Raw genomic sequence first — 114,419 nt, 5'->3', positions numbered from 1 at the left:
TTGCCGGTGACGCCCTCGAAATGGCGTTTGCCGGCGGCGGCGGAGGGGAAGACGAAGGTGGAGGTGAGGAAGATCGGCGGTTTCAGCGAACCTTCCGACAGAGCGGGGTCATAGCCGTGGCCCATCATCAGCGTCGATGGCTTTAGCTTGCGGCCGGCAATCTCCTCGACCGGCGGCTTGGGGCTGATGCGGCGTTCGACGCCGGTGAGATCGGCTTCGGTCTTGTCGCCTGGCATGTTCTATCTCCTTGTTGGAGACGGATGTAGGACGGCGATGAGGGATTGGCGATGCCCGTCAGTGACCCTGACGCGATGGGCGGGTCATGCGCCGGGTCGCGGCGTGATGCTCGGCGCGGGCGAGCAGGAGGTCCAGGTCGGCGCGACCGATGTCGAAGCTGTCGTGCATGTCGGCCAGGGCGGCGTCGATATCGTCGCCGTGCAGGCGGGTGCCCGGTTGTGGCTCGATCGGGGTCGGCGCGATCATCGGCTGGTGGGGATAATTGCGCGCGGTCATCCGGTGGAAGACCGTGGCGAGCGCCACCAGCGCGATCGAGTTGATCCCGACCGGTGCGAAGGCGAAGGCATAGCCGGCGTCGTGGATGCCATGGCTGCCGATCACCGCCGTCAGCGCGGCGGCGCCGCCAGGCGGATGCAGGCAGCGGAGCAGCGACATGACGAGGATCGCGCCGCCCACCGCGATGCCGGCGGCGATCGTCGCCTGCGGAATGGCGTGAAACGCGGCCACGCCGATCAACGTCGAGATGATGTTGCCGCCCACCACCGGCCAGGGCTGGGCAAGCGGGCTGGCGGGGACGGCGAAGACCAGCACGGCGGATGCGCCGAGCGGCGCGACGATGATCGGCAGGTCACCCATCGTCAGCGGCAGTTGCGCGCAGACGACCATGGTCAGCGTGATGCAGATCGCCGCGCCGACACAGGCCAGCAGCCGGTCGGGAAACTGCGCGCCGGCTAGTATCGGCTGGAAGAGGTTGCGGGGCATGAGGCGGTGATCCTTGGCCTGCGCGTCAGCCGAGGGCGATGATCGCGATCTGGCGGCCATAGGACGGCTCGCCCCGGTGCGTGGCGCGGCGATAGCTGAAGAAGCAGGCCTCGTCGGCATAGGTGTCGAGGCCCAGCGCCTCGATCCGGGCGATGCCGGCGGCGGCGAGGCGGTGGGTGACATAGGCTTCAAGATCGAAGCGGTAATGGTCGGCGCGGCCATCGGCGAAGAAGCGCTCGTTGGCGGGATCGGCCTCGGCGAACCGGCGGAGGAAACCGGCGTCGACCTCATAGGAGGCGCGGGCGATGCAGGGGCCGATCGCGGCGGCGATGCGCTCACGCCGGGCGCCGAGCGTCTCCATCGCGGCGATCGTCGCGTCGGTGACGCCGGCGATCGCGCCTTTCCAGCCGGCATGGGCGGCGCCGACGACGCCCGCCTCGCGGTCGGCGAGGAGGACGGGCGCGCAGTCGGCGGTCAGGATGCCGAGCGCGAGGCCGGGCCGGTCGGTGACGAGTGCGTCGGCGTGCGGTCGGTCGGCCAGCGGCGTGGTGACGATGACGACGTCGGCGGAGTGGATTTGGTAGAGCGTGACGAGGTCGGCACCGGGCGCGACGGCGGCGAGGGCGCGGCGACGGTTTTCGGCGACGGCATCGGCGTGGTCCTCGGAACCCAAGCCGACGTTCAGGCCGCCATGGATACCCTGGGACACGCCACCGCGTCGGCCAAGAAAGCCATGGGGTACGCCGTCGAGCGCGGTGGCGCGGATCGGATCGATCGTATCGGTCGTCACAGGGCGAGCCTCATCACGTCGTCCTCATCCTCGTGGTTGCCGACCATGAACGTGTAATTGCCGATGCGCTCGAACCCGTAGCGGGCGTAGAACCGCTTCGCCCGTTCGTTGTCGATGAACACTGACAGATAGAGGTCGGCGGCCCCCTGCGCGCGGGCGGTGGCGATCGTCCAGTCCATCAGCGTGACGGCGACACCGGCGCCCTGCCATGGTGCGAGGACATAGAGCTGGCGCAATTCCGCCGATGGTCCGCGTGGTTCGAACGGCAACGAGGGCGGGCCGAGCTTGGCGAAGCCGGCGGCGATGCCGTCATCCTCCGCCAGACGAATCGTCAGACGCGGATCGGCGAGTTCGGTGGCCCATGCATCCTCGCTCAACCGGTCGAGGAAGGCCGCGAGATCGTCGGGGTGGTAGAGGTGGCCGAACGTCTCGGTGAAGGCGCGGCGGCTGACGGCGGACAGCGTCGCCGCATCGGCCGGCCCGGCATCGCGATACGCGATCATGCGAAGGCCGCTGGCGTCGGCCAGCCGGGGGCGGTGATCGCCAGCGCCTTGAACAGCGCGCCCATGTCGCCGACCAGCCGCACGCGTTCGGCGGCGATGGCCTCGCCGCGATCGGGGGTGGCGCGGGCCAGCGCGGCGGCGCGGTGGTCGATACCGAGTTTCACCAGCCATTCTCCCTGTTCAATCGGTCCCCATGCGACCGCGCCCGCACTCTGCGCGGCGGCGGCGAGGGTGGTGAAATCGACATGCGCGGTGAGGTCCTGTTCGCCGGGCGCCTCGAACGGGTTGGCGTAGGCGTGGGACTTTACCGCCTGTAGCGTGTCGCCGAGTGCGGGGCCTTCGTAACCGTAATCGATGGCGAGCATCGCGCCGCCCTGTCGTGCGATCCGGGCGGCGAGCGCGCGTATCACGCCAACGGCGGCGGGCGCGACTTCGAGGATCGAACCGGCGGGGGCGTCGCGCAGGGGGTCGGGGATGATGGCGTCGGGCACGGGCTTGCCAGCGATCGGCAGGAACAGCGTGTCCTGACAGGCGACCAGCCGCTCGCGCCACTGCGCACCGCGCAGCAACTGGCGGATTGGGAGCGCGTCGAAGAATTCGTTGGCGACGACCAGCAGCGCGGCATCGTCGGGCAGTGATTCGACTGTCTCGTAAAAGGTCGCGCCCGGTACGGCCGCGGCTTGGGCGGCGCGGAGGACGGGGCTGGTCTCGACGAAATGGACCGCTGGTTCGAAGCCCGCCTTCGCCATCGCGCGGCGGGCATCGGCGGCGAGCGTGCCGCGACCGGGGCCCAGTTCGACCCAATGTGTCGTCGGGCGACCGGCGCGGTCCCACAGGTCGGCACACCACAGGCCGACGAGTTCGCCGAACATCTGGCTGATCTCTGGCGCGGTGGTGAAGTCGCCCGCCGCGCCCAGCGGATCGCGGGTCGCATAATAATGGCAGTTGGCGGCGGCCATGTACTGCGACACCGGGATGGGCCCGCCCAGCGCGATGGCGCGGGCGAGGCGTTCGGCCAGCAGCGGTTCGGCCGGATCGGGAAGGTCCGTCAGGCGACACTCTCCGTACCCGCGAACGGCTCTACCCGGCGACGACGGCGCGCGGAGGTGGCGATCAGGAAGACGCCGCCCGCGATCATCGGCACGCACAGCCACTGGCCCATGTGCAGCCCGGTCGCCTCGGCGAAGGCGCGCAACTGGCTGTCGGGTTCGCGGAAGAATTCGACCGTGAAGCGCGCGAGGCCGTAACCGGTCAGGAAAATGCCGACGAGCTTACCCGGATCGTAGCGCGCTTTCGTCCGCCAGAAGGCGAACCAGAGGATAGCGAAGAGCAACAGGCCCTCCAGCCCCGCCTCGTACAGCTGGCTGGGATGGCGCGCGGGATCGACGAGCGGGAACGGGACGGTGCGCGGGAAGACGATCGCCCATGGCACGTCGCTGGGTTTGCCCCACAGTTCGCCGTTCACGAAATTGGCGAGCCGGCCGAAGAACAGGCCGAAGGGCACGCAGCACGCGACGTAGTCGTGGATGCGCAGCCAGTGGAGTTTGTGCTTGCGCGCGAACAGGATGATGCCGAGCGAGGTGCCGAGCACGCCGCCATGGAAAGACATGCCGCCATCCCACAGTTTCAGGATCATCAGCGGATGGAGGAACATCTCCGGCGCATAGAAGATCACATATCCCAGGCGCCCGCCGAGGATGATGCCGAGCGTGGCGTAGAAGACCAGATCGTCGGCATGGCGCTTGGCCATCGGCGCGCCCGGCTGGGCCAGCAGCTTCAGCAGATACCACCAGCCGAGGACGATGCCCGATATATAGGCAAGGCTGTACCAGCGGAGCGTGAAGAAGCCGATCGAGAACACATCCGGGTGCAGACCCAGATCGGCAAACCGGACATGGCCCGCCGTGGTCGCTGCAAGGTATTGGATCAAGGCTTTCCCCCCGTCATTCCCGCCTCCATAGTGGCGCAAAACAACAAGACCAAGTGGAGAGAAGGATGCGGACCGAGCTCGACCGGAGAATGGACGAGACATTGGCGAAGGTGACGGGGCCGGGCGGCCCCCTGCCGCTGGGGTCGATCGCGCGTTGGGGGACGAACCTGCCGACGATCGCCGCCGCGCCGCCCTCGCTGACGCATTATTTTGCGCATTATTGCACGCAGCACGGCGACCTGACCTTTCTGGTCGCGGGTGAGGAGCGGTTGAGCTTCACCGAGACGTTTGCGGCCGCCGCCGGAGTGGCGCGGGCGCTGGTCGGGCGCGGTGTGGCGCGCGGTGACCGCGTCGGGATCGCGGGGCGCAATTCGCCGGCATGGGTCGTCACCTACATGGGCATCGTGATGGCGGGCGGGGTCGCGACGCTGTTGAACGGATGGTGGCAGACGGACGAACTGTCCGCCGCGATCGCCGACGTCGATTGCTCGCTGATCGTCGCCGATGGCCCACGGGCGAAGCGGCTGGCGCGGATCGAGGGGCTGGCGGTGCCGGTGGTCGAGCTGGACGATACCGCGCCGCTCGCCACCGCCATCGCGCCGTTGCTGGCGGGGACGGCGGGCGAGTTGCCCGATCTGGGGCCGGACGATCTGGCCACGATCCTGTTCACCTCAGGGTCGACGGGGCAGTCGAAGGGCGCGCTGTCGGATCATCGCGCGGTGCTGGGCGGGACGCTGAATTTCCTGGCGCAGGCGATCACGATGCTGGGCATCGCGACCGAGGACGGGAAGGCGCCGGTCGGCCAGCCGGTGACGATGCTGACGATCCCGCTGTTCCATGTGACGGCCGAGATCACCGTGCTGTTGCAGAGCTTCGCGATGGGTCGGCGCATCATTCTGATGGCGAAATGGGATGCCGAGGAAGCGATGCGGCTGATCGAGGCGGAGCGGGTGACGTATTTCGTCGGCGTGCCGCTGATGAGTTTCGAGATCCTCAACCATCCCGATCGTGCCAAATACGACCTGTCGTCGGTTACTGATTTTGCGGCGGGTGGCGCGCCGCGGCCGGTGGAGCATGTCCGCCGGATCGAGGCGGAGATGGGCGGATCGGCGCCGTTGATCGGATACGGCCTTACCGAGACGAACGCGGTCGGTAGTGGCAACTGGCGGACCAATTATCTCGCGAAGCCCGATTCGGCGGGTCGCCCCTCGCGCCCGCTGGTCGAGATCGCGATCGTCGACGATGCCGGGGTCCATCAGCCGCAGGGCGGGCGTGGCGAGATCGGCATTCGGTCGATCTGTAATTTCCGCGAATATTGGAACAACCCGGCGGCGACGGCGGCGGCGTACACCGCGGACGGATATTTCCGCACCGGCGACATCGGCTATCTGGACGAGGACGGGTATCTGTTCATCGTCGACCGCAAGAAGGACATCATCATCCGCGGCGGCGAGAACATCAGCTGTCAGGAGGTAGAGGCGGCGCTCTATGCGCATCCGGCGGTGCATGAGGCGGCGGTGTTCGGCGTACCGCACGACAAGTTCGGCGAGGTGCCGGTCGCGGTCGTCTATGTCGATGGCGAGCTGGTGGGGGCGGACGCGCTAGCGCTGTTCCTGGCCGAGCATATCGCAGCGTTCAAGATTCCGGCCCGCATCTGGATGGCCGATGCGCCGCTGCCGCGACTGGGGACGGAGAAGATCGACAAGGTGGGATTGAAGGCGACGTACCGGGCGATGGTACCGGCCTGAGCGGTAGGAGCGTGACTTTCGCCGTCGGCCGCCGGTAGAGCGGGGCATGGCAGGGATCACGAGGCGCGGGGTGTTGATCGGTGGTGGCGTCGGCGTCGGGCTGATCGCGGCGTGGGGGCTGTGGCCGCGCGATTATGCGCCGACGCTGGTGGCGGGGCCGGGCGCGCATGCGTTCGGGGCGTGGCTGACGATCGGCAACGACGGTCGCATCACCGTGGCGGTGCCACAGGCGGAGTACGGGCAGGGCAGCTGGACCGGGCTGGCCCAGATCGTCGCCGACGAACTCGGCGCGGATTGGCGCACGGTCGGCGTGGAGCCGGCGCCGCTCAACCCGCTCTATGGCAATCCGTTGGGGCTGAATGATCTGCTGGAGGGGATGCCCGCGATCCTGCCGGCCGATGTCCGGAGTGGTGTCGGCGCGTGGCCGGCGCCGATGCTGACGGCGGCGTCGAGTTCGATCCGGATGTTCGAGGAGCCGACACGGGCCGCCGCCGCCGCCGCGCGGGCGGTGCTGTGCATGGCGGCGGCGGCGCGGTGGGACGCGGCGTGGACCGACTGCGCGACGGCGGCGGGCTTCGTGACGCATGCGGGCAAGCGGTTGCGCTTTGGTGAGCTGGCGGCGGAAGCGGCGGGGCTGTCACCGCCCGATCCGTTGCCGATCGGCGTCGGCGGGGCGGGCAAGCTGATGGGGCAATCGCTGCCCCGGCTGGATGCGCCGGCCAAGGTCGATGGCTCGCTGAACTATGCGGCCGATGTGCGGTTGCCGGACATGGTGCACGCGGCGATCCGGCAGGGACCGCCGGGTGACACCAGGGTGGTGAGCATCGACCGCGCCGCCTCCACGCGGGTACGCGGGATGATCGCGGTGGTGGAGCGGCCGGGCTGGGTCGCGACGGTGGCGATCACCGGGTGGACGGCGCAGCGGGCGCTCGATGCGTTGGCACCGCGCTTCGCCACCAAGGGGCCGGTGATCGACGACGCGGCGATCGACGCGGCACTGGCGGCGGCGCTGGACGCGAAGGGCCAGCGGATCGCGAGCGTCGGCGATGTCGAGGCGGCGTTTCGCGGCGGGCGGCCGGTGAGTGCGACGTACCGGGCGCAAGCCGCGGTCCATGCAGCGATCGAGACGCCGGCGGCGGTGGCGTCGTTCGACGATGGCCGACTGCAACTATGGTTGCAGACCGAGGCGCCGGCTGTCGCGCGAGCGGCGGTGGCCGCGGCGACGGAATTGAGCGAGCAGGCGGTGACCGTCCATCCGATGGCGCTGGGCGGGTCGTTCGGTTTCGGGCTGGAACACGAGGCGGGCATTCAGGCGGCGCAGATCGCGATCGAGGTGAAGCGGCCGGTGAGCCTTGTATGGTCGAGGGGCGAATCGCTGCTCCACGATCGCTATCGGCCGCCGGCGCTGGCGCGGATGGAGGCGAGGCTGGGGGCGAATGGCGCGATCCTCGGCTGGCGGGCGGCGCTGGCGACGCCGGCCACGGGCCGGGCGCTGGCAGAGCGGTTGTTGCCGGGGCCGGGGGTGGCGACGGCGCTGCGGATCGATCCGGCGGATCGCTATGCGGCGGGGGGCATGACCTTGCCGTACCGGGTGCCGGCGTGTGCGATCGATCATCATGCCATCGAAACGGCGCTGCCGACCGGCCATCTGCGCGGCGGCGCGCATGGATATGGCTGTTTCTTCACAGAATGCTTCCTCGACGAACTGGCGCATGTCGCGCAGTCGGAGCCGGTGTCGTACCGGATCGGCATGCTGGGCGGCGAACCGCGGCTTGCCCGCTGCCTGTCGACCGCCGCGTCGCTGGGCGGGTGGGAGGGTGGCGTGTCGGGAAGCGGGCAAGGGATCGCCGCGCACGCCTTTCGCGGCAGCTACATCGCGGTGATGGCCGAGGCGCGGGGCGGCGCCGACGGGCGGCCGGTGGTGGAGCGGCTGGTCGCGGCGGTGGATTGCGGGCGGGTGGTGAACCCCGACCTGGTGCGGCAGCAGATCGAGGGTGGGCTGATCTTCGGACTGGCGCAGGCGCTGGGGGCGGCGACCGGCTTCACGCGCGGGCTGGCGGATGTGCGCGGGTTCGACACGCTGTGGCTGCCGCGGCTGGCCGACACGCCCGATATCACCGTCGAGCTGATCCGGTCGGACGAGGCGCCGGGCGGGGTCAGCGAGCTGGCGGTGCCGCCTGTCGCGCCGGCGGTGGCCAATGCGGTGCAGGCGGCGACGGGGGTGAGATTGCGGGCGTTACCTTTACTGTAATAACAGTGGGTTAGATATTAAGACGCGCGGAAAGTTAGGCTAAAGTTAGGCCTAAACGCACCCTATTTTATGGCGGTTCGGCGGGGCGGTCGGGCGGCGTCTTTCGATCGGCCGGACGTATAGCGGAGCGTGTGGGTGTAGGACAGCGGCGGCGCGTCAGGCCCGTTACCCGGCGGGCGACGTTGGAAGGGATAGCGCTGGGCGAGGCGGCGACTTATGGCGGGATGCGGCGTTGTGGTATCGACGCCTTCCGTCAGGACAGAATTTCATGACTTTGCCCCCCGGCCATCCCGCCATTCCGGCGCCGAAGATCGGCGTGCTGCTGATGAACCTCGGCACGCCCGATGGCCCCGATGTGAAATCGGTGAAACGGTATCTGGGCGAATTTCTGTCCGATCGGCGTGTCGTGGAACTGCCGGCGATCGCGTGGCAGCCGATCCTGCGCGGGATCATCCTGAACACCCGGCCCAAGAAGTCCGCGCACGCCTATAGCCAGGTGTGGCGCGAGGACGGATCGCCGCTGGCGGCGTTCACCCGGTTGCAGGCGGCGGGGCTGGCCGACGCGTTCGGGCCGGGCGTGCTGGTCGACTGGGCGATGCGATATGGCAGCCCGGCGATCGCCGATCGGTTGCAGGCGATGAAGGATGCCGGGTGCGAACGCATCCTGCTGGCGCCGTTATACCCGCAATATTGCGCGGCGACGACGGCGACCGCCAACGATCGGGCGTTCGCGCATCTGGCGACGATGCGCTGGCAGCCGGCGATCCGCACCCTGCCGCCCTATCATGACGATCCGCTGTATATCGGCGCGCTGAAGACATCGGTCGAACGATCGATCGCGGCGTTGCCGTTCGAGCCGGAGGCGATCATCGCCAGTTTCCACGGCATGCCGAAACGGACGCTGGAACTGGGCGATCCGTATCATTGCCATTGCCAGAAGACCGCGCGGCTGTTGCAGGCGGCACTGGGGCGGCCGGTGACGGTTGCGTTCCAGTCGCGCTTTGGCCCGGCCAAATGGCTGGGGCCGGCGACCGACGAGATGCTTGTCGAAATGGCGAAGGCGGGGACGCGCAGGGTGGCGATCTTCGCGCCGGGATTTTCGGCCGATTGCCTCGAAACGCTGGAGGAACTGGCGATCCGGGGGCGCGAATCGTTTGAGGAGGCGGGGGGTACCGACTTCGCCTATCTGCCGTGCCTGAACGACCAGGACGTCGGCATCGTCATGCTGCAGAAAATCCTGTCACGCGAACTTGAAGGCTGGATACGCCTGCCGTAGCGTCCTCTGAAACCAGGAGAGGAATACTGTATGGCACGTGTGGCAATCGTCACGGGCGGAACGCGCGGAATCGGCGAGGCGATCAGCCTGGCCCTGAAGGAGGCCGGCTTCACCGTCGCGGCGAATTACGCCGGCAACGACGAGCGCGCCGCCGCCTTTACCGAACGCACCGGGATCAAGGCGTATAAGTGGGACGTGTCGGATTATGATGCGTGCCAGACCGGCTGTGCCAAGGTCGCCGAGGAGCTGGGGCCGATCGACGTCGTCGTCAACAACGCCGGCATCACCCGCGACGGTACTATCCTGAAGATGACGTATCAGGCGTGGAAAGAGGTGATCGACACCAATCTGGGCGGTTGCTTCAACATGGCCAAGGCGGTGTTCCCGGGCATGCGCGATCGCAAATGGGGACGGATCGTCAATATCGGGTCGATCAACGGGCAGGCCGGGCAATATGGCCAGGTGAACTATGCCGCCGCGAAGTCGGGCATCCATGGCTTCACCAAGGCGCTGGCGCAGGAAGGTGCGCGGGCCGGCGTGACCGTGAACGCGATCGCCCCTGGTTATATCGACACCGACATGGTCGCCGCCGTGCCGCCAGAAGTGCTGGAGAAGATCGTCGCCAAGATCCCCGTCGGCCGGCTGGGCCAGGCGCACGAGATCGCGCGCGGCGTCGCGTTCCTGTGTTCGGAGGATGGTGGCTTCGTCACCGGATCGACGCTGAGCATCAACGGCGGCCAGCATATGTATTGATTGACCAGCCGGCGGGGCGGCGGGCGATTCGCGCGCCGTCCGGCCGGTGATCCTTGTCCAGTTGGGCGGGATCAGCCGCGAGCGCGGGGCTGGGCACGAGGTGGCGCGGGCAGGATGATCGCGCGGTTGTCCAGCAGCAGCATGACGATGGCGCGGCGCTGATCGATCAGGCCGCGTTCCACCCGATCGAGAATCGCGATCGTCTGGCGACGGTGATCGGCCCATGCCGTGCCGGCGCTGCCGTTGCTCCACCGCGTGACGAAGGCGCGGACGTCGGCGCCGAGTTGCGCACATTCCTCCTTCAGCGCGCGTGCCTGTTTCTGTTGCGACGGCGTGCCGAGGCGGATGACGGGATCGAAAATGTCGCGGTGCTTGAACAACTGGAACTCGACCAGCGTGCGCAGCAGCGCCCAGCGGATGCGGGCGAGGGCGGGCAGGTCCGCCTCACCTTTGGGATCGAGCAGCGGGCGCATCTGGCGGAACAGCGTGACGGATCGCGCATGGTGATCGTCGAACCGCTGCACTATCCATCCCGCCACCATTCGATTACCCCGTCCCGACCCTTGCCAAGACGACAAGGCGGTACGGATCGTTAAGCGAAACTTATCAAACCGGTACGGCGATCGATCTCGCCCGCTGCAACCGGAATGGGGCGGAATGGGTGTGCCCCAACGAACAAGGGGGCCGGTGCCAACAAGGCACCGACCCCCCGCCCTCGTTACGCTACGCGAGGGAACTGGTGGCACACCGGGCGCATGGCCCGGTGGCAATTAGGTTAGCGGCGGCAATAGCCGGGCCGGTCGGACCGTTCGACCGCGCGGCCGGCCAGGCCGCCGGCACCGGCGCCGAGCAGCGTCCCCATCGTCCGGTCGCCACGGGTATCGATGGTACGACCCAGCAGGCCGCCGGCGATCGCGCCGATGATGGCGCCGGTCGATCCGTCCTTGCACTGGCGCGGCCGATAATCGTTGCGACGCTCGCGGTAATCGCGCTGCGAATAACCATTGTCGCGATAGTAGCGACGCTGGGCATCGGCGGCGCTCACCGGCACCAGGGTAGAGGCGCCCATCGCGAGAGCGGCGGCGGCGAGTGATATCTTCTTGAACATTCTCATTCTCCCGGTCCTGGCTCGTCGTCGGGATGATCGCCCCGTCGTCGATGCCCATCGTCGATGAAAGTGTTCTGGACGATTCGCGTTGAGCCGACCCTGAATGCGGATGTTATCGCCCGTTCAGCCTTTCGGTTTGGTTACCATGGCGTAAGGCGAGGGCCATGAAACGCAGTATGGTGTGGCTGGCGGTGGTGGCGATGCCGTTGTTCGTCGGGGCCGGATGGTCGGGCGATGCGCGGTTGAGCCTGCTGGGGAACGACGCGCGGATGACCGCCCGGCGGGTGATGCTCGACCCGGACGACCCGGCGCGGCGGCGGGCGGGATCGCTGACATTCATAGGTGGTGTGGTGCTGACCAGTCCCGATCCGGCGTTCGGGGGGTATTCGGCGATGGCGATCGACGGCGATCGCTTCACGTTACTCAGCGACGACGGAAATATCGTTCGGTTCCGGCTGAAACCGGACTGGCGGGTCGAGGATGTGCGATTCGCTGCGCTGCCCGCCGGGCCGGCCACGGGCTGGACAAAGCGGTCGCGTGATTCGGAATCGATGGTGGTCGATGCGGCGGGCAACCGCGCGTGGGTGGGCTTCGAGGGGTTCAATGAGATCTGGCGGTATGATGCCGGGCTGGCGCGAGCACAGGCAGGCGTTGCGCCGGCCGCGATGGCGAACTGGCGCCGCAATGGCGGTATCGAGACGATGGCGCGGCTGGCGGATGGTCGCTTCGTCGCGATCAGCGAATCGACGCCCTATGGTGAATCATCGCGGGTCGGATTGGTCTGGGCGGCAGATCCGGTCGATGCGCCGGTGCCGGCGTTCCGGTTTCGCTATCGGCCGGCACCGCGATTCGATCCGGCGGACATGACGCAGTTGCCGGATGGCCGGCTGGTTGTGCTGGAGCGACGATTCGATCTGCTGTTCCGTTGGTCGAATCGGCTGGTGCTGATCGATCCACGCGCATTAACGCTCGGTTCGATCATCGAAGGGCGCGAGATCGCACGCCTCGCGGCGCCGCTGATCCATGACAATTTCGAAGGCATCGCCGCCCGCCGTGAGGGGGCAGCCACCGTCATCTGGCTGGTGTCGGACGACAACCGGCTGCCGCTGCAACGATCGTTGCTGCTGAAGTTCCGGTTGGACGACCGACATAACGAACCATCCGCCGGTCGATAACCGGCAGATGGTTCGTCATGACACCCGGTAAGGAGTGTCAGGCCGCGACGGTGGCGGTGGCGGCGCGCTTCTTCAGCACGTCGCGCTTCAGGCGGCGGCAGCGCAGCGACAGCTTGTCGTTGCTGGTCTTGGCCAGCCAATTGTCCAGACCGCCATTATGTTCGACCGAACGAAGCCCGTGCGTCGATACGCGCAGGCGCACGCTGGTCTCGAGAGCGTCGGACAGCAGCGTCACATTCTGCAGATTCGGCAGAAAGGTACGCTTGGTCTTGTTGTTGGCGTGCGAAACGTTGTTTCCCACCTGCCGGCCCTTGCCGGTCAGCTCGCAAATACGCGACATGATCGATTATCCTGGTTCGGGGGAATGCCCGGAAAGGCCGCGCGACTAGCCCTTGCCGGCGGGGACGTCAAGCTTTGGCGTATGCAACGGAGCGGCGATCACGACGTTGTTACGGTAACGAACCATAGGGAGAAGATGATGCGCACGCTGTTGGTATTGCTGGCCGTGGTTGCCCTGATCGTGGCGGCGCTGATGTATTTCGGCTTCATCTCGATCGATCAAGTGAAGCCGGGCGTGGTGCAGGCACCGCAGTTCCAGGCGGATGTGGCGCGGGTGTCGGTGGGCACCGAGAACAAGACGGTGGCGGTGCCGACATTGCAGGTCGAACGGCCAGCTAACGCCCAGTCGCCGAACTGACCCCCAGATACGCTATATAAGAGCCGCTTTACGTCCACCGCCCGGCATTGCAGGGCGGTGAACGTGATTCCGTTACCCGATCCCATGCGCCGGGCGCTCGATGCGGCGGCCGGTGCCGCTGCCGCTGGCGAGGTGCCGGTGGGGGCGGTGCTGATTCGGGAGGGCGTGGTCATCGCGGTGGCGGCGAATGCGCCGCGCGGGCTGTGTGATCCGACAGCGCATGCCGAGATGCGGGTGATTCGGGAGGGCGCGGCGTTGCTCGGCCGGGAGCGGCTGGAGGATTGCGACCTGTGGGTGACGCTGGAGCCATGCGCGATGTGCGCGGGGGCAATCGCGCACGCCCGGATCGCGCGGCTCTATTATGCGGCGGCCGATCCGAAGGGCGGGGCGGTGGAGCATGGGCCACGGTTCTTTGGCCAGCCGACCTGCCACCACCGGCCCGAGGTCTATGCCGGGATCGGGGAGCGCGAGGCGGCGGCGCTGTTGCGCGATTTCTTCGCCGCCCGGCGCTGACCCTTATTACCGCATATCGTTCTGGGTGATCGGCACGATCTTGATTTCCACCCGGCGATTTGCGGCGCGGCCTTCGTCGGTGTCGTTCGAGGCGATCGGTTGCGTCTCGCCATAGCCGCGGGTGCCGATGCGGGCGGTCTGGACGCCGCGGCTGGCGAGGTAGTCGGCGACCGAGGTGGCGCGGCGTTCGGACAGCGTCTGGTTGTACGCGTCGCTGCCGACCGAATCGGTGTGGCCGTACACGTCGATATAGGTCTGGTTGTACTGCGACAGCGTCTGCGCGACCTGATCGAGCGTGCGCTGGAACTGCGGCTGCACATTGGCGCTGTCATAGGCGAAGGTGATGCCCGACGGGATGTTGAGCACCAGATCGTCGCCACGGCGGATCACCTGCACATCGGTGCCGGCGGTGCGTTCGCGCAGCTCGCGTTCCTGCTTGTCCATGTAGGCGCCGATCCCTGCTCCGGCGAGGCCGCCGATGCCGGCGCCGAGCAGCTTTTCGGTACGGTCACGGCGACCGCCGACGACATCGCCGAGCAGATATCCGCCCAGCGCGCCGCCGATGCCGCCGATTGCGGTCTTCGAGATGCGGCGCTCGCCGGTAACGGGATCGGTCGTGCAGCCGGTGGTGACCATCAGGGCAGCCAGACCGGCGGCAAGGAAGGGATTGAATTTCATGGCAGGGCCTCTTCGATTTGATGGCAGATGAACCCGGACGATCGCAATGTTGTTCCGGTTGCGCACTGATCCTGTCCTTGTTTGCCAACGGGTTTGCACCGGCCGGTATTAATCGACGGTTGTCGCGTGGCGCTTTTCCCGGCAAGGAGCGTTCGCACGCCAATGGCACCGCTTCCCCCCTTCCCCTGGCTCGACGTCGTCATCATCCTCGCGCTGGTCGCGTTGAACGGCGTCTTTGCGATGAGCGAGCTCGCCGTCGTCTCGTCGCGCAAGGCGCGGCTGGAGGCGATGGCGCGCAGCGGCCGTTCCGGTTCGCGGGCGGCGATGTTGCTGGCGGCTGATCCCGGCAAGTTCCTGTCCTCGGTCCAGATCGGCATCACGCTGATCGGCATTCTGGCGGGCGCCTATTCGGGCGCGAGCCTCGGCACGCCCACCGGTGCGCGGCTGGAGGCGCTGGGCGTGCCGGCGGAGACGGCGGGGACGCTGGGTTTCGCGCTGGTCATCACGCTGACGACCTATGCCTCGCTCATCATCGGGGAGCTGGTGCCCAAGCAGATCGCGCTGCGATCGCCGGAGACGGTGGCGTCGCTGGTCGCGATCCCGATGCGCTGGCTGGCGGTATTTACCGCACCGCTCGTCTGGCTGCTCGATTCGACCAGCGCGCTGATCTTTCGCCTGTTGCGGCTGGACCGCAGCAACGAGGATCAGGTGACGGCGGAGGAACTGCACCTGATCGTCGCCGAGGCATCGAAATCCGGCGTGATCGAGGAGCATGAACGATCGATCATCTCTGGCGTGGTGCGGCTGGCGGACCGGCCGGTGCGGGAGATCATGACGCCGCGGACCGAGGTCGACTGGCTCGATTGTCGCAGCGACGAGGCGACGATCCACGCCCGGCTGTTGTCGACCCAGCATACCCGCCTGCCGATCGGCGACGGGTCGATCGACAACATGGTCGGCGTGGTGCAGGCGCGCGACGTGGCGGCAGCGCTGTTGCGCGGTGAGCGGCTCGATCTGCATGCACTGATGCGCAAGGCGCCGGTGGTGATCGACCGCATCGACGCACCCGACGCACTGCTGGCGTTGCGGCAGGCGGAGGTGCCGATGGCGCTGATCCACGACGAATATGGGCATTTCGAGGGGATCGTGACGCCGGCCGACCTGTTGTCGGCGATCGGCGGAACGTTTGCCTCCGACGCTGATCCTGACGAATCGCCCCCGGTCGTCGAGCGTGACGACGGATCGCTATTGGTGGCGGGTACGGCGTCGGCAGACGCGCTGGCCGATCGGCTGGGTATCGACCTACCCGAAGACCGCGACTTTGCGACCGTGGCCGGGCTGGCGCTGGCAGTCTTCCGGTATCTGCCGGCGGAGGGCGAGAGCTTTGTCGAGCAGGGCTGGCGGTTCGAGGTCGTCGATCTCGACGGGCGGCGGATCGACAAGCTGCTGGTGAGCGCGGTTTAGCCGGACCGGTGCGGTGCCTGGTTGGGGCGCTTTTGATCGTGGAAAGTCTCTAAAGTCACACGTTCCGCGTGTGCGCGCGCGCGAAGTCTATACGGGCGCCAGAAGTGGCGGTGAGAAAGAGCGGGAGTTCGTGGGTCTTACCTGAGGGCGTTGGCTGTAGGACAGGCGGCTTTTGGCCTTCGGATGGGATGTTCACGCGAAGGCGCGAAGGCGCGAAGCCGCGAAGAGGAGGGAGGCACGCGGAGACGCGGAGAGTTCCGTGTGGGGGGATGTTATATTTCACCGGCTTGTCACGCCGGATCGGCTGGTGATTGTCTGCCGAGGTCGTCCGGTGCGCGTCATCTCTGCGTTCTCCGCGTCTCCGCGTGAAATCACTTTTCTCTTAGCGGCTTCGCGAATTCGCGCGATCTCGCATTTTTTCCGCACTTTTGACGTTCGATCGAACTGATCCGTGTCTTAACGAGCGGAGAAGGTCAGGCGATAGGGTGTGGCGGAGATGCCGGTCGTGTCGCGGAAGTTCATGTACGGCGGGCCGTTGATGCCGATCTGGTACTGATGTCCGGCCACCGCTGTGCAGCGCAGGGTGAAGGTTCGTCGGTCGCGGGACAGCGCCGGTTTCGGCGCGCAGCCGGGGTAGGTGTCGGCCGAGAACTGGACGAAAGAATAGCTGTCGCCGGTCATCGGGCGGTCGAACGTCACCGACAGGTCGAACGGGCCGGCGGCGATCGTGGTGCCGAGGTGGGGCGTGGTGGCCACGACGCGAGGCGGGGTGCCGGGGGCGGGTGGTGCGTCGGCCATTGGTAGCCAGAAGGCGGCGACGGTGACGATCAGAAGCAGCATCAGGGCAAACCCACTGGTCAGGAGCAGCAGGCGTCGACCGCCTGTAGCCCGGAAGGCGGGCCGGAGCGCATCCGACCGCGGATCGGGAGGAGCGGCCAGCCCGATTTCCTGGGGCGCAGATAAATCGGGTGGCGGATCGGGTGCCGCGGTTTCGGGTGACAGGCGATCTGACTCGGCGAGCAGGCGGGCGGCTTCGCGACTGCTCGACACACCCAGTTTCTGTCGGGCGCCGCGCAGTCGGTCGTTAAGCGTGTGCACCGACATGCCGAGCCGTTGCGCGGCGGACTTGGCGTCGAATCCTTGCGCCAGCAGCCGAAGCGCGTCGCGTTCGCGTGCGGACAGTCGGTCGAGGCCGGGATGCATAGGGCGTTAGCGATGCCGACCGTTGGCGCCCGACCGTGTCAGAGGCGACCAAACACCGCTTCGAATCCGGCGCGGTCGCCGGTGGCGAGGAGGCGGGCCTGTTCTAACCAGCGGTCGCGGGTCATGCGGCCGGTGAAGGGGCCGAGCTGGGCATCGAGCGCCTCGGCCTGCTGTTCGGACAGGGCGGCGAGGTCGCCGACCGTGGTGATGCCGTGGCTGGCGAGACGGGTCGCGAGTTTGGGGCCGAGGCCCTTCAACTGGGTGACGGGGGTGTCGGCGGGGTTGGTCGCAGCGACGGGTTCGGGTGTGGGTGCCGGCACGGCGGCGGCCAGCGGTGCCGCCATGGGTGCCGGGGGCGTGTCGGCGGCGACCGAGGCGGGGGTGGCGTCGAGCGGCGCGGCGGCGGCGATCGGCTCGCCCACCAGCGGGGTAGGTTGTGTGGTCGGTTCCGCTACGGGTTCGGCCGGTGGTGGTGGCGGCGCCACGGGCTCGACCGGGATCGCGACCACCGGGGTGGGGGCCGGCGCAGGCGTGGGTGCCGGGGTCGGCGCGGGCGAGGGTGGCGGCGACGGTGCCTCGACGACGGGTGCCGGTTCGGGTGCCGGCTTCGCGTCCTCGGCGCTTGGCGTCATGCCGGCTTCGCGGGCGTTGATCTTCACCTGCCGCTCGGCCTGGGTGCGGATGCGCTTGCGGCGGATGCCGACGATGATGATCGCGATCGCCGCGATCGCCACCAGCAACATGAAGACCATGTGGACGGCGGTGATCGCGCCGATGCCGTCGGGCAGCAGGCTGGCGCCCGATTGGGACGCGGTGGCGCTGGTATCGTTCATAGCGGTGATCCTAGCGTTCAGGGGGGCAAGCGGCGAGATTTATTCGCCGCGCTCGCGGGCGACTTCGCGCCAGCCGATGTCACGGCGGCAGAAACCATCGGGGAAATCGAGGAGCGCGGCGGCGCGGTAGGCGGCGGCCTGTGCCGCCGCAACGCTGGCACCGCGCGCGGTGACGGCCAGCACGCGGCCACCCGAGGCGACCAGCGTGTCGCCGGACAGGCGCGTGCCGGCCTGGAAGACGGTGGCGCCGGTCGCCTCCGCCGCATCGATGCCGGCGATCGCGCCACCGGCGGCGGGGGTGCCGGGATAGCCGCGCGCGGCGACCACGACGGTCAGTGTGGGATCGGCGGCGAAGACGGGGGCGGGCGCCTCGTCCAGCCGGCCTTGCGCGGTGGCGAGCATCAGGGCGGCAAGATCGCCCTCGAACCGCAGCATCAGCACCTGGGTTTCGGGATCGCCGAAGCGGGCATTGTATTCGATCAGTTTCGGCCCCTGCGCGGTCAGCATCAGACCGGCGTAGAGCACGCCGACGAAGGGCGTACCCTCCGCCGCCATCGTCTCGACCGTGGGGCGGACGATCGTGTCGATCGCCTGCTGCTCGAGTGCGGGGGTGAGGACGCGGGCGGGGCTGTACGCGCCCATGCCGCCGGTGTTGGGGCCGGTATCACCCTCGCCGACGCGCTTGTGATCCTGTGCCGAGCCAAACGGCATCAGGTGCGTGCCGTCGGTCAGGACGAAGAGGCTGGCTTCCTCGCCGCTCAGAAATTCCTCGATCACCGCCTCGGCGCCGGGGGTGGCGAAGAGGTCGTCGATCGCGGCCATCGCTTCGTCACGGGTCATCGCCACCGTCACGCCCTTGCCAGCGGCGAGGCCGTCCGCCTTGATGACGACGGGCAGGCCGAAGGTGCCATTGAGCGCGCGGACGGCGGTGTCGCGGTCGGTGACGCGCAGATAGCCGGCGGTGGGGATGCCGGCGCGGGCGCACAGATCCTTGGTGAAGCCCTTCGATCCTTCGAGCTGCGCGGCGGCTTTCGACGGGCCGAAGACGGGCACGCCGGCGGTGCGGAGCGAATCGGCGAGTCCGTCGACCAGCGGTGCTTCAGGGCCGATGACGACGAGGCCGATCGTTTTCTCGGCGCAAAAGGCGACGATAGCGGCGTGATCCATCGCATCGAGCGGCACGAGCGTCGCATGGGCGGCGATGCCGGGGTTGCCGGGTGCCGCGAACAGCGTACCTAGCAGGGGCGACTGTGCGAGCTTCCACGCCAGCGCATGTTCGCGGCCGCCGCCGCCGATCAGCAGGATGTTCATGCCCGACCCTTTTTCCGATGGAGCGCGGCTGGTAGCCGAGCCGGTGCCCGGCGACAACGCGCTCGCGCTGTCCGTTAGCGAGCTGTCGTTCAAGCTGAAGCGGATGGTGGAGGGCGAATTCGGCCATGTCCGCCTGCGCGGCGAGATTTCCGGCTACAAGCGGGCCACGTCGGGCCATGTCTATATGAGCCTGAAGGACGATGCCGCGGTGATCGACGGCGTGATGTGGAAGGGGTCTGCCTCGACGCTGGCGTTCCAGCCGCAGGACGGCGTGGAAGTGATCGCGACGGGCAAGCTGACGACCTATCCCGGCCGGTCGAAATATCAGGTCGTGATCGAACGGATGGAACTGGCCGGCGCGGGGGCGCTGATGGCGCTGTTCGAGAAACTGCGCGCGAAACTGGCGGGCGAGGGGCTGTTCGATCGCGAACGCAAGAAGACGCTGCCGTTCATGCCGCGGGTGATCGGGGTCGTCACCTCGCCGACGGGGGCGGTGATTCGCGATATCCTGCACCGGCTGGAGGATCGTTGCCCGACGCATGTCATCGTGTGGCCGGTGAAGGTGCAGGGCGAGGGCGCGGCCGCTGAAGTGGCGGCGGCGGTGCGGGGGTTCGATGCCCTGCCGGCGGATGGGCCGGTGCCGCGACCCGATCTGGTGATCGTGGCGCGCGGCGGTGGCTCGATCGAGGATCTGTGGGCGTTCAATGAGGAAGTGGTGGTGCGCGCGGTCGCGGATTGTTCGATCCCGATCATCTCGGCGGTGGGGCATGAGACGGATACGAGCCTGTGCGATCATGCCGCCGACCTGCGCGCGCCGACGCCGACCGCGGCGGCGGAGATCGCGGTGCCGGTGCTGGCGGATGTGCGGCTGACGGTGGCATCGCATAGCGCGCGGACCGAGCGGTGCGCGCGGCGATATGTTGAGCGCGGGCGCGAGCGGCTGGACGGGTTGTCGCGGTTGCTGCCGAAGCGGGATGCGTTGCTCGGGCCGCAGCGCCAGCGCGCGGACGAGGCAGGGGCGCGGCTGGATCGCGGGCTGGAGCGGCGGGTGACGAACGCGCGCAGTCAACTGGGGCACGCAGCGGGGGCGCTGCGGCCGGCGGTGCTGGAGCGGCAGGCGGAGCGAGCGCGCGACCGGCTGACAGCGACGTGGCGGCTGGTGCAGTCGCTCAATCCCGATCGCATCCTGGAGCGCGGTTATGCGCGGGTGACGGCGCGGATAGGTGGCGAGACGCTGTCGAGCGCGGCGGCGGTGCGGGCGGCCGGCGCGGTGTCGCTCCGCTTCCGCGACGGCACCGTCGATGCAAAGGTTGAGCGGGCGGCCGGCAAAACCTATGTCGCGGACAAGCCAGAGCAGCCGTCGCTGCTGTAATCCACCTTACGGAAGCTGCCGCCATGCTGATGTCGAACACCGATCGCCCCGCCCGCCTGCATTACATGGCCAATGGTTTCCGCGTGCTGGCGCCGGGCGATCATGTGATGTGCGCGGTATCGGGCGCGCGGGTGCCGCTGGACGAACTGCGGTACTGGAGCGTCGGCGCGCAGGCGGCCTATGCCAGTGCGGAGATCGCCAGCGAGGCGCTGTCGCCGCGATGAGGCGGATCGTGGTGATCGGGGGCGTGATGGTGCTGGGCGGATGTGTAGCGCCGTCCGGGCCGCCGCCGGTCGCTGCGTCGCCGGTCGTGGCGGTGCCGATCGCGCGCCCGCCTGTGCCTGTCGTGCCGGCGGTGTTCCGGATGACGGGCGTGCCGATGCAGGGTGGGTTGGTGCGCGGGCAGGCGCCGGCCGGGGCGGTGTCGGTGATGCTTTATGACAAGCCGGTGCCGGTGGCCGGGGACGGGCGCTTCATCGTCGGCTTCGACCGCGATGCGTCGGTAGCCGCGCGGCTGGTCGCGACGTTGGCCGATGGGCGGACGGTGACGCAGGTGCTGACGGTCGCGCCGCGGGCGTGGCGGATCGAGCGAGTCGACGCACCCTACCGCGCGGGTAAGAGCGACGCCGAATTCGACGCGGCGCGCCCGGCCGAGCTGGCACAGATCGTCGCGGCGCGGGCGCGCGTGACCGATGCGGCGGGATGGCAACAGCCGATGCGCTGGCCGGCGACCGGTCGCCAGTCCGGCTGGTTCGGGGCGCAGCGTGTGTATCAGGGCAAGCCCGGCAGCTATCACGGTGGGGCCGATGTGGCCGTGCCGACGGGCACGCCGGTGGTGGCGCCGGCCGACGGTGTCGTGATCCTGGCGGCGGACCGGCCCTTCACGCTGGAGGGCAATCTGTTGATGATCGACCATGGCATGGGCCTGAACAGCGCGATGCTGCACCTGTCGCGGATCGACGTGCACGTCGGCGACCACGTACGCCAGGGGCAGCCGGTCGGCCTGTCCGGCGCGACGGGCCGCGCGACGGGGCCGCATCTGCACTGGGGACTGCAGTGGCGCGGCGCGAAGCTGGACCCGTTGCTGGTGGTGGGCGCGGGGCCGGCGGGTTAGCGTAGGAGCCATGACAAGAGTTGTGACATGACCGACATCAGGGATTTACGATCGCACGCGCTGAGGGCGTTGCAGGACGGTCGTGTCGAAGACGGCATCGATGCGTATCGATCATTGTCGGTTGCCGAGCCGGGCGATGCGGAGACGTGGTACAATCTCGCTTACCTGCTGCGATGCGCCCGCCGGTTCGGTGAAGCGGTCGATGCCTATGGCCAGGCACTGGCACGGGGCATTTCGCGGCCGGAAGAGGTTCATCTGAACCGCGCGGTCATTCTGTCCGAATTCCTGCAGCGCCCCGACGAGGCGGAGGCAGAATTGCGGACGGCGATCGGGATCAAGCTGGCATTTACGCCGGCGCTGCTCAATCTGGGCAATCTGTTGGAGGATCGCGGAGAGGCAGTGGAGGCGCGGGCGGTTTACGGTGATGTGCTGGCGATCGAACCGCGCAATGGCCGGGCGCTGGCACGGCAGGCCGCGATCGATGTGTTCGAAGGGCGGGGGTCAGTCGCGGTTACGCGATTGCGGGATGTATTAGCCGAGGGGCGACTGTCGCCCGATGCCGTCGCAGAGGTCGGTTTCGCGCTAGGTAACGCGCTGGACAGCCAAGGTGATTATAAGGCGGCGTTCGCGGCGTTCGAACAGGCCAACCTTGCCGCGCGTGCAGTGGCGCATCCTGCTTCGCGGTACGATCGCGCGACGTTCGAAGCGTTGATCGACCGTTTGATCGCCATGCCGCCGGTCCCGAAACCGACCCATCCACCAATGGGGCCTTCGCCGATCTTCATCTGCGGAATGTTCCGGTCGGGCTCAACCTTGGTAGAGCAGATCCTGTCGCGCCACAGCCGCGTCACGGGGGGGGGCGAACTCGATATAGTGCCTGCCCTCGCCGCCGCGATGCAGCCCTATCCGGAGGCCGTGTCGGCGCTGACCCCCGACGGGATCCGTCACTTGCGTGACCGCTATCTGGCCGAAGCACATCTGCTGCACCCCCAGGCCGATATCCTGACGGACAAGCGACCCGACAATTTCCTTCACATCGGGTTGATCAAGCGAATTTTCCCGGAGGCCCGTATCGTTCATACGACACGGGCTCCCCTGGACAATATATTGTCGATCTACTTCCTGCATTTCGACGACAGCGTGGCCTATGGTCACAAGCTTGGGGATATCGCCCACTGGTTCGGGCAATACCGACGACTGATGGCGCATTGGCGGGCGCTTTATGGGGACGACATCTTTGACGTCGCTTATGATGAGGTCGTTCACGCGCCAGAATCCAGTATCGCCGGTCTGCTGGATTTTTGCGGATTACCCTGGGAGGACGCGGTCTTGACCCAAGGTGTCGATCAGCGTCTGGTCAGGACCGCGAGCGTCTGGCAGGTGCGCCAACCGCTGCACCAGCGTTCGTCGGGACGGTGGCGAAATTACGCCGGGCCATTGGCGCCGTTCCACGCCGAGTTGGGTGAGTTTGCCCCGGACGACTGAACGTCAGGGTGCGACGGCGCCCTGACCGGTGATCCGGAACACCTCTTTCAACATCGTACGCTCGGTTGCGCTGAGATACGGGTTCCAGACGTCGAATATCAGCACGATGCGGGGCTGGTCGCTGTCGTTCCATGCCTCGTGTTCGATCGTGTCGTCGAATGCGAAGGCCTCTCCCTCCCGCCAGGCGCGCGTCTCGCCGCCGACGCGGAAGCGGCAGCCGTCTGGCACGATCAGCGGGAGGTGGACGATCGTCCGCGTGTTGGTGACGCCGGTGTGCGCTGGAATATGGGCGCCGGGCCGCAGGATCGAGAAGAATGCCGTTGGTGCCTTGCCCGGGATGTCGCTTTGCGGAACGGCGGCTAAGGCGGCGGCGGTTTCCGGACAGCGGGCACAGACATCGTCGTTTCGCGTGCCATATTCCCATAGGAAACAGGCGCTCCAATCGAGATTATTGTCCAGCGTCGACCAGCGATTGGACGGCGTGCCACTCTCTTGCCGAATGTACGGGCGGATGGCGGGAATGCCCTCCGCCAGCAACGCCTCGGCTTCGGCGCGGATCGCATTCGTGCGGGCCTCCAGATCCGCGAACCACGGGAAGGCACGGCGATCGAAAAATTCGTCGGCGGGCAGGAACGGGAAATGGAGTCCTTCGCACCGATTCGTGAAGATCGTCCGGCGGCCGAGCATGTGATCGACACAGGCGGTGAGGCGGCGGGCATCAGGACCGGCCGTGGCGATTGAGTCTGCCAGGGCATCGTCGATATCGGCGGCAATCGTTGCCGTATGTGCTTGCAGATAAGCCTGCCCCCTGACCAGCGCATCTTCGACAGCGGGTGGACGTTCGGGCATGGCGGCGGCCATTTGGACGACGGCGGACCATCGTTGCAGGGCAGCAACCCCGTCACCGCGCCGTTGATGCAATTCCGCCAGACGAAGCTGGGCGGTCAGGTTCCGCCGGTCGATCGATAGCGCCCGTTCCAGGCTCTGACGTTCGGCTTCGTCATCCCGCCGCAAGCGATGCGCGGTGGCGAGATTGACCCACAGGATCGGCTGATCCGGATCTTGTTCTGCCGCCGCCGCGAAACTGATCCTGGCCCGTTCGCCATCGGCATCGGCCAGTGCGCGCATCCCGTGTGCGTTCAGGATTTGTGGATGGGCGGGCGCGAGGACCAACGCCTCGTCAAGCAGCCGCCGTTCCTCTGCCGCATCGCCGCGCTGTCGCGCCGCCATCGCTGCGGTGGCCAGAGATTGAGCGGCTGGAGGGAGAGCGACCATGACGATCGGCTATCGTGATGCGGAAGGGCGTGCAAGCGGTCGGTATCATAAGAAAGGGGGCGATCCGCGGATCGCCCCCTCGATATTCCCGCTGGGGAAAGCGTGACGCTTAGAAGCGCAGCTTGCCCGACACGCTGTAGGCGCGGCCCAGGACGTCGTAGGTCGACGGATAGGTGTTGCCGCTGTTGTAGGCGGTCTGGCCAGCCGTGGAACCGACGATCGGAGGCTTCTTGTCGCCGATGTTGCGGCCCGAGAAGGTGAGCGTCAGGTTCTCGTTCACTTCGAACTGAGCCGAGAGATCGAAGTAATTGTACGCCTTGATACGGTTGAAGTTGTACTGACCGCCGGCGAGCGGCGTCGGGCCCGTAACGGTGCCGTTGAACAGGCTACGGTTCGTGGTCGTGAACCCACGGTTCGCGAAATCCGACGCCTGACCCTCATATTCGACCGCACCGATGTGGCGCCACAGCAGCGACAGCGTACCCGGCCCGAAGGACAAGCTGGTGCGCTGGTTCCACTGATACTCCGGCTGGATCGAGCCGCAGTTGACGCTGTAATAGCCCACGCAATCGCGGTTGTACGACGTTGACGATGCACGGAAGTAGTTGTGATTGGTCCAAGTGCCCTGGAAACCCAGGTTCAGACCGATCTCACCGAATTCGCGCGCATAATTGGCATTCAAATCGATACCATCAGTCGCCAGACGACCATTATTGGTCAGCGGCTGAGGCAGGCCAGGGACCGTGGCGCTGGAACCGCTCAGACGGCCATTGACCGTGCTGCGGCGGATGCTGGTGCATGCCGCCGACGCTGCCTGTGCGGCCGTGATCGCCGCAGGGTTCGTCCCGAAGCAGGCCCCAAGGATGTCACCCGGCGTAGCCGAGGTGATGGCGTTGTTCACCTTGATGTTGAAGTAATCGACCGCGACGCTGAGGCCGGGAACCAGACCACGCGGCTGGATCACGACGCCGAGCGTGTAGGTGTCGGCCTGTTCCGGACGGATGTCGGGGTTGCCGCCGCCCGTCACGTTCACCTGGCCGCTGGCCGGGTTCAGGATGCTGCCGATCGATCCGGCAGGCGCGCCCTGATTACGGCAGGCAAGGGTCAGGTTGACGTTGTTGACCGGCGCGGTGCCGGCGCAGGGATCAACCGCCTGGTTGTCGAGCGCGGTCACCGATGGCGTGAACAGCTCGCTGATGTTCGGCGCACGAACGGCGCGCTGGTAGTTGCCGCGGAACTTAAGCTCCTGGAACGGCTCCCAGCTCAAACCACCCTTGTACGTGGTGGCATTGAAGCTCGGGTTGTTCGACGCCTGCACCTTGTAGCTCGAATAGCGGATGCCGCCTTCGACCGTCAGCGAGCGGAAGAACGGCTTGTCGGCCACTAACGGCGCGATGATTTCGCCGAATGCTTCGCGGACGTCATAGCCACCGGCGAACGGCAGGATCGCACCGCCCGCGCCGCCCAGTTCGCCCGGCGACAGTGCATAGGCATCCGGAATACGACGGTAGGTGTACTTGCGGTATTCGCCACCGGCGGCGAAGGCGATCGGCTCGTCCGCAAATGGGCTGGTCGTACCGAAATCACCGTTCAACACAGCCTTGGCCTGCGACAGCGCGGTCTGAATCTGAATGGTGCTCTGACCGTTCAAGAAGGCAGCCTGATCGGACGTGATCGAGCCCGCCTGACCCAGCAGGTTCAGCGGTACGCAGTTATTGGTAGTAACGTTGCAGGTCGTCGTATTGCTGGCGTTCAGTGCCTGCTGAACGCGTGACCGCAGGACATAACCTGACTGCGTCTGGTTCAGATCGCTTTCACCGTATGAACCCGAAACGTCGAGCTTGGCATGGTCCGAAAAGCGCAGGCGCAGGCCAGCCTTATAATCGAACATCTGCGTGGTGTAGCGTGAGATACGCGGCCCGATTTCGATCGTGCGGCGATACACGGCGGGTAGAGCCAGCGCCGAGCCAGCCGTACCCGGGTTGATGGTGCCGTTCGAATTTGCGCTTGGTGCGACGAACGCCACCGAACCGGTCTGCTGACCGCAGTTTGCTGGCGAATAGCGTGCGGCATCATTCAGCAGCGCGGTGCGACCAGCAGCCTGGAGCGCTGCATTGGTGCTCGTGTAGCTGTTTGCCAACGCAGACTGAACGCCGAAATTCGCTGCGCAGATCTGATCGCGAAGGCCAGTCGACAGATAGCCATTGTTAGCCGGTATCGTCAGCGATTCGCCGAAGATGCCCGATGGGGCGATGATCGTGTCGATCGTGTTCTTCGAGAACATGCCCCGCGTGTAGACTTCGAGGTTGTCCGACACCTCGTAATTGGCCTGTGCGTAGATGTTGTACCGCTTGAACGGCGTCTGGAAGATATTGTACGGTGCGAAGTTAAAGGGCGCATAGGCGGAGACCAGTGCAGTGTTGCCCGGGTTTACCTGAAGCTGGCCCTGGCCGTTGCCGAAATCGACGCCGGTCGGCACCGAGGTGGGCGACGCGCCTGCGGCGATGCCGTTGGGCGAGCCGATCGTGAAAACCGATACGTCGCGCTTGCCCTGATACAGGGGATCGGCTTCCTGGTAGCCGAGGCTCAGCACCGCGTTGCCGCGACCGTCGTCGAAGTTGGCGCCGACCGTCAGATCGCCGCGGAAATAGTTGGCATCGCCGCGCTCGGTGAGCTGCTGGCTGGCCGACGCTTCCATGCCGGCGAAGTTCTTCTTGGTGATGAAGTTGGCGACACCGGCCACGGCGTCTGCACCGTAGGTGGTCGATGCACCGCCCGTCAGGACGTCGAGGCGCTGTACCAGCGCGACCGGAATGTTGCTGAGGTCGACCGTGCCGCCAGCGGCCGCAGGAACGAGGCGATCGCCGTCCAGCAGCACGAGGTTGCGGTTGGAACCCAGGTTGCGAAGGTTAATCGTGGCAAAACCGCCGTTGCCGTTGTTCACGGCCGAACCGATGCCCGGTACCGCGCCCGGCAGTTCGCGGATGATCTGCTCCACGTTGTTGACGTTACGCAGCGTCAGTTCGTTCTCGGAGACCACGTTGACCGGGCTCGACGAGACGAGGTTCGGGTTGCTGATCAGCGTACCCGTGACGACGATGTCCTGACCCTCTTCCGCCGGCGGGGCCGCGTTAGGATCCTGCGACGTCTGCTGCGTTTCCTTTGTCGCGGGTGCGATCTGGGCAAATGTCGGCGTTGCGACCATGGCCGCGCCGACGAGCAGCGTCGTATTCAACAGGTAGGAGCGAAAGCGCAGCGTCATCAATGAGACCCCTTTTGGCCGTCCATTTTGGATCGACATCTTTTGCCGGATTAGAAAAAACCAATCCGTTCTGCCGCATGTGTAGCCACCGAAAAGTTATTGCCGCAATGGCCATAATCCGGATTGTCACAGTTTCGTCTTCGTTGTGGTTATTCGGCAACAAGCGGACGTCACGACCATGGAAAACATCCTTGCCGACGCCACGGATCTGGACGATGCCCTGCGACCTGCGCGGAGAGATGAATATGTTGGCAGCGATGGCCCTTTTGACATTGGCGGCGCCGAACGGCGCGCAGGCGGTCGAGGCCGACCGGGCGGGGCCGCTCGCGATCGATCGGCTGGCGACCTGTCGCGGCATCACGGCAAACGATGCGAGGCTGGCCTGCTTCGACGAAGCAGCCAAGGCGATCACCGAGGCGCGCACGCGTCAGGATATCGTCGTGCTGGACCGGGCGGAGATACGAAAGGCGAAGCGATCGTTGTTCGGGTTCTCGCTGCCGTCGATCAAGCTGTTCGGTGGCGGCAAGGATGACGAGCAGTTGAAACAACTGGTGGGCACGGTCGGCGCCTATCGCACATTGTCGGGCGGACTGATCCGCTTCGAGCTGGACGATGGTGGCGTGTGGGAAACGGTGGAGCAAGTCATGCTGCCGCTTCGGCAGGGCGATGTGGTGACGATCAAGGCCGGATCGCTGGGCAGCTACATCGCGACGGCGCCGGGGCGGCGCGCGGTTCGGGTTCGACGCGCGCGCTGAGGCGTCGCCGTGGTTGGGGCGTCCACCGATGGCCGTCGACCTGTCCCGTCCGGCCTTTTCCATGGCTAGGGCTGTGGGTGTCGGAAATCCCAGCCGTGCGCGATGACTATCCCCCGCGCCGGCATGTGACGGATTTGTCACAAAAGTTTATGTTTCGTATTGGTGCAACCCAAAAGCCCGGCTGATCCATTGCGATCCCTGAAATTTACCGGTTATGACAACGACAGTTACCCAAATGGCCCGTGCCGCTGGGGGAAAAATCCGTGGTCCCAACGATCGAAAAGATCGGTTTGGACGATGTCGTAATTAAGGGGAATTACTTCGATGGCGACCCGTTTTGTCTCCGCTCGTTCCAATCTGCGTGGCGGCTCGGCTATTCGCGCGCTGGCATTGGCCGTTGCGCTGGTGTCGGCTCCCGCATGGGCGCAGGACATTCAGACTCCTGACAACCCGCCCCCTGTGGCCGACGGCCAAGAGGGTCCGGGCGCTGACATCGTCGTTACCGGTTCGCGCATCGCTCGCCCCGAAGTCGACTCGCCGGTGCCGGTCACGACGATTACCAGCGCACAGTTGCTGCAGCGGGCATCGCCGAACGTCTCGGACATCCTGAACGAGCTGCCGCAGGTCGCGGTCGGATCGACGCGGACCAATTCCAACTTCCTGACGTCGGGCACCGGTATCTCGACAGTCAACCTGCGCGGACTTGGTTCCAACCGGACGCTTGTACTGGTGAATGGGCGCCGGTTCATCGGTGGTTTTGGTGGTGACACTGCTGTCGATCTCAACAACATTCCGGTCGATCTGATCGAGCGGGTCGACAACATCACCGGCGGTTCGTCGGCCGTCTATGGCTCGGACGCCATTGCCGGTGTGGTCAACTTCATCATGCGTGACAGCTTTGAAGGGCTGCAGGTCCGCGCCCAGGGCGGTATTTCGGAGCGCGGCGACAGCGGCCGTTATCTCGTCAGCGTGACGGGCGGTACCAAATGGGGTGCGGACGACCGCGGCAACGCGTTGTTCAACGTGTCCTATGATCGCGACCAGGGCCTGTTCTCGCGGAATCGGGCGATCTCGGCGCAGGATTGCGCCGGAGCGGTCTGCGGTCCCGCATCCTACAGTTCGTTTGCCCCCCAGGGCCAGTTCCAGCTGCTCGATGCCGATGATGCCGCCGTCGGCGCGCTGGGCGGTCGTTCAAACTTCTCGTACAATCCGGACGGGTCGTTGGCGGTGCTGCCGGGCTATCAGTCGGGTGTCTATGGCTTCAACCGCAACGGTGTCCGGCGTATCTCGGTGCCGCTTGAGCGGTATCTGGCCAATGGCATCGTGAACTATCAGTTGAACGACTCGATGCAGGCCTATGGTGAGGTCACCTATGGCCGGACCAGTTCCAATGCATCGCTGGAGGCGTCCGCGCTTGCCCAGACCGACATCTATGAGTCGGGCGGCATCCCCATCACCAACGCCTTCATTCCGACGTCCATCGCGAACGCGATCGCGCTCGCCAATTCGGACGCCAATCCGGCGAACGACGTGACGTCCATCGGCTTTCGTCGTCGGCAGAACGAAGTGTTCAGCCGCAGCAATCGGGCACGGCGCGATACGTGGCGCGCCGTTGCCGGTGTCCGCGGCGATCTGGGATCGAACGTCAATTATGACGTCAGCTATGTCTACGGGCATCTGAACGACTTCAATGCCAGTGAGGATGTGGACACCGCGCGGTATCGCCAGTCGCTTGATTCGATCCGGGTCGGCACGGGCAACGTGGTCGGCACCGACATCGTCTGCCGCGACACGGCGGCCCGCGCCAATGGCTGTATCCCGATCAATCTGTTCGGCCTGAATACGGCGGACCCACGCGCAGCTTCCTATGTGCAGGCTGTGGTGCCGAAGTCCGAGCAGATCACGAACCAGCAGCACGTCGTGACGGCCAGCCTGTCGTCGTCGTCGCTGTTCGATCTGGGCGCCGGCGGCGTCGGTGCCGCGATCGGTGTCGAGTATCGTCGCGAGTCGGTGGTTGACGATCTGGACATCCTGACCAACACCGGCGGCAATTCGGGCAACCAGATTCCCGATCTTCGTGGTTCGCAGAACGTCAAGGAAGTGTTCGGCGAGGTCAACGTGCCGTTGTTGTCGGGCCGTGGCCTCTTCCAGTATCTGGGTGTCACCGGCGCGATCCGTTATTCGGATTACAACACGATCGGCAGCGTCCTTAGCTGGAATGCCGGTGGCGAGTGGGAGCCGGTTCGTGGTCTCCGATTCCGTGGTCGCTACGCCGTGGCGAACCGGGCGCCGAACAACAGCGAGTTGTTCAGCGCACCGAGCGAAACCTTTGCCGGTGTCACCGACCCGTGCGACGGCATCACCCGTACCTCGACGGGGGCGACCGATGCCGCCTGCCGCGCCATTCCGGCAATCGCGTCATTCCTGACCGCGAATCCAAACGGGACGTTCGCCTATGCGTTGGCAGACACGCAGGCGATCAACGGCTTTGTTGGCGGCAACCGCAACCTGAAGGAGGAAACCGCCAAGACCATTACGGCAGGCTTTGTCTTCACGCCCGATTTCATCCGCGGTTTCCAGGTCACCGCCGATTATTTCGACATCCGCATCGATGACGCGATCAACACGCTTGATCGCAGTGATACGGTAGATAAGTGCTTGTCGACCGGCGATGCGGTGTTCTGCAACAACGTCATTCGTTTTGCGCAGACCGGTTATCTTCAGACGGTGAACGCGCAGCTCATCAATATCGCGGGATACAAGGTTCGTGGTATCGACGTTTCGACCCAGTACAGCCATCCGCTGGGACTGACGCCGGACGATCGTTTCACGATTACCGCGAACTACACGTATCAAATCGATTATAAGCTGCAAAGCGATCCTGCGACGCCGGTCGAAGAATCGGCCGGCACGTTTGGTCGCGGTTTTTCGACCCATCGGGTGAACGGCCGCGCGACCTATGAAACGAACGGGACGAGCCTGAGCTGGCAGACGACGTTGCTGAGCGGGGGCCCATTCCTTCGCAATCAGTTCATCAGCAACGATCCCGCCGTGCTCGCGTTGAACGACGTGCCTGATTATTGGCTGCACAACCTGCAGATCAGTCAGCAGGTGGCCAAGAACTTCACGTTCTACTTCAACGTCGACAACGTCTTCGACAAGAAGCCGCAGTATCTGCCCGGTACGCCGTTCGGTACGCCGACGGGCCTTGAAACTTCCGCGGATTTCGATCTGTTCGGTCGGAGCTTCACGGCGGGTGCACGCTTCCGGTTCTAAGCCGGTCGATCATCGGAACAGGAAGGGGCGGCGCAGCGATGCGCCGCCCTTTTTCGTGTCACACCACCGCCAGCGCCAGTTTCCCGTCGCCCTCGTCCACCGTCACCGTGGACCCATCCCGAACGTCGCCGCGCAGGATCAGGTCGGCGAGGGGGTCTTGCAGATGGCGCTGGACGGCGCGGCGGAGGGGCCGCGCGCCGTAGACGGGGTCGTAGCCGACGCGGCCCAGCCACAGCTTGGCGGCGTCGGTCAGGTCGAGGGTGATCTTGCGATCCGCCAGCAGCCTGGCGACGCGGGCGACCTGGATGTCGACGATCGGGGCCATATGGGTGAGCCCAAGGCGGTGGAAGAGGATGATCTCGTCCAGCCGGTTGAGGAATTCCGGGCGAAAATGGCCGCGGACTATCTCCATGACCTGTGGTTCGACGCTGGAGACATCGGCGTCGTCGGGCATGTTGGCGAGATACTGGCTGCCGAGGTTGCTCGTCAGGATGATCAGCGTGTTGCTGAAATCCACGGTGCGGCCCTGACCATCGGTCAGGCGGCCGTCGTCGAGCACCTGCAACAGGATGTTGAAGACGTCGCCATGCGCCTTTTCGACCTCGTCGAAGAGGACGACCTGATAGGGGCGGCGGCGGACGGCTTCGGTCAGGACGCCGCCTTCCTCGTACCCGACATAGCCCGGCGGGGCACCGATCAGGCGGGCGACGGCATGCTTCTCCATGAATTCGCTCATGTCGATGCGGACCATCGCGGCGGGGTCATCGAACAGGAATTCGGCGAGCGCCTTGGTCAGTTCGGTCTTGCCGACGCCGGTCGGCCCCAGGAACAGGAAGCTGCCCAGCGGGCGATTGGGGTCCTGAAGCCCGGTGCGGGCGCGGCGGACGGCGGTGGCGACGGCGTGGACGGCATCGGCCTGACCGATGACGCGCTTGCCGAGCAGTTCCTCCATCTTGAGGAGCTTGTCGCGCTCGCCCTGCAACATGCGATCGACGGGAATGCCCGTCCAGCGGGAGACGACCGCGGCGATATCATCGGCGGTCACTTCCTCGCGCAGCATCGCGCCTTTTGTGGCGCCGGCGGCTTCCTCCAGTTGGCGGGTCAATTGCGGGATGGTGCCGTAGGACAGCTCACCGGCTTTCGCCAGGTCACCTGACCGCTGCGCCTGTTCGAGGGCGAGGCGGGCGGCGTCGAGCTGTTCCTTCAGCTTGGCCTCGGCGCCGATCTTGTCCTTCTCCGCCTGCCAGCGGGTGGTGAGTTCGGCGGATTGCTGCTCCAGATTGGCGAGATCGCGTTCGATCGTGTCGAGGCGATCGATGCTAGCATCGTCGGTTTCGCGGCGCAGGCCCTCGCGCTCGATCTTCAGGCGCAGGATGCGGCGGTCGAGGGTTTCGATCTCTTCGGGCTTGCTCTCCACTTCCATGCGGATGCGGCTGGCGGCCTCGTCCATCAGGTCGATCGCCTTGTCGGGCAGGAAGCGGTCGGTGATGTAGCGGTTCGACAGGGTGGAGGCGGCGACCAGCGCGGCATCGGTGATGCGGACACCGTGGTGGAGTTCGTATTTTTCCTTCAATCCGCGCAGGATGCTGATCGTATCCTCGACGGTGGGTTCGCCGACGAAGACGGGCTGGAACCGACGCTGGAGCGCGGGATCCTTTTCGACGTGCTTGCGGTACTCGTCGAGCGTGGTGGCGCCGACGCAGTGGAGTTCGCCGCGGGCGAGCGCGGGCTTCAAGAGGTTGCCGGCGTCCATCGCGCCTTCGGATTTGCCGGCGCCGATCAGTTGGTGCATCTCGTCGATGAACAGGACGATGTCGCCCTCGGCGGCCTTCACTTCGTCGATGACGCCCTTCAGCCGTTCCTCGAATTCGCCGCGATATTTCGCGCCGGCGATCAGCGCGCCCATGTCGAGCGACATGAGCGTCTTGTCCTTCAGGCCATCGGGCACGTCGCCATTGGCGATGCGCAGCGCCAGCCCCTCGACGATCGCGGTCTTGCCGACGCCGGGTTCGCCGATGAGGACGGGGTTATTCTTGGTACGGCGGGCGAGGACCTGGATGGTGCGGCGGATTTCCTCGTCGCGGCCGATCACGGGGTCGAGCTTGCCGTCGCGCGCCGCCTGGGTCAGGTCGCGGGCGAATTTCTTGAGCGCGTCGTAGCGGTCTTCGGCCCCGGCGGTGTCGGCGGTGCGACCCTGACGCAGGGAATTGATCGCGGTGTTCAGTGCCTCGGGCGTCGCGCCGGCGGTCTTCAGCGCCTTGCCGGCGGCGGTGTTGAGCGACAGGGCGAGCGCGACGAGCAGGCGTTCGACGGTGACGAAGCTGTCGCCGGCCTTGGCCGCGATCTGTTCGGCGGTGTCGAGCACGCGGACGGCGTCGTTGCTGATGCCGGGGCTGTTCTGCGCGCCCGAGCCGGACACGGCGGGAATCTTCGCGAGCGCGAGGTCGGTTTCGCTGACGGCGCGGCGGGCGTCGCCACCGGCGGCCTGGATCAGGCCGGATGCCATGCCCTGCTCGTCTTCGAGCAGTGCCTTCAGAAGATGTTCGGGGGCGATCTGCTGATGGTTCATGCGGATCGCGACGGTCTGCGCGGACTGGAGGAAGCCCTTGGCGCGGTCGGTAAATTTTTCGAGGTTCATGGTTGATCCCTGCTGTCTTGCGGCATCAGATGGTGTTGTATTCGGGCAACACAAGGGTTTGGAGGCGGTGCGACCACCGAGCCGCCTGCGTGACCCTGTTCAGCGTTGTCGGCAAGCGCGTTGCGCGCGGCGGATGGCCGGCTATACCCCCGGCCATCATTCCCGGAGACGCCTATCCATGTCGTTGAAACTCTTCGCTCTTTCGGGCGTGGCGCTTGTTGCGCTCGCCCCGCCCGTCGCCGCGCAGACGAAGCCGGCGTCGGTGGCGACGCTGATCCGGTCGGTCGACATTCCATATCAGCAGTTCGTGTTGAAGAACGGGCTGCGGGTGATCGTGCATACCGATCGCAAGGCGCCGGTGGTGGCGGTGAGCGTGTGGTACGATGTCGGCGCCAAACACGAACCGCAGGGCAAGACCGGCTTCGCGCATCTGTTCGAGCATCTGATGTTTAACGGATCGGAGAATGCGCCGGACGATTTCTTCGAGCCGCTGAAACAGGTCGGCGCGACCGATTTCAACGGGACGACCAATCAGGACCGGACCAATTATTTCGAGACGGTGCCGACCGGCGCGCTGGAACGCGCGCTGTTCCTGGAATCGGACCGGATGGGATATCTGCTGGGTGCCGTGACGCAGGCCAAGCTGGATGAGCAGCGCGGCGTCGTCCAGAACGAGAAGCGGCAGGGCGACAACCAGCCATACGGCCTGACGCGGTACAAGATCACCGAGGGGCTGTTCCCCGCGACGCATCCGTATGGCCACGACACGATCGGATCGATGGCCGATCTGGATGCCGCGTCGCTGCAGACGGTGAAGGACTGGTTCACCGGCCATTACGGCCCGAACAATGCGGTGCTGGTGCTGGCTGGCGACGTCGATGTCGCAACCGCGCGGCGGCTGGCCGAAAAATATTTCGGCGCGATCAAGGCGGGCCCGAAGAGCGTGCGGCCAGTGGCGCCGGTGCCGACACTGACGGCCCCCAAGGCGGAGACGATCCGCGACCGGGTGGCGGCGGTGATGGTCAGCCGCAACTGGGCGGTGCCGGGGCTGAACGATCCCGATTCGTCGGCGCTGGACGTGGTGGCGGGCGTGCTGGGTGGGCTGGACAGCTCGCGGTTCGACAATGCGCTGGTGAAGAAGGAGAAGCTGGCGGTCAGCGTGTCGACCTATAACGGCGCGGGCGCCCAGGTGGGTACGTTCGGCATCCGCGCGATCGTGCGGCCAGGGGTCGATCCGGCGCTGGTGTCGCAGCGGATTGATGCGATCCTGGCCGATTTCCTGAAGAACGGACCAACCGCGGACGAAGTATCGCGCGTCGCCACGACGCGGGCGGCGGGGGTGATCGGCGGGCTGGAATCGGTCGGCGGTTTCGGCGGCAAGGCGGTGGCACTGGCGCAGGGCGCGCTGTTTTCCGACGATCCCGGTTTCTACAAGAAGCGGCTGGAGCGGCTGGCGGCGCAGACCCCGGCGAGCGTGAAAGCGGCGGCGGACAAATGGCTCGGCCGGCCCGCCTATGCGCTGACCGTCGAGCAGGGCAAGCGCGATGCCTATGCCGAGGCGGTGGTACCGCCGGCGGTGGCGGTGGTCGCGGCCCCCGATACGCCGTTCAAGGGCACGCGCGGGGCGATGCCGCCGGTGGGCGCGCTGACCGGCCTGACCTTTCCGACGGTGCAGCGCAGCCGCCTGAGCAACGGTATCGAGCTGGTCTATGCACAGCGCAATGCGGTGCCGATCACGCAATTGGCGCTGTCGTTCGATGCCGGTGTCGCCGCCGATGTGGCGGGGAAGCTGGGCACGCAGGGCCTGACGCTGGCGATGATGGACGAGGGCACGGCCAGGATGGGGTCGATCGCGCTGGCCGAGGCGCGCGAGCGGCTGGCGGCCAGTATCGGTGGCGGGTCGAGCAACGATCGCACCACATTGAACCTTAGCGTGCCGAGCGCCAACCTGCGGCCCGCGATCGACCTGTTCGCGGATGTCGTGCGCCATCCGGCGTTCGACGAGGCGGAGCTGGTGCGGGTGCGCAACCAGCAATTGACGGGGATCGCGCAGGAACTGACGAGCCCCGGCGGTCTGGTCGGGCGGGTGGTGCCGCCGTTGCTGTACGGCGCGGCCTATCCCTATGCCAAGGCGCAAGGGGGCGGTGATCCCAAGGCGGTGGCGGCGCTGACGCGGGCCGACCTGATCGCGTTCCAGCAGGCATGGCTGCGACCGGACAAGGCGAAGATCTTCGTCGTCAGCGACCGGCCGATCGTCGAGGTGCAGGCGGCCCTGGAGGCGGGCTTTGGCGACTGGCGGCCGACGGGCGCGGCGGGCGTCAAGGACTTCGCCGCGCCGATGCAGCCGGCGACGCCGAAGATCGTGCTGGTCGACCGGCCGGACAGCCCGCAATCGCTGATCGTCGGGCTGATCCCGACGCCGCTGAATGGAACGCAGGACCTGTTGCCGGTGGCGACCGCCAACGATGCGCTGGGTGGTGGTTTCCTCAGCCGGATCAATATGGACCTGCGCGAGGCGCGGCATTGGTCGTACGGTGCGAGCGGCGGCTTCCAGACCGCTGAACATGCCGCACCCTATATCATCACCGCGCCGGTGCAGGCGGACAAGACGGGGCCGGCGCTCGCCTCTGCCCGCGCCGATGTCGCCGCGTTCCTGGGGCCGCAGCCGATGACGCAGGCGGAGTTCGCGCGGGCGATCAACGGCGCGATCAATGCGTTGCCGGGCAGTTTCGAAACCGCGGGCGCGGTGCTGGGCGCGATGCAGCGGAACGACCTGTATCGCCGGCCCGACGATTATTACGGGACGATCACGCAGCGGTATCGCGGCCTGACATTGCCGCAATTGAACCAGACGATCCGTGGCGCGATCGACCCGCAGCGCACGGTGTGGGTCGTGGTGGGCGAGGCGGCGACGGTGAAGCCGCAGCTTGACTCGCTGGGCCTGCCCGTCGAGGTGGTGAGCGCGACATCGCTGGGCGTGCCGGTGCAACCCATGGCGCCGGCGCCGGTTAAAGCGGGCAAGTAAGCGACGATATTCAGGAGAAAGACCATGGCCGACATCGATGGCAAATATGATTGCACCGTGAAGTCGCCGCTGGGCGACCAGAAGATGGTGCTGACGGTGCGCAGCGACGGCACGACCTTTACCGGTGATGTGTCGGGCGCGATGGGCGGCATGGACGTGACCGGCGAGGTCGCGGGCGACAAGATCAGCTGGAAGCAGAGCATGACTGTGCCGATGCCGATGACGCTGGATTGCGAAGCGACGATCGAGGGTGACACGCTGGTCGGCAGCGTCGGCGCAGGCGCGTTCGGCAGCTTTCCGATGTCGGGTACGCGGGTCGGGTGATCTTCCACCCTCGTTAAGCCAAGTTGAAGGCCCGCTCCCCTGCCAGACCGGCAAGGGGGCGGGCCTTGTTCGTTCAGGAGACGCCGCGATGACTAGCCGTCGTTCATTCATGGGTGGCGCCGCCGCCACCGTGGCGCTGGCCGCCGCCCCGCGCGTGGCGATGGCGGCGGAGACGCCGCTGGCCGCGCTTTTCGCCGACCTGTTGCAGGCGCAGTTGCGGCGCAGCCCGGAGGGGGCGACCAATCTGGGGCTCGATACCGGCGCCAATGCCGATCTGCGCGCCAAACTGTCCGATCAGTCGATCGCAGCGATGGGGGCGAACCGCGCGGCGACGCTGGCGGAGATCAAGCGGCTGGAGGCGATCGATACGGCCACGCTGTCGGCGGACGAGAAGATCGATCTGGCGTGCGTGCTCTACACCCGCCGGTCGGCGGCGCGGGTGCAGGCGTTTTCGTTCGGTGGCACCGCGTATGGGCCGACGCCATACGTCGTGTCGCAGCAGTCGGGGGCGTATCAGTCGGTGCCCGATTTCCTCGACACCAAGCACAAGATCGATGGCGCGGGCGATGCGGATGCGTATCTGCAACGGCTGACCGCCTTTGCCGGGCAGCTGGATGCGCAGACCGAGCGGATGCGGCGCGATGCCGGGGCGCGGGTGGTGCCGCCCGATTTCATCCTGGACCTGACACTGGAGCAGATGGGCAAGCTGCGCGTGCCGGCGACGGATGCGTTGGTGGTGCAGTCGCTGGCGCGGCGGGCGGCGGCCAAGGGGCTGGCGGCGGATTATGGCGCGAAGGCGGGACGCATCTGGGACACCGCCGTCCTGCCCGCCCTCGACCGGCAGATCGCGCAGGCGAAGGTGATGCGCGCCACCGCTACGCATGATGCGGGCATCTGGAAGATACCGGAAGGAGCGGCGTTCTATCCGGCGGCGCTGCAATCGACCACGACGACCAGCCTGTCGCCGGAGGAGGTGCACCGGTTCGGGCTGGAACAGGCGACGGCGCTGAACGCGCGGCTGGATGCCGAGTTGAAGAAGCTGGGCTACACCAAGGGAAGCGTCGGCGCGCGGATGGCGGCGCTGGGGCGCGAGCCGAAATACCTCTATCCGGATAGCGATGCCGGCCGGGCGCAGGCGATCGCCTATTGCAACGAACGGCTGGCGGCGATCCGCGGGAAGCTGCCGGCGGTGTTCGAGCGGATGCCCCCCTATGCGTTCGAGGTGCGGCGCGTGCCGCCACAGACCGAGGCGGGGGCGGCGGGAGCCTTTGCACAGCCGCCGTCGCTGGACGGGTCGCGACCCGGGCTGGTGTATTTCAACCTGCGCGACATCAACGACTGGCCAACCTTCGCGCTGGCGACGACGACCTATCACGAAGGGTTGCCGGGCCATCAGATGGAGGGCGGGCTGGCGCTGTCGAACACGCGGTTGCCGCTGATCCGCAAGATCGGTGGCTTTTCGGGATATGGCGAGGGGTGGGCGCTGTATGCCGAACAGTTGGCGGACCAGATCGGCATGTATGCCGACGACCCGGTCGGCCGCTGCGGTTATCTGGTCGCGCAACTGTTCCGCGCCAATCGCTGCGTCGTCGATACGGGCCTGCACCATTATCGCTGGAGCCGCGAGAAGGCGGTGCAGTATTTCGTCGATCAGCAGGGCGATCCGGTCAGCGATGCGTCGCGCGAGATCGATCGGTATTGCGTCAATCCCGGTCAGGCGGCGAGTTACAAGCTGGGGCATTCGACCTTCGTCGCGATCCGCGACAAGGCGAAGGCAAGGCAGGGCGCGCGGTTCGACCTGAAGGCGTATCATGCGGCGGTGTTGCGATACGGGCGAGTGCCGCTGGATGTGCTGACGCAAATCGGGGATGATTGGATCGCGAGGGGGTGACGTGGTTTCGTCGTTGCGAGGCAACGCAGGGGTTCTAGCGTGGCCCTGGGTTGCTTCGCTACGCTTGCAATGACGATCAGGCCGGGTTGTAGCGATCCAGGAACGTCTTCATCCGCTTCAGGAATTCCAGCCGGTCCTCGCCGCGGCTGAAGTGGTGGTCGGCGAGGGGTTGTTCGAGATATTCGTAGGGCTTGCCCGCGTCCTTCAACGCGCTGGCCATCATCCGCGATTGTTTCACCGGCACGCGCTTGTCCTCGGCGCCGTGGACGAGGAGGATGGGGATCGAGAAGTTTGCGGCGCCAAAGCGGGGTGAGACGGCGCGAAAGTCGGGGGCCTGTTTCTTCAGCCAGTTCGCGCGGGTCTTGGCCATCAGGAAGCGGCTGTCGTAACGGCGCATCGCTTCCAGATCGGATACGCCGGCATAGGAGATCGTGCATTTGTACGCACCACCGCGCTGGGCGGCGCGCATCGCCGCATAGCCGCCATAGGAGGCGCCGATCATGCACATGCGTTTCGGATCGGCGATGCCGTCCTTCACCAGATAGGCGGCCGCATCGTCGAGATCATCCTGCATCGATAGGCCCCATTGACCCTCGCCGAGCCGGGCGAATTCCTTGCCATAGCCGGACGAGCCGCGATAATTGGGCTGGATGACGGCGTAGCCCGATTCCGCCAGATACTGCACCCACCAGTCCCACCCTTCCGCATCGCGGGCGAATGGGCCGCCATGCGGCATCACGATCAACGGCAGCGATCTGGCCGGGCGGTTGCGCGGCAAGGTCAGCACCGCCTCGATCGGTTTGCCGTCGCGGGCGGTGTAGGTGACCGTCTTCACCGGCGAGAGCGCGCGGTTCTTCAACTGGTCGTTGTTCCAGCCGATGCGGACCATGGTGCCGTAGCCGGTGTCGAAATAATACAGGCCGCCGGCTTGAGACGCGCCGCCGACCTCGACCAGCAATTTGGTGCGATCGGCGCTCCATGACACGACATCGGCGCGGCGGGTGCCGACCGCCTTGTCCATCTCGGCCTGTACCTTGCGTAAAGTCGGGTTGACCCATTCGACGCGCGACCAGCGATCGGTGACGCGGTAGCCGTCGATATCGTTGCCGGCGCCGTTGCGGATGACGCCGTCGACATCGTAGCGGTCGAGCCCGAACAGGCGCTTGCCGACCTTCAGATCGGGCAGCGACAGTTCGTACACCGCATCACGCCCATCGGAATCGTCGATCGCCACCGCGCTGCCGTCGGCGCGGAAGACGAGGGGAGTGACGATGCTGCGGTCGTCGCCGCGCTTTTGCACCGCGATCGAATGGAACGTGCCGGTGGCGCCGGGACGATAGAGGAGCGAGCCGCGCCCCGCGTCGTCGTTGTACTGCCAGCCCATCCGAACCGCACCCGATGGGTCGGCATACCAGTTGAAGACGTTCGACATGCCGGTGACGACGCGCTTTCCGCGGCCGGTCGACAGATCATATTCGAAGACGGACGGATAGATGTCGGCCATCGATTCGATGCCGGTCTGTTTGGCGAGCAGCAGGCGCGGCGTGCCGTCGGTCGCGGTCCAGATCACGTCGTCGGCGCGCAGGCCGGCCTCGGTCCAGCCGAGGCGGTTGGACTTCTTCATGTCAGCCGCCACCGCCAGCGTGCGGGTGATGTAGTATTCCTCGCCGTACAGAATCTGTTGCGCGCCGAGGCCGACCGCCAGCCAGTCGTTGCCGACCCAACGCCACCAGTTCACGTCGGTCTTCTCCGGCACCGGCATCATTACCGGTTTGCCACCGCCGGTGAGCGGGCGGACGACGAGATATTGCTTGCCGCCGACCGCCATCTTGGCGGCGATGCGGGTGCCGTCGGGTGACAGGGCGGGCGATTCGACGGCGGGGAGGGTGGCGAACACCTCGACCGGCACTGGCGCGGCGGCATCAACCTTTGGCGTCGCTGGGTCGGGCACCTGAGCGGGCGATGCGGTCCCCAGCGCCGCGATCATCGCGGCGGCCCATAGCTTCGTCTTCACTCAACCCCCCGTTATACTGGGACGATTCCCCGTCGTCCCATTCCGCATCATCACAAGGCGCGCCACCGGTGACAAGCCAGTGGCGCTTCCCTTTTCCTCAGACGCCGCCGGCCAGTGCGGCGAGCAGCAACAGGGCGACGATGTTGGTGATCTTGATCATCGGGTTCACCGCTGGACCGGCGGTGTCCTTGTACGGATCGCCGACGGTGTCGCCGGTGACGGCGGCCTTGTGCGCCTCGGACCCCTTGCCGCCGTGATTGCCGTCCTCGATGTATTTCTTCGCATTGTCCCATGCGCCGCCGCCGCTGGTCATCGACAGGGCGACGAACAGGCCGGAGACGATGACGCCGAGCAGCATTGCGCCGAGCGCCGCGAAGCCCGACGCCTGACCCGCGACCGCGGTGATGATGAAGTAGAGCGCGATCGGGCTGGCGACGGGCAGCAGGCTGGGGACGATCATCTCCTTGATCGCGGCGCGGGTGACGAGATCGACGGTGCGGCCGTAATCGGGGCGGCTGGTACCCAGCATGATGCCGGGATTGTCGCGGAACTGGCCGCGCACCTCCTCGACCACCGCGCCCGCCGCGCGGCCGACGGCGGTCATGCCGAACGCGCCGAACAGATAGGGGAGCAGCGCGCCGAGCAGCAGGCCGACGATGACGTACGGGTTCGACAGGCTGAAATCGACGGTCAGGTCGGGGAAATACGTCTTCAGATCGGTGGTGTAGGCGCCGAACAGGACGAGCGCGGCAAGGCCGGCGGAGCCGATCGCATAACCCTTCGTCACCGCTTTGGTCGTGTTGCCGACCGCGTCGAGCGCGTCGGTGCGCTCGCGTACCTCGTCGGGCAGGCCAGCCATTTCGGCGATGCCGCCGGCATTGTCGGTGACGGGACCATAGGCGTCAAGCGCGACGACCATGCCCGCCTGCGCCAGCATCGCGGTGGCGGCGAAGGCGATGCCGATGACGCCCGCCAGCTGATAGGCCGCAATGACCGCGACGACGATGACGAGCGTTGGCAGGGCGGTCGCCTCGAGACTGATCGCGAGACCCTGGATGACGTTGGTGCCGTGGCCGGTTTCGGACGCCTTGGCGATGCTGCGCACCGGGCGGTGGTTGGTACCGGTGTAATATTCGGTGATCCACACCAGCAGCCCGGTGACGACGAGGCCGACCATCATGCACCAGAACAGGTCCATGCCGGTAAAGCTGGCCGCGCCCTCCGCCGGGGCGGCGGCGACGACATCGGTGGCGAGCGATCCGGTGCCGGCGTCGAGGAAGCCGGCGCCGCCGATCGTCGCGTTCAGGTCGCCCAGCACATAGACGCTGGCGACATAGATGGCGGGGATCGACAGGATCGTGGCGGTGAAAAAGCCCTTGTACAGCGCGCCCATGATGCTGCCGCCGCCCAGCCGGACCATGTAGGTGCCGATGATCGAGGTGAAGATGCACACGCCGCCGACGAGCAGTGGCAGGGTCATCAGGCGCATCAGTTCGGCCGCATCCGCCTGGATCAACAACGCGATCGAGATCATCGTGACGCCGAGGGTGACGACATAGGTTTCGAACAGATCGGCGGCCATGCCGGCGCAGTCGCCGACATTGTCGCCGACGTTATCCGCGATGACGGCGGGATTGCGAGGATCGTCCTCCGGAATGCCGGCCTCGACCTTGCCGACCAGATCCGCGCCGACGTCGGCCGCCTTGGTGAAGATGCCGCCGCCGAGGCGCGCGAAGATCGAGATGAGGGACGCACCGAACGCGAGCGCGGTCAGCGCCTCGACGATGACGCGGTCGTTGGGGGCGAGGCCGGAGGGGCCGGTGAGATACCAGAAGAACGACGCGATCGAGAGCAGACCCAGCCCCGCGACGAGCATGCCGGTGACGGCGCCGGAGCGGAAGGCGGTGGTCAGGCCCCCCTGCAACGAGGTGCGTGCCGCCTCTGCGGTCCGCACATTGGCGCGGACCGAGATGTTCATGCCGACATAGCCCGCCACGCCCGACAGGACCGCACCGATGACGAAGCCGACGGTGGAGATCAGGCCGAGCGTCAACGCCAATACGCCCGCGACGACGACGCCGACGATCGCGATGGTGGTGTATTGCCGGCCGAGATAGGCCTTCGCGCCCTCTTGAATGGCGGCGGCGATGTCCTGCATCTTGGCGTCGCCCGCGGGCTGGCGCAGGACCTGGGCACTGGTGAATATACCGTACAGCACGGCGATGACGCCGCAGATCATGGCGAGATAGACTGTCGTCACGCGTCGCTCCTTCTCCTGAACCGCGGGTCGCCATGCGTGGGCGATACCGTCAGTTGGAGGGAGCCTATCGGTTTCGGACGCGCGTGCAACCCGTTAGGCGGCCCCTCAGGTGGTCGGCGCGTGTTCCCAACCGAGGCGGGCGGGCAGGGCGACCGCTTCGCCATCGTCGACCAGCGTCACGCCGCGCCCGGCGGTAAAGACGCCGATGCGGGTGGCGGGGACTGGCGGAAGCCACGCGGGCGGCGCCGCGAACAGTAGTTCGTAATCATCGCCCGACGTCGCCGCCGCCAGCCGGCCGCGCCGCTCTGCCCCCGCCTGATCGCGATAGGCGCGCGACAGCGGGATGGTGGCGATGTCGATGGTGACGGCCAGATCGCTCGCCGCCGCCATCCGCGCTGCGTCGATCAGCAGGCCGTCCGACACGTCGCTCATCGCATGGACATGGGGGGCGAGCGCCCGTCCCTCCGCCAGCCGCGGCTGCGGGCGGCGATAGGCGGCGAGCAGCGTCGCCGGTCCGGGGGCACCGAGCGCGATGCCGAGGCCGGCGCCGGCGTCACCGATCACGCCCGTCACCCACAGTGCGTCGCCGGCTTGCGCCCCGGTGCGGCTGGGGGCGGCACCATCGCGGCCGATCGCGGTGCAACTGAGCACGCGCGGGGCGCCGGCGGGCAGCGAGACGGTGTCGCCACCGATCAGCGGCACCGCGAAAGCCGCCATCACCTGGGCCAAGCCGGTCAGGAAGGCGGCGTCCCAGCCGTCATGCGACAGCGGCAGGTTGAGCAGCACACCCTCTGGCACCGCGCCCTTGGCGGCGAGATCGGACAGGCTGACCGCGACGAGTTTCCACGCGACATCGGCGGGTGGATCGCGATCGACGAAGTGGACACCCTCGACCAGCGTATCGGTGGTCATCACCAGGCCGCCGACGACGGCGGCATCATCGAGCAGGCCGCGCGCGCCGGCATGAAGCGGCAGGCCACGCAGGGCGACGATGAATTCGGCTTCGGTCAACGCATTCCCCCTGGCGCCCGTCGCGGTCCCGATGTCAGGCGCGCGCGTCCTTGGCGATAGCGTCGAGCAGGCCGTTGACGAAGCCCGATTCGCGGCGGTCGTAAAAGGCGTGGGCGACATCGACATATTCGCTGATGACCGCGGGCATCGGCACGTCGGGACGGGCGAGCAGTTCGTAGGTGCCGGCGCGCAGGATCGCCTTCATCGGCTTGTCGAGCCGAGCAAGCGTCCAACCGCTGGCCAGCTTGCCCTCGATCAACAGATCGATCTCACCACCGCGGGTGGTGGCGCCCTTCACCAGATCGTCGAAGAAATCGACGTCCGCCTCGGCATATTCGACCTCCTCGATCGTCGCGCCGATCCGGTGATTGTGGAATTCATGCAGGAGCGAGGGGATCGCCGTCCCCTCCATCTCGTGCTGATAGAGCGCCTGGACGGCGGCGAGGCGAGCGGCGGCGCGCGCCTTGGTACGGGCAGAGGTACGGGACATGGCGCTGCCTGTAGGCGGATAGGGCGCGTGTGTCAGCCCCGACGGGTTTCGCTCAGGCGCCGAATACGATGCGCCGCCGCCGATACCGTGCATAGCCGCCGATCATGCCGAAGCCGACGAGCATCATCGCCCATGTCGCCGGTTCGGGAACGGCGGTGACGGATATGTCGCCGGCGTAATCGAGCACGTCCTGCCCGTCCGTGACCGCCGCGCCATAAGTGGTGCCGCCGCCGATCGTGCCATTGCTCCAGAAGTTGACCGCCCGGGTGCCCTTGTCGGTCGCGATAGTGAAAACGATGCCGTAAATGTCGAAGACGCCGCCGAAGAACGGATAGTCGCTCGATGCCTTGGGCGATCCGCCCGGGTAATAGAGATTGTCATAGGACAGGCCCGTTGCCGGTGTACCGTCCGGTCGCGGGGGGCCATTCACGATCGGATAGAAGCCGAAGCTGCGCGGTGCGAGGAGGTTCGTCAAATCCGGCGCGGCAGGGCTGCTCGGCACGATTCCGGTGATCGCGGCATTGCTGATGCCGAGGGTGGCGTTGGAGAACGTCCCGGTGATGTTCGATACGATGTACGAGCCGACCGGATCGACGGTATTGGGCGATGTCCCAAGCGTGCCGGTATTCGGGTTCGGGACGTATGTTATTTCGAACGATCCGCTCACGCTGGACCCGGTAAAGCCATAGAGTGCCGTGGCGGCGGTCGCTGGAGAGGCCAGCAAAACAACAGTGGTGAATGCGGCGGCGGCAATACCCGGCTTTATCATGGCATATCCTCCCTTTTTCGCGGGAGAAATACCGTCGGTCCGTCGGACGGCAAAGCGCGATTATCCTAACATTCGATGGTGAGTGGGTAGTTGCCCGCTATTATCTGTTCATCCGCAGGCGCAGCGCCACCGAGCGGGCATGGGCCGGCAACCCTTCCGCCTCCGCCAGTTTGACTGTTGCCGGGCCCAGTTCGGCAAGCGCGGTTTCGTCGAGACCCAGGAAGCTGGTGCGCTTCATGAAGTCGAGGACGGACAGGCCGCTGGCGAAGCGGGCGCGGCGGCCGGTGGGGAGGACGTGGTTGGGGCCGGCGACGTAATCGCCGATCGCTTCGGGCGTGTGACGGCCCAGGAACACGCTGCCGGCATGGCGGACCCGGTCGAACAGGGTCTGTGGCTCGTCCACCGCCAGTTGCAGATGTTCGGGCGCGAGGCGATCGATCAGCGGCATCGCATCGGCCAGCGTGGCGACGACGATGATCGCGCCATTGGCGTCCCATGCCTGACGCGCGACGGCGCCGGTGGCGAGCGTGCCGAGCTGGCGATCGACGGCGGCCGCGACGGCATCGGCATAGGCGCTGTCGTCGGTGAAGAGGATCGACTGGGTCGTCACGTCGTGTTCGGCCTGGCTGAGCAGGTCGGCGGCGGTCCATTCGGGGTCGTTCAGCGCATCGGCGACGACGACGATTTCCGACGGGCCGGCGACCATGTCGATGCCGACAACGCCGTAGAGCTGGCGCTTGGCCTCTGCGACCCAGGCGTTGCCGGGGCCGGTGATGACATCGACGGGGGCGATGTCGCCCGCGCCATAAGCGAGCGCGGCGACGCCCTGCGCGCCACCGATGCGCCAGATCTCGTCCACCCCGGCGAGATGCGCGGCGGCGAGAACCAGGGGGTTGATCTGGCCATCGGGCGTCGGCGTGACCATCGCGAGACGACCGACGCCCGCGACCTTGGCGGGGATCGCGTTCATCAGCAGCGACGACGGATAGGCTGCGCGACCGCCGGGCACGTACAGCCCCGCCGCATCGACCGGTCGCCAGCGCGCGCCGAGGCGGACGCCGACGGGATCGATATAATCGGTGTCTGCGGGCTTCTGTCGCTCGTGATAGGCGCGGATGCGGGCAGCGGCGAGATCGAGCGCGGCGCGCAGTTCCGGTTCCAGCGCGGCATAGGCGTCGGCACAGACGCTCGCGTCGATGCGCCAGCCGGTGGCGTCCAGATCGTGGCGATCGAGCCGCAGCGTCAGGTCGCGCACCGCATCGGCGCCGCGCGTGCGGACGTCGGCGATGATCGCGGTGACGTCGCGGGCGACATCGGCGGAGGATTCGCGGCGATCCTCGACCAGCGCGGTGAAGGCGGTGGCGAAGCCGGCGTCGGCGGCGTTCAGGCGGATCATGCCGCGATGCTGCCGGCGACGGCGCGGCGGAATGCCTCGACCAGGGGGACCACGTCGGCGCGGGTCTTCATCGCGGCGCGGTTGACGACGAGGCGGCTGGTGACGTCCATGATGCGTTCGACCTCGACCAGCCCGTTTTCTTTCAGCGTGCGGCCCGACGACACGAGATCGACGATGCGCGGGGCGAGGCCGAGCGTGGGGGCGAGCTCCATCGCGCCGTTCAGCTTCACGCATTCCGCCTGCACACCGCGGCGCGCGAAATGGGCCTGGGTGACGTGCGGATATTTGGTGGCGACGCGGACATGGCTCCAGCCGCGCGGATCGTCGCCCGCCGCCAGCGCGACGGGTTCGGCGACCGACAGCCGGCAATGACCGATGCCGAGATCGACGGGGGCGTAGAGTTCGGAATAATCGAACTCGGCCAGCACGTCGGACCCGACGATGCCGAGCTGCGCGGCGCCGTGCGCGACGAAGGTGGCGACGTCGAACGCACGGACGCGGATCAGATCGATACCGGGCACGTCGGTGGCGAAACGCAGCGCGCGGCTGTCCTCGTCGGCGAAGGACGCTTCCGGGTGGATGCCGGCGGCGGCGAGCAGCGGCAGGGCTTCTGCCAGGATGCGGCCCTTGGGAACGGCGATGATGAGCGGTTGCGGCATGGGCGGGCTTTACCGACGGCCCCCGGCAGGCGCAATGAAGCGCGATGACAAACGGGTCAGCAAATCGCGCGGCGTTCGGGGTTCAGGCGGGATATTGCGCGGCGATGGGTGCGCCGGTGACCGCGCGGGTCTGCACCGCGCTGGTAGAGGCGATCGATCGACGGAGCGCGACCGGGCGGCGGGTGCTGGACTGGGCGGGCGAGCCAGTGGCGGATGCGCTGGCGCTGCGGCTGGTCGGTGGGCTGCATGCGCTTCACCGGGCGGGGGTGTACCCGGCGCTGTCGGCGGTGTTCGCGGGCGACACGGTGGCGGAACCGCTGGTGCGGCTGGTGTTGCAGGATGTGATGCGGCGGCATGACGCGGCGTTGCTGCCGTGGCTGGACGGGCCGCCGCAGACGAACGAGGCGGCGCGGTCGGCGGGGCTGATGACCGGGATGCTGCATCTGGCGGCGCGGTTCGGACCGCGGATCGAAGTGCTGGAGATCGGGTCGAGCGCCGGATTGAACCTGCTGGTCGATCGCTTTCGCTTCGATCTGGGCGGGGTGGTGGCCGGGCCGGCAGGGGCGGCGGTAACGATCCGGCCGGACTGGCGCGGGCCACCGCCGCCCGCCGTGCCGATCGAGATCGTGAGCACGCGCGGCGTCGATGTGGCGCCGGTCGATGTGCGCGATCCGGCGGCAGCGGAGCGGCTGGCGGCGTATGTGTGGGTCGATGCGGTGGAGCGGCAGGCGCGGCTGGCGGCGACGGTCGCGATGATCCGCGCGGATGGCGTGGCGCTGGACCGGGGCGACGCGGCGGACTGGATCGAAGCGCGGCTGGCCGAGCCACAGGAGGCGGGCGTTACCCGCGTACTGATGCATTCGGTGGTGTGGCAGTATCTGGGCAACGAACGCCGCGCGCGGATCAGGGATGCGATGGCGGCGGCGGGTGCGCGGGCGACGGCGGCGCGACCGCTGGGATGGGTGATGATGGAGCCGAACCGCGATCTTCACCGGCATGAGGTACGGGTGCGCGGCTGGCCGGGCGATACGCCGATGGAGCTGGTGGCGCTGACCCATGCGCATGGCGCGTGGGTGGAGGGGCTGGCGCCGCCGTACGAGACGCGGGATTATGTGATGATGCGCGGGCCGTACGATCCGGCGGGGCGGTAGGCGGGAAGGGTGAGGCGGTCAGGAAGTGCGTTCCTATACGCCCCATCTCCGTATCGCCGCGATCACCGCATCGGGATTCTGCCACGGCACGAAATGGCCGGCATCGACGCGCTCGATCGTCAGGTTCGGGACCAGCGTATCGAGCCCCTCCAGTTGCACCGGCAACAGCGCCTTGTCCTGCGTGCCCCAGATTACCAGCGTCGGTTGCGTGACCGGGGGGAAGGGGGCGTTGAGGAAGGCGGGGCGGGGTGGTGCTTCGTCCTGCGCGGGGACGATGATCGGCGAGGCGCGATACCAGTTTAGCATCGCGGTCATCGCACCTGGCTGACCCCATTCGTCGAGATAGGCAGCCTTGTCCGCACCGGCGATGGCGGTGGTGACATGGGCGGCGAAATTGCTGGTGAAGAAACGTTCGAGCCCTTCGCCGATCAGACCGCGGTCGAGGCCCGTGTCGCGGAACCGGGTGATATATTGGCTGGCGGCGCGTTGAGCCGGGTCGTCGAACAGCGAACGCTGGAAGACGAGCGGGTGAGGAGCGTTGACGATGACCAGCCGTTCGATCCGGTCGGGATGGCTGAGCGCCGCCATCCACGCGATTGCGCCGCCCCAGTCGTGACCGACCAGCGTGAAGCGATCGATGCCGAGTGCATCCGCGAGCGCCAGCAGATCGGCGACGATGCGATCGGGGGCATAGGCGGCGACGCCGTCGGGCTTGGACGAACGGGCATAGCCGCGCTGGTCCGGGGCGACGACGCGGTGGTCGCGGGCGAGATCGGGGACGATGTGTCGCCAGGTCCGATGCGATTCGGGAAAGCCGTGGAGCAGGATGACGGCGGGCGCATCCTCCGGCCCCGCGATCTGTGCGTCGAGTTCGACGCCGGTGGACAGCGTCAGGCGGGAGAGGGAGGCGTCGGTCATGCCGGCAGACTGCGCGCCTGTGCGGTGGCGGGCAAGTCGTCGGTCGCCGCCAGCATCGCGATCAGGTCGATGGGGAAGATCGGTTCGGGATGGGCGGCGATCTCGGTGCGGGTGAACCAGTGCCAGGTTGTCATGACGCGTTGTTCGAGCGGCGTGTGGCCGGTGGTGACGACGTCGCAGGCATCGATCGCGACGCGGTAGAAACGTTCGTCGGCGGTGACCTCCACGCCCTCCAGCGTCAGGAAATCGACGACGCGGCGCGCGACCTCGGGGCCGCAATCGCGGTCGAGGCCGACTTCCTCCATCAATTCGCGACGGGCGGCGGCGGCATAGCTCTCGCCCGGATCGACCGCGCCGCCCGGTGTCACCCAGAAGGGCGGTCGATCGGCGGGGGTGAAGCGGAACAGCAGCACGCGGCCGGCGGCATCAACCAGCAGAATGCGGGCGGCGGGGCGGGATGCGCGGGGGGCGGGATCAGTCGTCATCGAGTTCCGGATAATGGCGGAAGATGCCGTCTTCATTGAAAGGCAGGCGGCGGTCGCTCTTCAAATAGGCGCGGATGCCGGGCAGGGTGGCGACCTGATCGTGGATACGGATCACCTCGGGGTAATCCGGCTCCAGCGACTTCATGCGGCGGGAGAACATGTAGCGCAGCCCCTCGACCAGCTGGAACAGCGAGGTGTCGGCATAGGTCCAGCGGTGATCGACCATCCAGTCGCCGGTATTGGCCCGGATCGACTGTTCGAAATGAATGAGGAATTTCGGCAGTCGCTCGGTGCGGAATTGATCGGCGGCACGCGCGGCTTCGCGGTGCTGTTCCGCGTAATAGGCGCCGGGATCGACCGGGTGGTGGACGTTGTGGATTTCGGCCACGAGGTCGCTGATCGTCAACTGGATCTGGTTCAGCCACAGGCGTTCGGCCATCGTCGATGGGCCTATGCCGTGGCGCTCGCCCAGGAACATCAGGATATTGGCGGTCTGGGCGATCACCAGCCCGTCGCTGGCGAGATAGGGCGGCGCAAAGGGCGGGCGCGGGTTGCGTGCCGCCATGTCGGCGACCATCGCCTCCGCGCCCAGCCGGCGGGCGCAGTCGTCATACTCGACGCCGGCCGCCTCCATCGCCAGCCGGACGAACTCGCCACGACCGGGTAGTGATGGCCAGTACCACAGGTCATAGGCCATCGATCGATCCCCCCGCTTGCTATTCGCCCGGCGCGCGGGTGCGCATCGCCAGTGCGTGAATGCGCGTGCTCAACAGATCGGCGAGCGCGTTGTTCACCAGTCTTTGCCGGGCGACGCGATTCAGGCCGGCAAAGGCGTTGCTGACGACATCGACGCTGAAATGCGTCTCACCGGTGCCGTCGTCGCCCATATGGCCGCGATGCTGCGCGCTGTCGTTCGACACGGCGAGATGTGAGGGCGCCAGGGCGGTTTGCAGGCGATGCGCGATGGTTACGTCGAGCGGTTCGGTGGCGGTATCGGTCATCACGCCTATATAGCCGCTTTTGCACGAAGGGGCGATGTGGCCGGTAGCAGTGACAGGAAGGAACGCCCGGCGGCGCGGTTCCATGGCCGCGTCGAGGCGAACGGCCGGCCGTGCGCGGTGGAGGGCTGCCCGGAGCCGGGCGAATTCCGCGCGCCGCCGCTGGAGGGTGCGGGCGACGGCGGCGGGCCGCCGCAGTTCCGCTGGATGTGCCTGGAGCATGTCCGTGCATTCAACAGCCGGTATAATTTCTTCGACGGGATGACCGCTGACGAAATCCATGACGCGCAACGACCGCTGGCCGGGTGGGAGCGTGAGACGCGCGCCTTCGCGCGGGCGGGCGCGGGGGATCAGGGGCCGCGCTGGTCGGATTATTCCGATCCGCTCGACGCGATCGGCGCCCGGTTCCGGCGCGAGGTCGCGCCGGAACGAACCGATGGCAAGCCGCTCTCGGGTCAGGATCGCGCCAGCCTGAAGGTGCTGGGATTGCCGGCGAGCGCGGACCGGGCGGCATTGCGGAAACGCTATTCGGAGCTGGTGCGGAAATTTCATCCCGATCGCAACGGTGGTGACCGGAGCCACGAGGCGGCACTGCGCGGGGTGATCGATGCGTATCAACAGTTGCGGCAGGCGCCGGCGTTTGCATAGCTGTTCCCCGGCGAAGGCCGGGGTCCAGTTGGGTGAACGGCTGTGATATATTGCGACGGCCTTCCCAACTGGACCCCGGCCTTCGCCGAGGAACATGCGGGCGCGTCAACTCGCCAGCCGCCTGGCCACCTCCTCCAACTGATCGGTCGCGGCGTTCCAGCCGGCGTCGAAGCCCATCGCGGCGTGGTTGTCGCGGGCCTCGGCGGTCCAGTGGCGGGCGGTGGCGGTGTAGCGGGTCTGGCCGGCTTCGTCGGCGAACTCGTCAACGCGGACCATGAAGGGGCCTTGCGGATGCCAGCCGGTGCGGAATGCGTCGGTGGAGACGATCAGGCGGTGGGGAATTACCTCTAGATAGACGCCCTCCAGATCGTTCTGCTCGCCGTTCGGGCCGCTCATCGTGATCGATGACCGGCCGCCGGGTCGCAGGTCCATGACGTGAAACTTCGCCGTCCACGGCCGCGGGCAGAACCAGTCGGCGGTGTGTTCGGTCCAGGCGCGCCAGACGGCGTCGACGGGGGCGTCGATCAGGCGGGTGATCGACAGGTCGTAGGTGTCGGTCATGCGGGTTCTCCGTGACGGGCGGCCTCGATCGCGGCGACGTCGATCTTGGTCATGGTCATCATCGCGGTGAAGGCGCGGGACGCGGCGGCGCGATCGGGATCGGCGAGGGCGGCGGTGAGGGCGCGGGGGACAATCTGCCACGACAGGCCCCAGCGATCCTTGCACCAGCTGCACTGGCTCGCGCTGCCGCCATTGTCGACGATGGCGTGCCAATAGCGATCGGTTTCGGCCTGATCGTTGGTGTGCACCTGGAACGACACCGCTTCGTTGAAGCGGAAATGCGGGCCGGCGTTCAGGCCAAGGAACGACAGGCCGAGGACGGTGAATTCGACCGTCAGCACGTCGCCCTGCTTGCCGGCGGGATAATCGCCGGGGGCGCGGTGGACGGCGTCGATGCGACTGTCGGGAAAGGTGGCGGCATAAAAGGTCGCGGCCGCCTCCGCATCGCCATCGAACCACAGGCAGGGGGTGATGCGGGCCATCACGCCGCCTTTCGCGAGCCGACCAGCCCGAGTTGCGATCCGTGCGGATCGGTGATGTTGGCGGAATAATCGCCGCCGGGAATCGGGTCCGGTCCCTGGATCAACGTGCCGCCCTTGCCCGTCGCAGTGGCGATGGCGGTGTCGATATCGGGGACGAGGATATAGCTGTTCCAGCGCGCCGGTGCACCGGTGGTCGCGCTCGACATGACGGCGCCCGGCGGCGCTTCGCCGTCGCGGCCGATGAAGGTGTACTCGCCCATCTCGCCCATCGCTATCGCACCCTGTTTCCCCCAGCCGAACAGCGATCCGTAGAATTCGATCGCGGCGTCGGGATCAGGCGTGGCGAGTTCGATCCAGACGCCGTGGCCGAACTGGTTCGGGGCCTGTTTGAACGCGGTCGCGGGTTCCGGGCTGTCGCCCTTCATCACGACGAACGTGACGCCCTGCGGATCGGCGAGGATGGCGAAGCGGCCGATATGCGGAATGTCCATCGGTCCGAATCGCAGCGCGCCGCCCCGTTCCTTCGTCGCCGCGACGGTGGCGTCGACGTCGTCGCTGGCGAAATAGGTTGCCCAGCCAGGCATTGCGGGGGCGCCGGGCGGCGGGGTCATCATGCCGGCGATCGCGTCGCCATCGGGGGCGGTGGCGATCAGATAGCCGCCATGTTCCGGCATCGGCGAGGCTGCGACGGTCCAGCCGGTGACGGCGGCATAAAAGTCTTGCGCGGCGGCCACATCGGGGGTGTTCAGTTCGAACCAGACAGGGGTTCCTGCGGGCGTGGTCATGTGCCTTTTCCCTTTATACCTCGAGGATGGTGGCGAAGCCGCCATAGATCATGCGCTGGCCGTCGAACGGCATGTCGGCGGGGGGTGTCTGCATTCGGTCGTCCGTCATCACCGCCGCCATGCCGGCGTCGCGCACCGCTTTCGACGGCCATTCGACCCAGGCATAGACGACGACCTCGTCATCGCGAGCATGGGCGGCGGTGGCGAAATCGGTGACCTTGCCGAGCGGCACGTCGTCGCCCCATGCCTCCACGACGCGGGTGGCGCCGTGATCGCGGAAGACGGCGGAGGCGCGGCGGGCCATGTCGAAATAGGCGTCCTTGCGACCCGGTGGGACGGGGAGGACGAAGCCATCGACATATTGCGTATCGGCTGATGCGCCATCCTCGACCTCGGCCGTGAAACCGCCGAAGATCATGCGGCTGGCATCGAACGGGATCTCGACCGCCAGATCCTTCATGCGCGGGTCGGTCATCATCCGCTCGATTGCGCCGTCGCGGGTCGCGCGATCGGGATATTCGATCCATGAAAACAGGACGGTCTCGTCCTCCTTTGTCAGGACGGCACGGCGGAAATCGTTGATCTTGCCGTCCGGCACATCGTCGCCCCAGTTTTCGACAAGGCGGATCGCGCCGAATTCGCGCAGCAGCGGCGCGGCGACATGAGCGTGGTCGATATACGCCTGTTTGTTCGCGGTCGGCACCGCGGTGACGAATCCCTCGACATAGGTCATGCGGCGGTTCCTTCCTGTTGCAGCTGCTGGCTTTTCAGCCATTCGGCGAAGCCGGGTGGTGGCGAGCCGGTGAAGCCGGCGAGTTGATCGGCCATCGCGCGGGCGAAGGCGGGTCGTGCCTCGCCGCGTGCGACATAGGCGGCAAGGTTGGGGTGGGGCGCCAGCATGCCGTCGCCGGATACGATGCGCAGCACCGCGACCATCAACAGGTCGCCGGCGATGAAGCGATCCCCGTCCAGCCATGTCCGGTCGCCCAGCCGCCGCGCCAGCTCACCGAGCCGCTCGTCGATGCGCAAACGGACGGCGGGCAGGCGGGGTGCGGACCATGGCTTGCCGCGTTCGGACAACGTGGCGATGGCGTGTTCCATGATCGGCGGCTCGACGGTGTTGAGCGCCGCGAACATCCATTCGATCGCGCGCGATCGGGCGGCGGGGTCGTCGGGGAGCAGGATGCCGGGATGCGCCTCGGCGATGTGCAGCACGATGGCACCCGATTCGAAGAGGACGAGGTCGCCGGCCTCATATGTCGGCACCTGGCCGAAGGGCTGGCAGGTGCGGTGGGGTGGCTGTTTCTGCGCGCCCTGCGCCAGATAACGGACGATGTAGGGTTGACCGACTTCCTCGAGCGCCCAGCGGACGCGCAGGTCGCGGACCTGGCCACGGGCGAAATCGGGCACCCAGTCGAACGCGGTGATGACGGGACGATCGGTCATCCTCTCTCTCCTTTATCGTTGGTTCGTATTTCCCCTGGCGATGACAGTCATTCCAACGACGCGGTATAGAGGCCGAACCGGCTGTCGGTTGCAAGCGGGCGGCGGGATTGCCTTCACACGAAGGGCGCGGAGCGGGTGAGGCTGGCGCGGCTGAGGATGGCGAGGGCGGTCAGCGCGAAGGCGGCCAGGCCCGTGGCGAAGGGATTCAGCACGCGCATGTCACGCCGCCGTCGGTTGGGCGGATGGCATGGCCTCGGCTGCGGCGGCCATATCCATAAAGAACGGCCCCCAACCATGGCCATCGGGATCTTCGAAGGCGCGGCTGTACATATAGCCCATGTCTTCGGGGTCGTGCAGTTCGCGGCCGCCGGCGGCGAGTGCCGCCTGGGTGATCGCGTCCACCGCGTCGCGGTTGTCGAACGACAAAGCGAACAGCGCGCCGCTGTCGGTACGGGCGTCTATGATCCGTTTCTTGGTGAAGGTGGCGTAGAACGGGCGGTCCAGCAGCATGACGTGGATCGTGTCCGACCAGTTCATCGCGGCGGCCTGGTCATTCGAGAACATCATGTTCTGTTCCATGCCGATCGCCTTGTAAAAAGCGGTCGAGGCGGCGACGTCCGCGACGGGCAGGTTCACGAAGATCATTTTCGTCATCGCTCATCTCCTTGGCGACTCACTGTTTGCCTTTCATGACGGATTAAGTTATAAAAAACAACCATGAAGTCAGAAAAGATAATCAAGGAAGAATCCGGCGGTCGGCGCCGCTGGTATGACGACGCGTGCGGCACTGCGATGGCGCTGGAGTTCGTCGGCGAACGCTGGTCGTTGCTGGTGCTGCGCGAATTGATGTTCGGGCCGCGGCGGTTCGGTGAGATCAAGGCGCATCTGACCGGGGTCAGCGCCAATGTGCTGACGCAGCGCCTGGAAAACCTGGAACGGGCGGGCATGCTGATCCGGCGCCGGCTGTCGCCGCCGGCCGGCGCGCAGGTGTATGAACTGACGTCGTGGGGCTATGAGATCGAGCCGGTGCTGCAGACGATGGGCCGCTGGGCGACGCGATCGCCCGCGCATGATCCCACGTTGCCGCTGTCGCCAGCGTCGGCGATGCTGTCGCTCCGGACGATGGTCGACCGGGACAAGGCGCGGGCGCTGGCGGGGGCGACAATCGGTTTCCGGCTGGGCAGCGACCGGTTCGTGGCGCGGGTGACGGCGGACGATCTGGCGATCGTGCGGGGTGAGCCGATGGGCGTGGACGTGACGATCGACACCGATCCAACGACGCTGGCGGTGTGGATCTACGTCAAGCGGCCGATCGCGGCGGCGGAGGCGGAAGGGACGATGCGGATAACCGGCGACCGCGCGCTGGCCGAACGGTTCGCCGATCTGTTCGCGCTGCCGGCCAAGATCGGTAACGAAGGTCACATTGAGTAGGGACCGTCGCTTGCGTTAACGCGTTGGGGACGCAAAGAGGCACAATGACCGACATTCCCAATACCCAGCCAGACAGCCGCGAATCGACGATCCTGGACGCACCCGACAAGATGGTGTCGGTGCGCGATCTGTTCGGCATCGATCTCGACATGCAGGTTCCCGCCTTTTCGGTGGCGGACGAGCGCGTACCCGATCTCGATCCGGCCTATGTGTTCGATGCGGACACGACGCTGGCGGTGCTGGCGGGTTTCGCGCACAACCGGCGGGTGATGGTGCAGGGCTATCACGGCACCGGCAAGTCGACGCATATCGAACAGGTGGCGGCGCGGCTGAACTGGCCGTGCATCCGCATTAACCTGGACGCGCATATCAGCCGTATCGATCTGGTCGGCCGCGATGCGATCGTGCTGCGTGACGGGCAACAGGTGACGGAGTTCCGCGAGGGTCTGTTGCCCTGGGCGTTGCAGACGCCGACGGCGCTGGTGTTCGACGAATATGACGCCGGCCGCCCCGACGTGATGTTCGTGATCCAGCGCGTGCTGGAAACGGAGGGCAAGCTGACCCTGCTCGACCAGAACCGCGTCATCCGGCCGTCGCCGTGGTTCCGCCTATTCGCGACCGCCAACACGGTGGGTCTGGGCGATACTAGTGGGCTGTATCACGGCACGCAGCAGATCAATCAGGGCCAGATGGACCGGTGGAACATCGTCGTCACGCTCAACTATCTGCCCGCTGCGGTCGAGGCGCAGATCGTGCTGGCGAAGTCGGGCGAATACGACAAGCCCGATGGCAAGAAGACGGTGGACGCGATGGTCCGCGTCGCCGACCTGACGCGCAAGGGCTTCGTCAACGGCGATATCTCGACCGTGATGAGCCCGCGCACCGTCATCACCTGGGCGCAGAATGCGTTGATCTTCGGCGATGTCGGCTTCGCCTTCCGGTTGTCGTTCCTGAACAAGTGTGACGAGGCGGAACGGTCGCTGGTGGCTGAATATTACCAGCGCGTGTTCGGCAAGGATCTGCCGGAGAGTGTGGCGTCCAAGACTTGAGGCATAAGGTGGACTAATTTACTTAGTCCACCGATGGAGGGCGCGATGGCAGAGGCCGATCCGCAGAAGACGTTCAACGTCCATGAGGCGAAAACGAACCTGTCCAAGCTGATGGACCGTGCCCATGCCGGCGAGGAGATCATCCTGGCCAAGGCAGGTTCGCCATGGGCGAAGATCGTGCCGATCGAACCGACGCCGCGGCCCAAACGGGTGCCGGGCGGACTGAAGCTGACGGGGCCGATCCCGGATTCGGTGTGGTTCGACCCGATGCCGGAGGAGGAGTTGGCGCTTTGGGAAGGCAAGGGTCCGGACAAGTTCAGCTTGTGAACCGCTTCCTGCTCGACATGCATACGCTGTTATGGTGGTGGACGGATGCCAATCGCCTCGGTGCGCAGGGGCGAGCGGCGCTGGCGGACGAGGCCGCGACCGTCATGGTCAGCGTGGCGAGTGTTTGGGAAATCGCCATCAAGACGCATTCTGGCAAGTTGCGGTCGATCGACAATTTCACGCGGGATTATGCATTGTTGATGGCAGCGAACGGGTTCGAGGCCCTGTCGATCACGGCTGAACATGCGCTTTGCGCGGGTTATCTGCCGGGAACTCACCGCGATCCATTCGACCGGATGATCGCCGCGCAGGCGCTGATTGGTGATTTGACGATAATTACCCGCGACCGCGAGATCGCCCGATTTGGTTGCAAGGTGCTCTGGTAATGGCGAACGAAACCCCTCTCGACCGGTTTAAGGCGGTGCTGGGCGGCGCGGCGCGAGCGTTGGCGAACGAGCCGGAGGTGGAACTGGCGTTCACCGCCGATGCGCCGGTGCAGTCGGGCAAGCATATCAAGGTGCCGATGCCGGCACGCGCGCTGCCGCCCGAACAGGTGGCGGAGGCGCGGGGCTTTGCGGATTCGTTCGCGCTCAGGCTGCGGCTGCACGATGCGACGCTTCATCAGCGGGCGGCGCCGGCGGAGCCGGTGGCACGGGCGGTGTACGATGCGATCGAGACGGCGCGGGTCGAGGCGCTGGGCAGCCGGGGTTACGACGGGATCGGCGACAATCTGGCATATGCGCTCGACGCACGGATGCGGAGCGATCCGATCACGCGCGCCCGGTCGAAGGCGGAGGTGCCGCTGTCGAGCGCATTGGGGCTGATGGTGCGCGAGGCGCTGACCGGGCGCGAGTCGCCATCGGTCGCGGCGCCGGGGCTGGCGATGGTGCGTGAATGGGTGGACGGCCGTGTCGATCTGTCTGCGCTGGCGCTGGCGCTGGACGATCAGCGCGCGTTTCAGGCGCTCGCGACGCGGTTGCTCGCGGACCTTGAGTTGATCGAGGGTGAGCAGGAGCCGAACGAGGCCGACGAAGGCGGTAGCGACGAGGAAGGCACGGACGAGCAGCAAGCCGACAACGAAACCGACGAGGCAGACGAAGGCGGGCAGGGCGAAGGCGAGGTCGAGGCACGCGGCGAGGAACGCGAGTCAGACAATGACGACGGCGATAGCCAGGAGCAGGGCGAGGATTCGCCCGACGACATGGACGGCGAACCCGGTGACGAGGGCGATGAAGGCATGCAGCCTGTCCGTCCCAACCGCCCGGCCGCTGATCTGGGGCCGCAGTTCGATTACAAGCCATGGACGACGCAGTTCGACGAGGTCGTGACCGCCGACGACCTGTGCGATGCGGAGGAACTGGCGCGGCTGCGCGGGTATCTCGACCAGCAACTGGCGCATCTGCAGTCGGCGGTGTCGAAGCTGGCGAACCGGTTGCAGCGCCGATTGATGGCGCAGCAATCGCGAGCTTGGGACTTCGATCAGGAAGAAGGGCTACTCGATGCTGCCCGGCTGGCGCGGGTGATCGTCAGCCCTGGCCAGTCGCTGAGTTACAAGGTCGAGCGCGATACCGATTTCCGCGACACGGTGGTGACGTTGCTGATCGACAATTCGGGGTCGATGCGCGGCCGGCCGATTTCGATCGCGGCGATTTCCGCCGATATCCTCGCGCGCACGCTGGAGCGGTGCGGGGTCAAGACCGAGATTCTCGGATTCACGACGCGCGCGTGGAAGGGCGGACAGAGCCGCGAGACGTGGCTGGCGGCGGGGCGGCCGGTGCAGCCGGGGCGGCTGAACGACACGCGGCACATCGTCTATAAGAAGGCCGACGAACCGTGGCGGCGGTCGCGCAACGCGCTGGGCCTGATGATGCGCGAAGGGTTGCTGAAGGAGAATATCGACGGCGAGGCGTTGTTATGGGCGCACGCCCGCCTTGTCGCGCGGCCGGAGGAGCGGCGCATCCTGATGGTGATCTCGGACGGCGCGCCGGTCGACGATTCGACGCTGTCGGTGAACTCGGGCAGCTATCTGGAACGGCATCTGCGACAGGTGATCGGCTGGATCGAATCGAAGAGCCCGGTCGAACTGGTGGCGATCGGCATCGGTCACGACGTGACGCGTTATTATGCGCGGGCGGTGACGATCATGGATGCCGAGCAACTGGGCGGGGCGATCATCGATCAACTGGCGGCGCTGTTCGATACGGATTGATGCTGTATCGTGCGCGGATGAAGACCATCGTCACGATTGCCATCTCCCTAACCGCCATCGGCCTGACGGCGGGGCCAGTCGCCGCGCAGGATGACCAGCCACGGCGGACGCGGGTGGTGCTGGGACCGCAACTGACACCGAGCTTTCCCGGTGCGGATCAGGTGAGCGTGCGCCCGTTTATCGATGTGTCGCGGGTGCGCGGCGATGATGTGTTCGCGTTCGAGGCGCCCGACGAAAGTGCCGGGTCGGCGCTGTTCCGGCGGGGGCGGTTCGCGATCGGCCCAGCGATTGGGTTCGAGGGCCGGCGCGGGCGACGCGATGTGCGGCCCGGGCTGGATACGGTCGGTTTCACGGTCGAGCCAGGCGCCTTCGTCCAGTGGCAGGCGACCGATGCTATTCGGTTGCGCGCCGAACTGCGCAAGGGGCTGGGCGGGCACAAGGGCTGGATTGGGAGTGTCGGCGCGGATTATGTCGTGCGCGACCGCGACGACTGGCTGGTGTCGGTGGGCCCGCGCGCGACGCTGGGCGACCGGCGATATCACCGTGCGTATTTCGGCGTGACGCCGGCTGCTTCGACCGCGTCCGGGTTGCCGGCGTTCGATGCGGGCGGCGGCCTGCAGGCGGTGGGCGTGACGGCGGGGGCGCTGCGGCAGATGGGGCCGCGATGGGGACTAATGGGCTACGCCAAATATGATCGGCTGGTGAGCGATGCTGCGCGGTCGCCGATCGTGCGGGCGGATGGGTCGCGTAATCAGTCGTCGGGCGGGTTGGCGCTGATGTGGACGTTCGGGCCTTTGCCGGGCGGTCGGTGACATTGACGGTCGCCGGGATCGCGCCACCGGCGGGCGGCTTTGTCGGGCCGGTCAAGCGGTCGGTGACGATCGCGGGGCATCAGACGTCGATCAGTCTGGAACCGGTATTCTGGGCGGCGTTGGAGGCGGCGGCGGTGGTACGGTCATGGCCGCTGTCGGCGGTGGTGGCGCAAGTCGACGCGATGCGGCTGCTCGCGGACGAGCCACCCAATCTGGCGAGTGCGTTGCGCAGTTGGTTGTTCGCGGAGAAAGCGAATAGCGCAAGCGACGAAAAGGTTGGCACATTTCGCGACAATGGTGAAATTCACTCGCAATAGCGTTGACAGTGCGAACGACTCTCAATAGCTGCATACCCGAAGCTAAGGGGTATTTCAGTGTCCAAGTCGTCTGCGTCGTTCCTCGCGTTGTCTTGCGTCGGATTCATCGCGTCTGCGCCGGCCTATGCGGCCGATCCAGTCGTTGCCGATGTGACCGCGGCCGATCGCGCGGCGACGGTGCAGGACGGTAAACGACAGGCCGAGCGCGACGAGATTATCGTCAACGGTCGTTATGAAGCGGCGGCCGCGGTGGTGGAAAGCCCCAAGGCGACGTCGGCGCTGCTCGACACGCCACAGACGATCACGGTCATCAGCGATCAGGTCTTGCGCAAACAAAACCTGCAGACGCTGCGCGACGCGTTGCAGACGATCCCCGGCATCACCTTTGGCGCGGGCGAAGGCGGCGGCGGTTATGGCGACAGCATCAACCTGCGCGGCTATTCCGCGAACAACGACATCACGGTCGATGGCGTTCGCGACAGTGCGCAGTACAGCCGCACCGATCCGTTCAACCTGCAACAGATCGAGGTGTACAACGGTGCGAACTCGGTCTTCAACGGCGCGGGTAGCGTCGGCGGGACGATCAATCTCGTCACCAAGGAACCGCGGCCCGAGGATCTGACGATCATCCAGGCGGGTGTCGGCACCGACGATTACTGGCGTGGCGCGGTGGATGCCAACAAGCGCGTGTCCGATCTGGTCGCGGTGCGGCTGAACGGCGCGTACCACCGCAATGACGTGCCGGGACGCGATGTCGACCGGTACAAGCGCTGGGGCATCGCGCCATCGGTGACGATCGGTGTCGATGGGCCGACCAGCCTGACACTGGCGTATGTCCATCAGGAGGATCGCAACACGCCCGTGTACGGCGTTCCGTATTTCCGCAACGCGTTCAACGATGGCGAACTGGCCGGCGTGGACCGCGGCGATTATTTCGGCATCGCCAATCTCGACCGGCAGGACACGACCGTCGATCGCTTCACCGCGACGCTGCGCCACCGGGTGAACGAGCAACTGTCGATCCGCAACCTGACGCGCTGGCAGCGGGTAGGGCAATACAGCGTGACGAGCGCGCCGCAGGGCACATACTGCCTGACCGCCACCGGGCGCACGCCGACCGGCGCCGCCTGCACCGCCACGTTCGCCAACTTCGCCGATGCGAGCGGTGTCGTCCGTCCGACCCAGACCGTCGCCGTTGCGCCGGGACTATACCAGCCGAGCGGCCCGCGTGGCCTGGTCCGTGATCAGGAGAACCAGCTGTTGTATAACCAGACCGATATCCGGCTGGAAACGGGCGAGAAGGGCGGCATCCGCAACGTCGCCAATGTCGGCGTGTCGGGGACGATCGAAGATTATGCGATCACCGGCGCCTCGCTGCCACGGACGACCGGGGGCGCGCTCGTGATCCTGCCGCAGATCGATTACCGCAACCCCAACACCGTCTATACCGGCCCGATCAACTACACGGTGACGGCACAGTCGAAGGCGGAGACGACCAATCTGGCGGTCTATGCGTTCGATACGCTGGAGCTGGGTCGGTACGTCGAACTGAACGGCGGTGTGCGCTGGGAAGTGCAGGATGCCACGTTCCGCCAGTTGCCGCTGGCCGTGGTACCGCCGGGTACGACCGCGCTGACCGGCACCGCGCTGTTGCCGCAGACCAGCCATGAAAAGCTGTTTTCGTACCGTGTCGGCGCGGTGGTGCATCCGGTGCAGAACGTCAGCATCTATGGCGGCTATGGCAACTCCAAGACACCGTCGTCGGCGACGGTGCGGTTGGGCTGCGGTGTCGCCACGGCATCGGGGGCGGCGGTTTTCAGCCCGTGTGAGGTCGCACCGGAAACCGCCAAGAATTACGAGGCGGGGATCAAGGCGGGGCTGTTTGGTCGACGGCTGGAACTGACCGCGGCGGTGTTCCGCAATGAGCGGACCAATTTCCGTGTCGCCTCGAACGACCCGGTCCTGCCGGCGGCGACGCAGGTGTTGGACGGACGCGCGAGGGTCGACGGGATCGCGGTGGGCGCGTCGGGGAACGTCACCAAGAACTGGACGATCTTCGCCAACTACACGTATTTGGATGGCGAAATTCTGCAGTCGATTTCCGACCGGTGCATCGCCAACCCCAGCACGGCCTGCGGCAACTCGGCGGCCAATCCCGACCCGCAGCGGGGTACGCTCTTCGTGCAGACGCCGAAGCATTCGGGCAGCCTGTTCACGACGTACAAGCTGCCGTTCGGTCTGGAAGTCGGTTATGGCCTGACCTATCAGGGCAGCTTCGCGCTGAACGCCGCCAGTCTGGCAGCGCCGACGCAATACCGGTCAGACGATTACCTGACGCACCGGGCGTATCTGGCATACAGCTTTGCGAACGGGCTGACCGCGCAGGTGAACGTGCAGAACTTCACCGACGAGAAATACTACACCGGCATCCGCAACAATGGCTGGGCGACCCCCGGCGACCGGCGTTCGGCGGTGTTGAGCCTGTTCTATAGCTTGTGAGGTTTGCGGGCTTCTCCCCGCCACCCCGGCGGGTAGAAGACGGCCGGTGATTGACGCACGATGACGCGGGGTGGCACGGCCACCGGCGAAGGGATGCGGCATGGACGGGCGGGCGTGGTGGCGGGTGCACGGATGGATCGCGTTGATCCTCGTGATCGTGCCGTTGACGTTGAGCGGCGCGATGCTGATGTGGCCGGAGGCGATCGGTCGGCTGACCGGTGCATCGCGGTTCGCGACCAGTGGCGCGGTGTTATTGCCCGTCGATCGGTATGCGCAGGCCGCGCGGCCGGTGCTGGGGCGGGGCGAGCGGATCGCCGCAATGATGTTGCCCGAGCGACGCGGTGCGCCGGTGGTCGTCGTCGCCACATCCGTGGGGACGAAGGGCGCTGGGACGGTCGATATCTATCTCGATCCGCCGACGGCGCGGGTGCTTGAGGTCGCGGCGAGCGACGCAGGTCTGGTCGGGTTTCTGCGGCGAGTGCATAGTGACCTGTTGGTGCCGGGCGTGGGGCGCAGCATTGTCGGGTTTGGCGGTGTGCTGACAATGGTGCTGGTCGTTGTCGGCGTGGTGGTGTGGTGGCCGAATAGTCGGCGGCGTCAGGCTGGTGGTGGATCGGTGTGGCTCGGTTATGCGGCCGCAGTACTGATTGCCGCGCCCTTGCTGGTCTGGTCGTTCAGTGGCGTCTGGATCAGTTTTGCCAAGCCCGCGCCGGTATCGGCGCAGCCGATGGCGCGGCCCGCTCAGAATTTGTCGGTGATCGTGGCACGGGCGATGGCAATCACGCCCGGTGCGGTGCGGCGTATCGTCTGGCCGACCGAGCGGAATCCGGATTGGACGGTTGGCGTCGCGACAGTCGCGGTGAAGGTCGCCGACGATAGCGGGTCGGCGGTGGCGGCGCCTGCGCGCGTTTCGGCGGGTGTCGCGGGGCGGTCGATTCTGGCGTTGCATGATGGCAGCGGGTTAGGCGTCGTCGGGCGACTGGTCGGATTCGTGGCAGGCTTGGCGCCATCGATGTTGATGGTTGGCGGGATCGTGTCCTGGCGTCGTCGGCGTCGGGCATTGGCTATTCGGAAGCGATAGGCTTCGTCCTCACCCCGCCACGGCTTTGCCGCTCCCTTCCTCTCCCGATGGGAGAGGAAGGGATGCGAGGTTACCGACCGAGCAGCACGCGAGCCTGCGTTGCCACCTGTGCCAGCATGGCCGCGCTGGGCTGGGTCGCGGCGCGGGCGCGGGCGACCATTGTGGTGAATTGGTCGGTGCGGGCGGTGTTGTCGGCCAGCCATGCCTCTACTGCCGCCAACGGATCACCCTCGGCGCGACGGGCAAGGAATTCGAGTCGCAACTGCTCGAAATCGCGCACTAGTCCGGCGACGAGCAGCCGTTCCCATGGATCGCCGGGCGCCAGCCGCGTCGCCTGCGTCTGTGCCCAGTCGATGCCGAGCGCCTGCCCGAGCCGGGTATAGGCGCGGGTCAGCGCCGCCTCGTCGACGCCCAGCCGCACGCCGAGATCGGCAAGGCCGACCGCCCCGTCGAGGTCGAACAGGCGGACGACGCGGGCGATCAGATCTTCCGGGGCGCCGATAAGCCGCAACTGGTCGGCGATGCGGACACGCTGGGCGCGCACTTCGTCGAGCAACAGCGCATCGATCTGGCGGTCAAGTTCGGCGATGCCACCCGCCAGCCGGTCGATGACCGTCTGGATCGGCGTGCCGGGGGTGGTGACCCGCAGCAGGTCGGCAATGTGCGAACGGGTGAAGTGCGCGACCTCGTCGAACAGCGCGATGCGCGCGGGTTCGGCCATCGGCGTCGTCTCGATCGCCGCCCAGAGCGCGTCCAGCCCGAACAGTCGCTCGGCGACCGCGAACATCGCGGCAATGTCGGCTAGATCGACGCCTTCCTCCTCCGCCAGTTCGAAGGCAGGCAGGATACTGAGGCGATTGACGACGCGGTTGGCGAGCTTGGTCGCGACGATTTCGCCGCGCAGGCGGTGGTCGTCGATGGCCTGCGGAAACCGTTCCTGCATCGCGGCCGGGAAGGCAGCATGGAGATCAGGTTTCAACGCAGGGTCCAGGCCAAGGCCGCTGGTTTCGATCGCGTCCTGCAACGACAGCTTGGCGGTGGCGAGCAGTACGGCGAGTTCGGGGCGGGTGAGGCCCTGTCCCTCCTGCCCGCGACGGAGCAGGTCGTCATTGACGGCCAGCCCCTCGACCCGGCGATCGAGCCGGCCCGATGCCTCGAATATCTCGATCGCGCGGACGTAGCGGGGGACGGCGACGGCGCCGTCCGCCTCGGCGATCGACAGCGCCAGCGTCTGGAGGCGGTTATCCTCCAGCACCAGATGCGCGACGTCGTCGGTCATGCTGGCGAGGAAGGTGTTGCGATCGGACTCCGCCAGCCGCCCTTCGTTCATCTCGCGGTTCAGCGCGATCTTGATATTCACCTCGTTGTCCGAGCAATCGACGCCGGCCGAATTGTCGATGAAGTCGGTGTTGATGCGGCCACCGCGCGCGGCGAAGGCAATGCGCGCGGCCTGCGTAACGCCCAGATTGGCGCCCTCGCCGATGGCGGTGACGCGCAGTTCTTCGGCATCGACGCGCAGGCGATCGTTGGCGGGATCGCCGACCGCGGCGTTGTTCTCGCCGGCGGCCTTCACATAGGTGCCGATGCCGCCGAACCAGAGCAGGTCGGCAGGTGCCTTCAGGATCGCGGCGATCAGCGCGGTGGGTTCCAGTTCGGTCGCATCGATGCCGAGCGCGGCGCGCACTTCGGGCGTGATCGCGATCGATTTGGCGTTGCGGCTGTGGATGCCGCCGCCGGGTGAGACAGGCGCACTGTAATCCGCCCAGCTCGAACGGGGCAGCGCGAACAGCCGCTCGCGTTCGGCGAACGAAGTCGCCGTGTCGGGATTGGGATCGAGGAAGATGTGGCGGTGGTCGAACGCGGCAACCAGCCGGATCGCCTCCGACAGCAACATGCCGTTGCCGAACACGTCGCCCGACATGTCGCCGCAGCCGACGACGCTGATGCCGTCGGTCTGCACATCGACACCGCGTTCGGCGAAGTGGCGCTGAACCGACACCCATGCACCCTTGGCGGTGATGCCCATCGCCTTGTGGTCGTAGCCTTGACTGCCGCCACTGGCGAACGCGTCGCCGAGCCAGAAACCGCGTTCCAGCGCCAGCGCGTTGGCGACGTCGCTGAACGTCGCGGTGCCCTTGTCAGCGGCGACGACGAAATACGGGTCCTCGCCGTCATGGATGCGGACATGGTCCGGGTGGACGACGGCACCGTCGACGATGTTGTCGGTGATCGACAGCAGCGAACGGATGAAGATGCGATAGCTCTCTGTCCCCTCCGCCAGCCATGCGTCGCGATCGACCGTGGGGGAGGGAAGCTGCTTGGGATAGAAACCGCCCTTCGCACCGGTCGGCACGATGACCGCGTTCTTCACGCGCTGCGCCTTCATCAGGCCTAGGATCTCGACGCGGAAGTCGTCGCGCCGGTCGGACCAGCGCAGACCGCCGCGCGCAACCGGGCCGGCGCGTAGATGGATGCCCTCGACGCGCGGCGAATAGACCCACACCTCGCGCCACGGCACGGGGGCGGGGAGGCCGGGAATCAGGTGACTGTCGAGCTTGAACGCCAGCGCTTCCGATGCGGCGGGGGCATAAGCGTTGGTGCGCAGCGTGGCGGCAATCAGCGCGGTATAGGCGCGCAGGATGCGGTCGTCGTCGATCGCGGACACGGCGTCGAGGCCCTCGGCGATCGCGGCATCGCACACCGTTACGTCATCGGAGGCGGCGGGATCGTGCGCGACGGCGAAGCGGGCAACGAGGGCACGGGCCACGTCGGGCGCGCGGCGCAGCGCATCGACGACGGTGGTCAGGCCGTAAGGCAGGCCGGCCTGACGCAGATACCGGAACCACGCGCGCAGCAGGACCACGGATTGTGGGGCCAACCCGACCTCGACGATCAGGCGGTTGAATTCGTCATTCTCCGCCTGTCCTTCGAGCACGGCGGCGATCGCGCCTTCCAACACGGCGGCATCGGTGTCGGCGGCGGCGACTTCGACGACGAAGTCATGGACGAACGCATCGCCGGCATCGCGCAGGCGAGTCGGCAGTTCGCCGATGACGCGGAAGCCGAAATTCTCCAGCACCGGCACCGCGTCCGACAGGGCGAGCGCTCCGCCCAGCTTGTACACCTTTAGCTGGCGGTCCTCGCCCGGCAGCGGCGGCAACAGGCGCACGCCGCGCGCTTCTGGTGTTTCCAGTGCGGCGAGGCGCAGGATGTCGGCGGCGGCTTCGTTCGCGGTGGATACGTTGCGGTAATTCTGCGGGAAGGCGGCGGCCCATCGTAGCGCCAGGCGCGCGGCGCGCGCGGCCGACGTCGTCTCGGTCAGGGCCGCTTCGACATCGGGCACCCAGCCGCGCACCATCCGCTCCAGCCGCTGCGCTAGCGGGGCGGCGTCGGGCACCGCGCCACCGGCCTCACGCGGATCGAGCATGTAGCGGAGGAGGGCGACCTGCCCATCCTCCAGCGCGATCGACCAAGTCAGTACCTCGGCATCGGCGGCCTCGGCCAGCATCTCACCGATCGCGACGCGGCGGCTGGTGGTGACGTCGTCGCGCGGTAGCCAGACGAACGCGTTCAGATGGCGGCCGAGCGGCGCCCGCACGAGCGCCAGAACGGGGCGCGGGCGATCGGCAATCGACATCGCGGTCAGCGCCAGTTGCTCTAGCTCGGCCGGATCGAAGCCGGCGACCAGATCGTGCGGCAGAGCTGTCATCGCGTGGGTCAGCGCCTTGCCGGTATGGCCGCCGGGATCGAAGCCGAACTTCTCCTCCAGCGCCGCCAGCCGCGCGCGCAGCACGGGGACGGTCCGCGGATCGGCGGCCAGCGCGGCGCTGGTCCACAGCCCGGCATGGATCGACAGGCCGGTCACGCGACCCGCCGCCATCACCGGCATCACGACCAGATCGAGCGGTACGGCGCGATGGACGCGGCCGACGAGGTTGGATTTCAGCAGCAGCGGTGCCTGACCGCCGCCTTCGTACCAGGCCAGCGCCAGCCGGCAGGACGCATCGGCCAGGATCGGCCGCGGTTGCGGATTGCGGGCGATGCCGAGTGGCGCGGTGAAGCCGGCTTCGGGTGTCCAGACCTGATGACCAAGGAACGTCAGCTTGCCGTCGAGGAACCAGCGCAGCAGTGCGGCGCCTTCACCGGACCACAGCGCGTCGGCATCGCGTGCCATCGCCTGCTTCAGCGCGGCCCAGTCGGCCACCGCAACGCGTACATCGGCCAGCGCGGCTTCCAGGCCGGCGGTCAGATCGCGCCGGTCGCGCGCATCGGCGCGTTCCAGCTCCAGATAGATCATCGATTCGGGCAGCGGCCCCGCACCGATCGTGATGAGCGTACCATCGGCGTCGCGCGTGACAGGGACGACGGGGTGGATGATGCGATGGATCGCGATGTCCTGACCAGTGATCGCCGCCGCGACCGAATCGACTAGAAATGGCATGTCGTCGTTGACGATCGCCACCCGCATGCGGCGATGGGCGTCGTCCGCCGCGATCAATTCCAGCGCGACGGCGGCATGGCCAGGTACGCGCGCGGCGGCGGTGGCGGCGACGAATCGCGCCGCGCTCTCCACCTCAACCGGGCCGAAATCGCGCAGCTCGCCCGGCAACGCACCCTTGGTCAGCCGCGCAGCAAGCGCGGCAGCTTCTTTGTCCATCTCCATGGGGCGGTCCTATGCGCCCGGCGGCAGGTCATCTCAAGGCCTGACCTTTTCAGGGCTTGTGAGTGACTGCCGTCCGGTCTCGTGTCTTGAGAGCGCGGGCCGCCAGATCATGGTCGGCGATGCCCGCAACGATATCGAGCACGCCATCCGCGCCCATCCGCGCGACCAGCACCACTGCTTCGCCCGTCGCAGCCTCCATCGCCAACGGCAGGCGGGCAATCACCGGCCGCTCGCCCAGCGTCGGGGCATGAGGCGCGGTGCTGGCGGGGCGGCGGGCCTGACGTTCGGCCGCCACGATCGCCTTGATCCCGCCCTCGAACCCGTCGAGGAAGGTCGGCAGGCGGCCGGCGGCGATACCATGGCGGCGGGCATGGCCCAGCACCGCGGCGAATTCGGTCAGACGTGTCTTGTCGTAATCGGGACCAAAGACCAGCTTCACCATCGGCGTCATCGGCGCGCGCGGCTGGATGGTCAGGCCGGCCTCGGTCACCAGACGCAGATACGTCTCGCGATCGTCATCGGCGGCCAGCGAAAAATCATGCGCGCGTCCTAGCGCCCGGTACAGCGCCGACCGGCTGCGCGTGTCCGCCGCGCGCACCGCCGCCGCCGTTTCACGGGCCATCATCAGCGCGTCGGCGAGCGATCCGGTCATGGCGAGATCGGCATGGCCGATCGCCGCCGTGCCGCGGTCCGCATGGGGGCCGTCCGCCCAGGCCGATGCCTCACCTGCCCCGCGCGGCCCGGCGAGGACGGCGGCACCCAATTCGGCATCCAGGCGTGCCTGCACGACCGGATCGGCGACATCCTTCCAGTTGATGACGCCATAGATATGATCGATGCCGCCGCCGTCGGCCGCCGCGAAGGGCATCAGGATGCCGCGATACAGCGTCGTGCAGCCGCGCAGGCTGATGAACTCCGCCTCGAACCCGATCGGCGCACGGTTGGCGATGATCTGCAGATAATGATCGGTCAGGCGTGACAGCAGCGATCGACCCGGCACGTCGGCAACGCGCACGATATCGCCATCCAGCCGGCATTCGTCGCGCAACTTGCTGCCCAGATAGCCGATACCCGGATCCCTTACGTCTCCGGCGAAGTCGAGCAGCACGCCGTGCGCGCCAAAATCGGCGACGTTGCCGGGATCGAGGTCGTCAATCGATGGAAAGGGGCGACCCTTTAGCAACGACACCCAATGATTATAGGCACGCACATGCATCCGCCGCTCGTCACCGCCCACGTCGAACAACGGTTCGTCAACCGTCGCCTCGGTGCCGGGATCGGTCAGGACTTCATGGTCGTCCAGGCCGTGCCGCATGTCCATCGATCCGTCATCCCCGTATTCTCGTGAACGTGATTGTGGACCCTGCGCAGTAAACGATGGGTAAATCGCGGGCAGGCGCTTGTCAGGAACCGCCATCGCTGATAATCGCCGCCGCCTCGACCCGGTACGACCGGCGCTCGGGCCGCTTTAGCTCAGCTGGTAGAGCATCGCATTCGTAATGCGGGGGTCACAGGTTCGAGTCCTGTAAGCGGCACCATACTAAGTCACTACAACTGCGCGACTTATCGGCCAGATGCGTTGGGTAAGTCTGATGGTTTAATCATTTTGGTATCGCGATGGTATCGCGAGTTCGCGGCTTACGTTGATGACGCCATGAACGTGCCCAGAAGGCACTACGCGAAAGCTTGCCTTTAAGAACAGCTGTTGCGAGTGTGAAAGCGGTTAGGATATTGGCTGCGAGCTTGTCGTAACGGGTGGCGACACGGCGAAAATCTTTCAGACGGCAGAAGACGTTCTCGACCAAGTTGCGTCTGCGGTATCGCTGTTAGTCGTAGCGGATGGTTCCTTTGCGATTATGGCGTCCGAGGATGACTGGAACAGCACCTGCCGCACGGAGCGAACGGCGCACGCTGTCGGCATCGTAGCCTTTGTCGCCGAGCAGGTATTGCATTCGACCGCCGCGTTCGAGAAGGGCGGGCGCGGCTTTGATGTCGCTGACGTTGCCCGGTGTCAGCATCAGTGCATAGGGACGGACGACATCGGTGAGCGCATGGGTCTTCATGGTCCAACCGCCCCCGGAACGCCCGATCGCTTGCGCGAGGCGCGCCTTTTCGCGCCGAACGCCGCACGCGAGATCTTGAAACACGTGCTGTCGATCGCAATGCTCTAGTCACCACGCCCGCATCGACCAGCGCCGCGAGTAATTGCAGCCAGAACTCGCGCTGCGACCAGCGGCTCGAGTGGTTATAGATCGTCGTCGACGGACCGTATTGCGCCGGGCAGTCGCACCACCGGCAGCCTATCTTCAGTACGTTCACGATGGCCGAGATCACCCGCCGGTCATCGACACGCCGACCCCAGGCTGGTTCTTCGGCAAATGCGGCTGGATCGCCGCCCACGTTTCGTCCGGCAACCAGAACAACGCCATCTACCGCCTCCATCGTCACGCCATCGGTGAATTAGGAAGCTCCGCAAAGATCAATGGTCTGATTGGGTTGAGCTCTAGAACGACCGCAGCTTTCGCGAGTAAGATCTTGAATCTCCGGCGATCTTCGTTCTGAAACGATTTTGGTGTAGAAGATTACCTTGTAAGGTATAGTCATGACGAATCGAGATATATTGGCTGGGGTGGCGTTGATGTCATTTGTTAAACTTCCAGCAGTGACAAAACCGGTGCAGAATCCGCTAGATTTTGCAATCGTAGTTGGCATAGATCATTATACGCAAGGTATTCTGCCCTTAAACGGCGCCATAAATGACTGCGACTTGTTTTGCCGGTGGCTCATGGATCCTGGCATGGGCGGACTTGACTCTGAGAATATTACATATCTAAGATCCGTTGCAAATAATTCCGAGCCGATCCGCAGTCAGGTTGAGGATAGACTTACGTTGTTCTTTGAGCAGGCTGACTCGAGCGGCAATCCATGTGGACGGCGGCTTTACCTGTTCTTTGCCGGACATGGCCTCGTACCGCCGCCGCCCGACACGAGTGGCTGCGCTCTAGTCATGGCGGATGCGCGGGCGACGCTATTGCGCGGCCTGCTCGGCTTCAGGGCGGCGGACGCCATGCGCATGACCGGCCTGTTCCATGAGGTCATGCTGGTGATGGATTGCTGCGCGGAGGTATCCGGCCAATCCGAGCTCGCGTGCTTCCTACCGCGTTACGGCGACCCCACTCTGGCAGCTCGTCCCTTCACCCACATTCAAGCCGCCCAGTGGGGTGCGTCCACGGCCGAGCGCATGCTCGACGATCCCTTCGACTCCTCCGCACCGAGGCTCTGGCAGGGGGTGCTGACGAACGCCCTGCTCCGAGGGCTCACCACCGCGGCGGATGCCAGCGGGGTGGTGACCGCGGCCTCGTTGAAGCAGTTCCTGGAGGCAACCGAGGTGGGTGGCCCCAAGATTGAGCATTCCAACGGCGCGGCGAACGACGTGATGTCGTTCGGAGCGGCGGTCGGGCTGACGGTCGACATTGCTCTCAGCGGCACTGCGACGCGATTCCAGATTCGCGAGGGCAACAACTTCTCCGTCGTCATCCCCCCACGCGCGGTCGCCCCGGTGCGATTGGCTCCAGGACAGTATCTCTTCGACGCTCTCGATCCTCAAGGCACTGTGACGAGATCGGTGCCGGTCTCAGTTCGCGAAGGTGGCACTCATGTCCAGCTTTGATCCCCGCCCTCCCGAGGCATCGGTGCCGGGGTCCGATCCCCTCGCGCCGCAAGTCATGCTGAGGATCGAGGCCGTCACCCCCTTTACTGAGATCCGCGTGCTAGACGCGCAGTTCAAGCCTGTGATCTTGCCGGCGAATACAGGTGCGGTGGACGTCTTGGTGACTCCCGGCCTTTACGAGATCGGCTTCCGCGGGCGAGAGGATTGGGATAGCCAGCACGTGATCGCTGAGCCAGGCAGCGCAATCATACCCGTCAAGCAGCAAGCCCCCGAGCCGGCCGCAGAAAGTATGCCTGCAGCCCCGCCGACCGCCAGCGGCGCGGCGCAGCCAGCAGATGCGACGGTAGTGGTGGTCCTGACCCGGCCGGACGAGGGCGACCTCGTCGGCCTCTCGGTCGAGCTAGTGAGCGCAGATGGCGCTCAGACGCTCGTGCCGGACATGACGCCCGAGCGGAGCGGCAACTGGTGTTTCCCGGCTACGGCGGGCTATTGGCGCTTGCGCATTAACGAAGCGGCCGCGCGGCAGCCCTTCGAGATGGCGATCACGGTCGTGCCGGGCTATGTCGCCCAGGTCAGCGCACCGCTGCTCTCGGGTGTCGAGGGGCTGCGGGTCGATCTCGAGAAGCTACGCTTCCGCCTCCAGCGCCAGACACTGCGTTCGACGGCCGACCAGGAGCTGATCGGCTTCGAGGAGGCCGCCCTCGCCGCGATAAGCAGTGGACGTAGCCTGTTCGGCCCCCAATTCGAGCAGCTGATCGAACAACTCGCTGGCGACAACGCGGCCAATCCAATGCTCGGCGTTCTCGCCGCGCACATGTGCGAGCTGGGTATGGACAGTCACTCGGCGTTTCGTGAGAGACTGCTCGACCGGCTCGAACAGCTGACCGGGGGACCGGGAGTGCATCCTGACGTCGCCATCCTGCGCCTCAGCTCCGCCGTGCGACTTGGTGGCGTGAGCGGCCCGAAGACGCCGGTACTCTTCCCGCCCATCCTCGCCGCGAGTTGGCGTATGCTGCTGGAGGCGACACGGCAATGTCCGGAGCTGATACCAGCGGGATCGCTGTGCGACCGGATCGCCGATCGCCTCTGGTCGTCGCGCATCTGGACAGCATGGACGGCGCCACCGCTCGACGCGAAGCCGGTCGCGCGCGCCCGTTCGATCGGTGTCGGCGGTAAGATGTCCGCTACCGGAGAAATCGATACCTACGGCAGCAGGATTATCGAGCTGCTGGCACACCCACAGATCCGCCAGTGGTTCCGGCACGCGAGTAGCTACGAGGGCGGCACTGCCGAAGGACTTGCTTGGGAAAGCAATGCGGTGACGCCTGCGGAGGCTGCGATAGCCACCGCGTTGTTCCCCGTCGCCAAGACGGAAGAGCGTCAGCCGATGCTGGAGAGATGGGTGGACCGGCTGGCAGCTCAGTCGGGAGACCAGGCGCACGCCAGTCCGTCGTTGATGGGTGAGCGGCTCGGCCTGCCACAATCGACCGTCGAGCGTGCGCTGGGCAGCCTTGCCGACAAGCTCGACGCTCAGGCCAGCATGTTCAGGATCAAGTCCTGACGCCCCATCCGAAGGAGACCCTCAATGTGCGGCACTGGAGAGTTCGAGGCGGAGCCGGCCGTCAGGGCACTGAACGACGAGATCGCCCACCTGAACATCCTCGTGGCCCGGCTCGAGGCTCAAATAGCCGCCCCGAGTTCTTTTCCGCGTCCTAAATTTGGCGAACCGCGGGCAGCAGTGGCGCCAGGCGAAGAGGAGCCTGAGGATGACGAGGTCGCCGACGGTCATCGTCGCGTCGACGAGATCGTCGCGGCTGCGCCACAAGCGCTGCAGGACCGGATGAGGAGGTTCGCTCGCTCGATCGTGACCGATGGCGAAGTTGCCCGCAAGGAGCGGCGACCCCGCACTGCCTCTCAGAACCTGCGCGTTGTGGGTGGCGACGTCGTCCCGCCTGGTGGTTTCCTAAGCTGTGTGTGCGTCGGTATCCCTGACTGGGGTTGCAGTGGAGTGCTGGTTGCGCCTCAGGTGGTCCTCACCGCGGCACACTGCGGCCACGCGATCGACCGCATCATGGTCGGCGGCACGAAGGTGCTGCCGCAGCTATCCGCCGATGCGCGCGTGATTGAAGTCAGCAAGGCCGTCGTCCATCCGCACTACATCGCCTCGCCGGAGAGCTGTAACGACATCAATGTCTTGATCCTCAAGTCTCCGGCACTCGTGCCACCCGCGCGGCTTGCGACCAGTGAGGAGACCCTCGCCGCGCAGACGTTCGAGGTCGTGGGTTTTGGCTACAATGATCCCAGCAAGCCGCTTGGCTTCGGGACCAAGCGGCGTGCCACCATCCCCGGCGAGGCCGTGATGGCCGCGGCGGACGAGGACCTCGGCAAGCTGCCGAAGGTGCTCGGGTTTCATCCCGACTATGAGTTCGTATGCGGCCGCAAGTTCCTCGGGATCGATAGCTGCAATGGCGACAGCGGTGGCCCAATCTACATCTCTGTTGACGGCAGCTTCAAACTAGCAGGATTGACGAGCCGAGCCACGAGCACGGCTAATGAGCAATGCGGCGATGGGGGAATCTATGTGATGCCGCAGAGGTTCCTCGACTGGATAAATGAGGTGGCTGCCTGCGCCGGCGTGCAGCCTTTACCGAAAGGGCAGATAGTCTAGCTGTCCGCAAGACTTGTGCTAGCTATAACATAATTAATCGCATGTTTCAGCTTTTGCATTATCTCAATGCGAGTTTTTCAAATTTTTGTCTTTGAAGTAAATTTAATATCACTGATGATCAGATGTCTTTCTGCGGAAATATAGAGGGGGTTAACTTGCTGACACCTAAAATTAGGATAATAGCCTTATCAGCTATTTGCTGCACGTCGGGGTGCGCGACCCTTTACGACGCCAGGCGCGATACGAACGCTACGGCCGTTGCCAAGGCGTTCGATGACGCCGCGCCAGGCCCCTACTTCGAAAAGATGCGTGAGAGCTACCGAGAAGCAGCGGCTCGGGAGGAGGCGACCGTCGTCTCGCTTAAGCGCACCGAACGCGACAGCGAGGTCATCAACGCCGTCGCGCCGGTGAGGATCGGTGAGGATGAGCAGGCGGTGATGGGGGGCGAAGCCACTCCAGTCGGCACCGCCCCGTTTACATCAGCCGTCACGAACCAGATCGGCGCATTGGTGTCGGGATGTGCTTCATCCTGCCCGTCGCCGTCCGCGATGGACCTGATCCGCTGGCGGGCGGTTGCCGGGCAGCGCGTAATACTGGCTCGCGTCGCCAAGGATCAGGTCGACGCCCCTCTTCGGGAGTTCGTTGGCTCGCGCGGACGGATCGGCGAACTGATGAGGCGGGTCGCCGCTGACGTCGCCGAGCAGAAGGGCGCTGAGGCCCAGGCGAAGGCTATGAAGGTGGAGATCGCGGCGCTGGACGCGAAGGCGGAGGCGCTGCCCCGTGCGCAATTCCTTGCGGACGTCGCGAAGCTGCAGAAGGAGCTTTCGGCGCTAGATCTGCCAGCCGCAGCCAAGGTGGCTGGCTTCGAGGAGCTTGGCTCGAAGCTGGACGATCTACTCGCGGTCGAACTTGACGCCGCCGTCACGGAAGCAAAAGCTGGCGAGGCCGATGCCAAGGACCCCTCGAAGACGACCAAGCGCGCCCAGGCGGTGCTCGAGTTGCTGGGTGCGACAGAACAGCTGGTGCTGGCCTACCGGGATCTGCCGGCTGCCGACCGCGCTTCCGCGCTGCTCATCGCCAAGGCGGCGGCTCAGCAGCAGTTCGACGTCGCCAAATTGAATGCAACGCTTGCGGGCGACTTGCTCCAGGTTCATCGGCAGGAACTCAGCGCCCGAAGCACTGAGCTTTCCCGGCTGGCCGAGGCAGGTCTCGCGTTGCGCAGCGTACGTGGTCAGAGCGCCAAGGGCGTGGTTGCGCTCGGGCGGCCCGACAGAATCTGGTACACTCGCGCCTTGGTCCAGTACGGCGTCGCCACCTCAAACGGGAGGTTGGTCTTCGACCGACTGGATCGTCGCGAGGCGCAGCTGCAGATGGCTTACCGGATCGACCTGGCCGATCGCACCGCAACCAACCGCCGCGCGCTGATCGCGCCCGCGATCGAGCAGATCAAGGCGGCTGGATCGGCGGGCATCAAGCCAGAGCTGATAGCGAACCTGGCGGGTCAGCTCGGCGTAACCACCTCCATCCTGGTGAATTGAAATGCGGAACTCGCTCCTAGCCCCGATGACGGCGTTGCTTCTCGCTGGCTGCGTCGGTGACGAACTGAGGCGCACCTCCAGCCTCACCGCAGCGGAAGTGAACAGCTACAATTCCGATCTGATCCGCTTCAACAGCGTCCATCAGCGCATTCTCGCCGAGATGGACAGTACGGCCGCCGAGAATGCCGTCATCGTCCGGGCCGCCGAGGCGCTGGTCGACGCGCGCGTCTCCGAGCTGAACGCGGGAGGCTCCAGCGAAGCGGTTCGGCTGTTCGAGGCGGCCACGCCGCCCGTCCCACCCAGGGAGACGGATCTCGCTCCGATCGTCCCGCCCGTCTGGAACTCAGGCGCCCAGGAGAACCTGATCAAGGCGCTGAACAAGGTTTCATCGAAGCGCTCGACCGGCCGGGGCGCAGAGCTGCTGCTGGGCTTCGCGTTCGACGTCGCGAAGGGAATGAAGAAGGACGCCGAGAAGGCCGCAATTAGCAGCAACCCCAATGGAAAGTAGGTCGACAATGGATAGAGACAGATGGCTAACGGCTGGCCTCGGTGCCTTGGCCGGCTTCGCCGCGGGAGTTCTGATCGCACGCATCGTCGCCCGACGTAGAGAGCCCGGCCCGCAGATGACGGGAGGTGCGCCGAGGAGCGTGGACGCAGGCACCCGCACGATAGGTCCGGTCACTCCGGTATCGGACCTGTGCCGACAGGAGGACGCCGTGAGGAGCGGTATCGTCAAGCTCACCTCGAGCCTCGGCCAGGCGGGTGTGGATCAAATAGCGCTGACCGGTCAGATCGCCGGCCTGACGGCGGAGCTTACAAAGCTCGAGTCGCGGCGGCGCTTGGCCGAAGCGGATGCGGCGGCGATCCCGTTTCCGGGCAAGCCGATGATCGACCAGCTGCGCCAAGCGGTTGGTGAGCTGGAGACGGCGGTTGCTCGTGCGACCGCCGTAAATGATCTGATAAGCAAGATAACGGCCGCCATCGAAGCCTGGAAGGCATGACGCACACGGATGTGCCATCGGCGCGGCAATGCCTAGGGGCGGCATTTAGCAGGCTGAGATGGTGGCTCGGCGCACTTGCCGCCGTTTCGACCTCCGCATCGCTGCCCGCCGCCCCCGTATTCAGCGCGGACCAGACGATGGTGGCCCTGCCCGCCGGCGAGCGGGGCGGCAGATTCACCCTCGCGGTGAGCGGGACCGGACTGTTGCCAGAGGGTCGGCGTGAGTTGATCGCGGAGGACCTCGGCCCCAGCGCTACGACAATCGTTTACGCGACGAAGCTGATCGCCTCCGGGACCGACTACGCGCTGTGGCGGATCGACGGCACGCTGAGAAGCCTGCCCCGCGACACGGTCCAGATTCGCCGGCTGGTGCTCAAGCTCGCGGATGCATCCGTCTCGATCCCGATGACGTTCAAGAACACGCCAGCGGGTGATTTCGCCTGGGCCGTCAGTGGCCTCTCGGCGCTCCAAAAGCGGCTTTGGACCAGCGAGGACACGATCAGCTTCTCCGTCCAAGTCGGGCCAGTGCCCGCACGCAACGTCCGCCTCGTGCAGCCCGACTTCGTGGCAACCAACGGCTCCGTGCTTCAACCTGGCTTCAAACTTTGCAAGCACGACGCCCCGGCCTGCGATGGCAAGCCCCTCGTCCTGGACGCCAACCACTCACATGCACTCGAATTGAGGCCCGCGGCCGTGAGTGCGGCCGCCGGGCAGTATGCAGGCGAGCTGCGCCTGGTGGCAGACGAGAAGCCCTTCGGAGAAATGCTTCCGCTCGCCCTCGTCGTAAGCAGCGACATGTGGCGCATCGTCGGCGTCGGCCTGCTTATCCTAGGGACCATCCTGGCCTTCTTGATCAACCCGCTGCTGCGCGGGAAGATTGCGAGGGCGCAGGCGCTACGTCCGGCCGCGGTGCTGCGCCAGCAGGCTGCGACGCTGAATAGCGAAATGCAGGATCTCGAAGCTCGTGCAGAAGCGACTCTTCCCCGGGCCAAGAAGCTGATCGATTGGGTAGTCGATCAAATGAACGAGAACGCGCTTGATCACCAGGGCTTCATCCCTCCGCGCGTGCCGCTCTACTACTCATCATCGGCGCCCGCCGCCGCCGCGAACACCTACCAGAACCTCCTGACCGAGTCCGCCAAAAGGTTGAACGGTGTCGCCTACGTGCTGAACGAAGGCGTGCGGGAAGTGCTGGCCTGTCCCGGCGCCAGCCCCAAGGATCCGCTATTCCAGACGGCAATCACCGAGCTCGATGGGCTGCTTCACATCGACGTCGAACCGAACACGGTGCTGTTCGCCGACACCCGTGCGATAGTCGAAGCATTCGTCTCCAAACCGTCGAAGAACAGGAGCGTGGTGAATGGGCGAGGAGGTGGACGCAGGGATCTTAGTGTCCGCCAGCTTGACTTCGAGCTGAACGAGCTCAACCTGACTGGGTGGATGGCGTTCTCGCTGATCAGCATCATGGTCGGCTATGTCGTCCTCGTTGCGCTAAACCCCGCGTTCGGTTCCTGGCAGGATCTTGTGCTCTGCGCTCTCTGGGGCTTCGGCCTGCCGACGGCGGGGCAGCAGCTAAATGTACTCACTCCCGGATCTGTAGTGACGAACCTCGGCGTTAATCTACTGCGCTGACGCCGGTCGTAGGTACGGCCAAAGGGCGGTGGCTCCCGCCCGGCCGTTCGAGTAAGACGGCGATGGGACCGCCGATGGGTTCGCTGCTCCCCCGAAGGGATATTACGTGCCGGCGATGCGGACATGAACGATTTCCACGATCTCTCCCCTCTCGACTTCGAGGAGCTCGTCCGCGACCTGTTGCAGGCCCACTGGTCGCGCAGGCTGGAGAGCTTCGGGCCGGGAAAGGATCAGGGCGTGGACGTCAGGTATCTGGCAGGACCCGAACGGATCGTCGTCCAGGCAAAGCACTACGTCCGCAGCGGACCGACGGCGCTGGTGCGGGCGATGGGTCATGAGTGCGCGAAGGCTGCCGCGCTTCAGCCAAGCCGCTACCTGCTCGCGACGTCCGTCTCGATGACGCCTTCGTTGAAGGCGCAGATCGTTGCCGCGATGCCGGGCGTGCCGCTCGCCGAGATCGACATTCTCGGCCGGGAGGACCTTAATAACCTGCTGGGCCTACATCCCGAGGTGGAGCAGCGCCACTTCAAGCTGTGGTTGGCAAGTTCAGCGGTGCTTGAGCGCATCGTCAGAAGCGGCGTCTACAACAGGACGGCGATCGAGCTCGACAACATTCGAGAGATGATACCCCGCTTCGTCCAAAACCGGAGCGTGGCCGACGCCGAGGCGCTGCTCGCGGAGACCGGCGCGATGTTCATCGCCGGCGCGCCGGGGGTGGGCAAGACGACGCTCGCCCAAATGCTGCTGTGGCGGCACGCCGAGCAGGGCTGGCGGATCTTCGTTGTTGACGACGTCGAGGAGGCTATAGCGGTTGCCAGCGAGGGCGAGCGGCGCCTCATCCTGTTCGACGACTTCCTCGGGCAGGTCCGGCTGTCGTCGGATCACGTCCGCGGCTTGGACGCCAGGCTGCCGCCGCTTTTAGACAGGGTGGCAGGGCAGAAGGACCTGCGTTTCATCTTAACCACGCGCGACTACATCCTAGCGGCGAAGGCGGAAATCAAGGCGGTGCCGCTTTACGCCGAGTTAGCTGCCCAGCACATGGCAGAGGCAGAGCTAAATCAAAAGTCGTACAGCACGACCGAAATGTATGTCCGTCGGCATATTGTGCCGAAGTGGGGGATGGTTCGCCTTACCGACATTACTTCCCGCGACGTTGCACAATGGTTGGCCGCTAAACGGGCGGAAGGGCTGGCTCCTGCAACGGTTGAGAAGATTCGCGTCATCATGGGACGGTCGTTCGAACTTGGCGCGCGTTGGGGGATACCGGGGGCCGAAAAGAACCCGACCCGCGGGGTACCTCGGAAACCGCTGAATAACGCCCGTGAGCGCTTCCTATCGGCAGAGGAGGCCGGTCAGCTGCGGGACAGCGGCGTCGGCGTCGAAAAACCCCCAGCTGCGGCATATTGTCGATCTGCTGTTGTTGACGGGTGCCCGCGTTCGCGAGCTGCTCGATGCCCGGTGGGAACACGTCAACGTCGAACGGAAGGCTTGGCTGATACCGACATCGAAGACGGGCAAGCCTCGACACGTTCCCCTGTCGTCGGCGGCGCTGGCCGTAATCGCTGAACTGCCCCGATTCAACGGTTGTCCTTGGTTGGTCCCTAACCCAAATACGCTGAAGCCGTTCGTGTCGATCAAGCATGGATGGCAGGGAGCACGAGAGGCTGCGGGCTTGCCTGATGTCCGTATCCATGACCTGCGGCATTCAGCGGCGTCTTTCATGGTCAACAGCGGCGTCGACTTGTTCGCGGTGGGCAAGGTACTGGGCCACGCAAGTTACCAAAGCACGCAGCGATATAGCCACCTCGCGAATGACACGTTGCTCGCCGCCGTTGAAGCCGGGGCAGCGAAACAAGCTCAGCCCGCCTGATCAACTCTCCCCCAACCTGTGCACTGGCTCCGGCTGGTGGGCGGGTTGGGGACCCCCCTCTTTCATCAATTTTTTTGCGCCACCGAGCGCATTCCACATCAAGGAGTACATAATGACGCAGACTAAAGCGATCGGATCGGCGAAGGACATTGTTATCAAGCGCCATCCGCCCCGGTCCTCCCATGACCCCGGCAAGGCGTTGTTTGACGGGCTCCGTAAGCTCATGGCCGACGTCGGACCCAACAAGCACGACCAAGCCATCACTATTATTATGGCGTGCATCGGGCAGGGGATCGACACTTTGCCGCGGTTACGGGGGGTGATGAACAGCCTCGGTTTCGACCCTCAGCACGTTGGAATTGTGCTGAGCGGCGGCACCGGCACAAACCCGGCGTTGCACCGGTGGCGGCGAGACGAGAAGGGCGTCTATAGTCTGCTCTAAGTTCGCGTCTACCGGACCGGCAGCAGCTCAGATAGATGAATAGTTTTGCAGTAGCTGGTGCTATTCTACGCTTCTCATGGCGAAAAACTCAACTTTAGGAAGGTGGGATTTTGAAACCGCTGATTTTAGGTATGGGTCCATCGCCAGAGACCGCACTCCGAAACTTCGCTTGGCACCCCCTCGCTCCCTCCACACGTAATCTCTCTATGATTGTTTTTGGAAGCTGGACCGCGCTACCGGAGTTAGAGGCGAGTTTTGAACTAACCAACCTCAATGATCGATACCACGCAGTTCAAGACGCCACAGGCGGCTGGAAAGATGCAATCTGTCCGGAGATGGCAGCCGCTACGGTTCGAAGGTTGAAGGCGCAGGGGCGCCTAATCGAGGGCCGAACGGTTATCTGTCTGGGCGACGACGTCGACTCCTTCTTCAGAAGATCGGTGCGCGACAATGCCGGGCTGCACATCGTAAAGGCTTATCATCCTTCCAATCTTACTGCAAAAGGTCGAAAGACCACACATGGCTGGCAAAGTGATACAAGGCGCAAGATTCGAGCTGCTGCTAAGCTGCCGTTCAAGGCCTTTGTAGAAGACGTCAAACGGGTCGAGCTCGGCTGGCGAGATTACGGAGAGGACCAGTGGCGGAGATATGCTAATCGATATAGCCTGACATTTTCGGACAGCGAGTGGTTCGCGCTCTGGACGGTTTTGGGTCAGCAGGATGCGAGCGAGAGGTTATCTCGCGCTGAGCAAGCAGCGGGTATATCCGATTCGCCGCCTTGGTCCGAGCATGCCGAGATGGTTCAAGAACTGGATGCCATTCAGGAAGAGCAGGCACGCTCCGGCGATACCGGTTGGTATGATGATGGCAGGTCATAATGCGCCTAGTGTGACATGATACTGAAAGGCAAAAGGCTTCACTTTCCACCTTGGGCTTACTGAGCAGCTTCCACCGGGTGGTCCGAATTATTTGTCACGATAAATCTCAAACAGCGTTATGGCGATTAACTTCCGCAGCAATAGCAACTTGACGTGCTGCGACGCATGAGACCGAGTGTAAAATTCATCGGCTCATGTGGAGAGTTGCTGCTCGCTTCTGACCTGCGGCGGTCAGCGCAAACTCGTCTGATGCAGCCGTCCACTGTAAGTACCCGAGTGAGGCCAGCCGCGACACAAGGCCAAGGTCGAGATCGGTCGGCCGCTGCGGATCGAATGCGCCGTCAGCGTTCACGCGGTCAGCGATGCTCAACAGTCCCGACGCGTCCCGTTCCGACTCCGCCCGCGCTCGCTGCACCGGCGAGACGATCCGGTCGGCATAGTCCTGTCGTTTGCGCGTCGATTGATACCAGTCGTGCGCACTCGAGTGTGGGCCGTTCGGCGCTCGGTCCGCGGCGCAACTAGCGTCTGACCCGGTTTCTTCTTCTTCGGCGGGTTCGTGGAACAATGTTCCGCAGCGCAGACAGTACCACTGTCGCACGTAGGATTTGTCCGCACGAGCGCGCTCGTCCGTCGTAAGGTGCCACAGCGTCAAGGCGGCTCCAAGTGATAGCAACGGTGCAAGCACGATAAGCCGTAGAATGCTCATACTGGTACTCACACCGAATATGATCGTGCCCATCAACACCAACCCCGCGGCCGCACCTACAAGCAAGGCCCACCCTTCGAGCGGCGGCGTGTTGCGCTGAGCTGAACCGGTAGAGCGTGTGCTACGCCCGCGGCGGCTCCAAGCCCCAACGTTCCCGCGAGAGTTGGCCCAGTATCCGCCGCCTCGATGGTCAGTGTGCGACGTGCCCTGCTCGTAAACCGCTGCAGACTTTTTCACGCTTGCCGAACCGCACGAGGGACAATGCATCCCAACTCCAATTATTTGCTGTGAGGAAAAACTGTCTAAAATTCTTGGCATGGACAGTTGGGTAGCCAAGAAATTTCTGGTTTCACGTGGAAATTGCAAGCCAAAGGAGTTGGATGGTTGGATTTTGAACGGATTGGAATGCACTGCATGGTTGCGCCCGCGCGCGACTTTCCAATGCCGCTTATCTGGGCGATTTACCACGTCGGTTCCGGTCACATTGTCACATTTCTAATTGGCACCGCGAGCGATGCCTTCAAGATAGCGACGGAGGTTTCGTGCCTCGGCGATTGGAGCTTTGACGGCCTGACTGGATGGCAGAACCTTGCGCCCCAAATCTGGAATGACTTGCAAGAGATGATAGCGCGAAATCCGGGTATTATGCCGAACGTAAAGCGCCACCCGAATGAGGAAGGCGCACACAAAGTTCTCCAAGAACGCGAGGCTCGAGTGGTACGGCACAGGCGTTAATGGGCGGTACGCTGATTGACGTGACCCCCGCCTTTCATCCAGCGGCAACCGAGAGACCGGCCATTGTTGTCGCTCATGAGCGGGTGAAGCAACGACTTGGTTTAAACCTCTCCGTTGCTTTTCGATAAGTGAGCATGGCTTGCGACGCATCGCCAATCAATCAAGATTGACTACTTTATTGCGGGCCCCGACACCCGCCGTGCTCGCCATCGCATATCGTGTCTGCCACAAGTTGCAGCAGAATGATATTTGGAGATCATCATGACGAAGTTTCTTGCCGGAAGCGAGCTCAGCGCTGAGATAAGAAGCATTCTTCGGGAACCAAATTCGCGTTCCGCCGTCGCTTTTTGGGGACACGGCAGCGAAAGCTGGCTTACCGGGTCCGGGGCACGGGTCGTGGCCAACCTTCGGATGGGTGGTACGAACCCTCACGCGTTCAAGAGGGTGCAAGGGGATAAACGGCAATGTGATACGCTCCACGCAAAGGTTTACATCGGCTCCGAACGAGCAGTCGCTTGTTCCGCTAACGCCTCCGCCAATGGCTTGTCACTCGAAGGGAGCGAGCAGTCGGGATGGCTGGAGGCCGGTGTCCTCATTAAGCCCACAGCAGACTTAATCGAATGGTTCGAAGGCCTGTGGGCAGATGAAGCGCGATCGATCGTCGCAGCTGACTGGGCAAGAGCAGAGGAGCTCTGGCGTCTGCGTGCGAGAGCGAAGCCGCCATTGCTAAGTTTTGCTGACTTCGATCCTACAATGGACAATCTGCCTGTGGTTACATGGGTAAATACCGGCCAGACTTGGACCGCCCATGTCTCTGCAGTGGAAGATCAGATCGGTGTCACTGGCCTCGACGCAGAACGTCGGGTTGACGAAGGCCTATGGATCAGAAACGAGGCCGACGGTTCTTTCCTGTGCGGCCGTTGGGTTTTGTTTTGGACGAAGACAGCGAAAGGCCAGCTGTCAAAGCGCGGTTCGCCCTGGTTCACTAGAATGAGTAATAAAGTCGTCGCAGGGGGGTTTAGCTGGGACTCTGACGGAGAGCCGCAAGATGTGCTCCTGTCCGAAGAAAACCCTACACCTGCGCCGTTCGACGCTACAGAACGCCGATTTGTAAAGGCTTTCTCTTCAACCGTAAGCGAATCTCGGTTCAGAAGCCTGCTCGACAATGACAACCCATCAGAGCCGTGGTACCAGCCACGTTTGGATATTATGAGGAATTTTTGGGTAGAAGTTCACAAGCGCTATAGTCAAGATGATGCCTGATGCTGACTGACGGTCAGAATTCATTGATCAACGCTATAAGATGTCAGCGACCGACAGAGCGATGGCGAAGGAGAAGACTGCGGGCATTGGTCTTGGGATCTCCGCGGACTTGTAGAGGCCTTAAAAGTCCCGGGTGAGGCGTTCACGCAGCTGTCCCGGTTTGTACCGCTCGTCCAGCAACTCAGTGACGGGTTTGTTAATCATTTTGCAAGTCATGGCTTAAGCTCTCAGGTGCTGGAACCGCTGACGATCTCATGGCGGTTCAGAAGACGGTCCGGCTAGACCGCGGCGTCGCAGCTGAGCTAATCTGATACTTAGCTCAAACAGGAAATCGTATTTTGGATGCTAAGCCCCTCTCTATCGGTAAAATTCTCAGCGAGAGGCAACGCTTCGTCGTCCCGATTTACCAGCGGACATACGCTTGGACAAAGCGGGAGCTGGAGCCCTTCTTCGAGCAGGTTCGCGGCAAGTCTGATGAATTGCTCTCATCCGGGAGGGTGGCGTTCTCTCACTACATGGGCGCCCTTCTCCTGATTCCCGACGCCGATCCCGTCTTCGGGCGCATACAGGCCTTTAACGTTGTTGACGGGCAACAACGCCTTACTACGTTTCACCTGTGTTTTGCGGCCCTGCGCGACGTGGCGAACCACTATGACGAGACTGCCACGTCGGCTCAGCTTACCGACCTTATCTTACACAGCGACAACATCCCGATGCGCGACCCCGGGACGGAACGTTTCAAGTTGGAGCCAACCGCATACGACCGACCGCTGTTCCGCGACTTAATTGAATTAGACAGGCCATCATTACGGACCAAATATCCGAACGCTTTCTACAAAAACGGTAGGCTACATCCGTCAGCACCAGAGGCAATGGCGGCCTACTGGTTCTTTTGGGACTCGGCAGATGCGTATGTGACCCAAGATCAAAGCGGCGACCAAACCGAGCCGCCGAACCCCACCTCCATTGGACGGCGGCTGCTCGCCCTGTCAACGGTACTGTTCGAACACTTTCGGTTAATCGTTATCACTCTGTCGGCAGATGACGATGCGCAAGTCATCTTCGAGACGCTGAACAGCGGGGGCAAGCCACTGGCGGCCATGGACCTTGTCCGCAACGACGTGTTCCACCGGGCGGCGAAGCGTGGCGAGGATCAGGAGAAACTGCTCACTGGCTTCTGGTCCGTATTTGAGAAGCCATTTTGGAAGCAGGACGTCGTGCAAGGGCGGATTCGCAAGCCAAGGATTGACTTCTTCCTAGGCCATGCGCTCGCGGCCGAGCAGGGCAAGCCGATATCGCTCGGCGAGTTGTTCGCGGAGTATAAGTCCTTTGTCACTACGTCGATGTTCAACGACACAGCGGGTGAGCTGGCCGTCCTCACGAAATACGCGCCAATCTATGCGGCTCTGATCGAACCCAGTGGCGACGCCGCGCTTGCACGCTTGGCCCGGCGCTTGGCCGCGTTTGACGTATCGACTGCTTACCCGCTGGTGCTAACGGTTGCGGCCTCGGACGCCTGCAGCGAGGATAAGGATCGGCTCTACGATCTGATTGCGAGTTACGTCGTCCGCCGTGCCCTTTGCTATTTGCCGACCGCCAACTATAACAATACCTTCGTAGACGTCGCGGCTACCTTTAAGAGGACAGGCGTCAGCGAAGCGGCTTTCTCCAATTATTTCGGGACCAAAACGGGTGACACCGTCCGATTTCCTTCTGACGGGGAGCTAGAAGCGGCAATCCGCACTAGACCGCAGTACGGCTGGCTCGCCCAGCCTCGCCTCCGACTAATATTGGAGGAACTCGAGTTTGCGGCTCGAGACAAATTTAATGTGAATGGAAGCCTTCAGGACGGGCTTTCGATTGAGCACGTTATGCCGCAGAGCTGGGTGGCGAACTGGCCGCTGCGTAGCGGAGTAAGGGTGCCCATCGACGAAACGGTGATCGTCGACGAGGCAGTTCGTGCTGAAGCGCAGGAGCGGAACGCACTGATAAATATCCTTCCGAATCTGACACTCCTGACCCCTGCTGCGAACTCGTCGGCAAGTAACAGCGCCTTCGAAGCAAAGCGCGTTCGGCTTAACGAATCCCTGCTGAAGACCAATGTCACTATCGCCGCTGAGGCCGCATGGGACGAGGATGCAATGGCAAGGCGTGCCGACATCATCGTGCGATTAGCGCCCCGCCTATGGCCCGCGCCGGCATCGCCTACCGAGCATATATGATGGAATGGCCTATTAACTGCCGCCTGGTCGGCAGAGGTGACGCACCGTTTACAGCACGAAGGCATCGACCATGACTAGATCGACTGTTGGCGAGATTCGTCTAGACGGCGAGTGGCGGCCTGTTGACGTCGATGAGGTACTGGCGATGGCTCCGCGGCAGCAGTTGCGCTGCATCGAATGCCGTGGTGCGGTCCGTGCCCATCGCGAGGGCACCACGGGACAAAGAGCGCACTTCGAACATCGAGTGGCACATCGCGGCTGCTCTCGTGGCAGCACATTCAGCGGGACAGGGAGCGCTCACCCGGCGGCGCTTTCGTGACGTCCTCACAGGTTTAACGCAGGTCGAATTCTTAATTTCCTCAGACTAACGCGCGTTGCCTATCAGTATTGGTTAACTGACAATTTATAATTAATTTAAGGAGTGTATTATAGTATCAAATACTACGGCCTATGAACTCTGTTTTATTTCGAGGTGCTTCATGAACCGTCTGCTATTAGCTGCGCCAGCGGTGACAGCTATTTGTATGTCGGCGCCTGCTTTTGCAGAAGATTATATTATTCAGCCTCTCCAGATTGGCCAAGAAATTGCCCGGTTCAATCATGGTAACGCCATGATTGAGAACACTCAGGGTCAAGGTACAATACAAGTTCGACCGTTCATTACAGAACATGGTAACGTCGCATTCGGGCTAGCCGCGTTCAACGCTAGCATTATGCCTGCGAACTTTGGAATATCTAATGTCCTTGTATCATCAAATGGACAGTTGATCTCTATCATGTCGGTCAAGCAATTGATTGGCAAAGAGAAAAATCGATCCATGTGGAAGAAGCTTGGTATCGCCGTGGGGACCGCGCTTGGAGCGAGCGCAGCGGCAAATCAACGCGATACCTACTATGGTAGTATTTCGACACAAGCGGGCCGATATGGAGTAAGCTCAAGCTATTCGTTAAGTGCTCCTAGTATCTATGGGCAGCGTCAGGCAGAAAATATATCGCAGCAGGGCTATGATGCAATCGCGGCGGTCCAATCACGTCTCGATCAAACTCAAATGGATATAGGCGAGGCAAGCCTAGAGCTGACGACCATTGATCCGGGCGCGAGCGGCGGGGGGCGGATTGTTTTGTCAAAATTCAAACCGTCGTCGTATCCACAAAGAGTTGATATGAGTATTGACTGGAATGGGGAAACCTATCTGTTCGCGTTTCAAATAGCTCGTGAAGGAACTGTGCAGCCTCATTTTGTAGCTTTTGCAATGCCTAACAGGCAATCACCATCCATGACTGCGGTACGGTCCCAGCCGGCTGTGGCTTATCAACAACAACGGATCATGGGTCCGTCACGGCTCAATTTCGCCGGTGAACCCTTGCAGCCACAGCCAACCGCAGCGGAAGTTTCATCTCCTGCGCGGATAATACCTCGCCAAGGCCATTCAGTACCCGGCACGTACGCAGACCGACTTGCAAAGGCTCAACCGATCCGTGGTAAAAACGTTAAGCAAGGTTGGACAATCAGCGACTAATTATCTGAGGGGCTGCCGTTCCGTGGACACGAGATGAGGAATATTTCGGATCGGAACAACTAGAGCTTAGCCGGAAATCGAGCCTGAGAGGGCGATGGTGGTGCGGGAACGCGGATTGTCCCCCGATGGACTTTGAGCGACAAGCATGGGCAGCTTAACCTCGCGTCCACGGAACCGACAGCAGCTCATCTAGAAAGATAGTAGCTATGACCGCCTCCATGTTCCTGCCGGGCGTACCTGACGAAAAGGTGCAGGCTGCTTTGGCGAATGCCGGCGGGAATGAGATTGGCAGCGGAAAGTTCGATAGCTTAGAAAGTAGTGCGGCCTTGGCCGTCAATGCGTTCGGCTGGTTCCTCGAGCGGGCGTCGCTGCTGCCGCCGTTCCCCCCACTTGCTGATCTCGACTGGCCTGCAAGGCAAGTGAGCGTTGAACGGCAGATGCGCTTTCCTTGGGCCGGTGGTCGTCATCCATGGCTAGACGCTGCCGTCGAAACCGATGGCCACCTGATCGGCGTCGAGTCCAAGCGATTTGAGCCGTTCCGTGATACAAAGACAGTCAATCTCTCGGAAGCATATGATCGCGATGTATGGGGCGACCAAATGGCGCCTTTTGCGAACATGCGTGATCAACTACGCACGAGCGCCGTTCAGTATGCTCATCTGGATGCTGCGCAGCTTGTAAAACACGCCTTCGGTCTGGTCACGGAAGGTCGCCGGATAGGTAAAGCCCCCGTGCTACTGTACCTTTATGCGGAGCCGGCGAGGCGTGGTCACTTACACATCTCGGCGGACTCATTGAAACGCCACCGCCAAGAAATTGCAGAATTTGCCGCAATGGTTGCCGGTGCAGAGGTCCGCTTTGCCGCCTGCTCTTATCGGGAATGGTTCACCGTATGGGGCGATCAAACGGTTCGCCACGCCGATGCGCTGATCGAGCGATACAACCCCTGACCGAAATCGGAACGACCGTCGGAACGACGTCGGAGGATCGGATAGCCCTGAGGTAGGTCCGTCACGGCACTGGGCAATTCCGTGACGTGGCACTACCAAAGCTTTTTTGATCAGGTGCATGCATGAACGGTTATGTTGAATTCCAGAGCCTCGATGGCGATCCAATAGTTGTGAACGCAGATCGAGTGAATTTTGTACGTCGGTTTAAAGGCGGAAATGACGCCAGCGCTATTAACTTCGAGAAAGGAAATTACGTCGTTGTTCAGGGAAATATCACCGTAGTGACAAAGGCACTCGCTAAAGGATAGCTCGCCGTTCGGTCGATATCATTCGGTAGCACACTAGCATCGGTTCGAGTAAGTGCTTGTGCAATAACTAACTTTTCCCTAATTTACGGTCTGCCTCATTACAAGATGCTGATGGCTTGCGGCAGGCCACTCAGCTTCGTTTGGAAGCTTTGAAACACCGCAGCTGCTGTGTCCGGTGACTCATTGCTACTTCGAGCCGCAGCAAAAAAGCCTAAGGCTTCGGCAAGCCTTCGGGAAGCGTTGGTTGGTTCGGCGTGATTTCACCACTGCCCGAATCGAAGGGGGGCGGTTCAATGTCCGCTTTTAAATCCAGCGGACGATGATCCTCTTCGGTGTCAGGAGATAATGGCATGGGGGTGAAGGCATTGGCCAATTCGTCGCGGTCTGATTGATCTGACGGCATGCTGCGGATGCCCGAGGTTCCGCCACCTCGCACCACCGCGACGGCGGCATCTGCACCGGCCTTCCCCTGCGCTACGTCGTCAGCTTTATGCCATGTCGTCGCGCCCAGCATAGCCAGGATAGCCAAGCCCGTACCGGCTGCGACGACATGGCCTCTGCTCACTTACAATGGGCCTGCGTGTAAACGGTGTAGTGCTGCCCTTGATAGGTGATGCCGCCGCCGGAAATGATGCACCGGTTCCGACCGTCGGTACGGATCGGCCCCGCCTGATATCTAAAGTTCTGGCGCTCGAAGCCCGCAGGCGATGTGGGGGTTTGGCCGTTGCTGCTGCGATACAAGGCAACGCCGGTGTCCAGTGATACGCCCCAAGTCGGTCCGCTATGGAACGTCGAGGCGCAGTTGTTGCCATTCGCCGGATTGTAATAGAGCTGCAGTTCACCAACGACGGTGTTGCCGGCCATGATGCGCTTGTAGCCGACGAGGTTACCCCCGCACTGGCCACCACCATCGGCAGCATTTGATGGTTGAACGAAGAAGGAACCCGTCGCCGCAAGAACGACAGCTGCCAGTGTGAGACGTTTGATCATCCACTCTCTCCTTGCCGGTGTTTAACTCCGTGCAACGATCAGGCTATCATTTGTGTTGCCCGTAGTAAACGGCTGGCGGATCTGACATTCTCAAAGCCTGGTCAGTCATTTATCCGAAGACGGAACCAGCGCGCCTGAGGTCGGTTACAAATCTCGGCAGGTTGCCAAAGGATGTTGATCATGTCCAATTCGGAATTCTTAGGCTCGCTAAACCTTGTTACGCTCATCATTGTTTTTCTTGTTGTTGCCGTAGCGTTTGCATTTTTCATGCGTCATCGCGCCAACCGACATCCGATGGAGGGTCGGAAGGAGCGTAATGTGGCTAAGGATCTCGATGAAGGCCGCCCTGGGCCGGACCATTCGCCCCGAAAATAGAAGGAAGATCCCGACCTGTTTCCAAGCTCGAAGCCCCTGCATAGGTAATGCCAAAATCGAACCCGATGTCGTTTGACTGCCACGATATGCGATCGTCGCGTCAAGACGGTCATTGTCAGGCCGTGGCCATCGACTACGCTAAGTTAGCGTTAGGATATGCCTTATCGATCATAACGACCGCAGTTTGAAGATATAATACTTCCCACGCTGTTCGGACTTCAGGGGTGAAGGCGATGCCTAATAATTCTTCAAATATATTGATTAAAACTGTCCCGACCATTTCATAGTGATAGGGTTGTACGCCATATTTGGCATGCCTTACGGCTAAGTCTGCTAACGTCGGGCCTAACCGATCCAAAGTAGAAACATTAACGATCAGCGCGTCGATCGTTTTGGCGAAAACTGCAATTTGATGAGTAATGTCGTCGGGGAAGAGTGCTCGAGCGAAAGGGTGCTGAATAAACAGCCGATGGTAAAAAAGTTCTGAGTAGCGGCGAGGGCATTCCAGGACGAGAGCATAGCTCTGGGTTATGAGGCGAGCCTGATCTGTTGTCAGTGACACTTTAGCTTCCCCAAAACAGTTGCACCTTTGCCTCTACCAGCTGGCAAGACGTGATCGTGATATGAAATGTTCTGGCTTTAATGCGTCAGATACAAATGATTCGACATATTGGTATCAAACCCCTCCGGTATTCCATTTAAATTACTAGAATGATCTACCTGCTATAAATGACGTAGAAACGTTGATCGCACAGGCGAAAATTATTTAGAGGCATGTAGCATCAGCCACGCACTGGAATATGACGGGGTTCTTGCGGAGTTGCTAACTCTTGCAGGTCGTAAAAGGTATTTGAAGCCGGATGAATCAAACTGTTTTCAGCCATTCGATAGCCTCGACACGACTTTTAAAGACACGCATGTTCTCTCGGTTTTCTGAAATGCGGAGTGCCTGTCGGCGAGCCAGCACCCCCTCGGTGTACATGGCAACCCGGCGATGAATCATCGCGGGGTGTTCGGCCAAGGCCTTCATGGCGGCAACAACCTCCTGAGTCTGGATCGTCGCATCGGTGAAGTCGTAGAGCGTGGCCGGTTGCTGATCGCCAGGCGGAAAGGACGCGATTGCTGCCCGCAGCTCGTCGGTAAAAATACGAAACTCTTCCATCGAGCAAAGCCCCGTAAGCTGTACCTCAATGATGCGCTCTTGGTTATGGTTGATGAGTTTGTGCAATTCTGCCTCCGCTAGCGGTAAGCCAATAGGTCGCTCAGGTTGACAAAAAATGAGCGTATTTTCTCAACAATTGTGTGACTGCTCAAGCGTCGGTCTTGCATACATTAAGGTAATCGGGCCAGTCATCGTGATTACACCTGACGAGTGCAAAGCGAAAAGTCGTGAGATTTGGCGGCGATTAAATTTCTGAAAAATATGGGAAATCCTGGCTTTGCTTGGACGGACAGAGCAGCTGCGAGCCCTGATCAGTCTCCGGGGACTGCGCTTTTCACTATGAGACTGAAAGCATAGTTGCGGTGATTGATGCATTTTGAATGTTGGAGACAGAAAGTTAATCTGCGATAAGGTGCGGGCAAATCGAGGAAAATCATGCCTACCGCTCACTGCGTGTCGACTAATTCAGGTATCATCAAAAGCGTCGATGCCGGATTCTGCGCGCTGTTGCAGCGACGTGAGAGTGATTTGGTCGGCGTGTCTTATCAGTCGATTACGGTGGCAGCCGATATACCGAAAAGCGCCGAAATGTTGCAAAGCCTGTCGGATCGAACAGGGCCAAGGCGGCTGCGAAAGCGATATCATCGTCCCGATGGTACCTTCATCGAGGCCGATCTTCTGGTTTCGCCTATTGAAGGCACCGACGATCTGGTCACCACGCTAGCATGGGAGGATCAACAGACGCCGGTTGCGACCCCACTCGGGATGTGGAAAGCAGCCTTGCGCGTCCGTCATTTGTACCTGCTTCGCATGCAGGAATTAGGCACCGACCTGTTTTGTGATTTTGTCGGCGCGATACTGATCCAGGCATATCTAGCGGAAGCCGAGGGTCGCATCGTGACGGTGGACGACATCGCCGACTCCATCGGGCTGAAGCACGATACGACGACGCGCTGGGTGCAGGCATTGCGCCAGCGCGATCTCTTGCAGGCCGCTGCTTCAACTGGGACTGCCATTCAGCTGTCCCACCTTGGCATAATCAAGGTCGAGCGACTGATGTCAGCTATTGCGAACCCGATTGATCACCAGGCGATTTAAGGTCGAGCAGCTGGATCACATGATCCAGGTTCGCCGCCGCAATCGCTTGTTCGCTGTCATCAAGAATGTCGAGCGCAGCACGCAGGTGCATCAGCGCGATTGAAATGTCACGGTTCACTGCAGCTTGACCCATCTGTGCCAGTTCCATGCGATGAAGCTCCCGAACCGCTACTACCGGGTTTTGGTTCAGAGTCGTTGATTTATGCTAACAGGAGTGTCAGCACAACCGTTTGCACCTTACCGTTGAGGTCATTTTTGCGGCGATGGCTACCTTGATACCGCCGATGTAGAGGAATGTGCGGGCTCTCTCGATTCGGCCGCGAGCTGTATCGATAATCGAGGATGGCCAGATCAACTGTATGCGAGCTTTGGGCTAACGATCGTTGGCAGACGATCGCCATCGACCTTGCAGTTCAAATGCCGCGCCGTCGGCGGATGCGGTGCATTGAATGCGGCGGTGGCGTGAGGGTAAACGGGCAGATCGATGCAGAAGGCGCCCATTTTGAACACCACGAACGCCATAAAGGATGCCCTTTGAGGGATTGCTTTGACCGTCACGTACGCGGCCATCATCGACCCCTGCGGTAACGCGGACGCAGGTATAGCACAGGTCGGTTTATCGCATTTTCCCACTGCAAAGTGCTTTGGCTAGGAAGCCGCAGAGATGCGGTACCTGCTAAAATTGGGAAGTGGCTGGGACGGTGCGGAGGGTTGCTCGTTATACCCGCTTAAGCCACTGAAATATAACGTCTATCGATTTTACTTGAGTAGCCTTCGTAATGCGGGGGTCACAGGTTCGAGTCCTGTAAGCGGCACCATCATTTCTCTCGGGCACTTGTCGTGCAAGCGACGTGTTAATGCTGTTGCAAAGCCGTGTTATCACAAGCTTTCGACAAGCTATAAAAGCCTCGCTGGGCAGGACGTAACGCCGTTCAGCGCCGGAGGCCAAAAAGAAAAGAGATCAGAACAAAATCTGCACCCGCCCTATGATCCTGTCGCCTGAGTTGGGCTGATCGGCGAATCTGTTGGCGATGTCAGAGCGGGAAACATCGGTTCCGATGTAATCGACGCCGATCGTCAAACGGGCGTGACGATGCTGGAGGCCAAGCCGCCAGTTACTGTAATCGCCGCCCGGACGAAGCCGCGCCGCCCGAACGGCGTCGCGGACTTTACCGGACGAGTGGCCGATTTCCGCAAGCATTGTGAAGGGCGTACCGGGGATGCCGGCATTGGCGTTCGCATAGAAATGAACGTTGCTGCCGCCGATCGAACGCTGCGACGGCGCGCCGATCGCACCGATGGTGACGTAGAGCGGCCCATAGGCATAGCTCGCCGATACATCCGCCTCGACATAGTCCATCGGCCGCAGCGCTCCTGCAAAAACATGCCCTGCGGCATTGGTTCGTAACTGCACGGCACCGAGGTTCCAGCCGGTTCCCACCAAGATGTCGACGACTGCATCGGCGCCGTCATGTCGCACGCTCTTCCGAAGCGTCACCGTTCGCGCCGACGCATCAAACTGTCCCAGCGAGACGCGAAGACCGCCTGCCATTGCAGCGCGCCCCTCACTCCAACTCAAGCCGCGCCGCTCCTCCTCGCTCATTACTTCCAATGTTACCGGCCGGGCATCCTGTGCAAATGCGGGCGTGATCAGACCGCAACTTGCGGCACCGAACACGCCCGCCCATTGGCATCGCCGGATCATCCAGCCCGCTGCGGGCCGTGGATCCGGTCAAGCTCGACATGCAGCACCCGCTCGTCTTCTCGGGCCAGCGTCGTCAAATGCTGTTGCATGTCGGCAGCCTTTGCGGCGACCTCTTTCGCGATGCTACGATGATTGCCTATGCACCAGCCGGGTCGCGTGCCCGACACGACGGGTTCGCTATCCATGCTGCGCACCAATCTGGTGCCCGAAGCAGCGATCGCATGGCGCTCGATCGACATGCTTGCCGCCCACTCGCAACGTAACGACGACGCTCGCCCACCGGGCACCGCTGCCCCTATCTGTTTGTGGGTGATGACGACATCGCCACGATATTTGACGGCGACCGGACCGGTATGGTGATCCACTTCTTTTTGGTGATCCACGGTCATGCCAAGGGCAGCACCGGTGGCCGCAAGCATGAGACCGGCGGTTAGAACATAAGCCATATTCGCTCTCCATTTTACCCTTCCGATCCATTCTGATCGGTAAAGGTGATCGTTGCGGACGATGTTTTTGTGATGAGGGCGCAGCGCGTCTGTTCACTGCATCGCACCGGTCAGATGCGCGCGTGCAACCGATCCTTCACGTGGAGGCGCAACCGTTTCAGCCGGAAAAGTAGCAAGGTGTCGGGCCTGCGTCGTGTCATCTCGATGCGGATCTGTTCGTCCAGCCGCGCGTGCCGCCGGATCAATTTTTGAGAAATTACATGCAAAGCCGCTCTCCAACCAAAGATTGAAAGATCGGATCAATCGCGATGAAAGCAGGCAAACAGGCCAGGCCTAAACATCGAGCTAACCCGATGCGGTCCGACATCACGTTCGTCCTGAAGACGACCGCCAGAGGGGCCCGGCCCGCCTATTCAAGCTAATGTTTCGCCGCACCAGGTCAACACAGCTGCAGAAAATTTGTGCGCGTTGACATTCTACCGCGCGTCCACGATGTTACTTCCATGTACGCTCCTGCGACATACAAGCGTTTTCGCGACCACGCCGGCCAACTCGCCGCACGCGGTTAGCCCGAGCTCGCGGCCATTGCCGTTTGAGTTCGGGCTTTATTCGATCTGACCTTTGGGATGCGTTCTGCATGCCCATGATCTCGAGTAACTGGAAACTATTGCGTGGAAAACGAAACTTCAAAATTCGAAGAATTGCGTCCAAACGACATCGATCGACAGGATAACAAGACTGGGTCGATGCCGTTACTGCAAATGAGGCCACAACATTTTTTCTCGAATAGATTCGATGTGGAAATCATTGAGGAGCCCATCGGTGCCAGCATTCAAGAGGAGAATGGTGAATCGCAAGGTTGGCTTGGTCGAATCATGGAGCTCAACCTTTTCCTTTTAATCGTTTTCGTCGGCATTCCCGTGCTGGCATATTGCATATTGTCTTCTTCAAGGTAGGCGAAGGCTGAAGGTTAAAAGATCGTCGCACCCATTTCGAGCATCACGCACACCATTAGTGAAGCTCGATAAGGGGTGGGTCGTACGGTCATCGGTGCACTCAAGATTAGCCGCTGCGATCACTCCAAGGTGGGTATAGCAAGGCTCGGATCATCGCGTTTTTCTTTAGCCAAGCGCTTTGGTTAGGAAACGTGGCGTCGCAGCACCTTCGCGAATTATCACGCACTGCCGTCGTCGGCTGTTCACCGGACGACGACGCGCGTGTAGAGGTGCCAGGTCGAATAGCCGAGCCATGGCAACACCACCGCCAGCCCGATTGCGGCCGGGATCAGGCCGAGCAGCAGCAGGCCGGCAACGCGCAAGCCCCAGCCGAATGCCTCGCGCGGGTTCTTGCTGACGGCGGCGATCGAGGTGCGGACGGCAACGCCGGCATCGACCGGCTTGTCGACGACCATCGGGAACGACACCCAGGTGAAGACCAGCGTCGCGATCGCGAAAGCCGCCCCGACGAGGTTGCCGACGACGATCATCATCCAGCCGGCTTCCGTCGTGAAGACGCGAGCCAAGAACGCGGCAATGTCGAGCGGCGCATCGACGCCGAACGTCGCGCCGTAGATCGCGTAGGCCACGATCAGCCAGCCGACGAACAGCACGGCGAGTCCGGCGGTCAGCATCGCCAACGGCGTGCGGCTGCGCCCGTTCAGGGGATCGAGAAAGTGCCACCAGCTCGAGTCGCGACCCTCTTCGCGGCGGCGGGCGAGTTCATAGAAGCCGGAGGCGACTGCCGGACCGGCGATCGACAGTCCCGCCACCAGCGGAAAGAACAGCGGCAACAAGGGATCGTTGAAGGTCATCACCACCGCGATCAGACAGATCATCGGATAGAGCAGTCCGATGAATAACAGGTCGCCACGTTTTTCCTGAAAATCTTTCCACCCTTCCGCCAAAGCCCAATTCAGGTCGCTGGTGTCGATCCGCCGGATATCGGGGATGGTCGGGAGCGCTACGGTGTCCTGAAAGGTCGGCATGGCGGAATCTCCATATCCTGTCGGCGCGGGCTACCCCCCGCGTCATGGGGTCAGTCGAATGGACGGTTGAGGCGAACGATGGCGCTGTTGAGCCACGCGGCGAAGCTGACCCAGAGCAGATAGGGAACGATGAGCAGGCTGGCGAAGGGTGAGATCGGCCAGAGCCCGACGACCAGCGCGACGAGCGATGCCCACAGGAACACCACCTCGATCAACGCCCAGTCTGGTCGGCGCGCACGAAAAAAGAGGGGGCTCCAGAGGGCGTGCAGCACCGCATTGGTCGCGAACAGGATCACCACATTGGTCCGCGCCGCTTGGTCGGGCGCGGCGTTCCAGGCGATCACCGCCGACCACGCGGCCAGCCCGAGGATGATGGTCCAGGCCGGGCCGAACAGCCAGTTGGGTGGCTGGAGCGTGGGTTTGCGCAGATCACCATACCAGCGCCCGATCGGGGTCATCAAACCGCCGAACCCCCCAAGGAACAGGGCAACGGCGGCGGCGACGATGACTGGCGTAGAAGGCAAGACGGTGTCCATCTTGTGAAGTGTCCAACGCATGGTACACCTTGTCCATGCGGATGTCCTTCCCCTTTTGTGCGATCGTCGGTCAGGACGAGATGAAGCGGGCGTTGCTGATCGCGGCGGTGGACGCGTCGGTGGGTGGCGTGATGGTGTTCGGCGATCGCGGCACCGGCAAGTCGACCGCGGTGCGCGCGTTGGCGGCGTTGTTGCCGCCGGTCCCGGCGGCGGACGCGGGGTATCAGGACGGCACGGTGCGCAAGGGTAATGTCGCGGTACCGTTCGTCGATCTGCCGCTAGGCGCGACCGAGGACCGGGTGGTCGGTGCGCTCGATCTGGAACGGGCGCTGGGGGCCGGGGTGAAAGCGTTCGAGCCGGGGCTGCTGGCGCGCGCGCATGGTGGCTTCCTGTATATCGACGAGGTCAACCTGCTGGAGGATCATATCGTCGACCTGCTGCTCGACGTCGCGGCGTCGGGCGAGAACGTCGTCGAGCGCGAGGGGCTCAGCGTACGGCATCCGGCGCGGTTCGTGCTGGTGGGCAGCGGCAATCCGGAGGAAGGGGAGTTGCGACCGCAATTGCTCGACCGGTTCGGACTGTCGGTCGAAGTGCGCACACCGCAGGATCTGAAACAGCGGGTCGAGATACTGAAACGCTGCGACGCATTCGAACGTGCGCCCGATGTCTTCGCCGAAACGTGGCGGCGCGCGCAGCGCAAGACGTTGAAGCAGATCGCGCGGGGGCGGGCGGCATTGGCGGCGGTGACGGTGCCGGATGCAGCGCTAACCTTCGCGGCACGGCTGTGCATGGCGGTGGGGGCGGACGGACTGCGCGGCGAGCTGACGCTGATGCGATCGGCGCGGGCGCTGGCAGCGTTGGATGGCGCGACGGTGGTGACGGCCGATCATATCGCGACGGTGGCGCCGATGGCGCTGCGCCACCGACTGCGCCGCAACGTGCTGGACGAAACCGGTTCGACCGCCCGAATCGAACGGGCGCTGGACGATCTGGCATTGGAGGACGCGGCGGCGTGAGTGGGGCGGGCGAGGCGTCGTCCGATCGACTGGTGCCCGACGCGCTTCAGGATGCCTTGATGGCCGCGCGATTGTGCGCGATCGATCCGGGGCTGGGAGGCATGGTCCTGCGCGGCGGCGGTGCGTTACGCGATGCGGTGATCGCGGCGTTGCGTGATGGAATGCCCGGTGAGCCGCTGCGGCGAGTGCCGTCGCATATCGATGACGAACGATTGCTGGGCGGGATCGACCTGACCGCGACGCTGGCGCTAGGCAGAGCGGTGGCACAGAGCGGTCTGCTAGCTGAGGCGGATGGCGGGATCGTGGTGTTGCCAATGGCCGAACGACTGTCAGATGCGATGGCGGGGCGGCTGGCGGGGGCGATCGATACGGGGCCCTCTCGGTTCGTGGTGGTGGCGCTCGACGATGGCATCGAGCCTGACGAACGGCCGCCGGCGGCGTTGATCGAACGGTTGGCGTTTCAAGTGGATTTGGCGGACGCTGGTAGGCCGCGGGATGATAACGGACCGTCGCCGGACATTTCGGCTGCCGATCCTTCGCCTACAACGGAGGCGGACGCTGCCGAAGCGCTGGTCGCCACCGCGGCCGCGTTGGGTATCGATTCGGCGCGGGCTTCGCTGTTTGCGCTGAAGGTGGCGCGGGCTTTGGCCCAATGGGCGGGCCGCGACGGGATGGTGGCGGAGGACGTGGCGCTGGCCGCGCGGCTGGTGCTGGGTCCGCGGGCCATGCGGATGCCAGCCCCGGCTGACGAGTCCCCGCCGGATGCGCCACCGCCGCCGGACTCCGATGCTGGCGAACAGGAGCGGGGCGAACCGGGTGCGCTCGACGACATCGTCCTGGCGGCGGCGCTGGCCGCGTTGCCGAAGGATATTCTCGCACGCATCGCCGCCGGGCGCGGGCGCAAAACGACACGGGCCAGCGGGGCCGGCGAGCGGCGGGCGTCCGGCGCACGGGGGCGGCCGATGGGTGCGCGGGCCGGCATGCCCGGCGGCGGGCGTCGGTTGAGCCTGATCGATACACTGCGCGCGGCGGCACCTTGGCAGCGATTGCGCGACGGTACGGGTGTAAAAATCCGCCGCGATGACTTGCGCATTCGGCGGTTCGAGACGCGGGCACAGGCGCTGACGATCTTTGCGGTCGATGCGTCCGGCTCGTCCGCGCTGGCTCGGCTGGCGGAGGCCAAGGGCGCGGTGGAGCTGTTGCTCGCCGAAGCATATGTGAAGCGGGCCGAGGTGGCGCTGGTCGCGTTTCGTGGTGTGTCAGCGGAGTTGTTGCTGCCGCCGACGCGGTCGCTGGTCCGGGCGCGGCGTTCGCTCGCCGAACTGCCGGGCGGTGGCGGGACACCGCTCGCGGCGGGGATGAACGCGGCGCGCGAATTGGCGGAGCATGCGCGGGCGCGTGGGCGGACGCCGTTCATCGTCCTGCTGACCGATGGCCGCGCCAACATCGCCGCCGATGGCACCGCGGTGCGTGCCTTGGCGGAGGCCGATGCGGAAGCGGCGGCGCGCGCGATCGGGGCGGCGGGCATCGCGGCGGCGTTCGTCGATATCTCGGCGCGACCACGATCGGAGGGCGCGGCGCTCGCCGCGGCGATGCGAGCGCGTTATCTGCCGCTGCCGCGTGCCGACGCGGCAACGATGCATGCGGCGGTCCGCGCGGCGCAAGCCGGATGAGCGCCGCGCCGCGCTGGGACGTGGAGGGGCGCGACTGGCCGAACCGGGCGCACAGCCGCTTCGTCGATGCCGGACACCTGCGCTGGCATGTTCAGACATGGGGCGATGGCCCGGTATTGCTGTTGCTTCATGGTACGGGGGCGGCGACGCATAGCTGGCGGGCGCTGGCGCCGTTGCTGGCGGCGGATTTTACGATCATCGCGCCCGATCTGCCGGGACATGGCTTTACGACAGGGCGACCGATCGGCGGCCTGTCGATGCCGGCGATCGCGCGGTCGCTCGCCGATCTGCTGCGCGTGATGGCACAAGTGCCGGACGTGGTCGTCGGCCATTCCGCCGGCGCGGCGATCATGATTCGCATGGCGATCGATGGACTGGCGAAGCCTGCGGCGCTGGTCGGCCTGGATGCCGCGTTGCTGCCGTTTCCCGGCCTCGCCGCGCAGCTCTTCCCGGCGCTCGCGCGTGCGCTGTTCGTCAATCCGCTCGCCCCGCATCTTTTTGCGCAGATGGCGCGGCGATCGGGGGAAACCGGTCGTTTCCTGGCACGCAGTACCGGGTCGCGCATCGATGCAGAAGGGGTGCGGTACTACCAACGATTGTTCGCGACGTCGGGGCATTGCGCGGGAGCGATCACGATGATGGCCGACTGGAATCTGGAGGCGCTGCGCCGTGACCTGTCACGATTGTCGACGCCGTTGCTGCTGGTGCACGGCGAGGGCGACACCGCGATCCCGATCGCCACTGCGCAAACCGCGGCGGCGATGGTCGGGGACGGACGAGTGATGCCGCTCGCCGGATTGGGTCATCTGGCGCATGAAGAGCGGCCGGGCGAGGTCGCGGCAATCATCCGGCGGTTCGTGGAGGATCGCAGATGAGCAACTGGTATTTCGGACTGCTCGACATGGCGATCGTCGGCGTGCCGGCGATCGTGTTCGGCATCTGGCAACTGGTGTCGGTCAATCGCGCGATCGCCAAGGACCAGGAGCCCCCGCCCTTACCAGAACGCGCGCGGCATCCGGTAGGGGAGCATCGACTGGATGATCGGTGAGCGAAAGCGCCCAAGCGACAGGCTTTCATGCACTGCCGCGACGTCTTCGCCGAACAGCCGGGTCGCGAGCGCAGTGCGGGCGTAGAAGGGTGCATCGATCCATGTCTTGATGACACGGGGGGCGTGGCCGGCGTCGGCGCGGGTGGCGCGCTTCACCAGCCAGCCGGTGCGGGGCAAGCTGGCGGCGGCGGGCTGTACGACATCGTGCCAGCGCCCTTGTCGATCGAATTTCAGCGCGAGATCGAATGGCGTACCGTCATGCCGGCGACCCTCGTACAGCACGGCGACATCGTTTTTCAGATGCGCGCGCGACCAGTGCCAGTCGTCGAACCCGTCCTCCAGCGGCTCGTCACCAAAATTCGAATCGAAATATCCGTCGCCGGACCAGCGCACGCTGGGATGCGTCATCTCGACCGAGACGCGGGCGCGCGGCGCGACCGGATGCCAGCGATGCTTACCGGCGGGATCGAGCGCGAAGGCGGTGGTGCCGATCATCTCCGGTGACACGCGCACCGTGCCGCGCACCCGGTACGGCAGCGGCGCGGAAATCTCGTCGATCTCGATCACCAGCGTGTCGCCGTCCCACGACAGGCCGCTGGGGCCGACGGTGAAATGATCAGCGCCGCGATCGACGCGGGAGGCGGGACGCTCGGTCATCGCCCAGGCGTTGGCGCGCGGGCCACTGAGCGAGACGTTGATCGCACAGTGATTGTCGGGTCGGCGACGGCCGCTGAGCTTGTAATAGGGGGAAAAGACGCTGCCGATGAAGGCGATGATGGTCAGCCCGTAGGCACCGTCTGCGCTGGTCGCGTCGATATACCACCAGGCATAACCGTTCGGACGGACCGCGACGTCGAAGCGCGGTCCCTGAGCAGGCAGGCGGCGGCTAGTCGGCCGGAAAGCGCCGCCATCGGGACGCCCGCGCCGGGGTGGGTGCTCCCGCCCGCGCAATAGAGCCCAGGGATCCGTGTCCGGCTGCCCTGCCGGCGGAAGGAGGCCGCCCACCCGTGCGAGGCCGGTCCATAAAGGGCTCCACCCGTCGACGGAAACATCGCCGCGAAATCGACCGGTGTCGTCAACACCGATGACGGCGCCAGATCGAGCGAAAGTCCCGCCCGCGAAACGCCGTCCAGCATTCGCCGTCTGCATGTGTCGATCTCCGCTGGGGTAAAGCCGGCGCCGTCGCCGGTGGGTGGTGCGTTGACGATGATCTGCACCCGCTCGTCGCCGGATGGCGTGTTGCCGGTGTCGTCGCGATCCTGCGCGCAGACGTACACGCTGGGTGCGTCCGCGAGTTGTCCGGCGGCAAGCGCGGCGAACTCGGCGGCGTAATCGGGAGAAAAGAAGACATTGTGGCGTGCGAGCGAAAAGCCTGATGCCTTCGCCTGCGCGGTCCAGACCATGGCGCTGAGTGAGCGGCGTTGCGGTTTGACAGAAGCGGCGGCCCGCCGGGACGCGTGCCCGAAGACGCCGGCGCCGATCGCGGCAGGATCGGCGTTGCAGACCACGGCACTCGCGCCGATCCGTTCGCCGGTTGCCAGAGTGACGCCAGCGGCGCGACCATGTTCAACGAGGATATCGCGGACCGGCGTGCCGTAGCGAAAGCGTACGCCGTGGCGTCGGCCTAGCGCCTCGAGTGCCTGTGCCAGCCGGTGCATGCCGCCATCGATCAGCCACACGCCGCTCGCCTCGACATGCGCGATCAGCATCAGCGTGGCGGGACAACGGAAAGGAGACGAGCCGCAATAGGTGGCGTAGCGGCCGAATAATTGTCGCAATCGGGCGTCGCCGAAATAGCCGCCGAGCGCGCTCCACAGCGATGTGTAGGGCCTGAGTGTGCAATAATCGCCGAAGCCTCGCGCGCCCATCCGCCAGCCAAGCGTGATCGGATCGGTCTTCGTGTTGTGCAGGAACGGACCATCGAGGGCGTCGAACAGACGTTTCGCCTCGGCCCGGAAGGCGCGATAGCCCCGCGCGTCGGCCGCGCCGGCGAAGTCGCCGATCGCGGCCTCGTTGCAGTCAGGATCAGCAAAAAGATCGAGCTGGGCATCGCCCCAAGCATGGCGAGCGAGCTTGATGGCTGGCCGCATCGTCAACTGGTCGGCGAGCGATGCGTCGCAATCGGCGAAAATATCCTCGAATACGTCACGCAGAGTAAAGACGGTTGGACCGCCGTCGATCGGCCGGCCATCGACCATCACGGCGCGTAGCTTGCCACCCGGCCCCGCCGCCGCCTCTACCAGCGTCACTTCGCAACCGCGCGCGGCAAGCAAGGCGGCGCTGACCAATCCGCCGACTCCCCCACCGATCACGACCACGCGTTCGTCCGGCATGCGTTCGCATCCTCCGTTGACCTGACGCTAGCATGTGTCCAGACAACTGGACATATGGTTTCGTCTACAGACAGAAATTTCGGATGGCGCGGCCGATGGATCACCTGGCGGAACCGCTGCCTGTCGTCGCCTGGATTTCAACGGTTCGCGACGCGCTTTCCCCTGACCCGGCCGATCGCCCGGCGACGGGCGCGAACGTTGTTCGATATGGTGGCTGGCTTCACCTATTCACAAATCCTGTCCGCGTGCATCGAGACCGGGTTGCTGGGAGTGCTAGCGGAAGGAGCGCTGGACACGGCGACTATTGCCGCGCGGATCGACCTGCCGCTGCCGGGCGCGGACCGCCTGTTGCGGGGGGCGGCGGCACTGGGGCTGGTCGAGCGGCTGGGCGACCAATGGGTGCTGGGCAGCGAGGGCGCGGCGTTGCGCGGCAATCGCGGAATTGCCGAGATGGTGGCGCATCATCGCCTGCTCTATGCCGATCTTGCCGATCCGGTCGCGTTGCTACGGCGGGGTGGCGGCGGCGGAGCTTTGTCCGGTCTGTGGCACTATGCGGAGGATTCGGGGCGGGGTGATGCCGGCTCGGTCGCGGCGTATTCGGCCCTGATGGCGGCGTCGCAGCCGATGGTGGCGACGCAGGCCATCGACGCCTACCCCTTCCATCGGCACCAGCGGTTGCTGGATGTCGGTGGTGGCGAGGGGGCATTCCTGCAGGCGGTGGGAGCGCGTGTACCGGCGCTGAAACTCGCCCTGTTCGATCTGCCCGCCGTTGGCGATCGCGCGCGCGATCGATTCGACTCGGCGGGTCTGTCTGCTCGGACGCGGATATATGGTGGTGATTTCCTGCGCGATCCCCTGCCGACCGGATACGACATCATTTCGTTGATCCGCGTACTGCACGATCACGACGATGCCTCCGCGATGACGCTGTTGCGCCAGATCAATCGGGCGTTAGCGCCGGGCGGTACGCTGTTTATCGCTGAGCCGATGGCGGACACGCGCGGCGCGGAGCCGGCCGGCGATGCCTATTTCGGATTCTATCTGCTGGCGATGGGCTCCGGCCGTCCGCGCCGTGCCGATGAGATCAGCGCCATGCTGTCTGAAGCGGGCTTTTCCCACATTCAACATCGACCAACTACGATGCCGATCACGGCCCGTGTCATCACCGCGAAAACGACACTGTCCAAATAATTTGACAATATAAAACGTCCAGATAAGATTACGGATAACACAGCGTCATATGGCTTGTGGTTGGGGAGATGGGCGTGTGGACGCGGTAGCGGTCATACTGGAGGCACCGGAGAAATTGGCGCTGCGAAAGCTGGCGCTGATGCCGATGGCCGCCGACCATGTCCTCGTCGAAGTCGACTGGAGCGGCATTTCTTCTGGCACCGAGAAGATGCTGTGGACAGGCAGGATGCCGAGCTTCCCGGGTATGGGATACCCGCTGGTGCCAGGATACGAATCGGTAGGCCGGATCATCGATGCCGGGATCGATGCCGGGATCGATGCCAGGTCGCGGATCGGAGAGTGGGTGTTCGTGCCCGGCGCCAATTGCTATCAAGGCGCTCGCGGATTGTTCGGTGGTTCGGCCCGCCATGTCATCCTGCCCGCCGCCCGCGCCATTCCGATCCGCGAATCGCTGGGTCGCGACGGCATCCTGCTGGCACTGGCGGCGACGGCGCATCACGCGATCACGATCGGCGGCGTACCTGATCTGATCGTCGGCCATGGCATACTCGGCCGGTTGATCGCGCGGATCGCCGTTGCTTGTGATGGTAGTATCCCGACCGTCTGGGAAACCAATCCGGATCGCCGTGACGGGGTTGGTTATCAGGTAATTGATCCGGCTGATGATCCGCGTCGGGATTACAGTGTGATCTGCGATGCCAGCGGGGCGTCCGATGTTCTTGATCTCGCTTTCGACCGATTGGCAAAGGGCGGCGAGGTCGTCCTGGCCGGATTTTACGATCGCCTGTCGTTTGCGTTTCCGCCGGCGTTCATGCGCGAGGCGCGGTTACGGATCGCGGCCGAATTCTCGCCGGCCGATATCGCTGCGGTCCTGGCGCTCATCGATACCGGGCTGCTCCATCTGGATGGGCTTATCAGTCATGTCCGTCCTGCAGCGGTGGCGGGCGATGCCTATCCACAAGCCTTCACCGACCCGGTGTGTCTGAAGATGGTCCTCGATTGGAGAGCGATATGAGCATGTTCGACCTCGGCGCGCTCCGCGAGGAAGCGTCGCACGAGCCGGATCCGGTGCCGACGGGGCCGGTCACGAAGGAAACACAGATCATCGCGATCTATGGCAAAGGCGGCAGCGGCAAGTCGTTCGCCCTTGCGAATCTCAGCTACATGATGGCGCAACAGGGCAAGCGCGTGCTGCTGATCGGCTGTGATCCGAAAAGCGATACCACCAGCCTGCTGTTCGGCGGAAAATCGACACCGACGATCATCGAAACCAGTTCGAAAAAGAAGCTGGCTGGCGAAGAGATCGGGATCGAGGACGTCTGCTTCCAGCGCGATGGCGTATTCGCGATGGAATTAGGCGGGCCAGAGGTCGGGCGCGGATGCGGCGGGCGCGGCATCATCCACGGGTTCGAGACGTTGGAGAAGCTGGGGTTCCACGAATGGGGCTTCGATTACGTGCTGCTCGATTTCCTGGGCGATGTGGTGTGCGGCGGCTTCGGCCTGCCAATCGCGCGGGACATGTGCCAGAAGGTGATCGTCGTCGCGTCGAACGACCTGCAATCGCTCTATGTCGCGAACAACGTCTGCAAGGCGGTCGAATATTTCCGCAAGATGGGCGGCAATGTCGGCGTTGCCGGCATGATCCTGAACAAGGACGACGGCACGGGCGAGGCAAACGCGTTCGCCGCCGCTGTCGGTATCCCGGTGCTGACCGCGATCCCGGCGAACGAGGACATCCGCAAGAAATCGGCGAATTACCAGATTATCGGCAAACCCGGTGGGCAATGGGCATCGCTATTCGAGGAACTGGCAGTGAACGTCGCCGAGGCGCCGCCGCTGCGGCCGACGCCGCTCGATCAGGATGGGTTGCTGGGACTGTTCAGCGCGGATGTGACGGGCGCCGACTATACATTGAGGCCGGCGACGCAGGCCGACATGCGCGGTGCGGCCTATGTGACCAAGCCGACGCTGGAAGTCGTGTACGATGCCGTCTGAGGTCGTTCTCGATCCTCCCCGGCAAGACGGGGATCAGTCACTGGCTGGCGGTGCGGCAGCACGGCAGCGCGATGTTCTGATCACGAACGTCCCGCCGGCGTCGAAGGGGGTCGAGGAAGGCGGTTGTGGATCGAAGGACACGCTGCGCGCCGCCGCGATCACCGCTGGCAAGTCTGATGTGCTCGATCGGTATGCAGCGGACTACCCCAAGGGCCCGCACGACCAGCCGCAGTCGATGTGCCCCGCGTTTGGCAGCCTGCGCGTCGGCCTGCGCATGCGGCGCACGGCGACGGTGCTGTCGGGATCGGCATGCTGCGTTTATGGCCTGACCTTCACCTCGCACTTCTATGGCGCGAAACGCAGCGTCGGCTATGTGCCGTTCTCGTCCGAGACGCTCGTCACCGGCAAGCTGTTCGAGGATATCAAGGAGGCGGTCGAGGGGCTGGCCGATCCGGCGCTATACGACACCATCATCGTCACCAATTTGTGCGTGCCGACCGCGTCGGGCGTGCCGCTGCAACTGCTGCCCGACCAGATCAACGGCGTACGCGTGATCGGTATCGATGTGCCAGGTTTCGGCGTGCCGACCCATGCCGAGGCGAAGGACGTGCTGGCCGGAGCGATGCTCGCCTATGCACGGCGGGAGGCAGAAGTCGGTCCGGTCGCGGCGCCCGCCAATCGCGTCGATCGCCCGACCGTAACGCTGCTGGGTGAGATGTTTCCTGCCGATCCGCCGGGTATCGGCCTGATGCTGGAACCGTTGGGCCTTGCCGCCGGGCCGGTCGTGCCAACGCGCGAATGGCGGGAACTGTATCAGGCGCTGGACGGTGCTGTCGTGGGTGCGATCCATCCGTTCTACACCGCCAGCATCCGCGAGTTCGAGGCGGCAGGCCGGTCGGTAGTGGGATCGGCCCCGGTCGGCGCGGACGGTACGGCGGCCTGGCTCGACGCGATCGGCGCGGCATGCGGGATCGCGCAGGACAAGGTCGATGCGGCCAAGAACCGTTTCATCCCCGCCATTCGCGGTGCGCTGGCCGCCCGCCCCATCTCGGGACGTGTCACGGTGTCCGGTTATGAAGGGTCCGAGCTGCTCGTCGCGCGGTTGCTGATCGAGAGCGGCGCCGATGTTCCCTATGTCGGCACGGCTTGCCCACGCACGGTATGGTCCGATCCGGATCGTGCCTGGCTGGAGGCGCATGGTGCCCGCGTCCAGTATCGCGCCAGCCTGGAACAGGACATTGCCGCGGTCGAGGAATTCGGCCCTGATTTGGCGATCGGTACAACGCCCGTCGTTCAATATGCCAAGCAGCGTTCGATCCCGGCGTTATATTTCACCAATCTTATCTCGGCGCGGCCACTGATGGGGCCGGCTGGGGCGGGTAGCCTGGCGATGGTCGTGGGTGCCGCTCTCGCCAACCGGCACCGGTTCGAGCGGATGACCGCGTTCTTCGAGGGGGTGGGCGTGGGCCCGACCGCCGGGCAATGGGAAACGACGCCGGTCGACCGGCCCGAGTTTAAGGCCAAGTTCGCCGCCAAGCGCATCGCCGCCGCCAAGGCGGAAGAAAGCGTGGGCGTATGACCCTGATCATCGATCACGATCGCGCGGGCGGATATTGGGGCGCGGTGTACGCATTCACCGCGATCAAGGGATTGCAGGTCATCATCGATGGCCCGGTGGGGTGCGAGAACCTGCCCGTCACATCGGTGCTGCATTATACCGACGCGTTGCCGCCGCATGAGTTGCCGATAGTCGTCACGGGGCTCGGTGAGCAGGAACTGGGCCGCGACGGGACCGAGGGCGCGATGAGGCGCGCATGGAAAACGCTCGATCCCGATCTGCCGGCCGTGGTCGTCACCGGATCGATCGCCGAGATGATCGGTGGCGGCGTGACGCCGGAGGGCACCAATATCCAGCGGTTCCTGCCGCGCACGATCGACGAGGATCAATGGCAGGCGGGCGACCGGGCGCTGACATGGTTGTGGACGCAGTTCGGGCCGAAGAAAGTACCGGCGGCGCGCGCGCCGAAGGATGGCGGGAAGCCGCGCGTCAACATCATCGGGCCGATGTACGGCACCTTCAACATGCCCTCAGACCTGGCCGAGATACGCCGGTTGATCGAGGGGATCGGTGCCGAGGTCGGGATGGTGTTTCCGCTCGGCAGCCACCTCGCCGATGTGCGCAGACTGGCCGAGGCGCAGGTCAATATCTGCATGTACCGCGAATTCGGGCGCGGACTCTGCGAGGTATTGGAACGGCCGTATCTGCAGGCACCGATCGGGCTGGAATCGACGACGCTGTTCCTGCGCAAGCTGGGCGAGTTGACGGGGCTGGACCCCGAGCCGTTCATCGAGCGCGAGAAGCATACGACGATCAAGCCGCTATGGGATCTGTGGCGGTCGGTCACGCAGGACTTCTTCGGCACCGCCAGTTTCGGGATCGTCGCGACCGACACGTATGCGCGCGGCATCCGTCATTTCCTCGAAGAAGATATGGGGCTGCCCTGTCACTTCGCGGTGTCGCGTTGCGCAGGCACGAAGTCTGACAACCAGACGGTGCGGGACATGATCCGCGACAACCCGCCGCTGGTCCTGTTCGGCAGTTTCAACGAGCGCATGTACATGGCGGAGGCGGCCGGAAGTGCCGGGGGAATGCGCGGTTGCTATATCCCCGCCAGCTTCCCCGGGGCGGTGATACGCCGGCACACGGGGACGCCGTTCATGGGCTATGCCGGCGCGACGTACCTCGTCCAGGAGGTCTGCAACGCGCTGTTCGATGCGCTCTTCCACATCCTTCCGCTCGCGGGGCAACTCGACAAGGCGGAGGCGACGCCGGCGCGGCTGGAGCGCGCGGTGAGCTGGGACGATGCCGCCAAGAGCGAGCTCGACGCGGTCGTCGACCGGGCACCGGTACTGGTGCGCATTTCGATGGCCAAGCGCATTCGCGATGCGGCCGAGCGCGCCGCGCGCCGCGCGGGCGAACACTCTGTCACGATCGAGCGCCTGACGCTCGCGATCACCGAAAGCCGCGGCGCATGACCGCGACCAGCCTTTCCCGCCCCACCGCCGCCCGACCGGGCGGAGCAGGGCGGACCACCAGATCCCCGTGGGCGTCCCGCCTGCGCGGATGCCGCCGGGGAGCGCGTTTCACGCTCCTGTCCTCGTCGGAGCAAACGGAGACGTGAAATGAGCGATTTACGACATACGGACGAAAGGATGGGGCCGGGCACGTATCTGAGCCCTGAAGAGGCCAAGGAATTTCACAAGCTGTTCATCACCAGCTTCCTGATCTTCACAGTGGTCGCGATCGTCGCGCACTTCCTGGTGTGGAACTGGCGGCCCTGGCTCTGACCGGGTCGATCCGGGATTTCGGATACAAGACGAGAAAGGAATCACACCATGTGGAGAATATGGCTGATCTTCGACCCACGCCGTGCGTTGGTCGCGCTGTTCATCTTCCTGTTCGTGCTGGCATTGCTGATACATTTCATCCTGCTGAGCACCGACAAGTTCAACTGGCTGGATGGCCCGCGTACCCCGCCGGTCACGACGGCGATCCCCGCGGCCCCCGCGACCTGAACACGGATCGCGATCACGATCCCGAATGGACGGGGCCGACGCCTGCGTTCGCCACCTCCATTCGGGATCAGGGTATTATCTGAACGACGACCGCCGTGCGATGGCGGCGGGGAGACGTGGGCATGGCGCTGCTGAGCTTTGAGCGAAAATACCGAGTGAGGGGCGGCACGCTGATCGGCGGCGACCTGTTCGATTTCTGGGTCGGGCCTTTCTATGTCGGTTTTTTCGGCGTCATCACCGCGATCACCGCATCGCTGGGCACTGCCCTAATCTTCTATGCCGCGGCACTGGGGCCGACCTGGAACCCGTGGCTCATCAGCATCGCGCCGCCTGACCTCAGTTACGGTCTTGGTCTGGCGCCGCTGCGCGAGGGTGGGTTCTGGCAGATCATCACGGTCTGCGCGATCGCGGCGTTCACGTCGTGGGCACTGCGCGAGGTCGAGATCTGCCGGAAGCTGGGCATGGGATACCACATACCCTTCGCCTATGGCTTCGCGATCTTCGCCTATGTCAGCCTGGTCGTCATCCGGCCTTGGATGCTGGGCGCCTGGGGTTTCGGTTTTCCTTACGGGATATTCAGTCATCTCGATTGGGTGTCGAACACCGGCTACCAATATCTCCATTTCCATTACAACCCGGCGCACATGCTGGCGGTCAGCTTCTTCTTCGTGACCGGGGGGGCGCTCGCCTTCCACGGTGCGCTGGTGCTCTCGTCGGTCAACCCGCCCAAGGGTGAGCCGGTCAAGTCGCCTGAATATGAGGATGCATTCTTCCGCGACACGATCGGTTATTCGGTCGGCACGCTGGGTATCCACCGGCTTGGCCTGTTCCTTGCGCTGTCGGCGGGTTTCTGGAGCGCGATCTGCATCATCATCTCGGGGCCGCTGTGGACACGCGGCTGGCCCGAATGGTGGACGTGGTGGCTCAACCTGCCGATCTGGTCTTGAGGGGGAGACCGACGATGATACGCTATCAGAACATGTTCACCCAGGTGCAGCTGCGCGGACCATTGGAAGCCGGGCCGCCGCTGCCCGCCGGCGCCTTCGCGCGCGGCAACCTCAGCATCTATAACTACTGGGCCGGCAAGCTGGGCGCGGCGCAGATCGGCCCGATCTATCTGGGTACGCTCGGCATTGCCTCGCTAACCTGCGCCTTCCTCAGCTTCGAGATCATCGGGCTGAACATGTGGGCCAGCGTCAATTGGGACCCGGTGCAGTTCGTCCGGCAATTGCCATGGCTGGCGCTAGAGCCGCCGGGACCCGAATGGGGCTTCACGCTGGCGGTGCCATTGGCGCAGGGCGGCTGGTGGCAGATGGCCGGTTTCTTCATGACGAGCGCGCTGATACTGTGGTTGCTGCGCACGTTCCGCCGGGCAAAGGCGCTGGGACTTGGCAATCACGTGCCATGGGCGTTTGCGGCGGGTATTTCGCTGATCCTGACGCTGGGTTTCATCCGGCCGATGCTGATGGGCAGTTGGGCAGAGGCGGTACCGTTCGGTATCTTCCCGCATCTTGACTGGACGGCAGCGTTTTCGATCCGATACGGCAACCTGTTCTATAACCCGTTCCACTGCCTCTCGATCGTGTTCCTGTATGGATCGACGCTGTTGTTCGCGATGCACGGTGCGACGATCCTCGCAGTCGGCCGTTATGGCGGCGAGCGTGAGATCGAGCAGATCACCGATCGCGGCACGGCCGCCGAACGCGCCGCGCTGTTCTGGCGTTGGACGATGGGGTTCAACGCGACGATGGAATCCATCCATCGCTGGGCGTGGTGGTT

106 protein-coding genes, 1 tRNA gene and 2 pseudogenes (2 of these 109 running past the window's edge) are annotated in these 114,419 nt (G+C 64.6%); 59 read left to right on the top strand and 50 right to left on the bottom strand.

Going from position 1 to position 114,419, the window contains the following annotated elements; genetic code table 11:
* The 6 genes in view from ASG67_RS16530 to lgt are tightly spaced (at most 58 nt apart) and all read right to left on the bottom strand, a layout consistent with a single transcriptional unit that may run on beyond the window.
* Window positions 1–236 carry the start of a cystathionine gamma-synthase family protein gene (locus tag ASG67_RS16530; protein WP_056532347.1) on the bottom strand. The gene continues 1,078 nt to the left of window position 1, outside the view, so the window shows 236 of its 1,314 coding nt (coding positions 1–236); the start codon lies at window positions 234–236; its stop codon lies off the left edge, out of view.
* A 58-nt stretch (window positions 237–294) separates the two neighbouring features.
* On the bottom strand, window positions 295–999 hold the full coding sequence (locus tag ASG67_RS16525) for an HPP family protein (protein WP_056532479.1): 705 nt from the start codon (window positions 997–999) through the stop codon (window positions 295–297).
* 25 nt (window positions 1,000–1,024) lie between these two features.
* Complete coding sequence (gene pgeF, locus ASG67_RS16520) at window positions 1,025–1,789, bottom strand: peptidoglycan editing factor PgeF (protein WP_200940821.1); 765 nt, start codon at window positions 1,787–1,789, stop codon at window positions 1,025–1,027.
* Entirely contained in the window at window positions 1,786–2,292 is a 507-nt protein-coding gene (locus ASG67_RS16515; RefSeq protein WP_056532346.1) for a GNAT family N-acetyltransferase, read from the bottom strand. The genes pgeF and ASG67_RS16515 overlap by 4 nt, the downstream gene beginning before the upstream one ends.
* A complete protein-coding gene (locus ASG67_RS16510; RefSeq protein ID WP_414887702.1) occupies window positions 2,289–3,440 on the bottom strand; it encodes a class I SAM-dependent methyltransferase in 1,152 nt (383 codons plus the stop codon). Before ASG67_RS16510 ends, ASG67_RS16515 begins: the two co-directional genes overlap by 4 nt.
* Window positions 3,341–4,222 (bottom strand): prolipoprotein diacylglyceryl transferase, encoded by an 882-nt coding sequence (gene lgt, locus ASG67_RS16505; protein WP_056532344.1) that lies wholly within the window; start codon window positions 4,220–4,222, stop codon window positions 3,341–3,343. Before lgt ends, ASG67_RS16510 begins: the two co-directional genes overlap by 100 nt.
* A gap of 65 nt (window positions 4,223–4,287) precedes the next feature.
* Here lgt and ASG67_RS16500 point away from each other — a divergent pair, with 65 nt between their 5' ends.
* From ASG67_RS16500 to phbB, 4 genes are all read left to right on the top strand, one after another.
* Window positions 4,288–5,970, top strand: a complete 1,683-nt coding sequence (locus ASG67_RS16500; protein WP_056532342.1) for a class I adenylate-forming enzyme family protein — start codon at window positions 4,288–4,290, stop codon at window positions 5,968–5,970.
* Window positions 5,971–6,016: 46 nt separating this feature from the next.
* Window positions 6,017–8,221 (top strand): molybdopterin cofactor-binding domain-containing protein, encoded by a 2,205-nt coding sequence (locus ASG67_RS16495; RefSeq protein WP_056532340.1) that lies wholly within the window; start codon window positions 6,017–6,019, stop codon window positions 8,219–8,221.
* A 268-nt stretch (window positions 8,222–8,489) separates the two neighbouring features.
* Window positions 8,490–9,497 carry a ferrochelatase gene (gene hemH / locus ASG67_RS16490; protein ID WP_056532338.1) on the top strand — a complete coding sequence of 336 codons (1,008 nt, stop codon included), beginning with the start codon at window positions 8,490–8,492 and terminating at the stop codon, window positions 9,495–9,497.
* Between the two features lie 30 nt (window positions 9,498–9,527).
* Window positions 9,528–10,250, top strand: a complete 723-nt coding sequence (gene phbB / locus ASG67_RS16485; RefSeq protein WP_056532336.1) for an acetoacetyl-CoA reductase — start codon at window positions 9,528–9,530, stop codon at window positions 10,248–10,250.
* A 71-nt stretch (window positions 10,251–10,321) separates the two neighbouring features.
* Here the strand turns inward: phbB and ASG67_RS16480 are convergent, their stop codons facing one another.
* Both ASG67_RS16480 and ASG67_RS16475 read right to left on the bottom strand, forming a co-directional pair.
* Entirely contained in the window at window positions 10,322–10,792 is a 471-nt protein-coding gene (locus ASG67_RS16480) for a hemerythrin domain-containing protein (RefSeq protein WP_056532334.1), read from the bottom strand.
* A gap of 233 nt (window positions 10,793–11,025) precedes the next feature.
* Window positions 11,026–11,358 (bottom strand): glycine zipper 2TM domain-containing protein, encoded by a 333-nt coding sequence (locus tag ASG67_RS16475; protein ID WP_056532332.1) that lies wholly within the window; start codon window positions 11,356–11,358, stop codon window positions 11,026–11,028.
* A 164-nt stretch (window positions 11,359–11,522) separates the two neighbouring features.
* Here ASG67_RS16475 and ASG67_RS16470 point away from each other — a divergent pair, with 164 nt between their 5' ends.
* The gene (locus ASG67_RS16470; protein ID WP_235535263.1) at window positions 11,523–12,533 is read left to right on the top strand and encodes an esterase-like activity of phytase family protein; all 1,011 of its coding nucleotides are present in this window, start codon (window positions 11,523–11,525) and stop codon (window positions 12,531–12,533) included.
* A 37-nt stretch (window positions 12,534–12,570) separates the two neighbouring features.
* On the opposite strand, the gene rpmB is transcribed toward ASG67_RS16470, so the two are convergent.
* A complete protein-coding gene (rpmB, locus tag ASG67_RS16465; protein ID WP_056532328.1) occupies window positions 12,571–12,873 on the bottom strand; it encodes a 50S ribosomal protein L28 in 303 nt (100 codons plus the stop codon).
* A 138-nt stretch (window positions 12,874–13,011) separates the two neighbouring features.
* Here rpmB and ASG67_RS16460 point away from each other — a divergent pair, with 138 nt between their 5' ends.
* A complete protein-coding gene (locus ASG67_RS16460; protein WP_056532474.1) occupies window positions 13,012–13,230 on the top strand; it encodes a hypothetical protein in 219 nt (72 codons plus the stop codon).
* Between the two features lie 84 nt (window positions 13,231–13,314).
* A complete protein-coding gene (locus ASG67_RS16455; protein ID WP_056532326.1) occupies window positions 13,315–13,743 on the top strand; it encodes a nucleoside deaminase in 429 nt (142 codons plus the stop codon).
* A gap of 6 nt (window positions 13,744–13,749) precedes the next feature.
* On the opposite strand, the gene ASG67_RS16450 is transcribed toward ASG67_RS16455, so the two are convergent.
* The gene (locus ASG67_RS16450; RefSeq protein WP_056532324.1) at window positions 13,750–14,421 is read right to left on the bottom strand and encodes an OmpA family protein; all 672 of its coding nucleotides are present in this window, start codon (window positions 14,419–14,421) and stop codon (window positions 13,750–13,752) included.
* Between the two features lie 162 nt (window positions 14,422–14,583).
* Between ASG67_RS16450 and ASG67_RS16445 the strand changes: the two genes are divergently transcribed.
* Complete coding sequence (locus ASG67_RS16445; RefSeq protein ID WP_056532322.1) at window positions 14,584–15,885, top strand: hemolysin family protein; 1,302 nt, start codon at window positions 14,584–14,586, stop codon at window positions 15,883–15,885.
* Between the two features lie 456 nt (window positions 15,886–16,341).
* Here ASG67_RS16445 and ASG67_RS16440 read toward each other — a convergent pair whose 3' ends face one another.
* From ASG67_RS16440 to purD, 3 genes are read right to left on the bottom strand one after another with little or no spacing between them, the layout of a single operon-like run.
* Complete coding sequence (locus ASG67_RS16440; RefSeq protein WP_056532320.1) at window positions 16,342–17,088, bottom strand: LuxR C-terminal-related transcriptional regulator; 747 nt, start codon at window positions 17,086–17,088, stop codon at window positions 16,342–16,344.
* 38 nt (window positions 17,089–17,126) lie between these two features.
* On the bottom strand, window positions 17,127–17,921 hold the full coding sequence (locus ASG67_RS16435; RefSeq protein WP_056532318.1) for a helix-hairpin-helix domain-containing protein: 795 nt from the start codon (window positions 17,919–17,921) through the stop codon (window positions 17,127–17,129).
* Window positions 17,922–17,960: 39 nt separating this feature from the next.
* Window positions 17,961–19,232, bottom strand: coding sequence for a phosphoribosylamine--glycine ligase (gene purD / locus ASG67_RS16430; protein ID WP_056532316.1), 1,272 nt, complete (start codon window positions 19,230–19,232; stop codon window positions 17,961–17,963).
* On the opposite strand from purD, the gene xseA reads away from it, so the two are divergent.
* The 4 genes from xseA to ASG67_RS16410 are packed head-to-tail and all read left to right on the top strand — an operon-like array spanning window position 19,231 to window position 23,203.
* Window positions 19,231–20,604: an exodeoxyribonuclease VII large subunit gene (gene xseA / locus ASG67_RS16425; protein WP_056532472.1), complete on the top strand. Its 1,374-nt coding sequence runs from the start codon at window positions 19,231–19,233 to the stop codon at window positions 20,602–20,604. The two genes, purD and xseA, sit on opposite strands and share 2 nt — an antisense overlap.
* Window positions 20,605–20,627: 23 nt before the next feature.
* Entirely contained in the window at window positions 20,628–20,828 is a 201-nt protein-coding gene (locus ASG67_RS16420) for a DUF2093 domain-containing protein (protein WP_056532314.1), read from the top strand.
* Complete coding sequence (locus ASG67_RS16415) at window positions 20,825–21,718, top strand: M23 family metallopeptidase (RefSeq protein WP_082543595.1); 894 nt, start codon at window positions 20,825–20,827, stop codon at window positions 21,716–21,718. The genes ASG67_RS16420 and ASG67_RS16415 overlap by 4 nt, the downstream gene beginning before the upstream one ends.
* A gap of 27 nt (window positions 21,719–21,745) precedes the next feature.
* Complete coding sequence (locus ASG67_RS16410; RefSeq protein ID WP_056532312.1) at window positions 21,746–23,203, top strand: tetratricopeptide repeat-containing sulfotransferase family protein; 1,458 nt, start codon at window positions 21,746–21,748, stop codon at window positions 23,201–23,203.
* 3 nt (window positions 23,204–23,206) lie between these two features.
* On the opposite strand, the gene ASG67_RS16405 is transcribed toward ASG67_RS16410, so the two are convergent.
* Complete coding sequence (locus ASG67_RS16405) at window positions 23,207–24,478, bottom strand: aspartyl/asparaginyl beta-hydroxylase domain-containing protein (protein WP_056532310.1); 1,272 nt, start codon at window positions 24,476–24,478, stop codon at window positions 23,207–23,209.
* A gap of 109 nt (window positions 24,479–24,587) precedes the next feature.
* Window positions 24,588–27,740 (bottom strand): TonB-dependent receptor domain-containing protein, encoded by a 3,153-nt coding sequence (locus tag ASG67_RS16400; protein ID WP_056532308.1) that lies wholly within the window; start codon window positions 27,738–27,740, stop codon window positions 24,588–24,590.
* 191 nt (window positions 27,741–27,931) lie between these two features.
* Here ASG67_RS16400 and ASG67_RS16395 point away from each other — a divergent pair, with 191 nt between their 5' ends.
* Entirely contained in the window at window positions 27,932–28,495 is a 564-nt protein-coding gene (locus tag ASG67_RS16395) for a hypothetical protein (RefSeq protein WP_156460881.1), read from the top strand.
* A gap of 324 nt (window positions 28,496–28,819) precedes the next feature.
* Window positions 28,820–31,771, top strand: coding sequence for a TonB-dependent receptor plug domain-containing protein (locus tag ASG67_RS16390; RefSeq protein ID WP_056532304.1), 2,952 nt, complete (start codon window positions 28,820–28,822; stop codon window positions 31,769–31,771).
* Window positions 31,772–31,829: 58 nt separating this feature from the next.
* Here ASG67_RS16390 and clpB read toward each other — a convergent pair whose 3' ends face one another.
* Window positions 31,830–34,409, bottom strand: coding sequence for an ATP-dependent chaperone ClpB (gene clpB / locus ASG67_RS16385; protein WP_056532302.1), 2,580 nt, complete (start codon window positions 34,407–34,409; stop codon window positions 31,830–31,832).
* 178 nt (window positions 34,410–34,587) lie between these two features.
* On the opposite strand from clpB, the gene ASG67_RS16380 reads away from it, so the two are divergent.
* From ASG67_RS16380 to ASG67_RS16370, 3 genes are all read left to right on the top strand, one after another.
* The gene (locus ASG67_RS16380; RefSeq protein ID WP_056532300.1) at window positions 34,588–37,434 is read left to right on the top strand and encodes a M16 family metallopeptidase; all 2,847 of its coding nucleotides are present in this window, start codon (window positions 34,588–34,590) and stop codon (window positions 37,432–37,434) included.
* Between the two features lie 24 nt (window positions 37,435–37,458).
* A complete protein-coding gene (locus tag ASG67_RS16375) occupies window positions 37,459–37,758 on the top strand; it encodes a hypothetical protein (RefSeq protein ID WP_056532298.1) in 300 nt (99 codons plus the stop codon).
* Window positions 37,759–37,846: 88 nt separating this feature from the next.
* Window positions 37,847–39,649: a DUF885 domain-containing protein gene (locus ASG67_RS16370; protein ID WP_056532295.1), complete on the top strand. Its 1,803-nt coding sequence runs from the start codon at window positions 37,847–37,849 to the stop codon at window positions 39,647–39,649.
* A gap of 76 nt (window positions 39,650–39,725) precedes the next feature.
* Here the strand turns inward: ASG67_RS16370 and ASG67_RS16365 are convergent, their stop codons facing one another.
* The 7 genes from ASG67_RS16365 to hisG all read right to left on the bottom strand — a co-directional run bounded on the left by ASG67_RS16365 (window position 39,726) and on the right by hisG (window position 48,248).
* On the bottom strand, window positions 39,726–41,663 hold the full coding sequence (locus tag ASG67_RS16365; RefSeq protein ID WP_235535262.1) for an alpha/beta hydrolase family protein: 1,938 nt from the start codon (window positions 41,661–41,663) through the stop codon (window positions 39,726–39,728).
* A 97-nt stretch (window positions 41,664–41,760) separates the two neighbouring features.
* The gene (locus tag ASG67_RS16360) at window positions 41,761–43,923 is read right to left on the bottom strand and encodes a sodium-translocating pyrophosphatase (RefSeq protein WP_082543594.1); all 2,163 of its coding nucleotides are present in this window, start codon (window positions 43,921–43,923) and stop codon (window positions 41,761–41,763) included.
* A gap of 105 nt (window positions 43,924–44,028) precedes the next feature.
* On the bottom strand, window positions 44,029–44,934 hold the full coding sequence (gene thiL, locus ASG67_RS16355; protein ID WP_056532293.1) for a thiamine-phosphate kinase: 906 nt from the start codon (window positions 44,932–44,934) through the stop codon (window positions 44,029–44,031).
* A 34-nt stretch (window positions 44,935–44,968) separates the two neighbouring features.
* Window positions 44,969–45,424 (bottom strand): transcription antitermination factor NusB, encoded by a 456-nt coding sequence (gene nusB, locus ASG67_RS16350; RefSeq protein ID WP_056532464.1) that lies wholly within the window; start codon window positions 45,422–45,424, stop codon window positions 44,969–44,971.
* A 52-nt stretch (window positions 45,425–45,476) separates the two neighbouring features.
* Window positions 45,477–46,193 (bottom strand): PEPxxWA-CTERM sorting domain-containing protein, encoded by a 717-nt coding sequence (locus tag ASG67_RS16345; protein ID WP_056532291.1) that lies wholly within the window; start codon window positions 46,191–46,193, stop codon window positions 45,477–45,479.
* Between the two features lie 100 nt (window positions 46,194–46,293).
* Entirely contained in the window at window positions 46,294–47,589 is a 1,296-nt protein-coding gene (gene hisD / locus ASG67_RS16340) for a histidinol dehydrogenase (protein ID WP_056532289.1), read from the bottom strand.
* Complete coding sequence (hisG, locus tag ASG67_RS16335) at window positions 47,586–48,248, bottom strand: ATP phosphoribosyltransferase (protein ID WP_056532287.1); 663 nt, start codon at window positions 48,246–48,248, stop codon at window positions 47,586–47,588. Before hisG ends, hisD begins: the two co-directional genes overlap by 4 nt.
* Before the next feature lie 44 nt (window positions 48,249–48,292).
* On the opposite strand from hisG, the gene ASG67_RS16330 reads away from it, so the two are divergent.
* Window positions 48,293–49,399: a DUF2332 domain-containing protein gene (locus ASG67_RS16330; protein ID WP_056532285.1), complete on the top strand. Its 1,107-nt coding sequence runs from the start codon at window positions 48,293–48,295 to the stop codon at window positions 49,397–49,399.
* A gap of 33 nt (window positions 49,400–49,432) precedes the next feature.
* Here the strand turns inward: ASG67_RS16330 and ASG67_RS16325 are convergent, their stop codons facing one another.
* From ASG67_RS16325 to ASG67_RS16310, 4 genes are read right to left on the bottom strand one after another with little or no spacing between them, the layout of a single operon-like run.
* A complete protein-coding gene (locus ASG67_RS16325) occupies window positions 49,433–50,317 on the bottom strand; it encodes an alpha/beta fold hydrolase (RefSeq protein WP_056532283.1) in 885 nt (294 codons plus the stop codon).
* Complete coding sequence (locus ASG67_RS16320) at window positions 50,314–50,802, bottom strand: NUDIX hydrolase (protein WP_056532281.1); 489 nt, start codon at window positions 50,800–50,802, stop codon at window positions 50,314–50,316. Before ASG67_RS16320 ends, ASG67_RS16325 begins: the two co-directional genes overlap by 4 nt.
* Window positions 50,792–51,499: a glutathione S-transferase gene (locus ASG67_RS16315; RefSeq protein ID WP_056532279.1), complete on the bottom strand. Its 708-nt coding sequence runs from the start codon at window positions 51,497–51,499 to the stop codon at window positions 50,792–50,794. The genes ASG67_RS16320 and ASG67_RS16315 overlap by 11 nt, the downstream gene beginning before the upstream one ends.
* Before the next feature lie 19 nt (window positions 51,500–51,518).
* Window positions 51,519–51,803, bottom strand: a complete 285-nt coding sequence (locus tag ASG67_RS16310; RefSeq protein ID WP_056532277.1) for a BolA family protein — start codon at window positions 51,801–51,803, stop codon at window positions 51,519–51,521.
* A 36-nt stretch (window positions 51,804–51,839) separates the two neighbouring features.
* Between ASG67_RS16310 and ASG67_RS16305 the strand changes: the two genes are divergently transcribed.
* The gene (locus ASG67_RS16305; protein WP_056532276.1) at window positions 51,840–52,448 is read left to right on the top strand and encodes a J domain-containing protein; all 609 of its coding nucleotides are present in this window, start codon (window positions 51,840–51,842) and stop codon (window positions 52,446–52,448) included.
* Between the two features lie 105 nt (window positions 52,449–52,553).
* On the opposite strand, the gene ASG67_RS16300 is transcribed toward ASG67_RS16305, so the two are convergent.
* The 6 genes from ASG67_RS16300 to ASG67_RS16270 form a co-directional block, all read right to left on the bottom strand.
* Window positions 52,554–53,009, bottom strand: coding sequence for an SRPBCC family protein (locus ASG67_RS16300; RefSeq protein ID WP_056532274.1), 456 nt, complete (start codon window positions 53,007–53,009; stop codon window positions 52,554–52,556).
* Window positions 53,006–53,491 carry a VOC family protein gene (locus ASG67_RS16295; RefSeq protein ID WP_200940820.1) on the bottom strand — a complete coding sequence of 162 codons (486 nt, stop codon included), beginning with the start codon at window positions 53,489–53,491 and terminating at the stop codon, window positions 53,006–53,008. The genes ASG67_RS16300 and ASG67_RS16295 overlap by 4 nt, the downstream gene beginning before the upstream one ends.
* Complete coding sequence (locus tag ASG67_RS16290; protein WP_056532270.1) at window positions 53,491–54,276, bottom strand: VOC family protein; 786 nt, start codon at window positions 54,274–54,276, stop codon at window positions 53,491–53,493. Before ASG67_RS16290 ends, ASG67_RS16295 begins: the two co-directional genes overlap by 1 nt.
* 13 nt (window positions 54,277–54,289) lie before the next feature.
* The gene (locus ASG67_RS19905; RefSeq protein ID WP_082543592.1) at window positions 54,290–55,009 is read right to left on the bottom strand and encodes a DUF1428 domain-containing protein; all 720 of its coding nucleotides are present in this window, start codon (window positions 55,007–55,009) and stop codon (window positions 54,290–54,292) included.
* Window positions 55,006–55,722: a glutathione S-transferase family protein gene (locus ASG67_RS16275; RefSeq protein ID WP_056532268.1), complete on the bottom strand. Its 717-nt coding sequence runs from the start codon at window positions 55,720–55,722 to the stop codon at window positions 55,006–55,008. The genes ASG67_RS19905 and ASG67_RS16275 overlap by 4 nt, the downstream gene beginning before the upstream one ends.
* 219 nt (window positions 55,723–55,941) lie before the next feature.
* Window positions 55,942–56,376: a VOC family protein gene (locus tag ASG67_RS16270; RefSeq protein ID WP_056532266.1), complete on the bottom strand. Its 435-nt coding sequence runs from the start codon at window positions 56,374–56,376 to the stop codon at window positions 55,942–55,944.
* A gap of 63 nt (window positions 56,377–56,439) precedes the next feature.
* On the opposite strand from ASG67_RS16270, the gene ASG67_RS16265 reads away from it, so the two are divergent.
* The 9 genes from ASG67_RS16265 to ASG67_RS16225 all read left to right on the top strand — a co-directional run bounded on the left by ASG67_RS16265 (window position 56,440) and on the right by ASG67_RS16225 (window position 65,447).
* The gene (locus tag ASG67_RS16265; RefSeq protein ID WP_056532264.1) at window positions 56,440–57,153 is read left to right on the top strand and encodes a winged helix-turn-helix transcriptional regulator; all 714 of its coding nucleotides are present in this window, start codon (window positions 56,440–56,442) and stop codon (window positions 57,151–57,153) included.
* A gap of 44 nt (window positions 57,154–57,197) precedes the next feature.
* Complete coding sequence (cobS, locus tag ASG67_RS16260) at window positions 57,198–58,202, top strand: cobaltochelatase subunit CobS (protein WP_056532262.1); 1,005 nt, start codon at window positions 57,198–57,200, stop codon at window positions 58,200–58,202.
* 45 nt (window positions 58,203–58,247) lie between these two features.
* Entirely contained in the window at window positions 58,248–58,529 is a 282-nt protein-coding gene (locus ASG67_RS16255; protein WP_056532459.1) for a type II toxin-antitoxin system Phd/YefM family antitoxin, read from the top strand.
* Entirely contained in the window at window positions 58,526–58,915 is a 390-nt protein-coding gene (locus ASG67_RS16250; protein WP_200940819.1) for a type II toxin-antitoxin system VapC family toxin, read from the top strand. The genes ASG67_RS16255 and ASG67_RS16250 overlap by 4 nt, the downstream gene beginning before the upstream one ends.
* Window positions 58,915–60,738, top strand: coding sequence for a cobaltochelatase subunit CobT (cobT, locus tag ASG67_RS16245; RefSeq protein ID WP_056532260.1), 1,824 nt, complete (start codon window positions 58,915–58,917; stop codon window positions 60,736–60,738). Before ASG67_RS16250 ends, cobT begins: the two co-directional genes overlap by 1 nt.
* A 17-nt stretch (window positions 60,739–60,755) precedes the next feature.
* Complete coding sequence (locus tag ASG67_RS16240) at window positions 60,756–61,550, top strand: MipA/OmpV family protein (RefSeq protein WP_162244374.1); 795 nt, start codon at window positions 60,756–60,758, stop codon at window positions 61,548–61,550.
* Window positions 61,551–61,552: 2 nt separating this feature from the next.
* Window positions 61,553–61,867, top strand: a complete 315-nt coding sequence (locus tag ASG67_RS16235) for a ribbon-helix-helix domain-containing protein (protein ID WP_056532256.1) — start codon at window positions 61,553–61,555, stop codon at window positions 61,865–61,867.
* Between the two features lie 51 nt (window positions 61,868–61,918).
* Complete coding sequence (locus tag ASG67_RS16230; RefSeq protein WP_056532254.1) at window positions 61,919–64,366, top strand: TonB-dependent receptor; 2,448 nt, start codon at window positions 61,919–61,921, stop codon at window positions 64,364–64,366.
* 70 nt (window positions 64,367–64,436) lie between these two features.
* On the top strand, window positions 64,437–65,447 hold the full coding sequence (locus tag ASG67_RS16225) for a PepSY-associated TM helix domain-containing protein (protein WP_156460879.1): 1,011 nt from the start codon (window positions 64,437–64,439) through the stop codon (window positions 65,445–65,447).
* A gap of 70 nt (window positions 65,448–65,517) precedes the next feature.
* Here the strand turns inward: ASG67_RS16225 and ASG67_RS16220 are convergent, their stop codons facing one another.
* Window positions 65,518–70,110, bottom strand: coding sequence for an NAD-glutamate dehydrogenase (locus ASG67_RS16220; protein WP_056532250.1), 4,593 nt, complete (start codon window positions 70,108–70,110; stop codon window positions 65,518–65,520).
* A 49-nt stretch (window positions 70,111–70,159) separates the two neighbouring features.
* Window positions 70,160–71,425, bottom strand: coding sequence for a hypothetical protein (locus tag ASG67_RS16215; protein WP_200940818.1), 1,266 nt, complete (start codon window positions 71,423–71,425; stop codon window positions 70,160–70,162).
* 147 nt (window positions 71,426–71,572) lie between these two features.
* On the opposite strand from ASG67_RS16215, the gene ASG67_RS16210 reads away from it, so the two are divergent.
* Window positions 71,573–71,648: transfer RNA gene (locus tag ASG67_RS16210), tRNA-Thr, on the top strand.
* Window positions 71,649–71,807: 159 nt separating this feature from the next.
* Here the strand turns inward: ASG67_RS16210 and ASG67_RS18565 are convergent.
* Window positions 71,808–72,539 (bottom strand): annotated as a pseudogene (locus ASG67_RS18565) (IS5 family transposase); the annotation flags it as partial.
* Between the two features lie 173 nt (window positions 72,540–72,712).
* On the opposite strand from ASG67_RS18565, the gene ASG67_RS16195 reads away from it, so the two are divergent.
* The 11 genes and pseudogenes from ASG67_RS16195 to ASG67_RS16145 all read left to right on the top strand — a co-directional run bounded on the left by ASG67_RS16195 (window position 72,713) and on the right by ASG67_RS16145 (window position 83,808).
* Window positions 72,713–73,780 carry a caspase family protein gene (locus tag ASG67_RS16195; protein ID WP_156460878.1) on the top strand — a complete coding sequence of 356 codons (1,068 nt, stop codon included), beginning with the start codon at window positions 72,713–72,715 and terminating at the stop codon, window positions 73,778–73,780.
* Window positions 73,767–75,341: a hypothetical protein gene (locus tag ASG67_RS16190; RefSeq protein ID WP_156460877.1), complete on the top strand. Its 1,575-nt coding sequence runs from the start codon at window positions 73,767–73,769 to the stop codon at window positions 75,339–75,341. The genes ASG67_RS16195 and ASG67_RS16190 overlap by 14 nt, the downstream gene beginning before the upstream one ends.
* 24 nt (window positions 75,342–75,365) lie before the next feature.
* Entirely contained in the window at window positions 75,366–76,448 is a 1,083-nt protein-coding gene (locus ASG67_RS16185; protein ID WP_056532242.1) for a S1 family peptidase, read from the top strand.
* A 155-nt stretch (window positions 76,449–76,603) separates the two neighbouring features.
* A complete protein-coding gene (locus ASG67_RS16180) occupies window positions 76,604–77,986 on the top strand; it encodes a hypothetical protein (RefSeq protein WP_156460876.1) in 1,383 nt (460 codons plus the stop codon).
* A 25-nt stretch (window positions 77,987–78,011) separates the two neighbouring features.
* Window positions 78,012–78,494: a hypothetical protein gene (locus ASG67_RS16175; RefSeq protein ID WP_156460875.1), complete on the top strand. Its 483-nt coding sequence runs from the start codon at window positions 78,012–78,014 to the stop codon at window positions 78,492–78,494.
* Between the two features lie 208 nt (window positions 78,495–78,702).
* Window positions 78,703–78,987 carry a hypothetical protein gene (locus ASG67_RS19050; RefSeq protein WP_156460874.1) on the top strand — a complete coding sequence of 95 codons (285 nt, stop codon included), beginning with the start codon at window positions 78,703–78,705 and terminating at the stop codon, window positions 78,985–78,987.
* Between the two features lie 137 nt (window positions 78,988–79,124).
* Window positions 79,125–80,618, top strand: a complete 1,494-nt coding sequence (locus tag ASG67_RS16165; RefSeq protein ID WP_156460873.1) for a hypothetical protein — start codon at window positions 79,125–79,127, stop codon at window positions 80,616–80,618.
* Between the two features lie 123 nt (window positions 80,619–80,741).
* Window positions 80,742–81,620, top strand: a pseudogene (locus ASG67_RS19900) (restriction endonuclease); the annotation flags it as partial.
* A 319-nt stretch (window positions 81,621–81,939) separates the two neighbouring features.
* Window positions 81,940–82,488, top strand: a complete 549-nt coding sequence (locus ASG67_RS19630) for a site-specific integrase (RefSeq protein WP_235535261.1) — start codon at window positions 81,940–81,942, stop codon at window positions 82,486–82,488.
* A gap of 112 nt (window positions 82,489–82,600) precedes the next feature.
* The gene (locus ASG67_RS16150) at window positions 82,601–82,930 is read left to right on the top strand and encodes a hypothetical protein (protein ID WP_056532228.1); all 330 of its coding nucleotides are present in this window, start codon (window positions 82,601–82,603) and stop codon (window positions 82,928–82,930) included.
* A gap of 110 nt (window positions 82,931–83,040) precedes the next feature.
* A complete protein-coding gene (locus tag ASG67_RS16145) occupies window positions 83,041–83,808 on the top strand; it encodes a hypothetical protein (protein WP_156460872.1) in 768 nt (255 codons plus the stop codon).
* A 184-nt stretch (window positions 83,809–83,992) separates the two neighbouring features.
* Here ASG67_RS16145 and ASG67_RS16140 read toward each other — a convergent pair whose 3' ends face one another.
* Window positions 83,993–84,460, bottom strand: coding sequence for a hypothetical protein (locus tag ASG67_RS16140; RefSeq protein WP_235535260.1), 468 nt, complete (start codon window positions 84,458–84,460; stop codon window positions 83,993–83,995).
* A gap of 1,050 nt (window positions 84,461–85,510) precedes the next feature.
* Here ASG67_RS16140 and ASG67_RS19045 point away from each other — a divergent pair.
* The 4 genes from ASG67_RS19045 to ASG67_RS16125 all read left to right on the top strand — a co-directional run bounded on the left by ASG67_RS19045 (window position 85,511) and on the right by ASG67_RS16125 (window position 91,204).
* Complete coding sequence (locus tag ASG67_RS19045; RefSeq protein ID WP_156460870.1) at window positions 85,511–86,512, top strand: phospholipase D family protein; 1,002 nt, start codon at window positions 85,511–85,513, stop codon at window positions 86,510–86,512.
* 338 nt (window positions 86,513–86,850) lie between these two features.
* The gene (locus ASG67_RS16130; protein ID WP_056532221.1) at window positions 86,851–88,734 is read left to right on the top strand and encodes a DUF262 domain-containing protein; all 1,884 of its coding nucleotides are present in this window, start codon (window positions 86,851–86,853) and stop codon (window positions 88,732–88,734) included.
* A 479-nt stretch (window positions 88,735–89,213) separates the two neighbouring features.
* Entirely contained in the window at window positions 89,214–90,254 is a 1,041-nt protein-coding gene (locus ASG67_RS19040) for a hypothetical protein (RefSeq protein WP_156460869.1), read from the top strand.
* A gap of 206 nt (window positions 90,255–90,460) precedes the next feature.
* Window positions 90,461–91,204 (top strand): PGN_0703 family putative restriction endonuclease, encoded by a 744-nt coding sequence (locus ASG67_RS16125; protein ID WP_056532219.1) that lies wholly within the window; start codon window positions 90,461–90,463, stop codon window positions 91,202–91,204.
* A 519-nt stretch (window positions 91,205–91,723) separates the two neighbouring features.
* Here ASG67_RS16125 and ASG67_RS16120 read toward each other — a convergent pair.
* The 4 genes from ASG67_RS16120 to ASG67_RS16110 form a co-directional block, all read right to left on the bottom strand.
* Window positions 91,724–92,026, bottom strand: coding sequence for a hypothetical protein (locus ASG67_RS16120; protein ID WP_056532217.1), 303 nt, complete (start codon window positions 92,024–92,026; stop codon window positions 91,724–91,726).
* Window positions 92,027–92,073: 47 nt separating this feature from the next.
* Window positions 92,074–92,502: a hypothetical protein gene (locus tag ASG67_RS16115; RefSeq protein WP_056532216.1), complete on the bottom strand. Its 429-nt coding sequence runs from the start codon at window positions 92,500–92,502 to the stop codon at window positions 92,074–92,076.
* Window positions 92,503–93,010: 508 nt separating this feature from the next.
* Entirely contained in the window at window positions 93,011–93,439 is a 429-nt protein-coding gene (locus ASG67_RS18550) for a globin domain-containing protein (RefSeq protein ID WP_082543589.1), read from the bottom strand.
* 303 nt (window positions 93,440–93,742) lie between these two features.
* Window positions 93,743–94,105 (bottom strand): STAS/SEC14 domain-containing protein, encoded by a 363-nt coding sequence (locus tag ASG67_RS16110; protein ID WP_056532213.1) that lies wholly within the window; start codon window positions 94,103–94,105, stop codon window positions 93,743–93,745.
* A 369-nt stretch (window positions 94,106–94,474) separates the two neighbouring features.
* Here ASG67_RS16110 and ASG67_RS16105 point away from each other — a divergent pair, with 369 nt between their 5' ends.
* Window positions 94,475–95,137 carry a PAS domain-containing protein gene (locus tag ASG67_RS16105; RefSeq protein WP_156460868.1) on the top strand — a complete coding sequence of 221 codons (663 nt, stop codon included), beginning with the start codon at window positions 94,475–94,477 and terminating at the stop codon, window positions 95,135–95,137.
* On the opposite strand, the gene ASG67_RS19035 is transcribed toward ASG67_RS16105, so the two are convergent.
* From ASG67_RS19035 to ASG67_RS19625, 5 genes are all read right to left on the bottom strand, one after another.
* On the bottom strand, window positions 95,103–95,285 hold the full coding sequence (locus tag ASG67_RS19035; protein ID WP_156460867.1) for a hypothetical protein: 183 nt from the start codon (window positions 95,283–95,285) through the stop codon (window positions 95,103–95,105). The genes ASG67_RS16105 and ASG67_RS19035 overlap by 35 nt on opposite strands.
* Window positions 95,286–95,488: 203 nt before the next feature.
* Window positions 95,489–95,707, bottom strand: a complete 219-nt coding sequence (locus ASG67_RS19030) for a hypothetical protein (protein WP_156460866.1) — start codon at window positions 95,705–95,707, stop codon at window positions 95,489–95,491.
* Between the two features lie 391 nt (window positions 95,708–96,098).
* Window positions 96,099–96,740, bottom strand: coding sequence for a TorF family putative porin (locus ASG67_RS16100; RefSeq protein ID WP_235535259.1), 642 nt, complete (start codon window positions 96,738–96,740; stop codon window positions 96,099–96,101).
* 98 nt (window positions 96,741–96,838) lie between these two features.
* Complete coding sequence (locus ASG67_RS19025) at window positions 96,839–97,288, bottom strand: hypothetical protein (protein WP_156460865.1); 450 nt, start codon at window positions 97,286–97,288, stop codon at window positions 96,839–96,841.
* Between the two features lie 110 nt (window positions 97,289–97,398).
* On the bottom strand, window positions 97,399–97,533 hold the full coding sequence (locus ASG67_RS19625; RefSeq protein ID WP_268796300.1) for a DUF465 domain-containing protein: 135 nt from the start codon (window positions 97,531–97,533) through the stop codon (window positions 97,399–97,401).
* Window positions 97,534–97,959: 426 nt separating this feature from the next.
* Between ASG67_RS19625 and ASG67_RS16090 the strand changes: the two genes are divergently transcribed.
* A complete protein-coding gene (locus tag ASG67_RS16090) occupies window positions 97,960–98,244 on the top strand; it encodes a hypothetical protein (RefSeq protein WP_156460864.1) in 285 nt (94 codons plus the stop codon).
* Between the two features lie 242 nt (window positions 98,245–98,486).
* Here the strand turns inward: ASG67_RS16090 and ASG67_RS16085 are convergent, their stop codons facing one another.
* Together ASG67_RS16085 and ASG67_RS16080 are read right to left on the bottom strand one after the other, a co-directional pair.
* Complete coding sequence (locus ASG67_RS16085) at window positions 98,487–99,272, bottom strand: DUF2189 domain-containing protein (RefSeq protein ID WP_056532204.1); 786 nt, start codon at window positions 99,270–99,272, stop codon at window positions 98,487–98,489.
* Between the two features lie 50 nt (window positions 99,273–99,322).
* Window positions 99,323–99,829 carry a TspO/MBR family protein gene (locus tag ASG67_RS16080; RefSeq protein ID WP_235535258.1) on the bottom strand — a complete coding sequence of 169 codons (507 nt, stop codon included), beginning with the start codon at window positions 99,827–99,829 and terminating at the stop codon, window positions 99,323–99,325.
* A gap of 14 nt (window positions 99,830–99,843) precedes the next feature.
* Between ASG67_RS16080 and ASG67_RS16075 the strand changes: the two genes are divergently transcribed.
* The 4 genes from ASG67_RS16075 to ASG67_RS19275 are packed head-to-tail and all read left to right on the top strand — an operon-like array spanning window position 99,844 to window position 103,545.
* On the top strand, window positions 99,844–100,824 hold the full coding sequence (locus ASG67_RS16075; protein ID WP_056532200.1) for an ATP-binding protein: 981 nt from the start codon (window positions 99,844–99,846) through the stop codon (window positions 100,822–100,824).
* A complete protein-coding gene (locus ASG67_RS16070; protein ID WP_268796298.1) occupies window positions 100,821–102,497 on the top strand; it encodes a magnesium chelatase subunit D in 1,677 nt (558 codons plus the stop codon). The genes ASG67_RS16075 and ASG67_RS16070 overlap by 4 nt, the downstream gene beginning before the upstream one ends.
* Window positions 102,494–103,372 carry an alpha/beta fold hydrolase BchO gene (gene bchO, locus ASG67_RS16065; RefSeq protein ID WP_056532198.1) on the top strand — a complete coding sequence of 293 codons (879 nt, stop codon included), beginning with the start codon at window positions 102,494–102,496 and terminating at the stop codon, window positions 103,370–103,372. Before ASG67_RS16070 ends, bchO begins: the two co-directional genes overlap by 4 nt.
* Window positions 103,369–103,545: a hypothetical protein gene (locus ASG67_RS19275; RefSeq protein WP_200940817.1), complete on the top strand. Its 177-nt coding sequence runs from the start codon at window positions 103,369–103,371 to the stop codon at window positions 103,543–103,545. Before bchO ends, ASG67_RS19275 begins: the two co-directional genes overlap by 4 nt.
* Here the strand turns inward: ASG67_RS19275 and ASG67_RS16060 are convergent.
* Entirely contained in the window at window positions 103,492–104,202 is a 711-nt protein-coding gene (locus ASG67_RS16060) for a hydratase (protein ID WP_056532196.1), read from the bottom strand. The two genes, ASG67_RS19275 and ASG67_RS16060, sit on opposite strands and share 54 nt — an antisense overlap.
* Window positions 104,203–104,324: 122 nt before the next feature.
* Window positions 104,325–105,878 (bottom strand): 1-hydroxycarotenoid 3,4-desaturase CrtD, encoded by a 1,554-nt coding sequence (gene crtD, locus ASG67_RS16055; protein WP_056532194.1) that lies wholly within the window; start codon window positions 105,876–105,878, stop codon window positions 104,325–104,327.
* 207 nt (window positions 105,879–106,085) lie between these two features.
* On the opposite strand from crtD, the gene ASG67_RS16050 reads away from it, so the two are divergent.
* The 9 genes from ASG67_RS16050 to pufM form a co-directional block, all read left to right on the top strand.
* A complete protein-coding gene (locus tag ASG67_RS16050; RefSeq protein ID WP_235535265.1) occupies window positions 106,086–107,069 on the top strand; it encodes an acetylserotonin O-methyltransferase in 984 nt (327 codons plus the stop codon).
* A 76-nt stretch (window positions 107,070–107,145) separates the two neighbouring features.
* On the top strand, window positions 107,146–108,084 hold the full coding sequence (bchC, locus tag ASG67_RS16045) for a chlorophyll synthesis pathway protein BchC (RefSeq protein ID WP_200940816.1): 939 nt from the start codon (window positions 107,146–107,148) through the stop codon (window positions 108,082–108,084).
* Window positions 108,081–109,064: a chlorophyllide a reductase iron protein subunit X gene (locus ASG67_RS16040; RefSeq protein WP_056532188.1), complete on the top strand. Its 984-nt coding sequence runs from the start codon at window positions 108,081–108,083 to the stop codon at window positions 109,062–109,064. Before bchC ends, ASG67_RS16040 begins: the two co-directional genes overlap by 4 nt.
* A complete protein-coding gene (gene bchY / locus ASG67_RS16035) occupies window positions 109,054–110,643 on the top strand; it encodes a chlorophyllide a reductase subunit Y (RefSeq protein WP_268796297.1) in 1,590 nt (529 codons plus the stop codon). The genes ASG67_RS16040 and bchY overlap by 11 nt, the downstream gene beginning before the upstream one ends.
* Window positions 110,640–112,100, top strand: a complete 1,461-nt coding sequence (bchZ, locus tag ASG67_RS16030; protein ID WP_056532186.1) for a chlorophyllide a reductase subunit Z — start codon at window positions 110,640–110,642, stop codon at window positions 112,098–112,100. The genes bchY and bchZ overlap by 4 nt, the downstream gene beginning before the upstream one ends.
* A 177-nt stretch (window positions 112,101–112,277) precedes the next feature.
* Complete coding sequence (gene pufB / locus ASG67_RS18540; protein WP_321163548.1) at window positions 112,278–112,412, top strand: light-harvesting antenna LH1, beta subunit; 135 nt, start codon at window positions 112,278–112,280, stop codon at window positions 112,410–112,412.
* Window positions 112,413–112,460: 48 nt separating this feature from the next.
* Window positions 112,461–112,640: a light-harvesting antenna LH1, alpha subunit gene (pufA, locus tag ASG67_RS16025; RefSeq protein WP_056532184.1), complete on the top strand. Its 180-nt coding sequence runs from the start codon at window positions 112,461–112,463 to the stop codon at window positions 112,638–112,640.
* 122 nt (window positions 112,641–112,762) lie between these two features.
* Window positions 112,763–113,587 (top strand): photosynthetic reaction center subunit L, encoded by an 825-nt coding sequence (pufL, locus tag ASG67_RS16020; RefSeq protein ID WP_056532182.1) that lies wholly within the window; start codon window positions 112,763–112,765, stop codon window positions 113,585–113,587.
* A gap of 14 nt (window positions 113,588–113,601) precedes the next feature.
* A protein-coding gene (pufM, locus tag ASG67_RS16015) for a photosynthetic reaction center subunit M (protein ID WP_056532179.1) crosses the window boundary here: on the top strand, window positions 113,602–114,419 show its 5' portion. The gene runs 157 nt beyond the window's last position; the window shows 818 of its 975 coding nt (coding positions 1–818); its start codon is at window positions 113,602–113,604; its stop codon lies off the right edge, out of view.

This window comes from Sphingomonas sp. Leaf339 (assembly GCF_001426195.1).
Classification (GTDB): Bacteria; Pseudomonadota; Alphaproteobacteria; order Sphingomonadales; family Sphingomonadaceae; genus Sphingomonas.
Note: the sequence above shows the minus strand (reverse complement) of the source record. Positions and strands in the feature narration are given on the sequence as shown.

What these genes read in the sequence shown, in the direction of transcription:
- ASG67_RS16525 (WP_056532479.1), bottom strand. Translation starts at nt 999, where the DNA reads ATGCCCCGCAACCTCTTCCAGCCGATACTAGCCGGCGCGCAGTTTCCC.
- ASG67_RS16515 (WP_056532346.1), bottom strand. Translation starts at nt 2,292, where the DNA reads ATGATCGCGTATCGCGATGCCGGGCCGGCCGATGCGGCGACGCTGTCC.
- ASG67_RS16500 (WP_056532342.1), top strand. Translation starts at nt 4,288, where the DNA reads ATGCGGACCGAGCTCGACCGGAGAATGGACGAGACATTGGCGAAGGTG.
- ASG67_RS16495 (WP_056532340.1), top strand. Translation starts at nt 6,017, where the DNA reads ATGGCAGGGATCACGAGGCGCGGGGTGTTGATCGGTGGTGGCGTCGGC.
- hemH (WP_056532338.1), top strand. Translation starts at nt 8,490, where the DNA reads ATGACTTTGCCCCCCGGCCATCCCGCCATTCCGGCGCCGAAGATCGGC.
- phbB (WP_056532336.1), top strand. Translation starts at nt 9,528, where the DNA reads ATGGCACGTGTGGCAATCGTCACGGGCGGAACGCGCGGAATCGGCGAG.
- ASG67_RS16480 (WP_056532334.1), bottom strand. Translation starts at nt 10,792, where the DNA reads ATGGTGGCGGGATGGATAGTGCAGCGGTTCGACGATCACCATGCGCGA.
- ASG67_RS16475 (WP_056532332.1), bottom strand. Translation starts at nt 11,358, where the DNA reads ATGTTCAAGAAGATATCACTCGCCGCCGCCGCTCTCGCGATGGGCGCC.
- ASG67_RS16470 (WP_235535263.1), top strand. Translation starts at nt 11,523, where the DNA reads ATGAAACGCAGTATGGTGTGGCTGGCGGTGGTGGCGATGCCGTTGTTC.
- rpmB (WP_056532328.1), bottom strand. Translation starts at nt 12,873, where the DNA reads ATGTCGCGTATTTGCGAGCTGACCGGCAAGGGCCGGCAGGTGGGAAAC.
- ASG67_RS16460 (WP_056532474.1), top strand. Translation starts at nt 13,012, where the DNA reads ATGCGCACGCTGTTGGTATTGCTGGCCGTGGTTGCCCTGATCGTGGCG.
- ASG67_RS16455 (WP_056532326.1), top strand. Translation starts at nt 13,315, where the DNA reads ATGCGCCGGGCGCTCGATGCGGCGGCCGGTGCCGCTGCCGCTGGCGAG.
- ASG67_RS16450 (WP_056532324.1), bottom strand. Translation starts at nt 14,421, where the DNA reads ATGAAATTCAATCCCTTCCTTGCCGCCGGTCTGGCTGCCCTGATGGTC.
- ASG67_RS16445 (WP_056532322.1), top strand. Translation starts at nt 14,584, where the DNA reads ATGGCACCGCTTCCCCCCTTCCCCTGGCTCGACGTCGTCATCATCCTC.
- ASG67_RS16440 (WP_056532320.1), bottom strand. Translation starts at nt 17,088, where the DNA reads ATGCATCCCGGCCTCGACCGACTGTCCGCACGCGAACGCGACGCGCTT.
- ASG67_RS16435 (WP_056532318.1), bottom strand. Translation starts at nt 17,921, where the DNA reads ATGAACGATACCAGCGCCACCGCGTCCCAATCGGGCGCCAGCCTGCTG.
- xseA (WP_056532472.1), top strand. Translation starts at nt 19,231, where the DNA reads ATGCCCGACCCTTTTTCCGATGGAGCGCGGCTGGTAGCCGAGCCGGTG.
- purD (WP_056532316.1), bottom strand. Translation starts at nt 19,232, where the DNA reads ATGAACATCCTGCTGATCGGCGGCGGCGGCCGCGAACATGCGCTGGCG.
- ASG67_RS16420 (WP_056532314.1), top strand. Translation starts at nt 20,628, where the DNA reads ATGCTGATGTCGAACACCGATCGCCCCGCCCGCCTGCATTACATGGCC.
- ASG67_RS16415 (WP_082543595.1), top strand. Translation starts at nt 20,825, where the DNA reads ATGAGGCGGATCGTGGTGATCGGGGGCGTGATGGTGCTGGGCGGATGT.
- ASG67_RS16410 (WP_056532312.1), top strand. Translation starts at nt 21,746, where the DNA reads ATGACCGACATCAGGGATTTACGATCGCACGCGCTGAGGGCGTTGCAG.
- ASG67_RS16405 (WP_056532310.1), bottom strand. Translation starts at nt 24,478, where the DNA reads ATGGTCGCTCTCCCTCCAGCCGCTCAATCTCTGGCCACCGCAGCGATG.
- ASG67_RS16400 (WP_056532308.1), bottom strand. Translation starts at nt 27,740, where the DNA reads ATGACGCTGCGCTTTCGCTCCTACCTGTTGAATACGACGCTGCTCGTC.
- ASG67_RS16390 (WP_056532304.1), top strand. Translation starts at nt 28,820, where the DNA reads ATGGCGACCCGTTTTGTCTCCGCTCGTTCCAATCTGCGTGGCGGCTCG.
- clpB (WP_056532302.1), bottom strand. Translation starts at nt 34,409, where the DNA reads ATGAACCTCGAAAAATTTACCGACCGCGCCAAGGGCTTCCTCCAGTCC.
- ASG67_RS16380 (WP_056532300.1), top strand. Translation starts at nt 34,588, where the DNA reads ATGTCGTTGAAACTCTTCGCTCTTTCGGGCGTGGCGCTTGTTGCGCTC.
- ASG67_RS16375 (WP_056532298.1), top strand. Translation starts at nt 37,459, where the DNA reads ATGGCCGACATCGATGGCAAATATGATTGCACCGTGAAGTCGCCGCTG.
- ASG67_RS16370 (WP_056532295.1), top strand. Translation starts at nt 37,847, where the DNA reads ATGACTAGCCGTCGTTCATTCATGGGTGGCGCCGCCGCCACCGTGGCG.
- nusB (WP_056532464.1), bottom strand. Translation starts at nt 45,424, where the DNA reads ATGTCCCGTACCTCTGCCCGTACCAAGGCGCGCGCCGCCGCTCGCCTC.
- ASG67_RS16345 (WP_056532291.1), bottom strand. Translation starts at nt 46,193, where the DNA reads ATGATAAAGCCGGGTATTGCCGCCGCCGCATTCACCACTGTTGTTTTG.
- hisD (WP_056532289.1), bottom strand. Translation starts at nt 47,589, where the DNA reads ATGATCCGCCTGAACGCCGCCGACGCCGGCTTCGCCACCGCCTTCACC.
- hisG (WP_056532287.1), bottom strand. Translation starts at nt 48,248, where the DNA reads ATGCCGCAACCGCTCATCATCGCCGTTCCCAAGGGCCGCATCCTGGCA.
- ASG67_RS16330 (WP_056532285.1), top strand. Translation starts at nt 48,293, where the DNA reads ATGACAAACGGGTCAGCAAATCGCGCGGCGTTCGGGGTTCAGGCGGGA.
- ASG67_RS16325 (WP_056532283.1), bottom strand. Translation starts at nt 50,317, where the DNA reads ATGACCGACGCCTCCCTCTCCCGCCTGACGCTGTCCACCGGCGTCGAA.
- ASG67_RS16320 (WP_056532281.1), bottom strand. Translation starts at nt 50,802, where the DNA reads ATGACGACTGATCCCGCCCCCCGCGCATCCCGCCCCGCCGCCCGCATT.
- ASG67_RS16315 (WP_056532279.1), bottom strand. Translation starts at nt 51,499, where the DNA reads ATGGCCTATGACCTGTGGTACTGGCCATCACTACCCGGTCGTGGCGAG.
- ASG67_RS16310 (WP_056532277.1), bottom strand. Translation starts at nt 51,803, where the DNA reads ATGACCGATACCGCCACCGAACCGCTCGACGTAACCATCGCGCATCGC.
- ASG67_RS16300 (WP_056532274.1), bottom strand. Translation starts at nt 53,009, where the DNA reads ATGACCGACACCTACGACCTGTCGATCACCCGCCTGATCGACGCCCCC.
- ASG67_RS16295 (WP_200940820.1), bottom strand. Translation starts at nt 53,491, where the DNA reads ATGGCCCGCATCACCCCCTGCCTGTGGTTCGATGGCGATGCGGAGGCG.
- ASG67_RS16290 (WP_056532270.1), bottom strand. Translation starts at nt 54,276, where the DNA reads ATGACCACGCCCGCAGGAACCCCTGTCTGGTTCGAACTGAACACCCCC.
- ASG67_RS19905 (WP_082543592.1), bottom strand. Translation starts at nt 55,009, where the DNA reads ATGACCTATGTCGAGGGATTCGTCACCGCGGTGCCGACCGCGAACAAA.
- ASG67_RS16275 (WP_056532268.1), bottom strand. Translation starts at nt 55,722, where the DNA reads ATGACCGATCGTCCCGTCATCACCGCGTTCGACTGGGTGCCCGATTTC.
- ASG67_RS16270 (WP_056532266.1), bottom strand. Translation starts at nt 56,376, where the DNA reads ATGACGAAAATGATCTTCGTGAACCTGCCCGTCGCGGACGTCGCCGCC.
- ASG67_RS16265 (WP_056532264.1), top strand. Translation starts at nt 56,440, where the DNA reads ATGAAGTCAGAAAAGATAATCAAGGAAGAATCCGGCGGTCGGCGCCGC.
- cobS (WP_056532262.1), top strand. Translation starts at nt 57,198, where the DNA reads ATGACCGACATTCCCAATACCCAGCCAGACAGCCGCGAATCGACGATC.
- ASG67_RS16255 (WP_056532459.1), top strand. Translation starts at nt 58,248, where the DNA reads ATGGCAGAGGCCGATCCGCAGAAGACGTTCAACGTCCATGAGGCGAAA.
- cobT (WP_056532260.1), top strand. Translation starts at nt 58,915, where the DNA reads ATGGCGAACGAAACCCCTCTCGACCGGTTTAAGGCGGTGCTGGGCGGC.
- ASG67_RS16240 (WP_162244374.1), top strand. Translation starts at nt 60,756, where the DNA reads ATGAAGACCATCGTCACGATTGCCATCTCCCTAACCGCCATCGGCCTG.
- ASG67_RS16220 (WP_056532250.1), bottom strand. Translation starts at nt 70,110, where the DNA reads ATGGAGATGGACAAAGAAGCTGCCGCGCTTGCTGCGCGGCTGACCAAG.
- ASG67_RS16215 (WP_200940818.1), bottom strand. Translation starts at nt 71,425, where the DNA reads ATGCGGCACGGCCTGGACGACCATGAAGTCCTGACCGATCCCGGCACC.
- ASG67_RS16195 (WP_156460878.1), top strand. Translation starts at nt 72,713, where the DNA reads ATGACGAATCGAGATATATTGGCTGGGGTGGCGTTGATGTCATTTGTT.
- ASG67_RS16190 (WP_156460877.1), top strand. Translation starts at nt 73,767, where the DNA reads ATGTCCAGCTTTGATCCCCGCCCTCCCGAGGCATCGGTGCCGGGGTCC.
- ASG67_RS16185 (WP_056532242.1), top strand. Translation starts at nt 75,366, where the DNA reads ATGTGCGGCACTGGAGAGTTCGAGGCGGAGCCGGCCGTCAGGGCACTG.
- ASG67_RS16175 (WP_156460875.1), top strand. Translation starts at nt 78,012, where the DNA reads ATGACGGCGTTGCTTCTCGCTGGCTGCGTCGGTGACGAACTGAGGCGC.
- ASG67_RS16165 (WP_156460873.1), top strand. Translation starts at nt 79,125, where the DNA reads ATGGTGGCCCTGCCCGCCGGCGAGCGGGGCGGCAGATTCACCCTCGCG.
- ASG67_RS16150 (WP_056532228.1), top strand. Translation starts at nt 82,601, where the DNA reads ATGACGCAGACTAAAGCGATCGGATCGGCGAAGGACATTGTTATCAAG.
- ASG67_RS19045 (WP_156460870.1), top strand. Translation starts at nt 85,511, where the DNA reads ATGACGAAGTTTCTTGCCGGAAGCGAGCTCAGCGCTGAGATAAGAAGC.
- ASG67_RS19040 (WP_156460869.1), top strand. Translation starts at nt 89,214, where the DNA reads ATGAACCGTCTGCTATTAGCTGCGCCAGCGGTGACAGCTATTTGTATG.
- ASG67_RS16125 (WP_056532219.1), top strand. Translation starts at nt 90,461, where the DNA reads ATGACCGCCTCCATGTTCCTGCCGGGCGTACCTGACGAAAAGGTGCAG.
- ASG67_RS16120 (WP_056532217.1), bottom strand. Translation starts at nt 92,026, where the DNA reads ATGCTGGGCGCGACGACATGGCATAAAGCTGACGACGTAGCGCAGGGG.
- ASG67_RS16115 (WP_056532216.1), bottom strand. Translation starts at nt 92,502, where the DNA reads ATGATCAAACGTCTCACACTGGCAGCTGTCGTTCTTGCGGCGACGGGT.
- ASG67_RS16105 (WP_156460868.1), top strand. Translation starts at nt 94,475, where the DNA reads ATGCCTACCGCTCACTGCGTGTCGACTAATTCAGGTATCATCAAAAGC.
- ASG67_RS19035 (WP_156460867.1), bottom strand. Translation starts at nt 95,285, where the DNA reads ATGGAACTGGCACAGATGGGTCAAGCTGCAGTGAACCGTGACATTTCA.
- ASG67_RS19030 (WP_156460866.1), bottom strand. Translation starts at nt 95,707, where the DNA reads ATGGCCGCGTACGTGACGGTCAAAGCAATCCCTCAAAGGGCATCCTTT.
- ASG67_RS16100 (WP_235535259.1), bottom strand. Translation starts at nt 96,740, where the DNA reads ATGAGCGAGGAGGAGCGGCGCGGCTTGAGTTGGAGTGAGGGGCGCGCT.
- ASG67_RS19025 (WP_156460865.1), bottom strand. Translation starts at nt 97,288, where the DNA reads ATGGCTTATGTTCTAACCGCCGGTCTCATGCTTGCGGCCACCGGTGCT.
- ASG67_RS16085 (WP_056532204.1), bottom strand. Translation starts at nt 99,272, where the DNA reads ATGCCGACCTTTCAGGACACCGTAGCGCTCCCGACCATCCCCGATATC.
- ASG67_RS16080 (WP_235535258.1), bottom strand. Translation starts at nt 99,829, where the DNA reads ATGCGTTGGACACTTCACAAGATGGACACCGTCTTGCCTTCTACGCCA.
- ASG67_RS16075 (WP_056532200.1), top strand. Translation starts at nt 99,844, where the DNA reads ATGCGGATGTCCTTCCCCTTTTGTGCGATCGTCGGTCAGGACGAGATG.
- bchO (WP_056532198.1), top strand. Translation starts at nt 102,494, where the DNA reads ATGAGCGCCGCGCCGCGCTGGGACGTGGAGGGGCGCGACTGGCCGAAC.
- ASG67_RS19275 (WP_200940817.1), top strand. Translation starts at nt 103,369, where the DNA reads ATGAGCAACTGGTATTTCGGACTGCTCGACATGGCGATCGTCGGCGTG.
- ASG67_RS16060 (WP_056532196.1), bottom strand. Translation starts at nt 104,202, where the DNA reads ATGACCGAGCGTCCCGCCTCCCGCGTCGATCGCGGCGCTGATCATTTC.
- crtD (WP_056532194.1), bottom strand. Translation starts at nt 105,878, where the DNA reads ATGCCGGACGAACGCGTGGTCGTGATCGGTGGGGGAGTCGGCGGATTG.
- ASG67_RS16050 (WP_235535265.1), top strand. Translation starts at nt 106,086, where the DNA reads ATGGTGGCTGGCTTCACCTATTCACAAATCCTGTCCGCGTGCATCGAG.
- ASG67_RS16040 (WP_056532188.1), top strand. Translation starts at nt 108,081, where the DNA reads ATGAGCATGTTCGACCTCGGCGCGCTCCGCGAGGAAGCGTCGCACGAG.
- bchY (WP_268796297.1), top strand. Translation starts at nt 109,054, where the DNA reads ATGCCGTCTGAGGTCGTTCTCGATCCTCCCCGGCAAGACGGGGATCAG.
- bchZ (WP_056532186.1), top strand. Translation starts at nt 110,640, where the DNA reads ATGACCCTGATCATCGATCACGATCGCGCGGGCGGATATTGGGGCGCG.
- pufB (WP_321163548.1), top strand. Translation starts at nt 112,278, where the DNA reads ATGGGGCCGGGCACGTATCTGAGCCCTGAAGAGGCCAAGGAATTTCAC.
- pufA (WP_056532184.1), top strand. Translation starts at nt 112,461, where the DNA reads ATGTGGAGAATATGGCTGATCTTCGACCCACGCCGTGCGTTGGTCGCG.
- pufL (WP_056532182.1), top strand. Translation starts at nt 112,763, where the DNA reads ATGGCGCTGCTGAGCTTTGAGCGAAAATACCGAGTGAGGGGCGGCACG.